This is a genomic window from Geodermatophilus siccatus, assembly GCF_900103785.1.
GTDB lineage: Bacteria > Actinomycetota > Actinomycetes > Mycobacteriales > Geodermatophilaceae > Geodermatophilus > Geodermatophilus siccatus.
The window spans coordinates 114,368-229,710 of record NZ_FNHE01000001.1 but is presented as its reverse complement, the minus strand read 5'-3'; the positions used below and the strand labels follow the sequence as shown (position 1 = coordinate 229,710).

Here is a 115,343-nt window from a genome sequence, read left to right as displayed (position 1 = left end):
GGGTCGCCGCCGCAGTCCTCGTGGCGACGCGGCTGCCGGCCCTGCAACGCACCTTCGACGACTCGCAGACCGCCGCGGTCCTCGTCGCGGGTGGGCTGATCTGCGCGCTCGGCGTGCTCGACGACAAGTTCGGCCTGGACGCCCTCACCAAGCTCACCGGTCAGATCGCCGCCGCCGGCGTCATGGTCCTGCTCGGCGTCCAGCTGCTCTACGTCTTCCTCCCCGTCGCCGACATCGGGACGCTCTCCCTCGGGCCCGACATCGGCGTCCCGCTGACGCTGCTGCTGACCGTGCTCACCGTCAACGCGCTCAACTTCATCGACGGCCTCGACGGTCTGGCCGCGGGCGTCTCCGCGATCGCCGCGCTGGCCTTCTTCGCCTACAGCTACAACCTGGGCGTCGAGGGCTACGACGACATCGCCAGCGCCCCCACGCTGATCACCGCGGTCCTGGCGGGCGCGTGCCTGGGCTTCCTGCCGCACAACTTCAGCCCGGCCCGCATCTTCATGGGCGACTCCGGCTCGATGCTCGTCGGCCTGATGCTCTCCGCGGCCGCGGTCTCGGCGACCGGGCAGGCCGACCCGCAGACGTTCGACTCCGCGGCGACCCTGCTCCCGCTCGCCCTGCCGCTGCTGGTGCCGATCGCGGTGCTGTCCATCCCGTTCATCGACCTGGTCATGGCCGTCGTCCGCCGCAGCCTGCGCGGCCGCTCGCCGTTCTCGCCGGACAAGATGCACCTGCACCACCGGCTGCTGGCGATCGGGCACTCCCACCGGCGCGCCGTGCTGGTCATGTACTTCTGGGCGGCGCTGCTCTCCTTCGGTGCGGTGGGCCTGTCCATCACCGGCGGCCGGGTGGAGCTGCTCGTCGGCATCGCGGTGCTGCTCGTCCTCGGCGTCGTCGTGGTCCTCAGCCCGCGCGCCCGGCGGGCCGCCCGCGAGGCCCGCGCCGCCGAGCTCGAGGCCCAGCGGCGGCGCAGCCGCGCGCACCACCCCACGGGGCGGGCGCTGCGCACCGCCGCCCCCTCCGTCCAGGGCCGGCCGGCCGACCCGGCCGGCAAGCCGTCGCCCCAGGGAGTCCGATGACCGCCACCGGGACCGGGCAGCAGGTCCCGTGGGACCTGTCCTTCCTCCGCGTGGGGACGGCGGTGACCGCGGCGCTCACCGCCGTCGCCGCACCGGTCGCCGGGCTGCTCGCGGGGTGGGACGTGGCCGTGGCCGTGCTGCTCGGCGCCGCCGTCGTCACGCTCTTCTTCGCGCTGTCCGGCCTGGTCATCGCCTGGGCCGGGCGGCACGGCGACGCGTTCACGCTCCCGGCGGCACTGGGCTCGTTCCTCGTGAAGATCGTCGTCCTGGCCGCCGTGCTGCAGTCGCTGCCGGCCGACGGCTGGGTGGACCGTCGCGCCCTGGCGTGGACGGTGGTCGTGGGGGCGCTGGTCTGGAGCGCCGTCCAGCAGCGCTGGGTCTGGACCCGCCGGCTCTACTACGTCACCCCACCCGACCCGCCCCGTGCACAGCCCCCGGCTCCGCCCTCGACCGGGGGAACACCGCTGCCGCCGGAGAGCCCCTCGGCAGGCGGCTGATAGTGTCCCGGCCGATGGCCGAGGACAGCTCCTCCAGCGGGGGTTCTCGACCTCGACCTGCACCGTCCGCCCAGCGTCAGCCCAGCGGGGCCGACATCGGGTGGAGCATCACCGGGACCATGCTCTCGGGGATCATCGTGTGGGGCGGGGTCGGGTTGCTGCTCGACCGCTGGTGGGGCACGCGCTTCGTCGCCCTCATCGGCGTGCTCCTCGGCCTGACGGTGGCCATCTACCTGGTGGTCGTCAAGTACGGTGCCCCGCCCCCGACCGAGGGGTCCGGGCGCACCGGCTCCACCCGGGGCGGGCGCCGCAGCCCGACCAGGACGCAGAAGGGACAACGGTGACCTCCAGCGCCCACGCGCTCGTCGACGTGCTCGCCGCCGAAGGTGGCGGTGAGGAAGGCGGGTTCCACGCCCCCACCATCGCCGAGTTCTACCCGGAGCCGGTCGCCTCGTTCTCGCTGCTGGGGATCGACTTCGAGATCACCCGGATCACGATCATCATGTGGATCGCGACCGCGGCGATCCTCACGCTGCTGGTGCTCGCCGCCCGCAAGGCCGCCGTCGTGCCGGGCAAGCTGCAGTACATCGGCGAGAGCGGCTACTCGCTCGTCCGCGACGGCATGGCCCGCGACGTCATCGGCCCGAAGGGGCTGCCGTTCGCGTCGTTCCTCGCCTCGCTGTTCTTCTTCATCCTCGCGAACAACTTCATGAGCATCGTGCCGTTCGCGCAGATCTCGCCGAACTCCAAGTTCGCCTTCCCGCTGGTCCTCGCGGTGATCGTCTGGGTGCTCTACAACTACATCGGCATCCGGGAGCAGGGCGCGGGGCGCTACTTCAAGGACGCCGCCATCCCGCCCGGCGTGCCGGTCGGTGCGCTCATCCTCGTGACGCCGATCGAGTTGCTGCAGGTCTTCATCATCCGGCCGTTCACGCTGGCGGTCCGGCTCTTCGCCAACATGTTCGCCGGGCACATGCTGCTCGTCGTGTTCTCGCTCGGTGCGGTCTACCTGCTGACCGCCGGCGGCATCATGCCGATCTTCGGTGCGGCCTCGTTCCTCATGGCGCTGGTCATGACCTTCTTCGAGCTCCTGGTCATCGTCCTGCAGGCCTACGTCTTCGTCATCCTCACGGCGACCTACCTCAACGGCGCCGTCGAGCCCGCTCACTGACCGCACCACCCCCAGCCAGCCGCCCGGGGGACCCCCCGGGCGACCGACACAGGAGGAATCCCAAGCAATGGACGCACTGGCAGAGCTGACCGGCAGCATCGGTTCGGTCGGCTACGGCCTCGCCGCGATCGGCCCGGGCATCGGCGTGGGCATCGTCTGGGCCGCCTACATCCAGGCGACCGCTCGCCAGCCCGAGTCGGCCGGCCTGACCCGGACCTACGCCTTCCTCGGCGCCGCGCTCTCCGAGGCGCTGGCGCTCATCGGCCTGGTCGTGCCCTTCATCTTCGGTCAGTGACCTGGTCCCCCGGGTCGGACCCCATCTGACGTAGGGACGTGCAGAGCATGAGCAACCTGGCTGCGGAGAGCGTCAACCCGCTGCTCCCCCCCGTGGGGGAGATCATCATCGGGACGATCACCTTCGCGATCGCCTTCTTCGTCCTGGCCAGGTTCGTCTGGCCGCGGTTCGAGCAGGTCTTCCGAGCCCGCCGCGAGGCGATCGAGGGCGGCATCGAGCGGGCCGAGACCATGCAGGCCGAGGCCCAGGCGGCGCTGGAGCAGTACCGCGCCCAGCTGGCCGAGGCGCGCACCGAGGCCGCGCAGATCCGCGACCAGGCCCGGGCCGAGGGCCAGCAGATCCTCGAGGAGCTGCGGGCCCAGGCCCAGGAGGAGTCGGCGCGGATCATCGCCCGCGGCGAGGAGCAGCTGGCGGCCTCGCGGCAGCAGGTCGTCAACCAGCTGCGCGGCGAGATCGGCGCGCTCGCGGTCGACCTGGCCGGCCGCGTGGTCGGCGAGTCCCTCGAGGACCAGGCGCGTCGCAGCGGCACCGTCGACCGGTTCCTCGACCAGCTCGACGGCATGGCCGCCGGTGCCTCGCCGGACGGCCGGGGCGGTGCCACCGGCAGCTCCGTGTACGCGCAGGGCGACCGCTGATGGATGCCTCCAGCCGCGAGGCGCTGGCCGCCGTCCGGGACCGGCTGGGCGAGATCACCCGGCCGGCCTCCGGCCTGCTGGAGCGGGCGCGCGACCGCCTGACCGGCCAGGAGCGGGCCGCGACCCCCGAGGAGCTCGCGGCCCTGGCCGACGAGCTGTTCGCCGTCGCGCGCCTGCTCGACGGGCAGGTCGCGCTGCGCCGGGCGCTGTCGGACCCGTCGGGCAGCCCGGCGGACCGGGCCGGCGTCGCGCGGCGACTGCTGTCCGGCCGGGTCTCCGAGGCCACGCTCGACCTGGTCGAGACCGCGGCCCGGCAGCGCTGGTCGCGGCCGCTGGACCTGGTGGAGGCGACCGAGACCCTGGCCACGGACGCCGCGCTGGACGCCGCGGACGCCCGCGGTGAGCTCGACGGCGTCGAGGACGAGCTGTTCCGCTTCGGGCGTATCGTCGCGGGAGATGCGGAACTGTCCCGGATCCTCAGCGACCGCACCGCTCCGGCCGCCGGCAAGACCGCGCTGCTGGACCGGCTGCTCGCGGGCCGGGTCAGCCCGATCTCCGCGATGCTGCTGCGCAACCACCTCACCGGGCGGACCATCGGCAACGCCGAGAACGTCGTCGAGCGCCTCTCCGAGGCGGCCTCCACCCGCCGCGGCCAGTCGGTGGCGCACGTGACGACCGCCGTGGCGCTGACCGACGCGCAGGAGCGCCGGCTGGCCGAGCTCCTCGGCCGCCTCTACCACCGCCCGATCGGCCTCCAGGTGACCGTCGACCCGAGCGTGCTCGGCGGCCTGGTCATCCGCGTCGGGGACGAGGTCATCAACGGCAGCATCGCCCACCGTCTCGAGGCCGCCGGCCGACGGCTCGTCGGCTGACCCGGCTCCCACTCAGACACCACCCAGCAGGGAAGAGGACACCACGCCATGGCCGAGCTGACGATCTCCGCTGACGAGATCCGCAGTGCCATCCAGAACTACGTCACCGAGTACTCGCCCGACGTGTCGCGGGAGGAGGTCGGGATCGTCACCGAGGCCGGCGACGGCATCGCCCGCGTCGAGGGCCTGCCCTCGGTCATGACCAACGAGCTGCTCGAGTTCGAGAGTGGCGTCCGCGGCCTGGCGCTGAACCTCGACGTCCGTGAGGTCGGCGTCGTCATCCTCGGCGACTACGCCGGCATCGAGGAGGGCCAGCAGGTCCGCCGGACCGGCGAGGTCCTCTCCGTGCCGGTCGGCGACGGCTACCTCGGCCGCGTGGTCGACCCGCTGGGCAACCCGATCGACGGCGCCGGCCCGATCGCGACCACCGGCCGCCGGGCGCTGGAGCTGCAGGCCCCGACCGTCGTCCAGCGGCAGTCGGTGCACGAGCCGATGCAGACCGGCATCAAGGCCATCGACGCCATGACGCCGATCGGCCGCGGCCAGCGCCAGCTGGTCATCGGTGACCGGCAGACCGGCAAGACCGCGATCGTGACCGACACGATCATCAACCAGAAGCAGGCCTGGGCCACCGGCGACCCGACCCAGCAGGTCCGCTGCATCTACGTCGCCGTCGGCCAGAAGGGCTCGACGATCGCGGCCATCCGGGCCTCCCTCGAGGAGGCCGGCGCGATGGAGTACACGACCATCGTCGCCGCGCCCGCCTCCGAGGCCGCGGGCTTCAAGTACATCGCCCCCTACACCGGCTCGGCCATCGGCCAGCACTGGATGTACGAGGGCAAGCACGTCCTGATCGTCTTCGACGACCTGTCCAAGCAGGCCGAGGCCTACCGCGCGGTCTCGCTGCTGCTGCGCCGTCCGCCGGGCCGCGAGGCCTACCCCGGCGACGTCTTCTACCTCCACTCCCGGCTGCTGGAGCGCTGCGCGAAGCTCTCCGACGAGCTGGGTGCCGGGTCGATGACGGGTCTGCCGCTCATCGAGACCAAGGGCAACGACGTGTCGGCCTACATCCCGACCAACGTCATCTCGATCACCGACGGGCAGATCTTCCTCGAGACGGGTCTGTTCAACTCCGGTGTCCGCCCGGCGATCAACGTCGGCATCTCGGTCTCCCGCGTGGGCGGCTCGGCGCAGATCAAGGCGATGAAGTCCGTCGCCGGCCGGCTGCGGCTGGACCTGGCCCAGTACCGCGAGCTCGAGGCCTTCGCCTCGTTCTCCTCCGACCTCGACGCCTCCAGCCGCGCGACGCTCGAGCGCGGCCAGCGCCTGGTCGAGCTGCTCAAGCAGGGCCAGTACCAGCCCTACCCGGTGGAGCGCGAGGTCGCCTCCATCTGGCTGGGCACCACCGGCAAGCTGGACAAGGTGCCGGTGCCGGAGGTGCGTCGCTTCGAGGCCGAGTTCCTCGACCACGTCGCCCGCAACCACGGCGGCGTCTTCGACGGGATCCGGCAGAGCAAGGCCCTCGGCGACGACGCCGTCCAGGGCCTGGAGCGTGCGGTCGAGGAGTTCTACGGCCAGTTCCAGACCTCCGACGGCGGCACGCTGCACATCAACGAGGCCGAGGCCGAGGCCATGGACGCGTCCGAGCGCGGCCAGGAGCGCGTCCAGGTCAAGCGGAGCGCCTGACCGTGGCCGGCAACCTCCGCGCGCTGCGGCGCCGCATCCGCTCCACGCAGTCGACGAAGAAGATCTTCTCGGCGCAGGAGCTGATCGCCGGCGCCCGCATCGTGCGCGCCCAGGCCCGGGTGGAGGCCTCCAAGCCCTACGCCCGGGAGATCACCCGGGTGCTGTCGGCCCTCGCGGGTTCCGCGTCGCTGGACCACCCGCTGCTGACCGAGCGGCAGGACGCGCGGCGGGCGGCGGTGCTGGTCATCACCTCCGACCGCGGCTTCGCCGGCTCGTACAACGTCAACGTGCTGCGCCGGACCGAGGAGCTGCTCTCGCTGCTCCGCCAGGAGGGCAAGGAGCCGGTCCTCTACGTGGTGGGCCGGAAGGGGGAGACCTACTACTCCTTCCGCAACCGCCCGGTGGCCGAGACCTTCACCGGGTTCTCGGAGCAGCCCAACTACACCGACGCGCAGCGGGTGGGGGAGCAGCTCATCGCCGCCTTCACCGCCGGTGAGGACGACGACGAGACCGGTGCCGGCGCCGACGGCGTCCTCGGCGTGGACGAGCTGCACATCGTCTACACCGAGTTCCGGTCGCTGCTCGCGCAGGTCCCGGTCGCCAAGCGGATGGCCCCGCTGGAGGTCGAGGAGGTCGAGGAGTTCGACTACGAGCGGGAGGACCGGGAGAGCGGCGTCACCACCGGCGACTCCGGCGTCCCCACCTCCTACGAGTTCGAGCCCTCGCCCGACGCCCTCCTCGACGCCCTGCTGCCGAAGTACGTGACGACGCGGATCTTCGCGGCGATGCTGGAGTCGGCGGCGTCGGAGTCGGCGTCGCGGCGACGGGCCATGAAGTCGGCCTCGGACAACGCCGAGGAGCTGGCGAAGAACCTCTCGCGGCAGGCGAACCAGGCTCGCCAGGCCGAGATCACCCAGGAGATCAGTGAGATCGTCGGCGGTGCGGACGCGCTGGTGTCCGCGGGCGCCGACGACTGACCCCACCCCCGCCGCTCCCGCGGCAGGGACACCGAAGACGCGGACCAACGCAAGGCCGAGGGCAGGAGAGCAGTACAGATGACCGTCACCGAGGACCGTCCGACCACCCAGACGACCGGCCGCGTCGTCCGGGTCACCGGGCCGGTCGTCGACGTCGAGTTCCCGCGCGACGCGATGCCCGACCTGTTCAACGCCCTGCAGGTCGAGGTCACCCTCGCCGACCTGGGCAAGACGCTGACCCTCGAGGTCGCCCAGCACCTGGGTGACAACGTGGTCCGCACCATCTCCATGCAGCCCACCGATGGCCTGGTCCGGGGCGCCGAGGTCCGGGACACCGGCTCCGCGATCTCCGTGCCCGTCGGTGACGTGACCACCGGCCACGTGTGGAACGCGCTCGGCCAGTGCCTGGACACCCCCGGCTACGGCGCCGACGCGCCGCGCTGGGAGATCCACCGGCACGCGCCGCGCTTCGACCAGCTCGAGGGCCGCACCGAGATGCTGGAGACCGGCATCAAGGTCATCGACCTGCTGACCCCCTACGTGGCCGGCGGGAAGATCGGCCTGTTCGGTGGTGCCGGCGTGGGCAAGACGGTGCTCATCCAGGAGATGATCCGCCGCGTCGCCCAGGAGTTCGGTGGCGTGTCGGTGTTCGCCGGCGTCGGCGAGCGCACCCGTGAGGGCAACGACCTCATCACCGAGATGACCGAGTCCGGCGTCATCGAGTCCACCGCCCTGGTCTTCGGGCAGATGGACGAGCCGCCGGGCACGCGTCTGCGGGTGGCGCTCTCCGCGCTGACGATGGCGGAGTACTTCCGCGACGAGCAGAACCAGGACGTGCTGCTCTTCATCGACAACATCTTCCGGTTCACCCAGGCCGGGTCCGAGGTCTCCACGCTGCTGGGCCGCATGCCCTCCGCCGTGGGGTACCAGCCGACCCTGGCCGACGAGATGGGCGAGCTGCAGGAGCGGATCACCTCGACCCGCGGCCACTCCATCACCTCGATGCAGGCCATCTACGTGCCCGCCGACGACATCACCGACCCGGCGCCGCACACCACCTTCGCCCACCTCGACGCGACGACGGTGCTCAGCCGGCCGATCTCGGAGAAGGGCATCTACCCGGCCGTGGACCCGCTGGACTCCACCAGCCGGATCCTCGACCCGCAGTACATCGGGCAGGAGCACTACGCGATCGCCCAGACGGTGAAGCAGGTGCTGCAGCGCTACCAGGAGCTGCAGGACATCATCGCGATCCTCGGCATCGACGAGCTCTCCGAGGAGGACAAGGTCACGGTCAACCGGGCCCGGCGCGTCGAGCGCTTCCTCTCGCAGAACATGTTCGTCGCCGAGGCCTTCACCGGTCAGCCTGGCTCGTTCGTGCCGGTGTCGGAGACGCTGCAGGCGTTCAAGGCGATCACCGACGGCGAGTACGACAACGTGCCGGAGCAGGCCTTCTTCATGTGCGGTGGCCTCGAGGACCTCGAGCGGAACGCCGACAAGCTGAAGCGCGCCTGAGCGAGGACCACCTCCCCCCGCCACTCGTCGGAGGACCCCGTCCTCCCCACCCCTCGCATGCACGGGGTGGGGGCGGGACGGAACCGGCGAGGTGTCCACCAGCACCGCCGAGAACGGCCGGGTCCCCAACGGGACCCGGCCGTTCCGTGTTTCCCGGTGGCGCGGCGGGTAGCCCCGGCGCGGCGGTCCGGACGGGTGGGTGTGGTGCGGGTCGCCTCAAGGGCTCCTCGCCCTGTGCCGATCTTGTGCGAGGACGTCCGGACCAGCTGGGCGGCGATCGGGAGAGACGACGTGGACGGCATCACCGGGACGCGGGTGGACGGCGCCGACTGGAGCTGGCCGCCGTCCGCGGCGGTGCCCTACGTCGGCGGGCGGCAGTTCCACACCGAGGACTGGGCGCCGGCCTCGACCGTGCGCCGTCCCTGGGTGCGCGTGGGCCGCTGGACCCTGCTGTACCGCCGCTGCGCCTGAGGCAGGACCTCCCTGCCCCCGCCGCTCGCGAGCTCGTGGCGGGACCCTGCAGGGAGGCCACCGTCCTCCGCACCGCTCGCGAGCCCGCGGTGAGCCTCCGGACGGGGCCTTGGCGGGGACGGCGCGGGCACGGCGGCTAGAGTGTGCCCGACCCGTCGCCGTGTCCAGCCCGGACGTGGCGACCCGTACCGCCGGCCGGTGGACCCGAGGAGTGTCGTGGCGACCCTGCATGTCGAGTTGGTGGCCGTCGAGCGGATGATCTGGTCCGGCGAGGCCAACATGGTGGTGGCCCGCACGACGGAGGGTGAGCTCGGCGTCCTGCCCGGCCACGCGCCGCTGCTGGGCCAGCTCGCCGAGGGCGGCGTCGTCACCGTCCGCACCGTCGAGGGCGAGGACATGGTCGTCGCGGCCCACGGCGGCTTCCTGTCGGTGACCGACCGCGGTGTCTCCATCCTCGCCGAGACCGCGGAGATCTCCTCCGAGATCGACGTCGAGCGGGCCCGCGAGGCGTTGCGCCGGGCGGAGGAGGCCGGCGACGACCCCGACGCCCTCGCCGCCGCCAGGCGCGCGCAGTCGCGACTGCGCGCCGCCGGTCAGGACGCCTGAGCCTCCGGCCGCCCGCCTGACCGCCCGGCGCCCCCGATGACGACCGAACTGCTCCTGGTGGTCGTGGTGGGGGTCCTCGTCGGACTGGTCGTCGCCTTCCTGCTGCGCCGCCGCTTCCTGCTCTCCGGGCTCGGTGCCGTCACCATGTGGCTGCGGTCGGCCGGCTCGCCGCGCTGGTCGGTGGGCGTGGCCTGGTACGGCGGCGACTCGCTGCTCTGGTACCGGGTGCTGTCGCTGTCGGTGCGTCCGCAGCAGCGGCTGTGCCGGGCCGAGTTCCGGGTGCAGGGCCGGCGCCGTGTGGATGCCGGGGACGTCGCCCTCCCCGACGACGTCGTCGTCCTCTCCTGCGCCACCGCGGCCGGACCCCGGGAGCTGGCCATGGACCCCTCGACCGTGACCGGCTTCCTCTCCTGGGTGGAGTCCGCGCCCCCGGTCCGCTGAACGGCCCCCTCCAGGGCACCACCGCGGCCCCGTCCCGGGTCCCAGCCCGAGCTCGCGGCGGTCGGGGAGGACGGGGTCCTTCTGGGGGAGGGGTGCTCCGTCAGTCGGCGGCCGGGGTCTCCGCCGCCGGGGTCTCCGCCGCCGAGGACGCCGCGGCCCGCTGGGCGTGCGCCCCGCTGTGCGCGCCCGGCTCCCACAGCACGTCGCCGCCGGGGTTGGCCACCCGCGCGAGGATGAACAGCAGGTCCGAGAGCCGGTTGAGGTAGCGCGCGGTCTCGGCGTTGGTGCGCTCGCCGTCGGCCTGCAGCAGCGCCCACACGCTGCGCTCGGCCCGCCGGGTCACCACGCGGGCCTGGTGCAGCAGCGCGGCCAGCGGCGTTCCTCCGGGCAGGATGAAGCTGGACAGCTTGGGCAGCTCGGCGTTGTACGTGTCGCAGGCCGCCTCCAGCCGCTCGGTGTAGGCGGCGGTCACCCGCAGCGGCGGGTACTGCGGGTCCGGCGTGACCGGGGTGGAGAGGTCGGCGCCGACGTCGAACAGGTCGTTCTGCACGCTGCGCAGCAGCTCGGTCAGCTCCGGGGTCGGCGACCCGAGGGCCAGCGCCACGCCGAGCACGCTGTTGGCCTCGTCGACGTCGGCGTAGGCGACCAGGCGCGGGTCGGTCTTGGCCACCCGGCTCATGTCCCCGAGGTGCGTCTGGCCGGCGTCGCCGGTCTTCGTGTAGATGCGGGTCAGCCGGACGGTCATGCCCGGAGCCTAGAAGAAGGACCCCGCTGCCCTCCCCTTGGACGCCCCCCTGCCCCCCCACCACTCGCAGGCTCGCGGCGGGACCCTGCAGCGGGGCCACCGTAGGGTGAGCCGGTGGAGTGCTTCGAGGTCACCGGCGGCACGGCCCTGACCGGGCGGGTGCGGGTGACCGGCGCGAAGAACAGCGCCCTCAAGCTCATGGCCGCCGCGCTGCTGGCCGCCGGGCGGACGACCATCGACGAGGTCCCCGACATCCTCGACGTGGCGATCATGAGCGAGGTGCTGCGCCGACTCGGGTGCGACGTCACCTACGAGCGGCACGCGGTCGGCGGCGGTGGCCGGCTGGTCGTCGACGTGCCCGACCGGCCCGGCACGGAGACCGACTACGACCTGGTGCGCCGGATGCGGGCCTCGATCAGCGTGCTCGGCCCGCTCGTCGCCCGCTGCGGGTCGGCCAGGGTGGCGCTGCCCGGCGGCGACGCGATCGGCTCGCGCGGGCTGGACATGCACATCTCCGGCCTCGAGCGGCTCGGCGCCACGATCGAGAGCGAGCACGGCTTCCTCGTGGCCACCGCGCCGCGGCTGGAGGGCACGAGCATCTGGCTGGACTTCCCGTCGGTCGGCGCGACGGAGAACCTGGTCATGGCCGCGGTGCTCGCCGAGGGGACGACGGTCATCGACAACGCCGCCCGCGAGCCGGAGATCGTCGACCTCTGCGCGATGCTCACCGCGATGGGCGCGCAGATCGACGGCGCGGGCACCTCGACCATCACCGTCGACGGCGTGCCGGGGCTGCAGCCGGTCACCTACACGACCGTGCCCGACCGGATCGTCGCCGGCACCTGGGCCATCGGGGCGGTGATGACCCGCGGGGACGTCGTCATCGAGCGGGCCGTCGCCGACCACCTCACCGTGGCGCTGGCCAAGCTCAGCGACGCCGGTGCGCAGGTCGAGCCGCTGCCCGACGGGCTGCGGGTGGCGATGGACGGCCGCCCGCGCGGCGTGGACGTCGTCACGCTGCCCTACCCGGGCTTCCCGACCGACCTGCAGCCGATGGCGGTCGCGCTGGCCGCCGTCTCCACGGGGACGGCGCTGATCACCGAGAACGTGTTCGAGGGCCGGTTCATGTTCGTCAACGAGCTGGTCCGCCTGGGTGCCTCGGTGCGCACCGACGGCCACCACGCCGTCGTCCGGGGGCGGGAGCGACTCTCCAGCGCGCCGGTGCTGGCCACCGACATCCGGGCCGGCGCCGGGCTGGTGCTGGCCGGGCTGGTGTCCGACGGCGTCACCGAGGTGCAGGACGTGCACCACGTCGACCGCGGCTACCCCGACTTCGTCGAGCAGCTGCGCGGACTGGGCGCGCGGATCGAGCGGGTGCAGCGCCCCGACTGATGGCCCTCGTGCAGGGGCCCGAGCCGAGCGGAGCGAGGTCCGGGGGGCACGAGGGTCGTCTCGCTAACCGGGTCGGAACGACGCGGCCAGCGCGCGGGCGCGGTCGGCGTCCTCGGGGAAGACCAGCACCTCCGCCCGGTGCGGACCGGGGACGCGCACGGTCGAGCGGATCCCGGCGTCGGAGAGCACCGCGCGCAGCGCCAGCGCCGACTCGCGCCGGGAGAGCGTGGCGACGCGGGTGAGCAGCCCGTCGTCCGCCGGGGGACGACGGCGCGGGTCGCTGCGGAAGGCCCACCGCAGGAACAGCGCGAGCCCCGCGACGACGGCGAACGCGATCACCGGTCCCGCCAGGTAGTGCGTGCCGGCCACCGGTGCCATCGCGGTCCTCCCCTCGGCGCCTGCGAGTGTGCCACCGGGGGACACCCCGAGGGGTCGCTTCTACTGGCCGGTAACACCCCTACACTCCGCTGGCATGCCGTTCCCGCACCTGCCGGAGGAGCGCGACCGCCCCTGGGTCATGCGCACCTACGCCGGTCACTCGTCGCCGGCCGAGTCCAACGCGCTGTACCGGCGCAACCTCGCCAAGGGGCAGACCGGCCTGTCGGTCGCCTTCGACCTGCCGACGCAGACGGGCTACGACCCCGACGACGAGCTCTCCGTCGGTGAGGTCGGCAAGGTCGGCGTGCCGATCACGCACATCGGCGACATGCGCGCGCTCTTCGACGGCATCCCGCTCGACGAGATGAACACGTCGATGACGATCAACGCGACGGCGATGTGGCTGCTGGCGCTCTACCAGGCGGTCGCGGAGGAGCACGGTCACGACGTCAGCAAGCTCGCGGGGACGACGCAGAACGACATCATCAAGGAGTACCTGTCGCGGGGGACGTACGTCTTCCCGCCCGGGCCCTCGATGCGGCTGATCACCGACATGGTCGCCTACACGGTGTCGGCGATGCCGAAGTGGAACCCGACCAACATCTGCAGCTACCACCTGCAGGAGGCCGGGGCGACGCCGGTGCAGGAGATCGCCTACGCGATGAGCACCGCGATCGCCGTCCTGGACTCGGTGCGCGACTCCGGCCAGGTGCCGCAGGAGCGCTTCGGGGAGGTCGTCGCGCGCATCTCCTTCTTCGTCAACGCGGGCGTCCGCTTCGTCGAGGAGATGTGCAAGATGCGGGCGTTCACCCAGCTGTGGGACGAGCTGACCCTCGAGCGCTACGGCGTGCAGGACCCCAGGCACCGCCGTTTCCGCTACGGCGTGCAGGTCAACTCCCTGGGCCTGACGGAGGCCCAGCCGGAGAACAACGTGCAGCGGATCGTGCTGGAGATGCTGGCGGTCACCCTGTCCAGGGACGCCCGCGCCCGGGCCGTGCAGCTACCTGCCTGGAACGAGGCCCTGGGCCTGCCCCGGCCGTGGGACCAGCAGTGGTCGCTGCGGCTGCAGCAGGTGCTGGCCTACGAGACCGACCTGCTCGAGTACGACGACCTGTTCACCGGCTCGGTGGTCGTGGAGCAGAAGGTCGCCGAGCTGGTCGAGGGCGCCCGCGCGGAGATCGCCCGCGTGCAGGAGATGGGCGGCGCGGTGGCCGCCGTCGAGTCCGGCTACATGAAGGGCCAGCTGGTCGCCTCGCTCGCCGAGCGGCGCCGCCGGATGGAGAGCGGGGACGTCGTCGTCGTCGGCGTCAACCGGTTCGAGGCCACCGAGCCCAACCCGCTGCTGGCCGACCTCGACGCCGCCATCCAGGTGGTCGACCCCGCGGTCGAGACCGCCGCCTGCGAGTCGGTGCAGAAGTGGCGCGCCGAGCGCGACCCGGAGCCGGTCGAGCGGGCGCTCACGCGGCTGCGTGCGGTCGCCGGCACCGACGAGAACCTCATGGCCGCCACCCTCGAGTGCGCCCGCGCCGGCGTGACGACGGGGGAGTGGGCCGGCGTCCTGCGCGAGGTGTTCGGCGAGTACCGGGCGCCCACCGGCGTCGCCGCGGCCGCCGGGGGTGGCGAGGCCGACGCGTCGTTGGCCGTCGTCCGGGAGCGGGTGCGCGCCACCGGTGAGGAGCTCGGCGGGCGACTGCGGTTCCTGGTCGGCAAGCCGGGCCTGGACGGGCACAGCAACGGCGCCGAGCAGATCGCCGTCCGCGCCCGGGACGCCGGCTTCGAGGTCGTCTACCAGGGCATCCGGCTCACCCCGGCGCAGATCGTGAGCGCCGCGGTCGAGGAGGACGTGCACGTCGTCGGCCTGTCGGTGCTCTCCGGCTCGCACCTGCAGGTGGTGCCGGCGGTGCTGCAGGGGTTGCGGGATGCGGGCCTCGACGACGTTCCCGTGGTCGTCGGCGGGATCGTCCCTGACAGCGACGCCCGCCGGCTGCGGGAGCAGGGGGTGGCCCGCGTCTTCACGCCCAAGGACTTCGGGCTGACCGACATCATGGGCCAGATCGTCGACGTGGTCCGCGAGGCCAACGGCCTCTGAGGGAGGACCTCCGGGCTCTCCCCGCAGGCTCGGGGACGCCGAGGAGGGGCCGCTGCGCTCACGTCCGGCTCGGGAGCCCGAGGCGGACGTCGTCCACACCGGGGGAGAACAGGACGCTCACCGGAGGACCGGGCGCTGCGGGGATCCCCGCCGCGGCCAGCGGGTCACCGGCGAGATCGACGAGCTCGGCGGTCTGCAGCGGCCACGGTGGGTGCGCCACCGGCAGGTGGACGGTGCGGCCGGCGACCCGCGTGTGCAGGCCCCAGCGGTCGGTCACGAAATGCTCCAGCGGACCCGCGGGCAGCGGGGCCCCGACGCGCAGGACGATCCGCAGGTGCCGGCCGGCGACCACGACGCACAGGTCGTCGTCGCGTTGCACGCGAGTGTGCGACCGCACGTACGGCAGGCGGGTGACGGCCCGCGCCGCCAGCACGGGCAGCAGCCGCTCGGCGTCCATGCGCAGGAAGACGACGCCGCGCCGCCCGCGCCGGTCCACGGCGTACAGCCGGACGTTGACCTCGGCGAACGACCCGGCCCACGGCAGCGCGGGGCCGGCGCCGAGAGCCGTGCGCGTGATCCGCAGCGCCACCACGCCGGCATAGGTCACGTCGGCCAGCACGTCCGGCCGGGTGCCCGGCGGCAGCAGACCGGCAGCGACGGCCGGGTCGAGGGGCCAGTGCAGGAAGGCGACGTCCCGCCAGGTCTGCCGCAGCAGGGCCGGCCGGACGTCGTCCGGTGGCGTCGGCGGTGGCAGTCCGGGGTCCACGTCAGCCCAAGGGGACGGCGACGCCCTCGGTGGCGCTGCGGCGGGCGGCGTCGAGCACCCGGGCGGTGGCGACGGCGTCCCGCGGGTCGACCGGCACCGGCCCCTGCCCGCGGACGGCGGCGGCGAAGGCCGGGTAGAAGGTGTCCCAGCGGCCGCGCTCGGTGGGCACCACGACGCCGTCGTCGCCGCGGCACAGCCGGCCCCAACGCTCCTGCGGCTCGGCGCCCCAGTGCTCGTCCAGCGTCGCCGGCGTCTGCCCGGCCAGCAGCGCGGCCTCCTGCCCGTCCATCGGCCCGCCGACGACGTAGGCGCCCTCGGTGCCGCTGACCCGGAAGCGGTCGCCGGGGGCGCCCTGGCTCCAGCTGCCCCACAGGTGCGAGCGGGCGCCGTCGGCGTGCGTGAGCGCGACGAAGACGTCGTCGTCCAGGCCCGACTCCCGCACCCGCCACTCGGCGTAGACGCTCGTCACCGGGCCGAGCAGCAGCAGTGCCTGGTCGACCAGGTGGCTGCCGAAGTCCAGCAGCGTGCCGCCGCCCGCGGCCGGCGGGCCCGGTTCGGGCTCGAACCGCTCGAAGCGCGACTCGAAGCGGGTCACCGTGCCGAGCCGGCCGGCGTCCGCGAGCGCCCGGACGGTGCGGTAGTCGGAGTCCCAGCGGCGGTTCTGGTACGGCGCCAGCGCCAGCCGGCGGGCCGCGGCCAGCTGCACCGTCCCCTCCGCGGCCGCGGCGTCCAGCGCGAAGGGCTTGTCGCAGACCACGGCGAGGTCCAGACCCAGTGCCTGCTCGCTCAGCGGGGTGTGCGTGTCCGCCGGGGTGGAGATCGCCACCGCCTCGGCGCCGGCGTCGGCCAGCTCGTCGAGCGAGCCGAAGGTGCGCAGGCCGGGGTGCTCCGCGGCGACCTGCGCCCGCCGCTCGGCCGACGTCGTGACCACGCCGAGCAGGTCGACCTCCGGCGCGGCCGCCAGCAGGGGTGCGTGGAAGTACCGGCCGCCGAAGCCGTAGCCCACCAGTCCGAAGCGCACGGGGTCCATGCCGAGATCCTGCCCTGTCCGGGTCCCCGCCCGGAGGGCCGGAGCGGTCCCGCGACACGGGCAACCCGGGGTGTCGCCTCGTGTGTGGATCGTCACCCCAGCCGCTACGGTCCGGCGCGTGCAGAGCCCCCGTCCCGCCGTGGCCGACCCCGACCGCCTCGCCGCGATCGCCAGCTACCGGCTCGGCGGCCACGCCGGCGACGCCGACCTCGATGCCGTGGTGGCCTACACGGCCCGCGCTCTGCACGCGCCCATCGCGGTGATCGACCTCGTCGGCCCGGACCTGCAGTGCTTCCCCGCCGAGATCGGCGTCGGGGTGCCGTCCTCGAACGTCCCCGACGAGCTGTCGTTCTGCGCCCACGTGGTGGCGATGCGGGAGCCGCTGGAGGTGACCGACGCGCTGGCGCACCCGGTGTTCGCCGAGAACCCGGCGGTGGCGGCCGGCGCGATCCGCTCCTACCTCGGCGTCCCCCTGATCGACGAGGACGGCTTCGTCCTCGGCTCGCTGGAGGTCTCCGACGACGACGTCCGCTCCTTCTCCGGGGACGACCTCGACGTCCTGCAGATCCAGGTCCACCTCGTGCGCAGCGTCCTCTCCCTGCGGCGCCAGGTCGCGGCACACCGGTGGGACGCCCGCCTGCTGGTGTCCCAGGGGCGGGTGCTCGAGGCCGTCGCCACCGGCGCGCCGCTGGACGAGGTCCTCGACCTGCTCTCCACCGCGGTGCGCGACCTGGCGCCGGACGCCGACGCCGAGCAGGAGGGGGTCCTGGCCGAGGTCGTCGACCGGCTGACCACCGTGGCCACCGACGCCGACCGGTGGCGCCGGGCCCTCACCCGGGTGGCCCGGCAGGACCCGCTGACCGGCCTGGCCAACCGCGCCCACCTCCTCGACGCGGGCCGGGCCGCGCTCACCGGCGGCGGTGCGGTCCTGTTCATCGACGTCGACCACTTCAAGGAGGTCAACGACCGCGGGGGACACGCCGTGGGGGACCAGGTGCTCGTCCGCCTCGCCGAGCGCCTCCGCACGCACCTGGAGGAGGTGCCCGGCGCGGTCGTCGGGCGGCTCGGCGGCGACGAGTTCGCCGCCGTCCTGCCCGGCGTGGACCACGGGACGGCGACGACCTTCGGGCAGCGCCTCGTCCTCGCGCTGGTGGACCGCGTCGCGGTCGGACGCCGCCACGTGCGGGTCTCGGCGAGCATCGGGCTGGCCATGGCCGAGCCCGGCACACCCTTCGAGGAGGCCCTGCAGGAGGCCGACCAGGCCATGTACGGCGCCAAGGCGGGCGGCCGTGGGCGGTTGCACGGGGCGCCCCTGCCCGTGCCGCGGTCGGCTAGCGTCGGCCCATGACTGCAGAGGGCGAACCCCGGGTCGAGCGGGACGGCGACGTCGTCACCCTCACGATGTGCCGGCCGGCCAAGCGCAACGCGCTCTCCCGGGACCACCTGACCCAGCTGCTGGGCGCCGTGACGGCGGTGGGGGAGAGCGACGCGGCCGGGCTGGTGATCGCCGCGGAGGGGCCGGTGTTCAGCGCCGGGCACGACTTCGCCGACGTCGCCGGCCGACCGGTCCCCGAGGTGCGCGGCCTGCTGCAGCTGTGCACCGAGCTCATGCAGACGCTGCACGACGTCCCGCAGGTGGTGCTGGCCCGGGTGCACGCCCTGGCCACCGCGGCCGGCTGCCAGCTGGTGGCCTCGTGCGACCTCGCCGTCGCCGCCGAGTCGGCCGGCTTCGCCGCGCCCGGCGGCAAGGGCGGCTGGTTCTGCCACACGCCGATGGTGGCCATCGCCCGCGACGTCGGCCGCAAGCGGGCCATGGAGCTGGCGCTCACCGGCGACGTCATCGACGCGGCCACCGCGCTGGACTGGGGGCTGGTCAACCGGGTGGTGCCCGACGCCGAGCTCGACGCCGCCGTCGCCGACCTCATGGCCCGGGCCACCCGCGGGTCGCGGGCGAGCAAGGCGTGGGGCAAGCAGACGATGCACGCCCAGCTCGGCCGCCCCGAGCGGGACGCCTACACCACCGCGGTCGAGGTGATGGCCGCCGCCAGCCAGCTGCCCGGCGCGGTCGAGGGCATGTCGGCGTTCCTGGAGAAGCGACGCCCGGTCTGGCCCGACTGAAAGAGGACCCCTGCGCCCCGCCACTCGTCGGAGGACCCCGTCCTCCCCGCCCTTCGCAGGCTCGGGGCGGGACCCGGGACGGGGCCGGCGGGACCCTGGAGGGTGGCCGCCCTCCGGAGACGCCCTGGGGCCTCCCGCTGCGTGAGTGAGAGTGCGCACACGGGGGATGGGCGGACGGCGGGGGCGCCTTGTCCTCTGACGTGCGCGACAGATGGGACCTCACCCGGCGGCGTGCGCTCGACTTCGGACGGATGACGGCCGACTCCTGAGTGCTCGCGCGCTCCGTCGTCCCCTCCGCACCGTCCCTGGAAGGCACTCCCGTGCTCGCTCGTCTCCGCCGCGTCCCGTTCGCGGCGCAGGTCCTCCTCGCCCTCGTGCTGGGCGTCGCCCTCGGGCTCGTCGCCCGGGACATGGGTCCCGTCGCCGACGGGACGCCGAACTGGCTGACCAGCACCCTGCAGACCGTCGGCAGCACCTTCGTCACGCTGCTCAAGGTCCTCGTCCCGCCGCTGATCGTCACCGCGGTGATCGTCAGCATCGCCAACCTCCGGCAGGTCTCCAACGCCGCCCGCCTGGCCGGGCAGACGCTGCTGTGGTTCGCGATCACCGCCCTCGTCGCGGTGTCCCTCGGCATCGGCCTGGGCCTGCTCACCCAGCCGGGCCGCAACAGCTCCGTCGACGCCGCCGCCCAGGCCGCGCCCGAGACCACCGGTTCCTGGTGGGACTTCCTCACCGGGCTGGTGCCCGCCAACGTCCTCGGCCTGCAGTCCTCGGCCGACGGCGGCCTGTCCTTCAACGTGCTCCAGCTGATCGTGCTGGCCGTGGCGATCGGCGTCGCCGCGCTCAAGGTCGGCGAGCCGGCCGAGCCGTTCCTGGCGCTGACCCGCTCGGCGCTGGCGATCGTGCAGAAGCTGCTGTGGTGGGTCATCCTGCTGGCCCCGATCGGCACCGTCGGTCTGATCGGCAACGCCGTGGCCAGCTACGGCTGGGAGTCCCTGGGATCGCTCGGCGTCTTCGCCGGGTCGGTCTACGTCGGCCTCGCGCTCGTGCTCTTCGTCGTCTACCCGGTGCTGCTGCGGCTGCACGGCCTCTCGCCGCTGCGGTACTTCGCCGGCGCCTGGCCGGCGATCCAGCTGGCGTTCGTGTCCCGCTCCTCGATCGGCACCCTGCCGGTGACCGAGCGGGTGACCGAGCAGAACCTCGGGGTGCCGCGGTCCTACGCGTCCTTCGCCGTCCCGCTGGGCGCGACCACGAAGATGGACGGCTGCGCGGCGATCTACCCGGCGCTGGCCGCGATCTTCGTGGCGCAGTTCTTCGGCGTGGACCTCGGCCTCACCGACTACCTGCTCATCGCGCTGGTCTCGGTCGTCGGCTCGGCGGCCACGGCCGGGGTGACCGGCGCGGTGGTCATGCTCACGCTGACCCTCTCCACGCTCGGGCTGCCGCTGGCCGGCGTCGGCCTGCTGCTGGCGATCGACCCGATCCTGGACATGGGCCGGACCGCGGTGAACGTCGCCGGTCAGGCGCTGGTCCCGACGATCGTCGCCAAGCGCGAGGGCATCCTCGACGTGGACCGGTACCGGTCGACCTCCACGGTCGACCCGGTGGCCCGGGTCGAGGTGGACGACGACCTGCGCCAGCCCGTGACCGCCTGAGAAGGACCCCGTCCTCCCCACCGCTCGCAGACTCGCGGCGGGGCCCTGGACGGGACCCCCCGCAGGCCCGGCCCTCCCGCCCGGAGGAGCCGGGCCCGCGTCGTCTCAGCCGGCGAGGTCGGCGCAGCCGGTCTCGTGCGGCAGCAGCGGGCGCAGGGTGAGCGTCCACCGGCTGCCGTCGCCGGCGACCCACGGCGTGAGCGTGGTCGCCGACGCGGCCGCGGCCAGGACGGCCTCCGCCTCGGCTCCCCGGGCGACGACGCAGGACAGGCCCGCCCCGCCGGTCAGCGGCCCGCCGGGGAGGGGCTCGCCGGGCAGTGCGGGGCCGGGCCAGGCCGCCTCCGGTTGCAGCAGCGCGGGGTCGGTGGGCGGCGTCCACGGCCCGGCGACGGCCGCCACCGCCGTGGCCGCGTAGGGCTCCGGGCCGGTGGCGCCGAGCGGCTCGGGTGAGGTGAGCACCTCGAGCAGCCCGCGCAGCTCGCCGCGGGCCGCCTGCTGCTCCGGGGTGAGCCCGCTGTCGTCGGGCAGCTCGAACAGCGCGGGGACCTCGCGCACCGACGTCCCCGCGTCGGTGACGAGGGTGAAGCGGGTCGCCGGGGCGTCGGCGACCGGGGGTGAGCCCGGGTCGGCGGTGTCCGTCACCCCGGCCGTGACGGCGCGGTCGACGACGGTCTGCACCTCCTCGGCGTCGAGCTGCCACACCTGCAGGGAGGGCAGCGCAGGCGGCGGGTAGACCTCGATCTGCGCCCCCGGCGCCACGACCCGGCCGTCGCCGTAGACGGCGACGAGCGGCACCCGGGCGGCCAGCGCCTCGGGTGTGCTGAAGCCGCCGACGTGCTCCACCTCGAGCACCAGCCGACCCGGTCCGTCGGGGACGGGCGCCGGCGGGGGAGCCGCGTCGCGGCCGCTGTCGCCGGCGCACCCGGCCACCAGCACGAGCGCGGCCAGGACGGCCGTCAGCGGAGCAGGTCTCACCCGGTCAGGATGCCGTGCCACCGCGGGGACCCCCGGCGTCCCGGGCCCGTCGTTGCCGGTTCGGTACCGTCGGTCCCCGTGCGCCTGGTCATCGCCCGCTGCTCGGTCGACTACGTGGGGCGGCTGACCGCCCACCTGCCCATGGCGCCGCGGCTGCTGCTGGTCAAGGCCGACGGCTCGGTCTCCGTGCACGCCGACGACCGCGCCTACAAGCCGCTGAACTGGATGACCCCGCCGTGCTCGTTCAAGGACGAGCTGGTCAGCGGTCCTGACGGGGCCTCCGGCACCTGGACGGTCACCAACAAGGCCGGCGAGCAGCTGATCATCACCATCGAGTCGGTCGAGCACGACAGCTCCCACGAGCTCGGCGTCGACCCGGGCCTGCAGAAGGACGGCGTCGAGGCCGAGCTGCAGCGGCTGCTCGCGCTGCACGTGGAGACCTTCGGGCAGGGCTGGTCGCTGGTGCGCCGTGAGTACCCGACCGCCATCGGTCCGGTGGACCTGCTCTGCCGGGACGCCGACGGCGCCACCGTGGCCGTCGAGGTCAAGCGCCGCGGCGAGATCGACGGCGTGGAGCAGCTGACCCGCTACCTCGAGCTGCTCAACCGCGACCCGCTGCTCGCGCCGGTGCGCGGGGTGTTCGCCGCGCAGGAGATCAAGCCGCAGGCGCGGGTGCTCGCCGGCGACCGCGGCATCGAGTGCCTGACCGTCGACTACGCCGTCCTCAAGGGCACCGACGACCCCACGCAGCGGCTCTTCTGAGAGGACCCTCTGCTCCCACCGCCCGCAAGCTCGCGGCGGGGCGGCGGGGAGCGGATGAGAGACTGCCCCGGGGTATCCGCGGCGCAGAGGAGACGGCAGCGTGGCCAGAGAACTGACCGAGGTCGGCGTGGTGGGGCTGGGCACGATGGGCGCCGGCATCGCCGAGGTCCTCGCCCGGGCGGGCCTGTCGGTGACCGCCGTGGACGTCGACGAGGCGGCCGTGGCCCGCGGGCGGGAGCACCTGGAGCACTCCACCGGGCGGGCGGTGGCGCGCGGCAAGCTCGACCCCGCCGACCGCGACGCCATCCTGGGCCGGATCCGGTTCGCCACGTCGCTGGAGGACCTCGCGCAGGCCGAGCTGGTCGTCGAGGCCGTGCCCGAGCGGCTGGAGCTCAAGCGCGACATCTTCGCCGCGCTGGACAAGATCTGCCCGCCGGACACCATCCTGGCCACCAACACCTCGAGCCTGTCGGTCACCGAGATCTCGGTGGCGACCGGGCGGCCGGGCAAGGTCATCGGGATGCACTTCTTCAACCCGGCACCGGTCATGAAACTGGTCGAGGTCGTGCGCACCGTCGTCACCGAGCCGTCGGTGATCGAGGACGTCGAGGCGCTGGCCGCGCGGCTGGGCAAGGTCGACGTCACGATCGGCGACAAGGCCGGCTTCATCGCCAACGCGCTGCTGTTCGGCTACCTCAACCACGCGGTCGCCATGTACGAGAACCGCTACGCCAGCCGTGAGGACATCGACGCGGCCATGCGGCTGGGCTGCGGCCTGCCGATGGGCCCGCTGGCGCTCATGGACCTCATCGGCATCGACACCGCCTACGAGATCCTCGAGACGATGTACCGGCAGTCCCGCGACCGGCTGCACGCGCCCAGCCCGATCATCAAGCAGATGATGACCGCGGGCCTGCTGGGCCGGAAGTCCGGCCGCGGCTTCTACACCTACGCCGGCCGGGACTCCGCCGAGGTCGTGCCCGACGCGCACACCCCGGTCGAGGGCGGGGCCGCCGAGGGCGCCCGCGAGGTCTCCACGGTGGGCGTCGTCGGCTCCGGGACGATGGCCACCGGCATCATCGAGGTCGTCGCCAAGGGCGGTTACGACGTCCGCTTCGTCGCCCGCTCGCCGGAGAAGGTCGAGGCGGTGCACCGCGAGCTGGCGAGGTCGCTGGAGAAGCAGGTGCAGCGCGGTCGGCTCGACGAGGCCACGCGCGACGAGGCGCTCGCCCGGGTCAGCGGGACGACGGTCCTCGACGAGCTCGCCGACCGCGACCTGGTCATCGAGGCCGTCGTCGAGTCGCTGCCGGTCAAGGAGGCGCTGTTCGCCAACCTCGGCGAGATCGTCAAGCCCGGCGCGGTGCTGGCCACCACGACCTCCAGCCTGCCGGTCATCGAGTGCGCCAAGGCCAGCGGTCGGCCCGAGGACGTCGTCGGCATGCACTTCTTCAACCCGGCCCCGGTGATGAAGCTGGTGGAGGTGGTGTCCACGATCTCCACCGCCCCCGACGTGGCGGCCACGGCGCACGCGGTGTGCCAGCGGCTGGGCAAGCACGCCGTCTCCTGCTCCGACCGGGCCGGCTTCGTCGTCAACGCACTGCTGTTCCCCTACCTCAACGACGCGGTGAAGATGCTCGAGGCGCACTACGCGACGGCCGACGACATCGACGCCGCCATGAAGGTCGGCTGCGGCTACCCGATGGGCCCCTTCGAGCTGCTGGACGTCGTCGGCCTCGACGTGTCCCTGGCCATCGAGCGCGAGCTGTACACCGAGTTCCGCGAGCCGGGCTTCGCGCCCGCCCCGCTGCTCGAGCACCTGGTCACCGCCGGGTACCTGGGCCGCAAGACCGGCCGCGGGTTCCGGGACCACGCCGCCCGTGACGTGGCGCGCCGCTGACCCGGTGCCCCGGCGCAGCGGTCGCAGGGGGTCGCGGCCTGCGGGCCGCGACCCCCTGCGCCGTCCCGAGACGGTGGAGGAGGCGGCGGACGGCGACTGGGTGGTGCGCCGGCTCACCGGGGCCGCGAGCGGCAAGGTCTACCGCTGCCCCGGCTGCGACCAGGAGATCCGCCCGGGGACGCCGCACCTGGTGACCTGGCCGGCCTATCCGCGCGACTCCGACCTCGACGCCTGGGACACCGACTCGGCCGCCGACCTGCGCCGGCACTGGCACGCGACCTGCTGGTCCGCCCGCGGCCACCGCCGCTGAGGGACGGGGCGGGACGTCACACCTGACGGGCGAAGACGACCACGTTGTCCTCGTAGCTGCGCCGGGAGCGGTCGAAGTCGCCGCCGCAGGTGACCAGCCGCAGTTCCGCCCGCGGCGTCGGCCCGTAGACCGCCTCGGTCGGGAAGTCGTCCTTCGGGTACCGGCCGACCCCGGTCACCGTGAAGCGGGCCGTCGTCCCGTCCGCGCGGTCGACGAGCACCTCGTCGCCGGGCGCGAGGTCGCGCAGGCGGGAGAAGACCGCCGGCCCGTCGACCGAGTCGACGTGCCCGGCGACCACCGCGGGTCCGACGTCGCCCGGGACGGCGCCGCCGGCGAACCACCCGGCCCGGGCGAAGTCGTCCGGGGGCACCAGGACCCCGGAGGCGTCGGTGCCCAGCCGCAGCAGCTCGCTGTCCACCCCGATCGCCGGCACGCGCACGCGCACGCGCACGGGCGCCGCCGACGTCTCGTCCGTGCCGGCCTCGGCGACCACCGGGGCGGGGACGGTCGCGCCGGGCGGCGCCCCCGCCGCTGCCGGTGCGGGTGCGCCGGGGGAGAGCAGTGCCACCGCCCCGGCGAGGACCGCGGTGCCGGCGAGCAGCCCCCGGGCCAGCGGCAGCACCGGCCACCGCGGCCTGCGGCCCACCGGCCGGGCCTCAGCGCCGCGCGGCACGGCGCCGCGACCGCCGGACCAGCAGCAGGCCGGTCAGGACGGTGAGGCCGACCGCGCCGCCCACGACGCCCGGCGCCGGCTCCGCGGACGCGGTGCCCCCGGCGCCGGTCTCCACGCCGCCGGTCGGGACGACGCCGGAGCCCGCGGCGTCCAGGACCGTGCGCACGGTGAGCCCGCCCTCGGGCCGGTCCAGGACGAACAGGCTGTACACCGAGCCCGGGTCCAGCTCCAACGGCAGCTCGGTCTGCTCGCCGTCCACGGTCACCCGCAGCCGGTCGGCGTCGCCGGGAACGCTGGTGCGGTCGCCGGCCTCGGCGAAGGCCAGGCCGGTGGCGAGGTCGGTGCCGCCCGCAGAGGCGTCGAGCGTCGGCGCGTCGGCCGCGGCCGAGACGACCCGGACCCGTGCCCGGCCCGGCGGCGGGAGGGTGAGGTCGTCCTCGAGCACCTCCAGGCCCAGGTCGGCGAAGCGACCCACGCCGGCGACGGTGCGGGCGCTGCCGGGGCCGACCTGCACGGTGGTGGAGAGCACCGGCGGGGCGGCCGGGTCGGCGCCGGCCTGGCGCATGCTGACGGTGTAGACGCCCTCGGGCAGGTCCTGGTAGCCGGAGATCGTCCCGTAGCCGACCCCGGGCACGGTGAGCAGCGCCCTCCCGTCGCCGGGGTCGGAGACCGAGTCGACGTAGACGTCGACGGCCGGGGTGTCGGGGGACAGGTGGGCCAGGCGCAGCAGGCCGGTCTCGGCGGCGCCGGCCCCGGGCGGGGCGACGAGCACCGTCCCGGCGGTCACGGCGACGACGGCCAGCACGCGGATCCAGCGGTCCACGGTTCCTCCAGCGGGTGCGCGAGCGGGGCCGGGTGCCGGTCCGGCGTCCATTCGCGCACCCTTCGCGACTCATGTCCAACCGGGAGTCACGGGGAGACCTCGGTCACCGGCCCGTCGGGGTCGGAGGCGTGACGGTGGGACAGCAGGACGCCGTCCCCGGTGACCTCCACGGTGTCGGCGGCGGACGGCGGCCGCTGCGCGTCCAGCCAGGTCGTCAGCGCCGCCGTGGCCGGTGCCCCGGACCCGACGGGGGCGCCACCGACGGCCGTGAGCAGCGCGCTGCGGGCCGGACCCTGGGCGTCGCCGTCCCGCGGGAGGGCGGCCACGTCGACGCCCTCCCGGGCGGTCAGCACGGCCAGCAGCGACAGCAGGCCCATGTCGACGTCGGCGGAAGAGCCCGCCGGGTCGCCACCGGGGACCAGGGCGAGGACCGCCGCACCGAGCACCGCGAGCAGCGCGACGCCGACCACGACCACGCCGGTGCTGCCCGTGCGCGAGGGCGACGACGGGACGCCAGCCTGACGGGGACGGTGCCGGGCACGGCGGGGAGGCACCTCGCCTTCCCGGCGTCCGTGGACGGGGCCGCCCGCGGGACACCGGTGTCCGGCGGACGGTGGTGCGCTGCCTCGCTACCGAGGAGGGGAGCGGCCGGGCTCAGCGCCGGCCGGGTGTGACGGTCTGGCTGCCGGTGTCGGCGTCGTCGGGCGTGACGGCCGGCTGCACGAGCGTGGGCGGGTCCACCCGCGGCGGCGCGGAGGCGGCCGTGCTCCCGGTCGGGACCGGGCGCAGCTGCTGGGTCGTCTCCTGGTCCGGGGTGACCTGCTGGGTGGGGGCGTCGGCCGCCGGGGTGACGGCCGGCTGCGTCGGGGGCGCCGGCGGCCGGGTGGGCTGCCGGGCCGCGGCGGCCTCGCCGTTGCCCGTCGGTGGATCGACCGGCCGCTGCGCCGGCTGGGGTGCCGTCGTGGGCCGCACCACCGGCTGCTGGGCCGTGACCGGCCCGACCGGCTGCGGCTGCCGCTGCTCCTCGGAGGCCGGCTGGGGCTGGGGCTGCGGCACGCGCGGGGTCGGCTGTGGACGGACCGGGGCGGGCGGCCGCGGGCCGGCCTGCGGCTCGGGGCGCCGGTCGCCGAGGTCGGGCAGGCGCTCGAGCAGCGAGCGCGCCTCGAGGAGCCGCCCGGTGAGCTCGTCGCGCACCGCACGGATGGCGGTCGCGGCGGCCTCGGCCTCGCTGACCAGCCGGGCGGCGTGCTCCTCGGCCGCGGCGACCCGCTGTCGGGCGGCCTCGGCGGAGGTGCGGTCGCGCTCCTCGTCCTGCCGGGCGGCCTCCTGGCGGCGCGCCCGCTGGGCGATCTCGAAGTCCTCCTCGACCTTGGCCCGCCGGGCCTGCGACTCGGCGTCGAGCCGGGCGACCTTCTCCTGGGCCTTGGCGACCAGTTCGTCGGCGCGGATCTGCGCCTTGCTGGCGATCTGCTCGGCGTTCTGCCGGGCCTCGGCGATCATCCGGTCGACCTCGGCCTGGCCGGCGGCGTGCCGCTCGTGCATCGCCCGTTCCTCGGCGGCGGTGTGCTCCCGCAGCGCCTGGGCCTCCTCCTCGGCCGAGCGCCGGATCTCGGCGGCCTCCTCCTCGGCCAGCCGCAGCATGTGCTGGATGCGCTCGCTGATGTTCTCGAAGGTGGTCGGACCGGAGGACGCGGCCTTGCGCCGCAGCTGGTCGATCTCCCCGTGCAGCGCCGAGAGCTGGCCGGCCAGATCCGCCGAGCGGCTCATCGCCGCGTCGCGGTCGGCCATCGCCACCTGGATGTCGGCCTCGAGGCGCTCGATCGTCTCGGCCACCTGGTGCCGGTCGTAGCCGCGGAGCACCACGTCGAACGAGTGCTGGGCCTCACGCATCGGCAGCATGTCGCGGCGGGGATCGGTCATGCGGTCATCCTCGCAGAGTCGGCGGGCGGGCCCGGCGTGTCGCCAGACCCCTCCCTGCAGGGTGCCAGCACCGCACGCGGCCGCGCCACGTGCCGGCACCCTGCAAGGCCCCGCCCCGGGCCCTTCCTCAGACGCCCCGGAACCGGTTGATCCCGGTGAGGTGCTTCTCCCGCTTCTCGGCGTCCTTGACCCCGAGCCCCTCCTCCGGGGCGAGGGTGAGCACGCCGACCTTGCCCTGGTGGCAGTTGTTCTTCACGTCGCAGGCGGCCTGGCCGACCTCCTCCATCGGGTAGACCTTCGACAGCGTGGGGTGGATCAGCCCGCGGTCGATGAGCCGGTTGGCCTCCCACGCCTCCTTGTAGTTGGCGAAGTGGGACCCGACGATCCGCTTGAGGTTCATCCACAGGTAGCGGTTGTCGTACTGGTGCAGGTACCCGCTGGTGGAGGCGCAGGTGACGATCGTGCCGCCCTTCTTCGCGACGTAGACGCTGGCGCCGAAGGTCTCGCGGCCCGGGTGCTCGAAGACGATGTCGACGTCGTCCCCGCCGGTCAGCTCGCGGATCCGCTTGCCGAACCGCTGCCACTCCTTGGGGTCCTGGGTGTCCTCGTCCTTCCAGAACCGGTAGCCCTCGGCGGAGCGGTCGATGACCAGCTCGGCGCCCATCGAGCGGACGATGGCGGCCTTCTCCGGGCTGGAGACCACGCAGACGGGGATGGCGCCGCCGTTGAGCGCCATCTGGGTGGCGTACGAGCCCAGCCCACCCGAGGCGCCCCAGATCAGCACGACGTCGCCCTGCTTCATGTCCGCGCCGTTGTGGCTGACCAGCTGCCGGTACGCGGTGGAGTTGACCAGCCCCGGCGCGGCGGCCTCCTCCCACGTGAGGTGCGCGGGCTTGGGCAGCAGCTGGTTGCTCTTGACCAGCGCCAGCTCGGCCAGGCCGCCGAAGTTGGTCTCGAAGCCCCAGATCCGCTGCTGCGGGTCCAGCATCGTGTCGTCGTGGCCGGCCGGGTCCTCCAGCTCCACCGACAGGCAGTGCGCGACCACCTCGTCACCCGGCTTCCACCGGTGCACCCCCGGGCCGGTGCGCAGCACCACGCCGGCCAGGTCCGAGCCGACCACGTGGTAGGGCAGGTCGTGCCGGCGGGCCAGGTCGTGCAGGCGCCCGTAACGCTCGAGGAACCCGAAGGTCGACACCGGCTCGAAGATCGACGTCCACACGGTGTTGTAGTTCACCGAGGACGCCATCACCGCGACGATCGCCTCGCCCGGGCCCAGCTCCGGGGTGGCCACCTCCTCCACGTGCAGCGACTTGCGCGGGTCCTTCTCCTTGGTGGGCAGGCCGGCGAACATGTCCTGCTCGTCCTTGCGGACCAGCACGGCCCGGTAGGACTCCGGCACCGGCAGCCCGGCGAGGGCGTCCAGCTGGTCGGCGAGGATGGCGTCCCTGATGTCGTTCACGCGGTCTCCCGGGTCTCCGTCGGCTCGTGAGGCGGTGCAGTGGCGCGAGATGTTACCGGTGGGTAATGAGCCGGCGCGCCCACCGGTCGGACAGTCGGGGCGGGCAGTCAGTGCGCGGTCGGCGCCGGCTCGACGAGCTCGACGAGGACGCCGCCGGCGTCCTTGGGGTGCACGAAGTTGACGCGGCTGTCCGACGTCCCGCGCCGGGGGGTGTCGTAGAGCAGCCGCAGGCCGCGCTCGCGCAGCGTCGCGCTGACCGCCTCGACGTCGGCCACCCGGAAGGCCAGCTGCTGCAGGCCCGGGCCGGAGCGGCCGATGAACTTGGCGATCGTCGACTCGGGGGTCAGCGGCGCGAGCAGCTGGATGCGGGTCTCGCCGTCGCCGACGGCGAGCATCGCCTCGCGGACGCCCTGCTCCTCGTTCACCTCCTCGTGCACCGAGTGCACGCCGAAGGCCTGGGCGTAGAAGGCCAGCGCCTCGTCGAGGTCCGGGACGGCGATGCCCACGTGGTCGATCGTGGTGAACAACTCGGCCGGCAGGCCGGTGCGCGGGTCGGTGGTCACGGCGGCATCCTCCCGGACCAGACGTCTGAGACGACAGGTGGGGGCGCCACACAGACACGTGGGCCCGCCGCACACACCGGTGCGGCGGGCCCGCACCCGGGTCGCTGCGGGGTCCAGCGCGCCAGGGAGCCAATCAGCGCCTCGTCGAACTGCTGCGGGTGCGAGGCGTCGACGCCGTGCGGGTCACCCACGACCGCCACCGGCTCGCTGTCCGGGACCAGCCCGTGCGGGCGCCTGCCGCTGACCTCGAACGGCACGATCGCGTCGAGGTCCCCGCGGACCTCGGTGCGACCGAACGCCGTGGTGCGGGTCGAGCGTGCCCTCCGTCGAACCGAACTCGGCGATGTGCAGCGCGTGCAGCCGCTGCAGCTCGCCGACCACGAGGCCCCTGTCTCCGGCCGTGGAGAGGTCCCCGGTGGAGCCGTCGAGGAACGCGAGCCGGTCGGTGACGAGCGCGACGTCGCGCAGGTCGAGGTGCTCGGGCAGCGCGTGCAGGGCGGCGGTGGCGGTGTCGTCGTCGGAGCCGTCCCGGAGCTGCGAGGACGCGCCGGACCCGCGGCGGTCGTGGGTGACGACGCGGTCCCCGGCGGCCGCCACGGGCCCACCCGGGCCTCCCTGGACCGGCCGGACAGCGGCCACCCGTGGACGAGCACGACCGGGCGGTCGGCGCCGACGTCCCGGTGGTGCAGCTCGACGGGCCGGCGTGGCGACCTCCAGGGGGAGTGTCTGCATCTCCTCCGGCCCGGGTCCTCGGCCGCTGGCGGCCCACCCGATCGCCCACCGCCGAACGCGTTGAGACGTGCGTCACGCCGGGGTCCGTGGCCCGTGCGGCGGCCTATCCTCGGCGGGATCGACGCCGTGTCCCTATCACGGCGGCGGCACCGACCCCATGGGTCGCCGGCGTCGGCGACCCGGCCCTGGAGGCAGCTCATGTCCCGTTCGGTCATCGTCAGCGGCGCCCGCACCCCGATGGGGCGGCTGCTCGGCTCGCTCAAGGACTTCTCCGCCGCCGACCTCGGCGGCGTCGCCATCAAGGCCGCGCTGGAGCGCGCCGGCATCTCCGGCGACCAGGTCGAGTACGTGATCATGGGGCAGGTGCTGCAGGCGGGCGCCGGCCAGAACCCGGCCCGTCCCGCGGCCGTCGCCGCCGGCATCCCCATGACGGTCCCGGCCCTCACGATCAACAAGGTGTGCCTCTCCGGCCTGAGCGCCATCGCGCTGGCCGACCAGCTCATCCGCGCCGGCGAGTTCGACGTCGTCGTGGCCGGTGGCCAGGAGTCGATGACCCAGGCTCCGCACCTGCTGCCCAGCTCCCGCACCGGCACCAAGTACGGCGACGCGAAGCTGGTCGACGCGATGGCGCACGACGGGCTGTCGGACACCTTCGACCAGGTCGCGATGGGCGCCCTGACCGAGCAGGCGAACAGCCGCTACGACCTGACCCGCGAGGAGCAGGACGCGTTCGCCGCGGAGAGCCACCAGAAGGCCGCCCGCGCGGGGAAGAACGGCGTCTTCGACGAGGCGATCACCCCGGTGCTGATCCCGCAGCGCAAGGGCGACCCGATCGAGTTCCGCGACGACGAGGGCGTCCGCGCCGACACCACGGTGGAGACGCTGTCGAAGCTCAAGCCGGCCTTCGCCGAGGACGGCACCATCACCGCCGGCACCGCCTCGCAGATCTCCGACGGCGCCTGCGCGGTCGTCGTCATGAGCGCCGAGAAGGCCGCCGAGCTGGGCATCACCCCGATCGCCGAGATCGGCGCCCACGGCGTCGTGGCCGGGCCCGACGCGACCCTGCAGAGCCAGCCGTCGCGCGCGGTCCAGAAGGCGTGCGAGAAGGAGGGCATCGACCCCAAGGAGCTCGACCTCGTCGAGTTCAACGAGGCGTTCGCCGCCGTCGCGCTCGTCTCGACCAAGGAGCTCGGGATCGACCCCGAGAAGGTCAACCCCAACGGCGGCGCGATCGCCCTCGGCCACCCGATCGGCATGAGCGGCGCGCGGATCGTGCTCGACGTGGCGCTGGAGCTGCGCCGCCGGGGCGGCGGCGTGGGTGCCGCCGCGCTGTGCGGTGGTGGCGGTCAGGGCGACGCGCTGGTCCTGCACGTGCCCGCGAGGGCGTGACCCCGGAGGGCTCCGTCGTCCCCGCGGACCCGCTCGGCACAGCCGTCCGGACACCCGGCCCCGCCGCCCTCCGTGGCAGGCGGGGCCGGCGGGCCGTGGACGTCCCGGACCTGGTCGCCCGCGCCCGGGACGGCGAGGCCCGCGCGGTGGCGCGGCTGATCACGCTGGTCGAGGACGCCAGTCCGGCGCTGCGCGAGGTCGCCGCGGCGCTGGCCCCGCACACCGGGCGCGCCCAGGTCGTCGGCCTCACCGGCTCCCCCGGTGTCGGCAAGTCCACGACGACGACCGCGCTGGTCCGCGCCTACCGCGCGCGCGGGCTGCGGGTCGGCGTCCTCGCCGTCGACCCGTCGTCCCCCTTCTCCGGTGGCGCGCTGCTCGGCGACCGGGTGCGCATGCAGGACCACGCCGGGGACGAGGGCGTCTACATCCGCTCCATGGCCTCCCGCGGCCACCTCGGCGGCCTGGCCTGGGCCACCCCGCAGGCGCTGCGGGTGCTCGACGCCTCCGGGTGCGACGTCGTGCTGGTGGAGACCGTCGGCGTGGGCCAGTCGGAGCTGGAGGTCGCCTCGCTCGCCGACACCACGCTGGTGCTGCTCGCGCCGGGCATGGGCGACGGCATCCAGGCCGCCAAGGCCGGGATCCTGGAGGTCGCCGACGTCCTGGTGGTCAACAAGGCCGACCGGGACGGCGCCGACCAGACCGTGCGCGACCTGCGCTACACGCTCTCCCTCGGCGGCCGGCACGACCTCCCGGGGGCCTGGCGCCCGCCGATCCGCCGCACGGTGGCCGCCTCGGGCACCGGCATCGAGGCGCTCGTCGAGACGATCGGGGAGCACCGCGCGTGGCTGGGGTCCTCGGGGGAGGGGCACCGCCGCCGGGTGGTCCGCGCGGCACGCGAGATCGAGGCGATCGCGCTGGCCGGGCTGCGCGAGCGCATGGGCGACGTCCGCGGCTCGGCGGCGCTGGTCACCCTCGCCGAGCAGGTGGTGGCGGGGGAGAGCGACCCGTTCCGCGCCGCCGCCCTGCTCCTGGAACAGCTGTAGATCGCTGCTCGCGCGGGTCCGACCCGCTGAGGGCACGATGACGGGGTGAACGGGAAGCCGGACGCCGTCGTCGTCGGGAGCGGGCCGAACGGGCTGGCCGCGGCCCTCCGGATGGCCGCGGCCGGGCTGCGGGTGCAGGTCGTCGAGGCGGCCGGACGCCCCGGCGGCGGGATGCGCACCGAGGAGCTCGTGCGGCCGGGCTACCGGCACGACGTCTGCTCGATCGTGCAGCCGATGGCCGCCGCGGCGCCGTTCTTCCGCGAGTTCGACCTGGCCAGCCGCGGCGTCCGCCTCGTGCAGCCGGAGGTCAACTACGCGCACCCCCTCGACGGCGGGGGTGCCTCGGTCGCCTACCACTCGCTGGAGGAGACCGCGGCCGGCCTCGGGCCGGACGGCCCGGCCTACCGGAGGCTGTTCGAGCCGCTCGTGGCACACGGGCAGGACGTCGTCGACTTCTTCCTGACCAGCCGGCTGCGGCGGCTCCCCACCCGCAGCGTGCCGCAGATCGTGCACTTCGGGCTCAACGGGCTGCCCAACGTGCGCTGGCTGGCGCACCGCTACTTCGAGACCGAGGGTGCCCGCGCGCTGCTCGGCGGGGCGGCCGCGCACGGGATGCTCGACCTGACCCGGCCGCTCACGTCCGCGCTCGGGATGCTGCTGACGATGCTGGGCCACCACGTCGGCTGGCCGCTGGTCGAGGGCGGGTCGCAGAACCTCGCCGACGCGATGGTGACCGCGCTGGAGCAGCAGGGCGGCGAGGTGGAGACCGACCACCTGGTCACCGACCTGCGCGAGTTCGACGGCGTCCCGGCCGTGCTGCTGGACACGACGCCGGAGGCCTTCGTGGCGATGGCCGGCGACCGGGTGCACGAGGGCTACCGCCGCTGGGTGGACCGGTACGAGCACGGAGCGGGTGTCTTCAAGGTCGACTGGATCCTGTCCGAGCCGGTGCCGTGGACCAACCCCGACGTGCGGCGGGCCGGGACCATCCACGTCGCCGGCACGCTCGAGGAGACGATCGAGGGCGAGCGGGCCCCCAACGAGCGGAGGTCCACCGACCGCCCGTACGTGCTCGCCGTCCAGCCGACCGTGCCCGACCCGACGCGCGCTCCCGAGGGCGGGCACGTCTTCTGGGCCTACGTGCACGTGCCGCACGGTTCCGACGTCGACATGACCGCGGCCATCGAGGACCAGGTCGAGCGCTTCGCACCGGGCTTCAAGGACACGGTCGTCGACCGGGTCACCAAGAACGCCGTCCAGATGGAGGCCTGGAACCCGACCTACCTCGGCGGGGACATCTCCAACGGCCAGGCGTCGCTGCGGCAGATGCTCGCCCGGCCGGTGCCGCGCTGGAACACCTACAAGACCCCGGTGCAGGGCGTCTACCTCGCCTCGTCGGCGACGCCGCCGGGGCCGGCCGTGCACGGTGCCTGCGGCGACAACGCGGCGCAGGTCGCGCTGCGGGAGGTGTTCGGCGTGCGGCAGGTGCCCCCGCTGCGCCCGGCCCCGCGGTAGCCGTCCGACCGTCTCGCCGAGTACGCCGAGTGCGGTTCGGCGTGGTCGTCCCACGCCGGTGACCACGCGCACTCACCGGTCGGCGGTTCGGGGAGCCGCACCCGTAGCCTCTGGGGCCATGGTCCGTCCGCTGGGGTTGCCGTTCGATCCCATCGTGCGCGCCGGGGAGTCCTGGGAGCAGCGCTTCGGCCCGGCCGCGGCGATGCGGGCCGCGACGTCGGTCTTCCGGGTGCAGCAGATCCTGCTCGCCCGCTTCGACGAGGCGCTGCGGCCGCACGCGCTGACCTTCGCCCGCTACGAGGTGCTGGTGCTGCTCACCTTCAGCCGCACCGGCGAGCTGCCGCTGAAGGTGATCGGCAGCCGGCTCATGGTGCACCCGACCAGCGTCACCAACGCCATCGACCGGCTGGTCGCTGCCGGCTACGTCGACCGCCGTCCCAACCCCGCCGACGGGCGCGGCGTCCTCGCGGCGATCACCGACCGCGGCCGCGCCGTCGTCGAGGCGGCGACCGCGGCGCTGACCGCGCTGGACTTCGGGCTCGGCGACGTCCCCGACGACGAGCTGGACACGCTGTTCGCCATCCTCGAGCGCGTCCGGCGGGGCGCCGGCGACGTGGCGGACGACGCGACCGCGGCCGGCTGACCGGTCGCCCCGGCACCCCCGACACCGTCTCCGCAGCGGTGGGATGATCGAGGTCATGCAGCCCACCCGTCCCGGACGCCCCGACCCGCGCGCGCAGGCCCAGCAGGCCCAGCTGGCCGCCTCCCTCGCCGGCGCGGTCGACCTCGCTGCCGTCAAGGCCCGCTCCGAGGCCGCGGCACGGGCGCAGGCGGCGCCCCCGCCCGGCGCCGCCGCCCCGGCCGGCGCCCCGGGGGCCGCGGTCGTCGACGTCACCGAGGAGACCTTCCAGGCCGAGGTGCTCGACCGCTCCTTCCAGGTGCCGGTCGTGCTCGACCTGTGGGCCGAGTGGTGCGGGCCGTGCAAGCAGCTGTCCCCGGTGCTCGAGCGGCTGGCCGCGGAGGGTGGCGGCTCCTGGGTCCTCGCCAAGGTCGACGTGGACGCCAACCCCGCGCTCGCCCAGGGCCTGCGGGTCCAGGGCATCCCCGCGGTCAAGGCGGTCTGGCAGGGCCAGCTGGTCGCCGAGTTCACCGGCGCCATCCCGGAGGAGCAGGCGCGGCAGTTCGTCACCGAGCTGGTGCGGGCCACCACCGGCGGCGCGGTCCCGGGCGCCGGCGACGGCGCGCCCGCGGAGGCCGAGGACCCCCGTCTGGACGCCGCCGAGGCCGCGCTCGAGCGCGGTGACCTGACCGCGGCCGAGGCCGCCTACCAGGCGATCCTCGACGCCGAGCCCGACCACCCGGTCGCCGGTCTCGCGCTGCGCCAGGTGCAGCTGTTCCGACGCGCCGACGAGGCCGGCCCGGACGCCCTGGCCGCCGCCGACGCCGCGCCGGACGACGTCGCCGCGCAGGCCCGGGCCGCGGACTTCCTGCTCGGCACGGGGAACGTCGAGGGCGCCTTCGAGCGGCTGCTCGACGTCGTCCGCCGGACGACCGGGGACGATCGCGACCAGGCGCGGCGGCACCTCGTGGAGCTCTTCGGCGTCGTCGGTGACCAGGACCCGCGGGTCGCCGCGGCCCGCCGCCAGCTCACCCTCGCCCTGTACTGAGGACCCCGTCCCCCTCCCTTCGCGAGCTCGGGGCGGGACCCGGGCGGGGCCGCCGCGGGGGCAGGGGGTCTTCAGACGCCGACGTCGCAGGCGGCGGCGCCCTCGAAGAAGCCGTTGCGGAACAGGTCCACCAGCTGGAAGCCGGTCAGCGAGACCTCGGGCACGACCGACGGGTCGGTCCCGTAGGTCAGCAGGAACTGCACCGCCTCGTCGATGTCGCCGGGGGAGATGTCGGCGGCCCGCAGCTCGTTGTCGAAGAAGGCCGACGAGAACCAGCCGGTGAGGCAGACCGACGACCGGATGGCCTCCTCGTCGCCGGTGGACAGCCCCAGCTGGTCGCGCGCGGCGAGCGCGTAGGGCAGCGACGCGGCGGTGATGACGGCGTAGTCGGCGCCGCCGAGCTCCTCGTAGGCCGGGCCGACGAGGTCCCGGACGTCGTAGCCGACGAGGTCCTCGTCGGCGCAGAACACCAGGTCCAGGTCGTCGGCGGCGCAGTTCGGCGGGCTGCCCTCGAAGGGCTCGAACTGCGGCGCGGTGAACGTCTCCCGGAAGACCCGGTCGAACGCGAGACCCCAGAACTCCGGCAGGGCGTCGGCCGCGATCCGCTGCGCCTGGCCGAACGGCGCGTTCCCGCCGCTCGCTGCCTCGCTGGGCGTCGAGAAGGCGCCCTGGGTGTAGGGACGCTCCGCGGAGAAGTTGTCACGGCAGGCCGTCGGGCCGGTCTGGAAGCCCTCCTGGAACGCCGAGATGCGGTCGAAGTAGGAGCCGTGCGCCGCCTCGGTGTTGATGCTGGTGCCCACGGGGTCGCGCAGCAGCAGGTAGCCGCGCAGCACCTCGTCGAGCTCCGGGGCGCGGATCTGCGTGTGCTCGCTCTGCCCGTCGGCGACCCACGCCGTCCAGGCGCCGGCGAAGCAGTCGGCCTGCGTCTCCACCGAGATGGAGTAGTCGGGGTAGCCGACCCGGCCCTGCACCGCGTGGCCGAACTCGTGGGCCATCACCAGCGCGGGGATGAACCGGCCGTACTGCTCCGCGAGCTCCTGCAGGAAGGCGCGGTCGTAGCTGATCGAGTCGGAGTTCGGCACGTCCGGGGCCTGGCAGTAGAACGCGTTGCCCTCGACGTCACGCGGGTCGGAGCCGCAGCCGATGCCCTGGGGGAACGCGCCCGCGTCGACGTCGTTGGGGTCGACGCTGAAGTAGCCGCCCTCGAGGGGGACGAAGTCCTCCCCGAAGACGTCGGGGAACTGCTGGGCCCAGTAGGCCTCGAGGTCGGCCAGGGCGTTGCGCGCCAGGGTGTCGATCGGGCCGGTGGTGGCGCCGATGACCTGCAGCTCGCCGGAGGGGATGTCGGAGGCCGGGGGCTGGGCCGCACTGGGCCGGCCGACGACGGCGATCGAGCAGCCGGACACCAGCAGCAGCGCGGCCGCGACGAGCAGGGCCACGGCCGGGCGGCGCAGGGAGGAGGCAGGCATGTCCCTCGGATCGTCCCATCGGAGCGGCCCCGTCGCCCCCGGAGCTGCAGGTCCGGGGGCGACGGCGCGGCCCGGGACGCACGGGAACGGCCCTCCTGCAGGGCCCCGCAGGCCCCGTCCGGAGGCTCACCCCGAGCTCGCCAGGGGTGGGAGGGACGGGGTCCTCCATCGAGTGGTGGGGGCAGGAGGGTCCCCTACTCGTGCACGAACCAGACGGTGCCCAGCGGCGGGACGGCGAGGGTGGCCGAGTACGGCTGGCCGTGCCACGGCTCCTCGACGGCCTCGACGCTGCCCATGTTGCCGACCCCGGAGCCGCCGTAGCCCTCGGCGTCGGTGTTGAGCACCTCGCGCCAGCTGCCCGGCCGCGGCAGGCCGATGCGGTAGCCGTGGTGCGGGCTGCCGGAGAAGTTCGCGACGCAGGCCAGCGCCGGCACCTCACCGCTGTCGCCGTCCGCACCGTCACCGGCGGCCGTCGCCCGCCCGTAACGGAGGAAGGACAGCACGTTGCCCGAGGCGTCGTTCGCGTCGATCCACTGGAACCCGGACGGGTCGACGTCCAGGGACCACAGCGCGGCGGTCTCCCGGTAGCGGGCGTTGAGGTCGGTCACCAGCTGCAGGACGCCGCGGTGTGCGGGGTCGTCGAGGTGCCACCAGTCCAGGGACCGGCTCTCGGCCCACTCGGCGTCCTGGGCGAACTCCGAGCCCATGAACAGCAGCTGCTTGCCGGGGTGGGCCCACATGTAGGCGAGGTAGGCGCGCAGGTTGGCCAGCTGCTGCCACCGGTCTCCGGGCATCTTCCGCAGCAGCGAGCCCTTGCCGTAGACGACCTCGTCGTGGCTGATCGGCAGCACGTAGTTCTCGGAGTAGGCGTAGATCATCGAGAACGTCAGCTGGCCGTGGTGGTAGCTGCGGTGCACCGGCTCCTTGGACATGTAGGCCAGGGAGTCGTGCATCCAGCCCATGTTCCACTTGAAGCCGAAGCCCAGGCCGCCGAGGTGGGTGGGCCGGGTGACGCCGGGCCAGGCCGTCGACTCCTCGGCGATCGTCACCACGCCGGGGACCTCGCGGTACACGGTGGCGTTCATCTCCTGCAGGAACGCCATCGCCTCGAGGTTCTCCCGCCCGCCGTGCACGTTGGGCACCCACTCGTCGCGCGAGTAGTCCAGGTAGAGCATCGAGGCGACCGCGTCGACCCGGATGCCGTCGACGTGGAACTCCTTGCACCAGTACAGCGCGTTGGCGACCAGGAAGTTGCGGACCTCGGAGCGGCCGAAGTCGAAGACGTAGGTGCCCCAGTCCAGCTGCTCGCCGCGGCGCGGGTCGCCGTGCTCGTACAGCGGGGTGCCGTCGAAGCGGGCCAGCGCCCACTCGTCCTTGGGGAAGTGCGCCGGCACCCAGTCGACGATGACGCCGATGCCCGCCTGGTGCGCCCGGTCGATGAGGTAGCGCAGGTCGTCGGGGCTGCCGAAGCGGGAGGTCGGCGCGTAGTACGAGGTGACCTGGTAGCCCCACGAGCCGCCGAACGGGTGCTCGGCCAGCGGCATGAACTCGAGGTGGGTGAAGCCGTGCTCGACGACGTAGTCGACCAGCTCGTCGGCCAGCTCGCGGTAGGACAGGCCCTGCCGCCAGGACCCCGCGTGCACCTCGTAGATGCTCATCGGCCGCTCGTGCCAGCCGCCGCGGGCCCGCTGGGCCAGCCACTCGTCGTCGTTCCACTCGTGCGTCGACTCGGTGACGATCGAGGCGTTGAGCGGCGGCACCTCGGTCTCGAAGGCCAGCGGGTCGGACTTGTGCCGCCAGACGCCGTCGCGGCCGAGCACGTGGTAGCGGTACTTCACGCCCACGGCGACGCCGGGGATGAAGACCTCCCACACCCCGGAGGACCCCAGCGAGCGCATGGGGTAGGCGCGGGCCTCCCAGTAGTCGAAGTCGCCGGTCACCCGCACGCCCTGGGCGTTGGGTGCCCAGACGGCGAAGGAGACGCCCTCGACCGGACCGCGCGGGGTGTCGTAGCGCCGTACGTGCGAGCCGAGCACCTCCCACAGCCGCTCGTGCCGGCCCTCGCGGATGAGGTGCTGGTCGAGCTCGCCGACGGTGGGCAGCCAGCGGTACGGGTCGTCGACGACGAAGGTGTTGGTGCCGCCCTCGCCGTCCCCGTAGGTCACCTCGACCCGGTAGTCGCCGGGCTGCTTCGGCAGGTGGGCCTCGAAGATGCCGCCGGGGTGCAGCGAGCGGGCGTCGTGGCGCGAGCCGTCCTCGTCGACGACGGTCACCGAGACCGCGTCGGGGCGCAGGGTGCGCACCACCCAGCCCTCGCGGGCGGGGTGCGCGCCGAGCACGCTGTGCGGGGCGTAGGACCACCCGTCGACGACGGCGCGCAGCTGTTCCTCGCCGACCTCGGCGGGCGCCTCCTGGTGGGCCAGGCCCTCCTCGGCGGGTGCCTGACCCTCGGGGACGGTCGCCGCCGCCACCTCCGACCCGGCGCCGGCCGCGGCGTGCTCGGCGGGCGCGGTCCGGTCCGGGGTGGGCGTGGGCGCGGCCTCGGTGGGCGCGGCGGTCGCGGTGGGCGCGGCGGTCCCGGTGGACGTGCCGCCGTCCTCGTCCGGCGCCTGCGGGGTGTTCGGCTCCGCGGGGTCGGGGCTCGGGGGCTCGGGCTGGCCCGCCGGGGCGCCGGTCGGGCTGCCCGGTTCGGCGATCGGCGCCGGGGCCACCACGGGCGCCGCGGTGCCGCCCTGCTCGGCGACGACGTCGCCCTGGGCGGCCGCCCTCTTGCGCGGCGCCCGCTTGGTCGCCTTCTCCGCCGGCGCCGCAGCGCCGGCTGCCGCCTTCTTCGCGGTCGTCTTGCGAGCGGTCGTCTTCCTCGCCGCCGTGCCGTCGGCTGCGGTGGCCTTCGCAGGTGCGGCCTTCCCGGCGGCCGTGGTCGCCTTCTTCGCGGCCGGGGCCTTCTTCGCCGCGGCCCGCTTGCGCGCCGGCGCGGCGTTGACGACCGGCCCCTCCACGGCCGCCTCGGCCGCGGCGGTCTTCTCCTCGACGACGGCCTGCAGCTCCTCCCGCGTCGCGGGGGGCTGCCCGCCGGTCAGGGGTGAGTCGGTGGTGCGCTCGGTCTCGTCCGGGGGTGTCATCGCTCGCCGTCCTCTTCGGTGCCGATGTGTCGGTGGTCCGGCCCCTCTGCAGGGTCCCGCCGCGAGCCTGCGAGCGATGGGGGGCAGAGGGGTCCTTCTTCAGCCCGCGGCGGTGAGCCGGGACAGCGACTGCAGCGGGATCATCAGCCAGTGCGGGCGGTTGCGCGCCTCGTAGACGCACTCGTAGACGGCCTTGTCCGCCTCGAACGCCCGCAGCAACGGGCTGTTGCCGCAGGCGTCCATCCCGCTCGCGGCCGCGTAGCCCGCGCAGAAGGCGCTGCGGTTGCGCTCTGCCCACTCCTGCGCGCGGTAAGCGCGTTGTTGATCACCCGGCTGCTCCACGAGCATGTGCCGGGCGGCGTAGTCAAAGCTGCGCAGCATGCCGGCGACGTCGCGCATCGGGCTGTCCAGCTCGCGCCGCGAGGCCAGCGGGCGGGCCGGCTCGCCCTCGAAGTCCAGCACGATCCACCCGGTCGCGGTGCGCAGCACCTGGCCCAGGTGCAGGTCGCCGTGGACCCGCTGGCGGACGACGGGCTCGGGGCTCTCGGCCACCGCCGCGTAGACCGCCCGCAGCCCGTCGGCGTGCTCGGCCAGCTGGGGAACGACCTCGATGGCGGCGTCGAGCCGCTCGTTCATCTGCCGGGCGACCGTGCCGAACCAGGCCGGGTCGGCTCCCTCGGTCGGCAGCACCCGCGCCATGTCCGCGTGCACCGAGGCGGTCGCCGCGCCCAGCCGCTCGCTGTCGGCGGCGAAGTCCCCGCCCACCTCGTCGGCGTGCAGGTCGCCCTCCGCGTAGAGGTCGCGCACGCTGGCGGTGGCCAGCCGCCACCCGTCACTGGCGTTGGGCACGAAGGTCTGCAGCATGAGGACCGTGGCCGGCGGGGTGTCGGCGTCCCGGTCGTGGTCGATCTCGGCGTGGCCGAGCAGCGGCGCGATGTGCGGGTTGTCGGTCCGGCGCAGGGCGCTGTGGATCTCGACGTCCGGGTTCAGGCCGGGCTCGAGCCGGCGGAACAGCTTGAGGATGGCCTCCTGCCCGTAGACCAGCGAGGTGTTGCTCTGCTCGGTGGAGACGATGTCGCCGGGGATCCCGGCCGGGATCTCGGCACCCTCGCCCGGGACGAACCGCATCGGGCCGACCGTCGCCCCCTCGGCGAGGTGGGTGAGCCAGCTGGTGGTCGCCTCGCGGTCGCGCATCGCGTCGTAGGCGTAGTTCTCGCCGTTCTCGTGCGGGACGGTGCCGATGAGGGCCGCGGTCAGCTCCTCCGCGGGGTGGTCGCGCCAGGACAGCGGCACCAGGTAGGTCTCCCTGACGCCGTCGGTGTAGGTGACCGTCACCCGGTGGATCGACAGCACGGGGTGGGACCGGTCGAGGAAGAAGCTCTCCTCCGCGACGTCGGCCCACTCCCGTCCCTTGCCGCCGAACCAGCGCTGGGACGGCATCCACTCCTGGAGCAGTCCGGTCAGGATGTTCATCGGGGTCCTCCCGTGTCGGCCGTGCCGCCCGGGGGCGGTTCCTCCCCGCTGCCGACGAGGCCCGCGGCCAGCAGGGTGTCGGCGACCGAGGTGTCGTCGGTCTCGGCGGGCTCCTCCACCGGCTCGGCCGGCTTGGCCAGCTCGAACCAGTAGAAGCCGTGGCCGGCCAGGGTGAGCATGTAGGGCAGGACGCCGATCTGCGGGAACTCCACCCGGCCGGTGAGCTCGACGGGCGTGTAGCCCTCGAAGCGGCGCAGGTCCAGCTCCACCGGCTGCGGGAACCGGGAGAGGTTGTTGACGCAGAGCACCACGTCGTCGCCGAACTCGCGGACGAAGGAGAGCACCGTCGGGTTGCGCGAGCCGATCTCGGCGAAGCTGCCCAGACCGAAGGTCGGGTGCTGGTTGCGGACCTGGATCATCTGCCGCAGCCAGTGCAGCATCGAGTTGGTGTTGCGCAGCTGCGACTCGACGTTGGTGACCTGGTAGCCGTAGACCGGGTCGGCGTTGAGCGGCAGGTACATCCGCTGCGGGTCGGCGGTGGAGAAGCCGCCGTTGCGGTCCGGCGTCCACTGCATCGGGGTGCGGACGCCGTCGCGGTCGCCGAGCCAGATGTTGTCGCCCATGGCGATCTCGTCGCCGTAGTAGAGGACCGGCGAGCCGGGCAGCGACAGCAGCAGCGCGTTGAACAGCTCGAGGGTGTCCATGTCGTTGTCCAGCAGCGGCGCCAGCCGGCGGCGGATGCCGATGTTGGCCTTCATGCGGGGGTCCTTGGCGTACTCCGCCCACATGTAGTCGCGCTCCTCGTCGGTGACCATCTCGAGGGTCAGCTCGTCGTGGTTGCGCAGGAAGATGCCCCACTGGCAGTTGTCCGGGATGTCCGGCGTCTGGGCCATGATCTCCGAGATGGGGAACCGCTGCTCCCGCCGGACGGCCATGAACAGGCGCGGCATCACCGGGAAGTGGAAGGCCATCTGGCACTCGTCGCCGTCCTCGCCGAAGTACTCGACGACGTCGGCCGGCCACTGGTTGGCCTCGCACAGCAGCACGCGGTCGGGGTAGTCGGCCTCGACCACCTTGCGGACCTGCTTGAGGAACTCGTGGGTCTTGGGCAGGTTCTCGCAGTTGGTCCCCTCCTCCTCGTAGAGGTAGGGGACGGCGTCGAGCCGGAAGCCGTCGATGCCCAGGTCCAGCCAGAAGCGCAGGGCGTCGACGATCGCCTCCTGCACCCGCGGGTTCTCGAAGTTGAGGTCGGGCTGGTGGGAGAAGAACCGGTGCCAGAAGTACTGCTTGCGCACCGGGTCGAAGGTCCAGTTCGAGCTCTCGGTGTCGACGAAGATGATCCGCGCGTCGGCGTAGCGGGTGTCGTCGTCGCTCCACACGTAGAAGTCGCCGTAGGGACCCTCGGGGTCGCTGCGGCTGGCCTGGAACCAGGGGTGCTGGTCCGAGGTGTGGTTCATGACGAAGTCGATGATCACGCGGATGCCGCGGGCGTGGGCCTCGGCCAGCAGCACCGTGAAGTCCTCGATGTCGCCGAACTCGGGCAGCACCGCGGTGTAGTCGCTGATGTCGTAGCCGCCGTCACGCAGCGGCGAGGCGAAGAACGGCGGCAGCCAGAGGCAGTCGATGCCGAGCCACTGCAGGTAGTCCAGCTTGTCGATCATGCCGCGGAGGTCGCCGACGCCGTCGGCGTTGCTGTCGGCGAAGCCGCGGACGAGCACCTCGTAGAAGACGGCGCGCTTGTACCACTCGGGGTCGGTGCCGGGGGCCGGCAGCGCCGACGGCGTCACCTCGGGGCGGCCGGCGGGGGAGTCGGGGACGGGAACGGTCATCAGAGGTAGTGCCCCTCGGGTAGTGCTGCGGATGAGAGGTCGTGGCTCGCCTGCAGGGGCCCGCCGCGAGCCTGCGAGTGGTGGGGGACGGGCGGGTCCCTTCTCACGCCACCGGCGGCGGTACCTGGACCTGCCGGGGGTAGGTGATCGAGAAGACGTGCGCCGGCTCCCGGTAGGGGTCCAGCTCGACGTAGTTGAACTGGCCCCAGTCCCAGCTGTTGCCGGTCAGCTCGTCGGTCACGGTGAACCGCTCGTACCAGTCCAGGCCGAGCGCCGGCAGGTCGAGGGCCGTCGTCCCGATCTGGGTGTGGTGGCTGGAGAGGTTCACCACGACCAGGACGGCGTCCTGCGAGCCGGGGTCGGTCTTGGAGAAGCAGATGAGGTTCGGGTTGTCCACGTGGTGGAACCGCAGCGTGCGCAGCTGCTGCAGGGCCGGGTGGGCGCGGCGGACCTCGTTGAGCCGGCGCAGGTAGGGCACGAGGCTGCGCTCGGAGGACTCGGCGGCGGCCCAGTCACGCGGCCGCAGCTGGTACTTCTCGCTGTCGAGGTACTCCTCGCTGCCGGGGCGCACCGCGACGTGCTCGAAGAGCTCGTAGCCCGAGTAGACACCCCACGTCGGGCTCATCATCGCGGCCAGGGCGGCGCGGATCTTGAACATCGGCGGGCCGCCGAGCTGCAGCGACGCGTGCAGGATGTCCGGGGTGTTCACGAAGAAGTTCGGCCGCATGTAGTGGCAGTTGGCGGCCAGCTCGCGGCCGTACTCCTCGAGCTCGCCGCGCTCGGTGCGCCACGTGAAGTACGTGTAGGACTGCGTGTACCCGATGCGGGCCAGCTGGTGCATCATCGCCGGCCGCGTGAACGCCTCGGCGAGGAAGAGCACGTCGGGGTCGGTCTCCTTGACCGTCCAGATCAGCCAGTGCCAGAAGTTCAGCGGCTTGGTGTGCGGGTTGTCGACGCGGAAGATGCGCACCCCGGCGTCGATCCACACCCGGATGACCCGCAGGCACTCGGCGTAGATGCCCTCGGGGTCGTTGTCGAAGTTGATCGGGTAGATGTCCTGGTACTTCTTCGGCGGGTTCTCCGCGTAGGCGATGGTCCCGTCGGGCTTGGTGGTGAACCACTCCGGGTGCTCCTTCACCCAGGGGTGGTCGGGCGCGGCCTGCAGCGCGAAGTCCAGCGCCACCTCCATGCCCAGCTCCCGGGTGCGCTCGACGAAGGCGCGGAAGTCCTCCATCGTGCCCAGCTGCGGGTGGACGGCGTCGTGCCCGCCCTCGGCGCTGCCGATGGCCCACGGCGACCCCGGGTCGTCGGGCCCGATCTCGTGCGGGTTGCCGCCGGGGTACTGCGGGGAGTTCGGGCCCTTGCGGTTGACCGTGCCGATCGGGTGGATCGGCGGCAGGTAGACGACGTCGAAGCCCATGCCGGCGATCGCGGGCAGCCGCTCGGCGGAGGTGGCGAAGGTGCCGTGGGTCGCCCGGCCGTCGACCACCGGGCCGGTGGAGCGGGGGAAGAACTCGTACCAGGAGCCGAACAGCGCCCGCGGGCGGTCGACCCACACCTCGCACTCCGGGCCGGGCGTGACCAGCTCGCGCACCGGGTGGTCGTGCAGGTAGCGCTGCAGCGCCTCGGCCAGCGCCGGGGCCACCCGGGCCGGCAGCTCGCGGGAGGTGTCGCGCAGGGCCGCGGCGGCCTCGGTCACCCGGTCCCGCCAGTCGTCGCCGGCCTCGGCGGCCACCCGGTCGAGCAGCCGGGCGCCCTCCTCCAGGTCGTTGGCGAGCTCCTCGGGGCCCTGACCGGCCGCCATCTTCACCTCGACGGCGTGGTGCCAGGTCGACAGCGGGTCGCTCCAGGCCTCCACCCGGTAGGTCCACCGGCCCTCGCGGTCGGGGACGACGGTGGTCAGCCAGCGGTCGGGCTGGTCGCCGAAGCGCTCCATCCGGTTGAACGGCTGACGCGAGCCGTCCGGGCCCGTCACGACGACGTCGGCCGCGACGGCGTCGTGGCCCTCGCGGAAGACGGTGGCGGTGATCGGCAGGTGCTCACCGACCACGGCGCGCGCGGAGAACGCGCCGCAGGACACGACGGGGGCGACATCGGTGATGCCGAGGCGGAGGTCTGCGCGGCCAGTCATCCCCGCCACGCTATCGAGGGCGCGTCGGGTGAGCACATCGGCGGCAGTGGCCTGGCGCTCGTGGTGCGGGACGGGTGGGACGGAGGGGTGACCGGGACGTCGGCTGGCCATGGCTCATCCTCGCGCGTCGGGCGGTGCACCGCTCCGACGGCCGTGGGGGGCGTCGCTAGTCTCGGCCCGTGCGCGCACTCCGCCGGTTCACCGTCCGGGCATCGCTCCCCGAGGAGCTGCTGCCGCTGTCCCAGCTGGTCACCAACCTCCGGTGGTCCTGGCACGCCGAGACCCGTGACCTCTTCGAGGCGCTGGACCCCGAGCTGTGGCGGACCTGCAACGGCGACCCGGTGAAGGTGCTGGGCGAGGTCTCGGCCGAGCGGCTGGCCACCCTGGCGCGGGACCGGCGGTTCGTGCGCCGGCTGCAGGACGTCGTCGATGACCTGCAGGAGTACCTGTCGGCGCCGCACTGGTACCAGTCGCTCGGGGAGGGGGCGCCGGCGACGGTCGCCTACTTCTCCGCGGAGTTCGGCATCACCGAGGTGCTGCCGCAGTACTCCGGCGGTCTGGGCATCCTCGCCGGCGACCACCTCAAGGCCGCCTCCGACCTCGGCGTCCCGCTGGTCGGCGTGGGGCTGCTGTACCGGGCCGGCTACTTCGAGCAGGGCCTGTCGGCCGACGGCTGGCAGCTGGAGCACTACCCGTCGCTGGACCCGCACGGCCTGCCGCTGAAGCTGCTGCGCCAGCCCGACGGCACCGCCGTCGTCATCAACGTCCCGCTGCCTGAGGGGCGCACGCTGTTCGCGCACGTGTGGCGGGCCCAGGTCGGCCGGGTGGCGCTGCTGCTGCTCGACAGCGACATCGAGGAGAACACGCCGGCCGAGCGCGGGGTCACCGACCGCCTCTACGGCGGCGACGAGGACCACCGGCTGCGCCAGGAGATGCTGCTCGGCATCGGCGGCGTGCGGGCGCTGCGCGCCTACTGCCAGCTCACCGGGACGCCGGCGCCGGAGGTCTACCACGCCAACGAGGGGCACGCGGGCTTCCTCGGGATCGAGCGGATCCGCGAGCTCACCGAGTCGCACGGGCTGTCCTTCTCCGAGGCGCTGCAGGCAGTGCGCGCCGGCACCGTGTTCACCACGCACACGCCGGTCCCGGCGGGCATCGACCGCTTCCCGCGGGCGCTGATCGAGCGCTACTTCGCCGGCTTCGGCGTCCCGCTGGACCACCTCATCCCGCTGGGCGCCGAGGAGGACCCGGCCAAGTTCAACATGGCGCACATGGGCCTGCGGCTGGGCCAGCGCGCCAACGGCGTCAGCCAGCTGCACGGGCACGTCAGCCGGTCGATGTTCCGCGGCCTGTGGCCGGGCTTCGACGAGGGCGACGTGCCGATCAGCTCGATCACCAACGGCGTGCACGCGCCCACCTGGACCGCGCGCGAGCTGGTCGAGATGGGCACCCAGGTCAGCAGCCAGGGCGACCCGGTCGACGTCGAGGGCCCGGTGCACTTCGACGGCGTGGACCGCATCCCCTCCGGCGAGCTGTGGAGCACCCGCCGGATGCTGCGCGGCCGGCTGGTCGAGGAGGTGCGCCGCCGGCTGCGGGACACGGCGCTGTCCCGCGGCGCCGCGGAGTCCGAGGTGGGGTGGACCGACAGCGCGTTCGACCCCGACGTCCTCACGATCGGCTTCGCCCGCCGGGTGCCCTCCTACAAGCGGCTGACCCTCATGCTGCGCGACCCCGAGCGGCTGCGGGCGCTGCTGCTCGACCCCGAGCGTCCGGTGCAGCTGGTCATCGCCGGCAAGAGCCACCCGGCCGACGACGGCGGCAAGCAGCTGATCCAGCAGATGGTGAAGTTCGCCGACGACCCCGCGATCCGGCACCGCATCGCCTTCCTGCCCGGCTACGACATCGGCATGGCCCGCTACCTCTACTGGGGCTGCGACGTCTGGCTGAACAACCCGCTGCGCCCGCTGGAGGCGTGCGGCACCTCGGGCATGAAGGCCGCGCTCAACGGCGGGCTGAACCTCTCCATCCGCGACGGCTGGTGGGACGAGTGGTTCGACGGCCAGAACGGCTGGGCCATCCCCACCGCCGACGGCGTCGCCGACCCCGAGCGCCGCGACGACATCGAGGCGCGGGCCATCTACGAGCTGCTCGGCAACCAGGTGATCCCGCGCTTCTACGAGACCGACCGGGACGGCGTCCCCAGCCGCTGGGTCGAGATGGTGCGGCACACGCTGCGCGAGACCGGCCCCAAGGTGCTGGCGACCCGGATGGTGCGCGACTACGTGCAGCAGCTCTACGTGCCGGCGGCCGGCTCCGCCCGGGCGATGGCCGAGTCCGGCTACGGGGCGGCCCGCACCGAGGCCGTCTGGCGCGCCCGGCTGCTCGACCGCTGGAGCACCGTGCGGGTCGCGCACGTCGAGGCCACCGGCGCCGGCGACACCCCGGAGATCGGCTCGACGCTGGCGCTGCGGGCGGAGGTGGAGCTGCCGGGGCTCATGCCGACCGACGTCCAGGTGCAGGCGGCCTACGGGCGGGTGGACGACGCCGACGGCCTGCACGAGGTGACCACGCTGCCCATGGCGCACGAGCACACCGAGGGGTCGCGGCACTGGTTCACCGCCACGGTCCCGCTGGAGCGCACCGGTGCCTTCGGGTACACGGTGCGCGTGCTGCCGCACTCCGAGCACCTGGCCGACCCGGCCGAACTGGGGGTCGTCGCAAGCGCCTGACCGGCCTCCCGCAGGGTCCCGCTGCGGGCCTCGAACGGCCCCCGTGCAGGGTCCCGCCGCGAGCCCGGAGCGGCGGGGGGCAGGGAGGTCCTTCTCGGGGGCAGGGAGGTCCTTGCTCCTTCCCCCACGCCTCGCAGGCTCGGCACGGGCCCTCGGAGGGTGGCCGTTCCAGCACGTCACCAGGTGCGGGCGGAGCCACGGGCAGCACACCTGCCACGTCGGTCCCAGGGGTCCCGCCGGCCCGTCGGGTGATCGGCGTGGCGGGAAGGACCGGTCACCCAGGCGGGTGAGTCGCCTCTAGGCTGGACGCCATGCCCGACCGCTGTGAAGTCCTGCCAGGCGACTCCGTCGTCGCCCGACGCGGAGGCGGCCTGCTGTGGGTGGACGCCCCCGGCTCGCCGGCTCTGGTCGCCGCGCTGCACGCCTGCCTGGGGGTGTCCGGTCCCGGCGCGGAGCGTGTCCTCGGGGCGATCGCCGGGCAGGTCTCCGCGCTCGGCGGCAGCTCGGCCTCCTTCGCGCTGGTCCTCGTCGACACCGCGGGCGACTCGGGCACCGGCGTCGCGCTGTGGTCCGGCAAGGGCCAGCCGGCCGTGGACGGCGTCCCGGTGTCGGGCTCGTCGGTCGACGGCTGCACCCTCGCCAGCGGCTTCCAGCTCGGCCAGACCCTCTACGTCGGTCCCGGCCAGCCGGTGCCCTCCATGCCGCCGGGCGTCGCCTACGACCTGGTCGAGGGCACGGTCCCCGGCTCGGGCGCGATGCTGCAGCTCGCCGCGGTGGCGCACCCGTCGTCGGCCGCCGGCCCGCAGACCGCGGCGTCGTCGTTCACCGCGAGCTCGGACGCCGGCTTCGGCAGCGCGGGCTCCTCGGGCTACGGCGCGACGGCCGCCCCCTCGCGGCCGCAGGAGGACGAGGGGGAGGCGACCGCGTTCTGGAAGCCCGACACCGCACCTCCCCCGGTGCTGCGCTTCGACGACGGCCTGGTCGTGACGGTCGACGAGGACCTGGTGCTCGGCCGGCGTCCGGACAACCACGAGCTGGTCACGGCGGGCTCGGCGCGGCCGGTGCCGATCGCCGACACCCAGAACGTGCTCTCCTCGGCGCACGCCGCGATCCAGCGCAACGGCCGCGAGGTGTCGCTGGTCGACCTGGGCTCGCTCAACGGCACCCACGTCGCCGGTCCCGAGGCCACCGAGTGGACCCAGCTCGAGCCGGGCGTCGCCCACCCGCTCTCCGACGGCGACCGGTTGCTGCTGGGCTGGACGGTCATCACCTTCGAGCAGCAGCCCGACTAGACGAAGGCCCCCTGGCCCCGCCACTCGCACGCTCGCGGCGGGACCCTGCAGGGGGCCGGTACGGGAGCCCCGGTCCGCGCGGACCGGGGCTCCCGGCGTTCTGGGGACCGGGGGGCTCCGCCCCCGCGCTGTTCCGCCTGCCCTCGCGCCGGTGCACCGGCGTGGGAGCGGCAGGAACCGCGCGGGAGTCGGGCGGGCCGGTGCCGGCGTTCCCCGTGCTCTGCCGGCGCTGCCGCACCCGCGCGGCGCGGGCAGCCCCGGCAACGGGGCCGGTGGGACCGCGGGGTCACGGCCTCCGGAGGACGCGCAGCAGCCAGACGCAGCGGGGCGGCACCTCGATCGGGCCGGGCGCGACCGCGGTCGGACGCGGCGGCGCGCCGGTGGACCACTCGGTCGAGACGACGAACTCGTAGCCGTCGGCCCACGGAGCGCCGGGCAGCTGCACGGTGACCGGCTCGGCGCCGGCGTGCAGCTGCACCAGGTAGGAGTCGTCCTGCACCGGCCGGCCGCGCTGGTCGCGGTGCCGGATCCCGCGGCCGTCGAGGTACATCCCGATCGTCTGCAGGTCGTTGTCGAACCAGTCGCCGGTGTCCAGCTGCGCGCCGCCGGGGGCGAACCAGGCCAGGTCGCGGGTGCCGCCGGTGTCGGCGACCTCGTGGCCCTCGAAGAAGGCCTCCTGCCGCAGCACCGGCGACTCCCGGCGCAGCCGCAGCAGGCGGCCGACGAAGGCCCTCAGGTCCTCGTCGACGTCGGCCCAGTCCAGCCAGGAGATCTCGTTGTCCTGGCAGTAGGCGTTGTTGTTGCCGCCCTGGGTGCGGCCCAGCTCGTCGCCGGCGGTGAGCATCGGGACGCCGGTCGACAGCAGCAGCGTGGCCAGGTGGTTGCGCACCTGCCGGCCCCGCAGCGCGCAGACCTCCGCGTCGTCGGTCGGGCCCTCCACCCCGCAGTTCCAGTTGCGGTTGTGGCTCTCGCCGTCCCGGTTGTCCTCGCCGTTGTCCTCGTTGAGCTTGTGCTCGTAGGTGACCAGGTCGGCGAGGGTGAAGCCGTCGTGGGCGGTCACGAAGTTCACGCTGGCGAAGGGACGGCGGCCGTCGGAGCGGTAGAGGTCCGACGAGCCGGTCAGCCGGTAGGCCAGGTCGCGCACCCCGACGCGGGCGCCGGACCACACGTCGCGGACGGTGTCGCGGTACCGGCCGTTCCACTCCGTCCACAGCGGCGGGAAGTTGCCCACCTGGTAGCCGCCGGGGCCGACGTCCCACGGCTCGGCGATCAGCTTCACCTGGCTGACCACCGGGTCCTGGTGGACGACGTCGAAGAAGGCCGAGAGCCGGTCGACGTCGTGCAGCGAGCGGGCCAGCGCGGCGGCGAGGTCGAAGCGGAAGCCGTCGACGTGCATCTCGGTGACCCAGTAGCGCAGCGAGTCCATGAGCAGCGCCAGCACCTGGGGACGGCGGACGTCGAGGGTGTTCCCGCAGCCGGTGTAGTCCTGGTAGCGGGAGGGCTCGCCCTCGCGCAGCCGGTAGTAGCCGCCGTTGTCGATGCCCTTGAACGACAGCGTCGGGCCGGTGTGGTCGCCCTCGGCGGTGTGGTTGTAGACGACGTCGAGGACCACCTCGATGCCCGCGGCGTGCAGCGTCTTGACCATCGCCTTGAACTCGGTGACCTGCTGCCCGGCCGTGCCCGAGGAGCTGTAGGCCGCGTGCGGGGCGAAGTAGCCCAGCGTGTTGTAGCCCCAGTAGTTGGTCAGCCCGCGGCGCAGCAGGTGCGGCTCGCTGACGAACTGGTGCACCGGCAGCAGCTCGACGGCGGTCACGCCGAGGGACTGCAGGTGCTCGACGAACGCGGGGTGGGCCAGCCCGGCGTAGGTGCCGCGCAGCGCCGGGGGGACGTCGGGGTGGCGGGTCGTCGCGCCCTTGACGTGCACCTCGTAGATGACCGTGTCCGACCAGGGGGTGGCGGGGGAGCGGTCGCCGTCCCACGGGAAGGCGTCGCGGACGACGACCCCGCGCGGCACGTACGGCGCGGAGTCGCGCGGGTCGGGGCCCTCACCGCCCTCGTACCGGAAGCCGAACAGGGCCGGGTGCAGGGTCTGGTCGCCGTCGACGGCGCGGGCGTAGGGGTCCAGCAGCAGCTTGGCCGGGTTGTACCGCTGTCCGGCACTGGGGTCCCATCCGCCGTGCACGCGGTAGCCGTAGCGCTGGCCGGGGCCGACGCCGGGCAGCCGGCCGTGCCACACCTGGTGGGTGTTCTCCTGCAGCCGGTGCCGGTGCTCGGTGCCGTCCTCGTCGAACAGGCACAGGTCGACCGCGTGCGCGCCGGCCGACCACAGCGCGAAGTTGGTGCCGGTGCCGTCCCAGTGGGCGCCCAGGGGGGCGGGTCGGCCGGGCCACACCTCGTACTCGTCCGGGCTGTTGCGCACGCCGGCGATCCTGTCAGCCCCGGCCGGCTCCGGGTCGCAGCGGCGCGGGACCGGGTGCGGGTTGGTTGGATGGGGTCGTGTCGAGCGATCCGGTCGTCGAGATGCAGGGTGTGGACGTCGTGCGCGGGGAGACGCACCTGCTGCGCGGCATCGACTGGACGGTCGAGGCCGACCAGCGCTGGGTGGTCCTCGGCCCCAACGGCGCGGGCAAGACGACGCTGCTGCAGCTGGCCGCGGCGCAGATGCACCCCACCCGCGGCGAGGTCACGCTGCTCGGGGAGACCCTCGGGGCGGTCGACGTCTTCGAGCTGCGGCCGCGGATCGGGCTGACCAGCGCCGCGCTGGCCCAGCGGATCGAGCCCGGCGAGCGCACCGGCGACGTCGTCCTCTCCGCCGGGTACGCGGTGGTCGGCCGCTGGCGGGAGCGCTACGACGTCCACGACCTCACCCGCGCGGCGATGCTCATGCAGCAGTGGGGCGTGACCCCGATGGCGCACCGCCCGTTCGGCACGCTCAGCGAGGGCGAGCGCAAGCGGGTGCAGATCGCCCGCGCCCTCATGCCCGACCCGGAGCTGCTGCTGCTCGACGAGCCGGGCGCAGGGCTGGACCTCGGCGGCCGCGAGGACCTGGTCAGCCGGCTGACCGACCTCGCCCGCCACGCGTACGCCCCGGCGCAGGTGCTGGTGACCCACCACGTCGAGGAGATCCCGCCGGGCTACACCCACGCGCTGCTGCTGCGCGGCGGGGAGGTCGTCACGGCCGGGCCGCTGGAGCAGGTGGTCACCCAGGAGGCGCTGTCGGAGACCTTCGGCCTGGCGCTGCAGGTGCAGCGCGCCGACGGGCGCTGGACCGCCCGCCGGGCGGCGTAGATGAAGGACCTCCTCCGCCCCACCCCGCGCAAGCTCGGGGTGGTGCCCTGGAGGAGGCCGGCCGGCGTCGCTGCGGCGCCGGATGGCCCGCGTCGGCGCCCGTCGCTGCCGGCGGTCGTGGCGGGGGTGGCCCTGGCGCTCGGGGTCGTCGTCCAGCTGCTGCCCCTGGTGCTGTTCCCCACGGTGCTCAGCCAGGACGGCCCGGCGCACGTCGCCGGGGCCTGGGTGCTGCTGCACTCCGGGGACGACGGCGCGACCGGCGCGGTGCTGGCCGAGCACTACCGCACCGACCTGACGCCGGTGCCCAACATGCTGGCCACACTGCTGCTGGCCGGGCTGGTGCCCCTGGCCGGGCCGGACGGCGGGGAGAAGCTGCTGGTCGCCGGTCTGGTGGTCGGGCTGGTCGGCGCGCTGGCCGGCGCGGTGCGCGCCCTCGACCGGCGGGCCTGGTGGCTGGCCGCGGCGGCGCTGCCCCTCGCCGGGAGCCACCTGGTGGCCTACGGCTTCTACAACTTCGTGCTCGGGGTGATCGGGGCGCTGCTGGTCCTCGCCCTGGTGCTGCGCCGCCGGGACGGGTGGCGGTTCCCGGCGGCAGCGGGCCTGGCCGGGCTGCTGGTGCTGACCTGGAGCGCCCACCTGCTGCCGTGGGTGTTCGCGGCCGGCAGCGCGCTGGCGCTGGCGGGGGTGCGCGCCACCGGGGCGGTCCGCGGTGGGCAGCCGGTCCCCGCCGCCGTCGGCCGGCACGCCGTCCCGGTGCTGGTGGCCGTCCTGCCGTCGGCCGCGCTGACCGCCGGCTACCTGGCGACGGGGGAGGGGCCGCCGGCCGAGGGCGACCTCGCGGCGTCGTCACGGCGGCTCGGGGAGCTCGTCACCGGCCTGCGGCCGTTCGTCACCGGCTGGGGCGCGGAGCGGCTGCCGGCGCTGCTCACCGTCGTCGTGCTCGCCGTCCTCGCCGCCGCGGCGCTGCGGCGGGCGCGGCCGGGCGATCCCGGGCTGGGGCCAGAGCGGGTCGCCCTCGGGCTGCTGCTCGTCGGCGTCACGGCGGTCTACTGGCTGACGCCGGACCGCCTGAGCACCGACTTCGGCTTCCTCGCCGCCCGGCTCGCCTGGTTCCCCCCACTGCTGCTGGTGCTGTGGGCGGCCACCCGCGCCCCGGGCCCGCGCGCCGGCGCCGCCGCGGCCGTGCTCCTGGTCGCCGCCGCCTCGGCCGCCGCCATCACCCGGCTGCCCGCGGAGTCCGCCGCGGCCGAGGAGGTGGCCGAGCTGCTGGCGCTGGCCGAGCACATCCCGCCGGGCTCGACGATCGCCGTCCTGCAGTACGACCGGTCGGTCGTCTCGCCCGGCACCGGCTTCCCGGACCCGCTGCGCCACGAGTCCAGCCGGCTGGCCGTCCGCGCGGGCGGCGTCGACGTCGGCCACTACGAGGCGGTGCACGACTACTTCCAGGTGCGCTTCGACGGGCCGCCGTACCTGCGGCAGCGGCTGGACGCCGACCCGCAGATGCGCGGGCTCGAGCGCATCCCGCCGGTGGTCGACCTGCCCGCGGTGCGCGGTGACCTCGACGCGGTCGTCGTGCTGGGCCTGGACCGGGCGGACCCCGACGTGCGGCGGGCCGCGGGCACCCGCGCCGTCACCGCAGAGCTGTCGGCCCACTACGCACAGGTGGCGACCTCGCCGTCCGGCCTGGGGGTGCTGTGGCGCGCCGACCCGGCGTCCGGTCAGACTGCGGGGGGCGGCAGCGCGGCCGCCCCGACGGGCTGACCCCGGGTTCCGCTCCAGGAGCCCGGGGTGTCGCCGTCTCGCCGTGCCGGGAGGACCAGCGCGGCGGATCAGGACCCGGGGGCACCGGGAGAGCTTCGGAGGACGCGTGCGCAGGCCACTGCCGGGGACCGGCTCCACCGTCGACGTCGGAGCGGGACCCGCCGGGTCCGCCGTCTCCGGGGCCCCCGGGTGGCCGCCCCGCCGTTCTCCGCGTGCTGCCTAGGCTCGGCGGCACGCAGGCCGCCCCCACCTCCCCGGCGCCGGTCCGCCCGGCCCGCCGGTCCGCCCTGTGGACCCGCCTCGGCGAGCGCTCCGGTCAGCCGTGGTCGGTCGCCGTCCTGTGGGTCCTCCTCGGCGGTCTCGTCACCGCCGGGGTGGTCACCCGTTTCGTCGCCCCGCCGGAGCTCTGGCTCGACGAGGCGCAGAGCGTCGCGATCGCCCACCTGCCGCTGCCGGCCCTGTTCGCCGCGCTGGAGCAGGACGGGTCGCCGCCGCTGTACTACCTGCTCCTGCACGTCTGGACGGCGCTGTTCGGGACCAGCGCGACCGCGGTGCGCGCCCTGTCGGCGGTCATCAGCGTCCTCACCCTGCCGCTCGCCTGGTACGCCGCCCGCCGGCTGGCCGGCCGCCGCGCGGCGGCCGCGCTGGTCGTGCTGCTGGCGACCTCGCCCTTCCTGATCCGCTACGCCAGCGAGACGCGGATGTACGCGCTGCTGGTGCTGCTGACCGTGATCGGCATCGGCGCGGGCACCGCGGTGGTGCGCCGCCCCGGCGCCGGGCCGGTCCTCGGGTTCGGCGCGGTCACCGGCGCCCTGCTGCTGACGCACGTGTGGGCGTTCCACGTCGTCGCGGTCACCGGGGTGCTCGCGCTCGCGGCGCTGCCGTTCCGCCGCGGCCCGGCGCTGCGCCTGCTCGCCGGGCTGGCCCTGGGCGGGCTGCTGTTCAGCCCCTGGTTGCTGTCGTTCCTCGTGCAGCTGGCCCACACCGGGACCCCGTGGGCCGCCTCGCCCGGCTTCGCGGTGCTGCCCCTGGCGCTGGAGGCGTGGCAGGGCGGCGGCCAGGTGCGTGCCCACGTCCTCGGGACGGCGCTGCTGCTGCTGGCCACCGTCGGCCTGCTCGCCGCGGCCGCCGCCCGGGGCCCCGGCGAGCGCACGGTGGTCCTGTCCCTGCGGCCGCGCCGCTCGCGCCTGGTGCTGCTGGCACTGTCGCTGGGCACGCTGCTGGTGGCCGGCGAGGTCAGCCGGCTCACGGGCACCGCGGTCCACGACCGCTACACCAGCGTGGCGGTGCTCGCCTTCCTGACGCTGGCCGCGCTGGGCGTGGCGGCCCTGCCGGGGCCCGCCGTCCGCGCCGCCGCGCTGGTGGCGGTCGCCGGTCTGGGGCTGGCCACCGCGCTGCCCCAGGTGGCGGAGCCCCGCACGCAGGCCGGGGAGGTGGCCCGGGCGCTGGACGACGCGGCCCCCGGCGACCTCGTCGTCTTCTGCCCCGACCAGCTCGGGCCCGCGGTGGCCCGGCTGGTGCCGCCGGAGGCCGGGCTGGACCTGGTCGTCTACCCGGACCTGCGCCCGGCCGACCGGGTCGACTGGACCGACTACGAGGCCCGCATGACGAGCACGCCGTCGGCCGCCGTCGCCGGCGACGTGCTGCAGCGCGCCGGCGACGGGTCGGGCATCTGGGTGGTCACCGGGCCGGGGTACCGCGTGCCCTCGACCCATCGCTGCGGGTTCCTGGTCGCCGCGCTCGAGGCCGCCCGCGGGGACGCGGAGCTCGTCGTGGCACCCGACCGCCGGATCTTCGAGGACAGCCGGCTGCAGTACCTGCCGCCGGCCGCCTGAGGGAGGACCCTCTGCCACCACTCGCGAGCCCGCGGCGGGGCCCTGCGGAGGGGCCGTACCCGTACGTCACCGGGCCGACCGCCACGGGGAGCGGTGCCGGCCGCTGGCTAGGGTGCGGGCGACGACGTCGTCCACCGCCAGGAGGTCCCCGTGGCAGATCCGGAGTTCGTGACGCTGCAGGTCGAGGACGGGGTGGGGACCATCCGCCTCGACCGGCCGAAGATGAACGCGATCGACGAGCAGCTGCACCTGGAGGTGCGCGCCGCGGCCCTGGAGGCCGGCGAGCGCGAGGACGTGCGCGCCGTCGTGCTCTACGGCGGGGAGCGGGTCTTCGCCGCCGGCGCGGACATCAAGGCCATGTCCCAGCTCGACGGCCGCAGCATGGTGGCCTGGGGCCGGGAGCTCACGGACTCCTTCACGGCGGTCCAGGAGATCCCCAAGCCGGTCATCGCCGCCATCACCGGCTACGCGCTCGGCGGCGGCTACGAGCTGGCCCTGTGCGCCGACTTCCGGGTCATGGGGGCCGGCGCGAAGGTCGGTCAGCCCGAGATCCTGCTCGGCGTCATCCCCGGCGCCGGCGGCACCCAGCGGCTGGCCCGCCTGATCGGCCCGGCCAAGGCCAAGGACCTGGTCTTCACCGGCCGCCACGTCGGTGCGGAGGAGGCGCTGGAGGTCGGGCTGGCCGACGCCGTCGTCCCGGACGCCGAGGTGTACGACACCGCCGTCGCCATGGCCCGCAAGTTCGCCGCCGGGCCGCCGCTGGCGCTCGCCGCCGCCAAGAAGGCGATCGACGAGGGCCTGGACCGGCCGCTGCGCGAGGGCCTGACCCTGGAGAGCCGGCTGTTCGCCGAGCTGTTCGACACCGAGGACCAGAAGACCGGCATGCGCTCGTTCCTGGAGAGCGGGCCGGGCAAGGCCACCTTCTCCGGGCGCTGAACCCCCGCGGGGGCCGGGGTGACCCAGGTCACCCCGGCCCCCGGCGGGACGGTCGTTACCCGGCGGTAACCTCCACTATCGGAGCAGGCGGGCGCTGGCCCGCGCCCCTATGCGTGGAGGTGGGTTGACGATGGACATCGTCGTTCTGGTCAAGCAGGTCCCCGACTCCGGGAGCGAGCGCAACCTGGACCCGGCGGACAACACCGTCGCCCGGGGCAGCGCGGACAACGTCGTCAACGAGATCGACGAGTACGCCATCGAGGAGGCACTCCAGCTCAAGGAGGCCCACGGTGGTGAGGTCACCGTGCTGACCGTCGGCCCCGAGTCGGCGGCCGACGCGATCCGCAAGGCCCTGTCGATGGGCGCGGACAAGGCCGTCCACGTGGTGGACGACGCCATGCACGGCGCCTGCGCCCCGCAGACCAGTGCGGTCCTGGCCGCGGCGCTGCAGCAGATCCCGTTCGACATCGTGCTGTGCGGTGCGGAGTCCACCGACGGCCAGCTGTCGGTGATGCCGGCGCTGCTCGCCGAGCGGCTGGGCATCCCGCAGCTGTCGGGCGCGCGCAAGCTGACCGTCGAGGGCGGCGTGGCGCGGGTCGAGCGGCAGACCGACGGCGGCTACTGGGCACTGGAGGCGCCGCTGCCGGCGATCGTGTCCACCTGGGACACCATCAACGAGCCGCGCTACCCCTCCTTCAAGGGGATCATGGCCGCCAAGAAGAAGCCGGTGCAGAAGAAGTCGCTGGCCGACCTCGGCATCGACCCCTCCACGGTCGGTCTGGCCACCGCCACCAGCCAGGTGCTCGACTTCGCCGGCCGCCCGCCGAAGGGCGCCGGTGTCAAGGTCGACGACGAGGGCGACGGCGCCGCGAAGCTGGTGGACTTCCTGGCCACCCAGAAGATCGTCTGACCCGGATCGAAGCGCAGGAGGAGACACAGTCATGGCAGAGGTCAACGGGTCCGAGGTGCTGGTCCTCGTCGAGCTCAACCCGGCCGGTGAGGGGGTCCGCAAGACCACGCTGGAGGCGCTGACCGCCGCCCGCGCGCTCGGCGAGCCCTCCGCGGTCGTCGTCGGCGGCCCCGGCGCGGCGGCCGCCGCCAAGGCCCAGCTGGCCGAGTACGGCGCGCAGCGGGTCTACGTCGCCGAGTCCGAGGAGGTCGACCAGTACCTGGTCGCGCCCAAGGCCGAGGTGCTCGCGCAGCTGGTGGCCGAGAAGCAGCCCGCCGCGGTGGTCATCCCGTCCTCCCCGGAGGGCAAGGAGATCGCCGGCCGGCTGGCCATCAAGACCGGCAGCGGCTTCCTCACCGACGTCACCGAGATCGCCCCCGACGGCACCGCGACCCAGGTCGCCTTCGCCGGGGCGACGATCGTGCACTCCAAGGTCACCGTCGGCACCCCGATCTACACGGTGCGCGGCAACTCGGTCACCCCCGAGCCGGCTCCCGGCGCGGCCGAGGAGGAGCAGGTGGCGGTGCAGCTGTCCGACGCCGCCAAGGCCACCCGCGTCGTCGACCGGGTCGTGGAGCAGAAGTCCTCCCGCCCGGAGCTGACCGAGGCCTCGATCGTCGTCTCCGGCGGTCGCGGCGTCGCCTCGGCGGAGAACTTCTCCATCATCGAGGCGCTCGCGGACTCCCTCGGTGCGGCGGTCGGCGCCTCCCGCGCCGCGGTCGACTCCGGCTACTACCCGCACACCTTCCAGGTGGGGCAGACCGGCAAGACCGTCAGCCCGCAGCTCTACATCGCGGTCGGCATCTCCGGCGCCATCCAGCACCGGGCCGGCATGCAGACCTCGAAGACGATCGTGGCGGTCAACAAGGACCCCGAGGCCCCGATCTTCGAGCTGGCCGACTTCGGCGTCGTGGGCGACCTGAACACCGTCGTCCCGCAGGCCACCGAGGCCATCAACGCCCGCAAGTGAAGGACCCCGTCCTCCCCGCCCTTCGCACGCTCAGGGTGGGGGGACGGGGCCGTTCCAGTACGTCGCCACGTCGAGCGCCGGTCCCGTCGGGGACCGGCGCTCGACGCCTGTCCGGCGGGAAGCGTCCCGGCCCTGACCGGGTTGGCGGAGAGGTGGACGCGAGCACGGTGCCGGGGATCCTCGACCGGGCGCACCGGCGGACGACGGCGGGCCTGCTCATGCTCGTCACCTTCATCGCGTTCGAGGCCATGGCCGTCGGGACGGCGATGCCGACCGCGGTCGCCGAGCTCGACGGGCTGGCCTGGTACGGCTGGCCGTTCAGCGCCTTCCTCGTGGCCTCGGTCGTGGGCATGGTCGTCGGCGGGGACGCCGGTGACCGCCGCGGCCCCCGCAGCGCGCTGCCCTGGGGCGTCGCGGCCTTCGCCGCGGGGCTGCTGGTCGCCGGGCTGGCCGGGAGCATGGCGGTCTTCGTCGCCGGCCGGGCGCTCCAGGGGCTCGGCGCCGGCGTCATGGTGGTCCTGCTGTACGTCATCGCGGGGCAGGCCTACGACTCCTCGCTGCGGCCCCGCCTGTTCGGCGCCATCTCCGCGGCGTGGGTGCTCCCGGCCCTGGTGGGGCCGGTCCTGGCCGGGCTGGTCACCACGCACGCCAGCTGGCGGCTGGTCTTCCTCGGCCTGCTGCCGCTGATCGTCCTCGGCGCCCTGCTGGTGCTCTCGGCCGGCCGTTCCCTGACCGCGCCGGACTCCCCGCCACCCCCGGCGCGGGGACGCCGCTGGTGTGCGGTGCTCGCCGGTCTGGGCATCGCGGCGCTGCAGTACGCCGGCCAGCGCCTGGACCTGGTGGCGGTGCCGGTCGCCGTCGTCGGCGCGGGCGCCCTGCTCGCCGGCCTGCGCCCGCTGCTGCCGCGCGGGACCGCCCGCGTCGCTCCGGGGCTGCCGGCGGTGGTCGCCTCCCGTGGACTCCTGGCCGGCGCCTTCTTCGGCATGGACGCGCTGATCCCGCTGCTGCTCACCACCGTGCACGGCTACAGCCCGACCGCCGCGGGTCTGCCGCTGACCGCCGGCGCGGTCGGCTGGGCGCTGGCCTCGCAGATGCAGGGCCGCTTCGCGCAGGTGCCGCGGGAGCGGCTGCTGCGGCTCGGTTTCGTGCTGCTCGCCGTGGGCCTGGCCGCGACCGTGCTGGCCGCGGTCCCCGCGCTGGGCGGCTGGCCGGCCTACCTGACCTGGGCGCTCGCCGGCCTGGGCATGGGCTTCGGGATGCCCAGCGTCGGCGTCCTGCTGCTCGAGCAGTCACCGGAGCACCGCAGGGGTGCGGACTCGGCCGCGCTGCAGATCGCCGACGTCACCCTGTCGGCGCTGTCCATCGGGCTGGCCGGCGTCCTCGTCGCGGCGGCCACGCAGGGGCTGCTCGGTCTGCCCGCGGCCGTGGCGGCGTCCATCGCCGTCTGCACCGCCCTCGCGCTGCTGGGCGCACGGCTGGCCGGGCGGGCGGCTGCTCCGCCGCGGGAGGCGGTCCGCGGCGCCGGGACTACCCTGGCGGCGTCATGAGCAGCTCCGAGGCGGTGTACCTGGACCACGCGGCGACCACGCCGATGCTGCCCGCGGTGCTGGCCGCGATGACCGAGCAGCTGGGCCGCGTGGGCAACGCCTCCTCGCTGCACGCCAGCGGCCGCGCCGCGCGCCGGGTCGCCGAGCAGTCGCGCGAGCGGCTGGCCGAGGCGCTGGGCGCCCGCCCGTCGGAGGTGCTGTTCACCGGCGGCGGCACCGAGAGCGACAACCTCGCCGTCAAGGGCCTGTTCTGGGCCCGGCGCGACGCCGACTCCCGCCGCCGGCGCATCGTGGTCAGCCCCGCCGAGCACCACGCGGTGCTCGACAGCGTCGAGTGGCTGGCCAAGCACGACGGCGCCGACGTCACCTGGCTGCCCGTCGAGCCGACCGGCCGGATCACCCCCGAGGCGCTGCACGCGGCGCTGGGCACCGGTGAGGACGTCGCCCTGGCCAGCGTCATGTGGGCCAACAACGAGATCGGCACGGTCAGCGACCTGGCCGCGCTCGCCGAGGTCGCGCACGACGTGGGCGTCCCGCTGCACAGCGACGCCGTCCAGGCGGTCGGGCAGGTGCCGGTCGACTTCGCCGCCAGCGGCGTCGACGCGCTCACCATGACCGGCCACAAGCTCGGCGGGCCGATGGGCGCCGGCGTCCTGCTGCTGCGGCGTGAGGCCGAGTGCACCCCGCTGCTGCACGGCGGCGGGCAGGAACGCGACGTGCGCTCCGGCACCCTCGACGTCGCCGCGATCGTCGGGCTGCAGGTGGCGACCACCCTCGCCGTCGCCGAGCGGGAGGAGCGGGCCGCGCGGCTGTCGGTGCTCCGCGACCGGCTGGTGGCCGGCGTGGTGGCACAGGTGCCCGACGCCCAGCTCAACGGCACCCCGCTGGACGACGTCGTCGCCGGCGGGCCGGGGCGGCTGCCCGGCAACGCGCACCTGTCCTTCCCCGGCGCCGAGGGCGACGCGCTGCTCATGCTGCTCGACGCCCGCGGCGTGGAGTGCTCCACGGGGTCGGCCTGCAGCGCCGGCGTCGCGCGGCCCAGCCACGTGCTGCTGGCCACCGGCGCCGACCCCGACCGCGCACGCAGCTCGCTGCGCTTCAGCCTCGGGCACACCTCGACCGATGCCGACGTCGACGCCGTCCTCGACGTGATCGGCCCGGTCGTGGAGCGCGCCCGCAGGGCCGGGATGGGGCGACGATGAGGGTGCTCGCCGCGATGAGCGGCGGGGTCGATTCGGCCGTGGCCGCGGCGCTGGCCGTCGAGGCCGGGCACGACGTCACCGGCGTCCACCTGGCGCTCTCGCCGGACCGCCGGACGCTGCGCAGCGGCGCCCGCGGCTGCTGCAGCGTCGAGGACGCGCACGACGCCCGCCGGGTCGCCGACGAGCTCGGCATCCCGTTCTACGTCTGGGACCTCGCCGAACGCTTCACCGAGGACGTCGTCGAGGACTTCGTCGCCGAGTACGCCGCCGGCCGCACGCCCAACCCGTGCCTGCGCTGCAACGAGAGGATCAAGTTCTCCGCGGTGCTGGACCGGGCCCAGGCGCTCGGCTTCGACGCGGTCGTCACCGGCCACCACGCGCGGCTGGCCGGCGGGGAGCTGCGGCGGTCGGTCGACGCGGCCAAGGACCAGTCCTACGTGCTCGCCGTCCTCACGGCCGACCAGCTGGCCGGCGCGGTCTTCCCGCTGGGCTCGATGACCAAGCAGCGGGTGCGCGAGATCGCCGCCGAGCGCGGGTTCGCGGTGGCCACCAAGGCCGACTCGCACGACATCTGCTTCATCCCCGACGGCGACACCCGCGGCTTCCTCGCCCGGCGGCTCGGCGTGCAGCCCGGGCCGGTCGTGGACGCCGCCACCGGCGCGACGGTGGGGGAGCACGCGGGCGCCTACGGCTTCACCGTCGGCCAGCGGCGCGGGCTCGGCGTCGCCGTCGGCGACTCCCGGCCCCGCTACGTGCTCGGCATCGAGCCGGTGACCCGCACCGTGACCATCGGCACCGCCGACCTCGCCGGGGTGGCGGAGGTCCGCACCGCGCCGCCGACCTGGACGGGCACCGCGCCCGCGCTGCCGTTCCCCGCGGAGGTCCAGCTGCGGGCGCACGGGACCCCCGTGCCGTGCCGGGTGACCGCGGGGGACGACGGCGGCCTCCGGCTGCTGCTGGGGTCGCCGCAGCGCGGTGTGGCGCCCGGGCAGTCGGCGGTGCTCTACGCCCCCGACGCCGAGCGCGGCGACCTGGTGCTGGGCCAGGGCACGGTCCTCGCCACCGCCTAGCCGTACGGCCCCGGGCGGCGACGCGCGGACTACCGTCGCCGCCGTGACCCCACCGATCGACCCCGTCCCACCGGTCGACCCGTCCACCGAGGAGGAGCCGGCGCCCGCGCGCCCGTCGTGGGGTCCGGCCACCGGGGTCGGCTCGCTGCCCGGCACCGACCCGGTCGAGGCGCTGCGGGTGGTCACCGGCGAGCTGCCCGAGTTCGCGCACCTGCCGGAGCTGCCCGGCCGCGGCCCCGGCGCGGACCTCGTCGGGCGCAGCGCCGCGCTGCTCGTGGACCTCGCGGTCGAGCTGACGCCCGCGGGCTGGCGGCTGGTGCCGCGGCCGGGGATGGACCAGCGCCGGGCCGGGGAGCTGCTGGCCCGCGACCTCGACGCGCTGTACGACGTCGCCGGGGGCTACACCGGGCCGTTCAAGGTGCAGGCCACCGGCCCGTGGACGCTGGCCGCCGGCCTGGAGCGCACCCGCGGTGACCGCGCCGTCGTCGACCCGGGTGCGCGCCGGGACCTCGCCCAGTCGCTCACCGAGGGCCTCGCCGCGCACGTCGCCGCCGTGTCCGCGCGGGTACCGGGTGCACAGGTGGTCGTGCAGCTGGACGAGCCGTCGCTGCCCGCCGTCCTCGCCGGCGCGCTGCCCACCGCGAGCGGGTGGGGGAGGCTGCCCGCCGTCGACGCGCCGGTGGCGGAGCAGGAGCTCGCCGCCGTCGTCGACGCGCTGCCCGGCCCCGTGGTGGTGCACTGCTGCGCCGACCGCGCGCCGCTGGGGCTCCTCCACGCCGCGGGGGCGGACGCCGTCTCCTTCGACCTCGGGCTCGTGCAGGACCTCGACGCGCTCGGCACCGCCGTCGAGGCCGGCACCCACCTGTTCCCGGGCGTCGTCCCGGGCACCGACGCCCCGCTGCCCGCGCCGAGGGCGACCGCGTCGCGGCTGCAGGCGTGGTGGCGCGAGCTCGGCTTCCCCGCCGACGAGCTGCACGAGGCCGTCACGCTCACGCCGTCCTGCGGCCTGGCCGGTGCGACACCCGGCTACGCGCGCGCGGCGATGTCCCACGTCCGCGAGGTGGCGCGGTACCTGCTGCCCGAGTGATGCACACAGCTGGGTGACCGTCGGTTCGCGGTCGTACCCGCCGGTTACCGTTCCGCCGTGACCACCGACGCCGAGCTGGACCAGCCGCTGGCCGACGCCCCACGGGTGGAGGCCGCCGCCGAGCGGGAGGACGTCACCGAGGTCCCCGACGAGGCGCGGACCCGGCACCGCGACCTGTCCGAGGAGCTCGACCGCTACGCGTTCGCCTACTACGTCCAGGACGCGCCGCTGGTCAGCGACGGCCAGTACGACGAGCTCATGGGCGAGCTCAAGGTGATCGAGGCCGCCCACCCGGCGCTCGTCACGCCGGACTCGCCGAGCCAGAAGGTCAACGGCGGCTTCACCGCCACGTTCGCCCCGGTGCGGCACCTGGAGCGGATGCAGAGCCTGGACAACGCGTTCTCCGGCGACGAGCTGTCGGCCTGGGCCGCCCGCGTCGAGCGGGAGGTCGGCTCCGCGGCGGTCTACCTGTGCGAGCTGAAGGTCGACGGCGTCGCGGTCGACCTGGTCTACGAGCGCGGCCGGCTGGTGCGCGCGGCCACCCGGGGGGACGGCGTCACGGGGGAGGACGTCACCGCCAACGTGCGCACGATGGACGACGTCCCGCAGCAGCTCACCGGCGACCCGGACGACGGCACCGTCCCGCCGCTGCTCGAGGTGCGCGGCGAGATCTACTTCCCGGTCGCCGCCTTCGCCGACGTCAACGCGGGCATGGTCGAGCAGGGCAAGGCGCCGTTCGCCAACCCGCGCAACGCGGCCGCGGGGTCCCTGCGCCAGAAGGACCCGCGGATCACCGCCTCCCGGCCGCTGCGCCTGGTGGTGCACGGCCTCGGTGCCCGCGAGGGGTTCTCGCCCGAGCGGCAATCGGAGGCCTACACCCGGCTGCGCGAGCTGGGCCTGCCGGTCAGCGACCGGTTCGAGGTGCTCGACGACCTCGAGGGCGTGTGGGCCTACATCGAGCGGTACCGCGAGCAGCGGCACTCCGTGGAGCACGAGATCGACGGCGTGGTGGTCAAGGTCGACCAGGTGGCGCTGCAGCGGCGGCTGGGCTCGACCTCTCGCGCGCCGCGGTGGGCGATCGCCTTCAAGTACCCGCCGGAGGAGGCCACCACCAAGCTGCTCGACATCCGGGTCAACGTGGGGCGCACCGGGCGGGTGACGCCGTTCGCGTACATGGAGCCGGTGAAGGTCGCCGGGTCGACGGTGCAGCTGGCCACGCTGCACAACGCCAGCGAGGTCAAGCGCAAGGGCGTGCTGATCGGCGACACCGTCGTCATCCGCAAGGCCGGCGACGTGATCCCCGAGGTCCTCGGTCCCGTCGTCGCCGCGCGCACCGGCGACGAGCGCGAGTTCGTGATGCCGACGCACTGCCCGGAGTGCGGCACGGAGCTGCGGCCGGAGAAGGAGGGCGACGCCGACATCCGCTGCCCGAACGCCCGGTCCTGCCCCGCGCAGCTGCGGGAGCGCGTCTTCCACGTGGCCGGCCGGGGGGCGTTCGACATCGAGAACCTGGGCTACGAGGCGGCGATCGCGCTGCTGCAGAGCGGTTTGCTGCAGGACGAGGGCGACCTGTTCTTCCTCGACGAGGCGGCGCTGTGCCGCACCGCGTTCTTCACCAGGAAGGACGGCGACCTCTCGGCCAACGGGCGCAAGCTGCTGACCAACCTGCAGACCCGCAAGGACGTGCCGCTGTGGCGGGTGCTGGTCGCGCTCTCCATCCGGCACGTCGGCCCGACGGCGGCGCAGGCCCTGGCCCGCGACTTCCGCTCGCTGGACCGGATCGCCGAGGCATCCGAGGAGGAGCTGGCCGCCGCTGACGGCGTGGGGCCCACGATCGCCCGCTCGGTCAAGGACTGGTTCACCGTCGACTGGCACCGCGAGGTGGTCGAGAAGTGGCGGGCCGCCGGGGTGCGGATGGCCGACGAGGGGGAGGGCGACGGACCGGGGCCGCTCACCGGGGTCACCGTCGTCGTCACCGGCTCGCTGCGCGACCACAGCCGCGACCAGGCGATCGCCGCGATCCAGGAGCGCGGCGGCAAGGTCACCGGCTCGGTCAGCAAGAAGACCGGGTTCGTCGTCGTCGGGGCCGACCCGGGCAGCAAGTACGACAAGGCGGTGCAGGTCAAGGCGCCGATCCTGGACGACGACGGCTTCCGGGTGCTGCTCGAGGAGGGGCCGGACGCGGCCCGCGCCGTCGCCACGATCGGCGACGGCAGCGAGCCCGCCGCAACCTGACCGCCGGCCGTGCGGCGGTGTCCGCACCGATGGCCCTCCTGCAGGGGTCCGCCGCGAGCCTGCGAACGGCGGGGGCAGGTGGGCCCTTCCTCAGGCCGGGGGCAGGTGGGCGACGCTCGCGGCGATGCCGGCGAGGTGCACCAGCCGCAGCAGCTCCGAGCGGCGGAACGCCGGCCCTCCGGAGCGACCGATGACCACCGCCGTCCCGGGGTCGCCGAAGGGGGTGGCCATCATCTCGATGGCCATCTCCCGCCACCGCTCGGGAAGCCACTCCGCCTCGCTCGGCAGGAGCTGTGGCGCGGACATCGGCAGCCAGGGCAGGGTCATCTCGTCGAACGTCGGCGCAGCCTCGGAGGCGGCGAGCACCTCGCAGGGACACCGCTGCGCGCCGCGGAGGACGACGGCCCAGCCGCTGTGGAACACCCGCGGCAGCTCGGCGGCGAGCAGCTTCGCGGCGGTGCCCTCGGCCGCCCGGGCGAGCGCCTCCAGCAGCTCGAGCTCGCGGTGCATGTCGAGGGGGCCGGCAAAAGGGCGCAGCGACTCGACCTGCACCCCCGGCACCGACCGCGCGGCGGTGATCAGGCTGTCGGGCACCCGGCCTGCGGGCAGGTCCACGAGGATGTCGTCGACGGCGACGCCGCCACCTCGCTCCAGGACGTCGACGGAGACGATGTCGACGCCCGCCCCGCCCAGCGCCGTGGCGACGGCGCCGAGGATGCCGGGGCGGTCGGGCACGACCAGCCGCAGGAGATAGGACACGGTTCCTCCGTGCTCGAGGGTCGGGCCGATCTCCGTCGATCGCGGGCGGCGTCAGCTTCCCCCATCGACCACCCGCGGGTCGAGCGACCTCCCCGGAGCTGCCTCCGGCCGACCGGCGCGGACGGCCCGGCACGTACAGTGGCGGGGTTCCGAACGTGGTGACGAGCGCCCGTCGGGTGCCGACCGAGGAGAGTCCCGCCCCAGCATGAGCACCCCCTCCCCGCAGGAGACGGCCGAGTCGCAGGCACCCGCCGCGCTCGGCCGCGAGGTCACCGCCGGACTCGGGCGCGACGACGTCGCGCACCTGGCCCGGCTGGCCCGGCTCGCCCTCACCGACGAGGAGCTCGACCACTTCGCCGGGCAGCTGTCCGCGGTGCTCGACGCGGTCGCCGAGGTCGGCAAGGCCGACGTCGAGGACGTCCCCCCGATGACCCACGCGGTGCCGCTGACCAACGTCACCCGCGAGGACGTCGTCACCCCGAGCCTGCCGCGGGACGTCGTCCTCGCGGAGGCCCCGGCGGCCGAGGACGACCGCTTCCGCGTGCCGCAGATCCTGGGGGAGGAGGAGTGAGCGAGCTCGCGAGCTCATCGAGCAGGCAGAGCAGCACCGCGAAGGCGGCCGACGAGCGCCAGCGAGGAGGGCGAGTGAGCACCCCGATGGACACCGACCTGACGACCCTGGACGCCGCCGAGCTCGGCCGCCGGCTGGCCGCCGGCGAGACCAGCTCGGTGGAGCTGACGCAGGCCTACCTCGACCGGATCGCCGCGCAGGACGACGTCCTCGGCGCCTACCTGCACGTCGACGCCGAGGCCGCGCTGGCCCGCGCCGCCGAGGTCGACGTCGCCCGCGCCGAGGGTGAGGAGCTCGGCTCGCTGGCCGGCCTGCCGGTGGCGCTCAAGGACGTCTTCGTCACCCAGGGCGTGCCCACGACCAGTGGCTCGAAGATCCTCGAGGGCTGGCGCCCGCCGTACGACGCGACCGTCGCAGCGAGGCTCAAGGCGGCCGGCACGGTGCTGCTGGGCAAGACGAACATGGACGAGTTCGCGATGGGCTCCTCCACCGAGAACTCCGCCTACCGCCCGACCCGCAACCCGTGGGACCCCGACCGGATCCCCGGCGGCTCCTCGGGCGGGTCGTCGACCGCGGTCGCCGGCGGGCTGGCCCCGTGGGCGCTGGGCACCGACACCGGCGGCTCGATCCGCCAGCCGGCCGCGATGACCGGGCTGGTCGGGCACAAGCCCACCTACGGCGGGGTCTCCCGCTACGGCCTGATCGCGTTCTCCTCCAGCCTCGACCAGGCCGGCCCGATGGCGCGCACCGTGCTCGACGCCGCCGTCCTGCACGAGGCGATCGGCGGGCACGACCGGTGCGACTCCACCAGCATCGACGCCCCCGCACCGGTGCTGACCAAGGCCGTGCGGGAGGGGGCCCGCGGCGAGCTGGCCGGCCTGCGCGTGGGCGTCGTCCGCGAGCTCGGCGGCGACGGGCACGCCGAGGGCTACGACGCCGGCGTCCTGGAGCGCGTGCGGGAGACCGTCGAGCTGCTGGCGGGCATGGGCGCCGAGGTGCGCGAGGTGTCCTGCCCGGCGTTCGACCTGGCGCTGCCGGCCTACTACCTGATCGCGCCCAGCGAGGCGTCGTCCAACCTCGCCCGCTTCGAGGGCATGCGCTTCGGCCTGCGGGTGGGGGACGACGGCAGCCGCTCCCTCGAGGAGGTCATGTCGCTGACCCGCGAGCAGGGCTTCGGGCCCGAGGTGAAGCGGCGGATCGTGCTCGGCACCTACGCCCTGTCGGCCGGCTACTACGACGCCTACTACGGGCAGGCGCAGAAGGTCCGCACGCTGATCACCCGCGACTTCACCGCCGCGTTCGACGACGTCGACGTGCTCGTGAGCCCGACCAGCCCGACGGTCGCCTGGCCGATCGGCGCGCGCGTCGACGACCCGCTGGCGATGTACGCCGCCGACCTGTGCACCCTGCCGGCCAGCCTCGCCGGGCTGCCGGCGATCTCGGTGCCGTGCGGGCTGTCCGAGGGGCTGCCGGTCGGCTTCCAGGTCATGGCCCCGGCCCTGGCCGACGACCGCTGCTACCGGGTCGCCGCCGCGGTCGAGGCGGCGCTGGATGCCGCCCGCGGCTCCCGGTTCCTCGACCAGCTCACCGACCGGACGGAGGCGCCGGCGTGAACGGTGCGCTCAAGGCCGCCTGGGGCCTCACCGCGTTCGTCGTCCTCGTGGGCCTGGTCGGCTGGATCCTCACCGGCGAGGCCTTCTTCGCCGTCTTCCTCGTCCTGGGCGTGCTCACCGCCGTCGGCGCCGTGCTGACCGGCCGCTCCGTCCGCAAGGAGAACGACCCCTCATGACCACCGCGCAGGCCCCGTCCTCCCACGGCACGGACCGACTCGTGGACTACGACGAGCTCCTCACCCGCTACGAGCCGGTCATCGGCCTGGAGACCCACGTCGAGCTGGGCACCGCGTCGAAGATGTTCTGCGGCTGCGCCACGACCTTCGGTGCCGAGCCCAACACCCAGACCTGCCCGGTCTGCCTGGGCCTGCCGGGCTCGCTGCCGGTGGCCAACGCCGCCGCCATCGAGGCGACCATCCGCATCGGGCTGGCGCTGGGCTGCCGGATCGCCTCGTGGTGCCGCTTCGCCCGGAAGAACTACTTCTACCCGGACATCCCCAAGGGCTTCCAGACCAGCCAGTACGACGAGCCGCTGTGCACCGCCGGGCACCTGGACGTCGAGGTGGACGGCGAGACGTACCGCGTGGAGATCGAGCGGGTGCACCTCGAGGAGGACACCGGCAAGAACCTGCACGTCGGCGGGGCCACCGGGCGCATCCACGGCGCCTCGCACTCGCTGGTCGACTTCAACCGGGCCGGCATCCCGCTGGTCGAGATCGTCACCCGGCCCGTCCCGGGCGCCGGAGCCAAGGCCCCCGAGGTCGCCCGCGCCTACGTCACCGAGCTGCGCGACATCATCCAGACCCTCGGGGCCTCCGACGTCCGGATGGAGCAGGGCAGCCTGCGCTGCGACGTGAACACCTCGCTGGCACCGGTCGGCAGCCTCGAGTGGGGCACCCGCACCGAGACCAAGAACGTCAACTCGCTGCGCAGCGTCGAGCGGGCGGTCCGGTACGAGATGCGCCGCCAGGCCGCGGTCCTGGACGCCGGAGGACGCGTGCTGCAGGAGACTCGGCACTTCCACGAGGACAGCGGCAGCACCTCGCCGGGCCGGAGCAAGGAGGAGGCGACCGACTACCGGTACTTCCCCGAGCCCGACCTGGTGCCGGTCGCGCCGGACGCCGAGTGGGTCGAGAAGCTGGCCGCCGAGCTGCCCGAGCTGCCCGCCGCCCGTCGCGCGCGGCTGCAGGAGGAGTGGGGCCTGTCGGCCACCGAGATGGCCTGGCTGGTCAACGCCGGCGCCCTCGGCCTGGTCGACGCCACCGTCGCGGCCGGCGCGACGCCGGCCGACGCCCGCAAGTGGTGGCTGGGCGAGCTGGCCCGCCGGGCCAACGACGCCGGGATGGAGCTCGGCGAGCTCGCCGTCACCCCGCGTCAGGTCGCCGAGCTCACCCGCCTGGTGGCCGAGGGCACGGTCAACGACCAGCTGGCCCGTCAGGCGCTCGACGGCGTGCTGGCCGGCGAGGGGGACCCGGCGCAGGTCGTCGAGGCCCGCGGCCTGGCGGTGATGGGGGAGTCCGACGAGCTGGTCGCCGCCGTGGAGGCCGCGATCGCCGGGGCGCCCGACGTCGTCGCCAAGGTCCGGGGCGGCAAGGTGCAGGCCCTCGGTGCGCTGGTCGGCGCCGTCATGAAGGCCACCCGCGGCAAGGCCGACGCCGCGACCGTGAAGCGCATGCTCGAGGAGCGCGTGGTCGGGAGCTGACCCCCGCGATCGCGGCGCCGTGACCACCTCGTCCACCGCGAGGGTGGTCACGGCGCCATGGTCGTCGAGGGGCTCCTACAGCGGCGAGTCGGAGGCCCCGCCCGGCGGGAAGACGCGCAGCACGCGGTCGTCGTCCTCGGCCGGGCTGCCGACGCCGTCCTCGTTGGACGTCGTGATCCACAGCGCGCCCTCGCCGTCGAGGACGACGGTGCGCAGCCGGCCGTACCGGTCGGTGAGGAACTCCCCGGGCTCCTCGGCGACCGCGCCGCGGCTGTCGAGCTGCACCGTGTGGATGCGCCGGCCGTCCAGCGCCCCGAGGAAGACGGTGCGCCCGGCGACCGCGCAGCCGGCCAGACCGCCTTCCGCGGGGTCGAACTCCACGACCGGGTCGGTGCTGTCCGGGCCCGCCGTGGGCCAGCCGGCGTCGCTGCCCTCGGGGACGGCGTCGAGCTCGTCGGGCCCCTGCGCGGAGTCGTCGGTGGCGTAGAGCGCCTGCTCGCCGCCCAGGCACAGCGCGGTCACGTCGGAGTGGCCGGTGCTGTGCACGGGGCCGGCGCCCACCGGGCGGCCGAAGACGTCGACGTGCAGCACCTTGCCGGCCAGCGAGGCGGGGTCCTGGGCCAGGCGCGGGTCGCCGGTGTCGCCGGTGCCGACGAACAGCGTGCCGTCGGGGGCGAAGACCAGCCCGCCGCCGTTGTGCGTCTCGCCGCGCGGGATGCCGGTGAGCACGGGGTTGGGGGTGCCGCCCATCGGGAAGCGGACCACCCGGTTGTCGGTCGCCGTCGAGACGTAGGCGTAGAAGAGCCCGTCCTCGGTGAAGGTCGGCGAGATGGCCAGACCGAGCAGGCCGCCGTCCCCGGCGGTGTCGATGCCCCCGACGGTCATGAGCTCGCGGGCGGGGGAGCGGTCGGGGAAGACCTGCAGCAGCCGCCCGGTCTCGCGCTCGCCGACGACCGCGCTGCCGTCGGGCAGCACCACCAGCCCGGTGGGCACGGTCAGGTCGGAGGCCACCACGTTCGGGTCGCCGGCCTCCTCCTCGGACTCGGGGTCGGCGGGGTCACCCGGGGCGGGCGCCTGCGAGGACTCCGTGGGCGGGCCGACCTGCGGTGGCGGGCCCTCCGGCTGCGGGCGGAAGGGGCCGGCGGGCTCGTAGCCGTCGCTGCCGCACCCGGCCAGGACGACGGCCAGCAGGGCGGCAGCCAGGCTCCGTCCCCGTCGCGCGCGCTGCCGGCTCACCCTTCGCACAGTACGTGCGCGCACTGGGAGCGATGGGTCCGCAGGGGCTGGGACATCCGCTGTAGCATCCGGTGCTACAGTCGGCCCGTGGCCGAGATCGCCCAGCGGGAGCTGAGGAACGACAACGCCGAGGTCATCCGGAGGGTGGAGGCCGGCGAGACCTTCGTCGTGACCCGCAACGGGGTGCCCGTCGCCGAACTGCGCCCGCTCCCGGCTGGTCGGCAGCGCGTCGTGCACCGGGACCGGCTGGCCGAGGTGGCGCGCCGGCTCGATCCTCTGGACGCGGCGCGGTACCGCGCCGACCTCGACGACGTGGCCGACCCGTGGGCCGACCTCTGAGTCCTGCGTCGGGAGCGGCGGGACCCCCGTGGCTGCTCGACACCTCCGTCGTCATCGACCTCCCCGACCCCGCCGTGGTCGCGGCTCTCCCCGAGACGACGGCGATCAGCGTCGTGACCCTGGCCGAGCTCGCCGCCGGTCCGCTGGTCACCGACGACGACGCCGAGCGCGCCCGACGCCAGCGGCACCTGCAGGAGGTCGAAGCCCTCTACGACCCGATCCCGGTCGACGCAGCAGCGGCACGCGCCTTCGGTGAGATCGTCACGGCGGTCCGCCGGTCCGGGCGACAGCCGCGGCGGCGGCAGTTCGATCTGCTCATCGCCGCGGTGGCTCGCGCGAATCGTCTCGCGGTCGCGACGCGCAACCCGGGCGACTTCGCCGGCCTGGACTGTCTCGTCGAGGTCCACCCGGTCTGACGGCTGGTCGGGCGCTCGGTGCCCGTCATGCGGGGCCCGGCGCGGGGATGCGGCCACCGGAGACGGCGGCCAGCCACGGCAGGTCGCGGGCGCGCAGCACCGGCAGCCGCAGCTCGGTGCCGCGGACGGTCACCAGCCAGAGGTCGCCGCGCTCACCGACGCGGATGCCGGCCACGTCGCCCCACGGCACCGCGCGCGAGCCGGCCAGCGAGCGCACCGTGACGCCGCCGTCGCCGACGTCCACACCGGTCCGCAGCACGTACGCCGCGGCCAGGGCGGGGACCAGCAGGAAGACCAGCGTCCACCCGGCGGCGAACGCCAGGGGCAGGACGCAGACCACGAGGAGGACGACCGGCAGCAGCGCCACCCGGTTCATCCGCAGACGCGCTGTCGCCACGTCTCCACATCCTCCCAGACCGGCTCAGGCCGACAGCCGCGCCAGCCGGTCGGCGGCGTCCCCGCCCTCGGCTGCGGTGTAGACGACCAGCTGCAGGCCCGGTGCGTCGGCGGGCGTGAGCTGGTGGTGCTCCAGCAGCAGCGTCCCCACCCGCGGGTGCTCGAAGCGCCGCTCCGAGGAGCTGAACCGGTCCACGTCGTGGCTGGCCCAGCCGGTGCGGAAGTGCGGGCTGGCCGCCTCCAGCCGGGCCACCAGGTCGACCACCTCCGGGTCGGCCAGCCGCGGGCCCACCTCGGCGCGGAACTGGGTGAGGAAGCGGCGGCTGTCGCCGGCCCAGTCGGCCAGCAGGGAACGGACGGCGGGGTCGGTGAACACCAGCCACAGCAGGTTCCGCTCGGCCGGGAGCACGGCGGCCACCCCCGGGTAGAGCCGCTCGTAGGCGCGGTTCCAGCCGACGATGGTCCAGTCGGCGGTGATCGCGTACGCGGGGGAGGGGCCCAGCGCGTCGAGCAGCCGCTGCACGTGGGCCGGCATGCCCTCGGCCGCGCCCGCCGGGGCGGTGCCGCCGTGCCCGGTCAGCCGCAGCACGTACTCGTGCTCGGCCGGTGACATCCGCAGCGTGCGGGCCAGCGCGTCGACCACCTGCCGGGACGGCCGGATGTCGCGGCCCTGCTCGAGCCACGTGTACCAGGTGTGGCTCACGCCGGAGAGCAGCGCGACCTCCTCCCGGCGCAGCCCCGGCGTGCGCCGCGGACCGCCGGTGGGCACCCCGGCGACCCGGGGGTCGACCTGGCGACGGCGGGAGCGGAGGAACTCGGCCAGCTCGCGCCGGGCGGTGGCGGACACGGCGGCTCCTCACCGATCGGTGGTGGTGTCGGTACCAGTGTCGACGCTCCCTCGGCGGATCGGGCGGATCGGCCTAGAGTCGCCGGACGTGACCATCGGCGAGGACCTCATCCCGGGACACGAGTCCCACAGTGCGACGCACAGCCCCCTCAAGCCGCGCAGCTACGAGGTGACCGACGGCATCGCCAAGGCCCCGGCGCGGGCGATGCTGCGTGCGGTCGGCATGGGTGACGACGACTGGGAGAAGCCGCAGATCGGCGTCGCCTCGTCCTGGAACGAGATCACCCCGTGCAACCTCTCGCTGGACCGGCTGGCCAAGCGGGCCAAGGAGGGCGTGCACGCCGCCGGCGGCTACCCGCTGGAGTTCGGCACCATCTCCGTCTCCGACGGCATCTCGATGGGCCACGAGGGCATGCGCGCCTCGCTCGTCTCCCGCGAGGTCATCGCCGACTCGGTGGAGACGGTGGTCTTCGCCGAGCGGCTCGACGGCACCGTCCTGCTCGCCGGCTGCGACAAGTCGCTGCCGGGCATGCTGATGGCCGCCGCCCGCCTGGACCTGGCCAGTGTCTTCGTCTACTCCGGCTCGATCCTGCCCGGACGGCTCGGCGACCGGGACAACCTGACGATCATCGACGTCTTCGAGGGCGTCGGCGCCTGCGCCCGCGGGCTCATCAGCCGTGAGGAGCTGGACGCCATCGAGAAGGCAGCCTGCCCCGGCGAGGGCTCCTGCGGCGGGATGTACACCGCCAACACGATGGCCAGCGTCGCCGAGGCGCTGGGGATGGCGCTGCCCGGCAGCGCCGCGCCGCCGGCGCCGGACAGCCGCCGCGACGCCGTCGCGATCGCCTCCGGCGAGGCCGTGGTCAACCTGCTGCGCCAGGGGATCACCGCCCGGCAGATCATGACCCGGGAGGCGTTCGAGAACGCCATCACCGTGGTCATGGCGCTGGGGGGCTCGACCAACGCCGTGCTGCACCTGCTGGCCATCGCGCACGAGGCCCAGGTCGACCTCACCCTCGAGGACTTCAACCGGATCGGCGACCGCACCCCGCACCTGGCCGACGTGAAGCCCTTCGGCCGGTTCGTCATGACCGACATCGACCGCGTCGGCGGCGTCCCGGTCGTGCTGCGGGCGCTGCTCGACGCCGGCCTGCTGCACGGCGACGTCCTGACCGTGACCGGGAAGACGATGGCCGAGAACCTCGCCGAGATCGCCCCGCCGGACCTGGACGGCACGATCGTCCATGCCATGGACAACCCGATCCACCGGACCGGCGGCCTGACGATCCTGCGCGGCTCCCTCTCCCCGGACGGCGCGGTGGTGAAGTCGGCCGGCTTCGACGCCGACGTCTTCGAGGGCACCGCGCGCGTCTTCGACGGCGAGCAGGGCGCCATGGACGCCGTCACCGACGGCACGCTGAAGGCCGGCGACGTCGTGGTGATCCGCTACGAGGGCCCCCGGGGCGGGCCGGGGATGCGCGAGATGCTCGCCGTCACCGGCGCCATCAAGGGCGCGGGCCTGGGCAAGGACGTCCTGCTGCTCACCGACGGCCGGTTCTCCGGCGGGACGACGGGCCTGTGCGTCGGTCACGTCGCGCCCGAGGCCACCGACGGCGGCCCGATCGCGTTCGTGCAGGACGGCGACCGCATCCGGCTGGACCTCGCCGCCCGCACCCTCGACCTGCTGGTCGATGAGGACGAGCTGGCCCGCCGCCGGGCCGGGTGGACGCCGCTGCCCCCGCGCTACACCACCGGCGTCCTCGGCAAGTACGCCAAGCTGGTGAGCTCGGCGGCGCAGGGCGCGGTCTGCGGCTGATCGAAGGGCCCCCTTCCACCCACCCCTCGCAGGCTCGCGGCGGGACCCTGGAAGGGGGCCGCCCCTCCTCCCCACCGCTCGGAGGAGGACCCCGTCCCTCCCACCCCTCGCACGCTCGGGGTGAGCCTCCGGACGGGGGCGGTGGCGGGGCCCGGCGAGGGAGGCGGGCGCGAGGCCGTCACCCGGAGGGGTGAGCACCGGGTCCGTCCCCCTGTCGTCGCCCCGGCTGCCTGCCGACTGAGCAGGTGTGGACAGACTGAGGTGGTGGTTCCTCGGGAGCACCGTGCCCGTGGGGACCGCCTGTGCGGTGTCCGCGAGCACGCCGGGCCCGGGACACGTCGGCGACCTCGCCCTCGGCGCACTCGGCATCGCCACCGCGGCCGTGCTGTGGACCGCCGGGCGGTCGAAGCAGTCCGGGTGGCGGGGCTGGCGGCTGTTCGCCCCGGCCCCGCTGATGCCGGTGGTCGGCCTGGTCGCGGTCACGGCCGCGGCACCGGACTCCCCGCTGGAGCAGGTGGCCCTGCGCTGGCTGCCCACCGTCCCCGGCTACGTGCTCGCCGTCCTCGGCATCCTCACCCTCGTCGCCCCCTCGAGGCTGCGGGGCGGAGCCCGCCCGGCCGTCGAGCTCACCCTCTTCCTCATCGCCTGCGTGCTCGTCGTGCAGGTGCTGGTGCTCGGCCCCGAGGTCAGCTGGCTGGACCTCGAGCCGAGCGGGCGTGTCGTCCTCGCCGCGGCCGTCGTCGTCACCTCGGCCACGGTGGCCGCCGCCGTCCTCCTCCTGGGCGTCATCGAGAGCCGCCGCCAGCCCATGGCGCTGGTGCTGCTGGCCGCGACGGCGCTGCTCGCCCCCGGCCGGGCGCTGGGCACCTCGGCGATGCTGACGGAGGAGCACGCCGTCGGCGACGTCGGCCGCTTCCTCGTCGCCGGCGGGCTGGTGCTGCTCGGCGCCGCCGTCCTGCTCGATCCGGGCCCGTGCCCGGACGCCTCCCCGCGGCCGCGGACCGGCCGCTCCACGCACCTGCGCCAGCTGCTGCCGCACCTGGCCATGACGGTCGCCTGCTTCGGGGCGGCCGCGGTGTCGCTGACCGGTCACCGGATCAGCCCGGTGATCGCCGTCGGGGGCTCGCTGTGCGCCGTGCTCGCCGTGCTGCACCGCTGGCTGACCGCCCGCGACGAGCAGCTCCTCGGCGCCCGGCTGCGGCGCAGCGAGGCGTACTTCCGCTCCCTGGTCGCCGCCAGCAGCGACGCCGTCCTCGTCCTCGACGGCGACCTGCGGGTCACCTGGTCCTCGGCGACCCTGGGGACGACGCTCGGCAGCCCCACCGCGGTGCCGGTGGGCGCCGACCTGCTCGAACTGGTGCACCCCGAGGACGCGCTGCCCGTGGCCCGGGCCCTCCTGCCGGCGGCCGGGGACGCGACGCCCCCCGGTGAGCTGCGGCTGCGGCTGCGGCACGCCGACGGCACCTGGCGGCACCTGGAGGCCGGCTTCACCGACCTGCGCTCGGACACCGTCGTGGGCGCCGTCGTGCTGCACTGCCGCGACACCACCGAGCGGGTCGCGCGCGAGCAGGCGCTCGAGCAGGTCGCGTTCACCGACCCCGTCACCGCCCTGCCGAACCGGGCCGGCTTCGAGCAGCGGCTCGAGGCGGCCCTCGCCGAGGCCGGGACGACCTGCCGCAGCCTGCTGCTGATCGAGCTCGACGGTCTCGACGAGGTGCGCGAGGACGCCGGTCGGGACGTCGTCACCGCGGTGCTGGTCGAGGTCGGCCGACGACTGCGGGCCACCGTGCGCGGCTGCGACGCGGTCAGCCGGGTGGGCGGTGGCGCCTTCGCCGTCCTGGCCGAGGGCGCACCGCACGCGGTCGACCTGCTGGCCGACCGCTGCCTGTCGGTGATCGAGCAGCCACTGGACACCGCCGCCGGGCTCTTCGACCTCAGCGCCAGCATCGGCGTGGTGGACCTGGCCGCCGCCGAGTCGGTCGCCGACCTCATGACCCGCGCCGAGCTCGCCGTCCGGGCGGCGGCCGCCGCCGGCACGGGCACCGCGCTGCGGTACCGGCCGGCGCTGGGCAGCGCCGCCGAGCGGCGCGCCCAGCTGCGCGAGGACCTGCCCGGCGCCTGGGACCGCGGCGAGCTCTCGGTGCTCTTCCAGCCGGTGGTCTCGCTGAGCGAGCGGCGGGTCACCGGTGTCGAGGCGCTGCTGCGCTGGCAGCACCCCCGGCTCGGTGAGGTGCCGCCGGCGGAGTTCGTGCCGATCGCCGAGCGCGCCGGCGTGATCGGCGAGCTGCAGCGCTGGGCGCTGGAGACCGCCGCCGAGGCCGTGCTGACCCTCCCGCACGGCCCCGTACCGCTGCGGCTGGGCGTGAACATCTCCGCCTCGCACGTCGCCGCGCGCACCCTGGTCCGCGACGTCGCCGCCGTGCTGCAGGCGACCGGGCTGGCGCCCGAGCGGCTGATCCTGGAGATCACCGAGGCGACGCTGATGTCCGAGGGCGAGCACGTGACCGTCGACATCGAGGCCCTGCGCCTCATGGGCGTGCACGTGGCGCTCGACGACTTCGGCACCGGCCGATCGTCGCTGGCGCACCTGACCCGGCTGCCGATCGACGTGCTCAAGCTCGACCACGCGTTCGTGCTGCGCGTCGACCGCGACCCGAAGGCCCGCGCGCTGTGCGAGTCCGTCGTGGCGATCGCCGGGGCGTTGGGTCTCGACGTCGTCGCCGAGGGCGTGGAGACGCCGGCCCAGCTGGGCGCGCTGCGCGCCGCGGGCTGCGGCTTCGCGCAGGGTTTCCTGCTGGCGCGGCCGATGCGCCTGCTCGACCTCGTCGGCATGCTCGACGAGGGCGCCGGCCTGCTCTGGCCGGGCCTCGTCGGGTCCCGCTGATGCCCGCCGTCCGAGCTGCGGGCCCGGTCCTCGTCCTGCTCGGACTGCTCGCCGCGGCCACGGCAGTCCTGGAGCTGACCCGCTCCCCGCTGGCGCCCGTGCTCGTCCCCGCCTGCCTGGCCCTCGGCTCCGGGGCGGCCGCGGTCGTGGCCGAGCGCGGCGCCGCCCGGCTGCCGGGCCGGTCCGCGCGGCCGTGGCGGGCGCTGGGGGGAGCGCTGGGCCTGCTGGCCGTGGGCCAGGTCCTCGCCACCGTCCGCGCCGGCGCGGACCTGGAGTTCGGCGGCGCCGAGGACGTGCCGATGCTGCTGGCGGTGCCGCTCGCCGTGCTGGCGGCGCTCCGGCTGCTGCCGCCGCGGTCGCGCCGGTGGCCCGGCTGGCGCACGGTGCTCGACGGCCTCATCGCGACGCTGGCGGTCGCCGTGTCCGGCCACGTGCTGCTGGCCGCTCTGCTCACCGGTGTCGACGGCGCGGCCGACGGGCTGATCGCCATCGGCTACCCGGGAGTCGGGGCCGTCCTCGTCGGCGTCGGGCTGGTCACCGTCACCGGGGTCCGCGGCGCGCGCCGCGGGGCAGCGGTCTGGCTGCTCGCCGCCTCCGTCGCGATGGCGGCCGTCGCCATCGGCGGTGCGCTCGGCCGGACGCTGGGCAGCACCGCCGCCACCGCCGTCACCGAGCAGGCCTGGATGGCCATGCTGGCGGCGAGCGTGCTGGCCGTGCGGTCGGACCCCGGCGAGCCGACGACCCCGGACCTCGACCGGCCGATCGCCGCGCTGCGCGGTCTGGTGCTGGCCTCGGGCGTGGCCTCGGCCGTGCTGCTGCTGCTCCTCGCCGGCGTGCTGGCCGGGCGGGGGATCGACCCGGTGGAGGCCGGCGGGGGAGCGGCGCTGGTCGTCCTCACCTCGCTGCGCACCGTGCTGTGGGCCGGCGACGGCTACCGGCTCACCCGGCGCCTGCTGCGCACCGAGGGGTACTTCCGCGCTCTGGTGCACAGCGGCGACGCGGTCACCGTCGTCCTGGACGGCACCGGCCGCATCGGCTGGGCCTCGGGTGCGGTGGAGGCCCAGCTCGGCTGGACCGACCGCGACCTCACCGGGCGGCTGCTCGCCGACCTGCTCGACGAGGGAGACCGCGACCTCGTCCCCCGGGTCGCGCAGGCCGTCCGCGGCGGCACCACGGTGGGACTGCTGCCCACGACCGCGCGGCTGCGCGCCCGCGGCGGTGGCTGGCGTGACGTCGAGCTCACCGGGGCCGCCCCCTCCGGCGCCGCCCCCGCCGGGGTGTCCGGCGCCGGCGACAGCGGCGGCCTGGTGCTGCACCTGCGCGACGTCACCGACCGCAGCTCGACCCAGCGCGAGCTGGAGCGGATGGCCTACACCGACTTCCTCACCGGCCTGCCCAACCGCGCCCGCTTCATGGCGGCGCTCGGCGAGGTGTCCGCCGGCACCACCCCCGGCTGCCTGCTGCTCGTCGACCTCGACGGCTTCAAGGCGGTGAACGACGTCGCCGGCCACGACGAGGGCGACCGGCTGCTCTGCGAGGTGGCCGAGACGCTGCGCGCGGCCGCGCGGGAGGACGACGTCGTCGCCCGGCTCGGCGGTGACGAGTTCGCCGTCCTGGTGTGCGCCGGCCGGGACGAGGCCACCGTGCTCGCCGAGCGGCTGGTCGTGCTGCTCGACCGTGACCACCGGCCGCCGGCGCCCGACGGCAGTGGCCGCGGCGGGCTGGCTCTCCCCGTCTCCGGCAGCGTCGGCGTCGCCGAGCTCCCCGTCGGCGGGGACCCCGCCGAGGCCGTGCGGCGGGCCGATCTGGCGCTGCGGGCGGCCAAGGCCGCCGGCAAGAACTGCGTCCGGACCACCGGAGAGGCCCTGGACCGGGTCGTCGACCGGCGCGCCCGGCTGGCCCGGGACCTGCCCGCCGCGATCGCCGACGGCGGCCTGTCGGTGGCGCTCCAGCCGGTCGTCGGCGTGGAGGAGGGCCGCGTGCTCGGCCTGGAGGCCCTCGTCCGCTGGCGGCACGCCGAACTGGGCGACGTCCCCCCGGAGGAGTTCGTCGGGGTGGCCGAGGACGAGGGTCTGATCGTGCCGCTGGAGCGCTGGGTGCTCGGCGCCGCGACCGCGGCCCTGGCGCCGCTGCTGGCGCAGGGGCACGACCTGAAGCTGGGGGTGAACGTCTCCGTGCGGCACCTGCAGGCAGGCTGCCTGGCCGATGACGTGGCGCGGGCGCTCGCCGCCTCGGGCGTGCCGGCCTCCCGGCTGATGCTGGAGATCACCGAGTCGGTGCTCGTCGACGCCGAGGACCGCGTCGAGCGGGAGCTGGCCGCTCTCCGCGAGGCCGGCTGCGTCATCTCCATCGACGACTTCGGCACGGGCCACTCCACCCTGGCGCGGCTGTCCCGGCTGCCCGTCGACGTCCTCAAGATGGACCGTGACTTCGTGGCCCACATCGAGCACGACCCGCGCGCGGCGGCCGTCGTCGCCAGCGTCGTCGACCTGGGCCGCACGCTCGGCATGGACGTCGTCGCCGAGGGCGTGGAGACGCCCGGGCAGCTCGCGGCGCTGCGCCGGCTGGGCTGCCGGTTCCTGCAGGGCCACCTGCTCGGCCGCCCGGTGCCGGTCGCCGACCTGGCCGCGGTGCTCGTCGGGCCAGTCGGGGGCGCGCTGGACGGCGACCGCACGCCGTCCCACGTCTGACGACACGCGTTCCCACTCAATGAGACGGCCTGGTTGACGACGGGCCTGGACGAGGCGCACAGTGGCCGTGTGCGCCCGGCCTGCCTGCTCCTCGTAATCGCCTAGCGCGTCGGTCCCTCCCGACCGACGCGCTGACCCCTCTGTGCCTGCAGGCACGAGGGGTCTTTCGTTTGCGGGCCCCGACCTCCTCCGACGCCGCCGGCCCGCGCCGCAGGTACCGCCGACCACCGCACGGCACCGATCGACGGCCCCGTTCCCGGGGCGCCCAGCAAGGCCCGACCAGCGAGACGCACGGCCAGGAGACGCCATGACCAGCACCACCCCGGGTGGGTCCGCCACCCGCGAGGCCGCCGAGGCACTGACGGGGGTCGAGACCACCGCCCGCTCGGTCGAGGAGGCCGCCGCCGAGCCCCTCACCGGCATCACCGGGGCGCAGAGCCTCGTGCGGTCGCTCGAGGCGGTCGGCGTCGAGGTCGTCTTCGGCATCCCGGGCGGCGCGATCCTGCCCGCCTACGACCCGCTGTTCGACTCGAGGGTGCGGCACGTGCTCGTCCGGCACGAGCAGGGCGCCGGGCACGCCGCGCAGGGCTACGCCCAGGCCACCGGCCGGGTCGGCGTCTGCATGGCCACCTCCGGCCCCGGCGCGACCAACCTGGTGACCCCGCTGGCCGACGCCTACATGGACTCGGTCCCGATCGTGGCGATCACCGGTCAGGTCCCGAGTGCGGCGATCGGCACGGACGCCTTCCAGGAGGCCGACATCCGCGGCATCACGATGCCGATCACCAAGCACAACTTCCTGGTCACCAACGCCGCCGAGATCCCGCAGCGGATCGCCGAGGCCTTCCACCTCGCCGCCACCGGCCGCCCCGGGCCGGTGCTGGTCGACATCTCCAAGGACGCGCTGCAGGCCACCACCGACTTCTCGTGGCCGCCGCGGCTGGACCTGCCCGGCTACAAGCCGACCACCCGCCCGCACGGCAAGCAGGTCCGCGAGGCCGCCGCGCTGATCGCCGCCGCCCGCCGGCCGGTGCTCTACGTCGGTGGTGGGGTCATCAAGGCGCAGGCGAGCGCCGAGCTGGCCGAGCTGGTCGAGCTCACCGGTGCCCCCGTGGTCACCACCCTCATGGCGCGCGGCGCGTTCCCCGACAGCCACCCGCAGAACCTCGGGATGCCCGGCATGCACGGCAACGTCACCGCGGTCACCGCGCTGCAGAAGGCCGACCTGCTCGTCGCCCTCGGCGCCCGCTTCGACGACCGGGTCACCGGCCAGCTGTCGTCGTTCGCCCCCGGGGCCAAGGTCGTGCACGCCGACATCGACCCGGCCGAGATCGGCAAGAACCGCAAGGCCGACGTGCCCATCGTCGGGGACGCGCGGGAGACCATCGCCGAGCTGGTCACCGCGCTGCGCGCCGAGCGCGACGCCGGCCGCGCGCCCGACCTGTCCGCCTGGTGGGCCCAGCTGGACCAGTGGCGCCAGAAGTACCCGCTCGGCTACGACTGGCCCGAGGACGGCGCGCTGTCGCCGCAGTACGTCATCGAGCGGCTGGGCGCGATCGCCGGGCCGGACGCGATCTACGCCTCCGGTGTCGGCCAGCACCAGATGTGGGCCGCCCAGTTCATCAAGTACGAGAAGCCCGGCACGTGGCTCAACAGCGGCGGCCTCGGGACGATGGGCTACGCCGTGCCCGCGGCGATGGGCGCCAAGTACGGCTGCCCGGACACCACCGTGTGGGCCATCGACGGCGACGGCTGCTTCCAGATGACCAACCAGGAGCTGGCCACCTGCGCCATCGAGGGGATCCCGGTCAAGGTCGCCCTCATCAACAACGGCAACCTCGGCATGGTCCGCCAGTGGCAGACCCTCTTCTACGAGGGCCGCTACTCCAACACCAAGCTGCACCCGGTCGACGCCGAGGGCCGGCCCACGCCGGTGCGCATCCCCGACTTCGTGGCGCTGGCCGAGGCGCTGGGCTGCGTCGGCCTGCGCTGCGAGAGCAAGGACGACGTCGACGCCGTCATCGAGAAGGCGATGGCCATCGACGACGCCCCGGTGGTCATCGACTTCATCGTCGGTGCCGACGCCCAGGTGTGGCCGATGGTGGCCGCGGGCGCCAGCAACGACGACATCCTGGCCGCGCGGGACGTCCGCCCGGTCTTCGGCGACGGCCAGGTCTAGGACCCCCTTCCCCCACCGCTCGGCGAAGGACCCCCTCCTCCCCACCCCTCGCAGGCTCGGGAGGGGACCCTGGGGGGCCACCCGGAGCCGGTCGGTCCTGAAAGGAAGTTGAGCAATGTCCCGCCACACCCTGTCGGTCCTGGTCGAGAACAAGTCCGGTGTCCTGGCGCGCGTCTCGGCGCTGTTCAGCCGGCGCGGCTTCAACATCGAGTCCCTCGCCGTCGGGCCGACCGAGAACCCGGACCTGTCCCGGATGACGATCGTCGCCGACGCCGAGAGCCAGCCGCTGGAGCAGATCACCAAGCAGCTGAACAAGCTCGTCGAGGTCATCAAGATCGTCGAGCTGGAGGCCGAGGCCGCCGTCCAGCGCGAGCTGCTGCTGGTCAAGGTGCGCGCGCCGATGGCCGACCGCACCCAGGTGCTGCAGACCGCCGAGCTGTTCCGCGCCCGCGTCGTCGACGTCAACACCGACACCGTGACCCTGGAGGCCACCGGCACGCCGGACAAGCTCCAGGCCCTGCTCGCCGTCCTCGCCCCGCTGGGCATCAAGGAGATGGCGCAGTCGGGCACGGTCGCCCTGGGCCGGGGTCCGCGCTCGATGAGCGGCGCCGGTACCTTGCGCCCGGTCGAGCGCACCGCCTGAAGGCAGAAGGACCCCTCTGCCCCCGCCACTCGCAGGCTCGCGGCGGGACCCTGCAGAGGGGCCACACACCACACCACCGGAAGGAACCGCACAGCACATGGCCGCCGAGATCTTCTACGACGACGACGCCGACCTGTCGATCATCCAGGGGCGCACCGTCGCCGTCATCGGCTACGGCAGCCAGGGCCACGCCCACGCGCTGTCGCTGCGCGACTCGGGCGTCGACGTCCGCGTCGGCCTGCCCGAGGGCAGCAAGAGCCGGCCCAAGGCCGAGGCCGAGGGGCTGCGGGTCGTGACCCCGGCCGACGCCGCCGCCGAGGCCGACCTGATCATGATCCTGGTCCCGGACCACGTGCAGCGGAGGGTGTACGCCGAGTCGGTCGAGCCCAACCTGCAGGACGGCGACGCGCTGTTCTTCGCCCACGGCTTCAACATCCGGTTCGGCTACATCAAGCCCCCGGCCGGCGTCGACGTCGCCATGGTCGCCCCCAAGGGCCCCGGTCACCTCGTGCGCCGCGAGTTCGAGAACGGCAAGGGCGTGCCGGCGCTGGTCGCCGTCGAGCAGGACGCCAGCGGCCAGGCCCTGCAGCTGGCGTTGTCCTACGCCAAGGCCATCGGCGGCGCCCGCGCCGGCGTCATCAAGACGACCTTCGCCGAGGAGACCGAGACCGACCTGTTCGGCGAGCAGGCCGTGCTCTGCGGCGGCGCCAGCGCGCTGATCACCGCCGGGTTCGAGACCCTCACCGAGGCCGGCTACCAGCCCGAGATCGCCTACTTCGAGTGCCTGCACGAGCTGAAGCTGATCGTCGACCTCATGTACGAGGGCGGCATCGCCAAGCAGCGCTGGTCGGTGTCCGACACCGCCGAGTACGGCGACTACACCTCCGGCCCGAAGGTCATCGACCAGCACGTCAAGGACGCCATGAAGGACGTCCTGGCCCGGATCAAGGACGGCTCGTGGGCGGCGGAGTTCATCGCCGACCAGGACGCCGGTGCGCCGGACTTCAAGCGCCGCCGGGCCGAGGCCGAGGCGCACCCGATCGAGGAGACCGGGCGCAAGCTGCGCGGCCTGATGAGCTGGGTGTCGACGTCCGACGACTACACCGGCACCGCCGCACGGAGCTGAGAGGGGACCCCGTCCTCCCCACCCTTCGCAGGCTCAGGGCGGGGCCCGGGACGGGGCCGACGGCATCCTCCGGGCCCCCGCCGCCGATCGGCGGCGGGGGCCTCGTCGTCCGGCGGCTCATCGGTCGCGGGAGGCGGCGAACCACTCCCGGGACGGCGCCTGCAGCAGCAGGACGACGGGTCCCACGCCGAGCAGCACGACCGCCGCTGAGAAGGCGTCGAAGCCCGCCCCGCCGGCGACCGAGATCGCGATGAGGACCACGGCGATCGCGGCCGCCGTCGCCGCGGCGACCATCAGGACGCGGGGCGTCCGGCCGCGCAGCGCCAGCACGCTGCCGACGACGCAGGCGATCGCCAGGCCGAGGAACACCGCACCGAAGACGGCCAGCCACGGGCCGAACGCGCTGTAGGTGAAGTAGAGCAGGGCGGCCAGCAGCAGCAGGAAGGCCTCGACCGAGCCGGCGACCGCCGCCATGAGGACGTGCGGCGGCCGTCGGGTGCCGGCCCGGTCGGTCGGGGACACGGGGCGCCCCCGGCCCGGCGTCAGCGGCCGCGCCGCGCGCGGTGCGCGGCGAAGTACTGCGCGGCCGGCCGCAGGCACAGCAGCACGACGATCGCCAGGGCCGCTAGGAACAGCAGCAGGGAGAAGACGACCTCGCCGCCACCGGCCCCGCCGGTCGACACGCCCGAGAGGACGCCGACCAGGAACAGCGCGGTCACCGCCACGGCGATCGCCCCGCCCACCAGCAGCAGCACGCGGCTGCGACCGGTCAGCGCGCGCACCGCGCCCCAGATCATGAGCACGGTCCAGACCAGGGCGAGGATCCCCAGGACCACGAGCACGCCGGTGATCTGACCGGTGTCGACCCCGCCGGTGTCGACGTCCTCGAAGGCCGGGTCGCTGGCGACCAGGTCCTCGAAGACGGTGCCGAACACCGCGCCGCCCAGGAGCAGGCCCAGGGACATCAGCGCGCCGAAGGCGCCGAAGACGAAGCCGAGGACGGCGGCGACCACGACCGGCGTGGGGCGCGCGGGCACCGCCGTCTGCCCGTACTGGCCGTACTGCCCGTACTGGCCCTGCGGCGAGTACGGGTTGTAGCCGCCCGGCTGGCCGTACTGCTGGGGGTACCCCGGCTGGCCGTACTGCTGCGCGTACCCGGGCTGGCCGGGCGGCTGGCCCTGGCCGAAGGGGGAGGGCTGGTACTGCTGGCCCCCGTACGGCTGCCCGGACTGGTGGGGCGGCTGACCGTACTGCTGCGGAGGCGTGTACCGGGGGTCCGTGCCGGAGCCGCGCTCGTCGTCGTGGGTGCTCATGGTCTCCTCCGTCGGCGCCGGCGTCCGCCGACCGTCCCGGCCAGGATGTCCGGCCGTCCCCACCCGGGCAAGCGACCCCACCCCTCGGCGGGGGATCGCCGATCGCCACGGGAAGGGGCTGGTGGGCCCGGGGCCGCGCTGCTCCCTAGGCTGTGGTCCCGTGACCACGACCGCGCCCGTCGTCCTGATCGCCGAGGAACTCGCTCCCAGCGTGCTGGAGGTGCTGGGGCGTGACGTCGAGATCCGTCACGTGGACGGCGCCGACCGCGCCGCCCTGCTGCCCGCGCTGGCCGACGCCGCCGCGGTGATGATCCGCAGCGCCACGCAGATCGACGCCGAGGCGCTGGCCGCCGCCCCGAACCTCAAGGTCGTCGCCCGCGCCGGCATCGGCCTGGACAACGTCGACGTGTCCGCGGCGACCGAGCGCGGGGTCATGGTGGTCAACGCCCCGACCTCGAACATCGTCAGCGCCGCCGAGCACGCGGTGGCCCTGCTGCTGGCCGCCGCGCGCCACATCCCGGCCGCCGACGCGTCGCTGCGCGAGGGCACCTGGAAGCGCTCCAAGTTCACCGGCGTCGAGGTCACCGACAAGGTCCTCGGCGTGGTCGGCCTGGGGCGGATCGGCCAGCTGGTCGCCCAGCGGCTGGCCGCCTTCGGCGTCACGCTCATCGCCTACGACCCCTACATCCAGCCGGGCCGGGCCGCCCAGCTCGGCGTCCGCATGGTGTCGCTGGAGGAGCTGCTGCGCGAGGCGGACTTCATCACGATCCACCTGCCCAAGACGCCGGAGACCCTGGGCCTCATCGGCGCCGCCGAGCTCGCCACCACCAAGCGCGGCGTGATCATCGTCAACGCCGCCCGCGGCGGGCTGGTCGACGAGGCGGCGCTGGCCGACGCGCTGAAGTCGGGCCAGGTCGGCGCGGCGGGCATCGACGTGTACGCCAAGGAGCCGTGCACCGACAGCCCGCTGTTCGAGCTGCCGAACACCGTCGTCACCCCGCACCTGGGCGCCTCCACGACCGAGGCGCAGGACAAGGCCGGCACCGCCGTGGCGCACTCGGTGCGGCTGGCGCTGCAGGGCGAGTTCGTGCCCGACGCGGTGAACGTCCAGGCCGGCGGGGTCGTCGCCGAGGACGTCCGCCCGGGCCTGCCGCTGGCCGAGAAGCTCGGCCGGGTGTTCACCGCCGTCGCGGGCGGGCTGGCCCAGTCGGTCACCGTCGAGGTCCGCGGCAAGATCGCCGAGTTCGACGACTCGGTGGTGCAGCTCGCCGTCCTCAAGGGCGTGTTCTCCGACGTGGTCGAGGAGCAGGTCACCTACGTCAACGCCCCGCTGTTCGCCCAGCAGCGCGGCCTCGAGGTGGCGCTGACCAGCGAGGTCGAGAGCCCCGACTACCGCAACCTGATCACCGTCCGCGGCGCGATGGCCGACGGCACCGAGGTGACCGTCTCCGGCACCCTGTTCGGCAAGAACCAGGTGCCCAAGCTGGTCGAGGTCAACGGCTTCGACATGGACCTGGACGCGTCGGGCTACCTGCTGTTCTTCGTCTACACCGACCGGCCCGGCGTCGTCGGCACGGTCGGCGCGGCGCTGGGGGAGGCCGGGATCAACATCGCCGGCGCGCAGGTCAGCCGCACCACCCGCGGCGGCGAGGCGCTCATGGCGGTGACCGTCGACAGCCCGGTCCCGGCCGAGCTGCTGGGTGACATCGCCGGCCGGATCGGCGCGCGTGAGGCCCGCTCCGCGGACCTCACCCCGCGCTGACCTAGGGTCTGTCCCCATGCGCCTGGCTGTGATCCCTGGAGACGGAATCGGTCCGGAGGTGGTGGCCGAGGGCCTCAAGGTCCTCCGCGCGGTCGCGCCCGACGTCGAGAGCACCCCCTACGACCTCGGCGCGTCGCGGTGGCAGCGCACCGGCGAGCTGCTGCCGGACACGGTGCTCGACGAGCTGCGCCAGCACGACGGGATCCTGCTCGGCGCCATCGGCGACCCCAGCGTCCCGCCGGGGATCCTCGAGCGCGGCCTGCTGCTGCGGCTGCGCTTCGAGCTCGACCACCACGTCAACCTGCGCCCGGCCCGGCTGTTCGACGGCGTCCGCAGCCCGCTGGCCGGGCCCGGCGCCATCGACATGCTGTGCGTGCGCGAGGGCACCGAGGGGCCCTACGTGGGCAACGGCGGCGTCCTGCGCCGCGACACCCCGCACGAGGTGGCCACCGAGGTCAGCCTGAACACCGCGTTCGGCGTCGAGCGGGTCGTCCGCTACGCCTTCGAGCGGGCCGTCGCCCGGCCGCGCAAGCACCTGACGCTGATCCACAAGACCAACGTGCTCACCCACGCCGGGTCGCTGTGGTCGCGGACGGTCGAGGAGGTCTCCGCGGAGTTCCCCGAGGTCACCGTCGCCTACCAGCACGTCGACGCGGCCTCGATGTTCTTCGTGACCGACCCGGGCCGCTTCGACGTCATCGTCACCGACAACCTGTTCGGCGACATCGTCACCGACCTGGCCGCGGCCGTCACCGGTGGCATCGGGCTGGCCGCCAGCGGCAACCTCGACGCCTCGGGCACCAACCCCAGCATGTTCGAGCCGGTGCACGGCTCGGCACCCGACATCGCCGGCACGGGGGTCGCCGACCCCACCGCCACGGTGCTGTCGGTCGGCCTGCTGCTCGAGCACCTCGGCCGCGCCGACCAGGCCCGCAAGGTCAACGCCGCCGTCGCCTTCGACCTCTCCACCCGCGACCCGCAGGCCCCGGTGCGCACCCAGGAGGTCGGCGACCGGCTCGCCGCGCTCGCCGGCGGCTGAGCGCCCCCGGATGACCAGCTGAGCTGATCACCCGGGGTCCGGGCTCGCCACCGGTCGTGAGCCCGGACCCGCAACGGTGAGCCCGGATCGGTGTTGCCGCCGAGAGACCCGAACGGGGCCACGGACGGCCTCGACGGTGGGCACGGATCTCCTCGGGTGGTCCTCTCTCAGCGGACGGGCTGCCAGTCGCCCTGCTCCCGCAGCGGCGGCTTGAGCACCTTGCCGCCGGGGTTGCGGGGCAGCGGTTCGCTGCGGACGGACAGGTACTGCGGCACCTTGAAGTCGGCCAGCCGCTCGCGGGCGAAGGCGACCAGGTCGTCCGGGTCGAGTGCCCGGCCGGGCAGGGGGACGACGACGGCACCGACCTTCTCGCCCATCATCGGGTCGGCGACGCCGACGACCGCGACCTCGCCCACGGCCGGGTGCGCGGCCAGGGCGTTCTCCACCTCGACGCAGTACACGTTCTCGCCACCGCGGTTGATCATGTCCTTCTTGCGGTCGACGACGTACACGAGGCCCTCGTCGTCGATGCGGGCGAGGTCGCCGCTGTGCAGCCAGCCATCGACGAACGACTCCGCCGTCTGCACCGGCTTGCGCCAGTAGCCGGCGACGACGTTCGGTCCCCGGATCAGCAGCTCGCCGACACCGGTCCCCGGATCGGCGTCGGCGAGGTCCAGGTCGACCACCGGCGCCGGGAAGCCCACCGAGTCGGCGTGTTCGGCGGCGTACTCGTCGGGCAGGTAGGTGGACACCGACGACGTCTCGGTCAGCCCGAAGCCGTTGCCGACCCGCGCGGTCGGGAAGGCCTCCTTGATGCGGTGCACGAGGTCCGGTGCGATGGGCGCCCCGCCGTAGCTGAGCGCCCGCACCGACGAGGTGTCGACGTCGGCGAAGTCCGGTTGCTGCAGCGCCAACCAGTAGATCGCCGGCACCGTCGTGAGCACGTCGACGCGCTCGTCGGCGATGGCGCGCAGGAAGGCGCGGACCTCGAAGACCGGCATGACCACCGCCCGCCCGCCGGTCGCCGTGACCACCAGCAGCTGGGAGTTGCAGCCGGTGACGTGGAACAGCGGCACCGAGATGAGCGTGGTCAGCTGCTGGCGGTCGAGGGACAGGCAGCGCAGGCAGGTCTCGACGTTCGACAGGAAGTTCTCGTGGGTGGTCATCGCACCCTTGGGGAAGCCGGTGGTGCCACTGGTGTAGAAGATCGCGGCCAGGTCGGTGTGCCCCTGCTCGGTCACCTCCAGCGGTTCGCCGTCGGGCAGCGCGGCCCCGGGCTCGATGGCGTACGCGGCACCGGAGTCCTCCAGGACGTAGCGCACCTCGGGATCGGCGAAGCGGGTGTTCACCGGGACGGCGACCGCGCCAGCGAGCAGCGTGCCCCAGAACGCGTACACCCAGTCGTTGCCGTTGCCCAGCCGGTTGGCGACCCGGTCGCCCGGCTGCACGCCCGCGGCCCGCAGCCCGCCGGCGACGCGCGTCGCGCGGTTCCACAGCTGCCGGTAGGTCACCCGTTCGCCGCCGAGCTCGACCAGCGCCTCCGCATCGGGGTGCGCGTCGACCGCCGTGCGCAGCATCGTGACCAGGTTCCGGGGCAGCCGGGTGTAGCGCCGGACGCCGTCGGGGCCGACCTCGGTACCGCTGCGGTCGAACGGATGGGGCACCCGGGCCTCCCGATGGGACGTCGTCTGCGACCCTGCGCTGGGCAGTGTGTCGGGGCTCACCCCGGGAGTCCATCGGTGGGCACGGCACGGCGGCGGTCGATCGGGACGTCCGGGCGTGCTTTACTCGACGGCGATGCACTCCGCCGGCTCGATCGCCATCGCCTCGCTCATTAGCACGTAGCGCGCAGTCCCCTCCCCGACCGCGCGCCGACCTCCCGTACCCGGGGGGTCTTTTTGGTGTTCGGGCCGCCCACCCGCAGGAGATCCGATGTCCACCCCGCTCGACTTCCACGTCTTCGACACCACGCTGCGCGACGGCGCCCAGCGCGAGGGCGTGAGCTACTCCGTCGCCGACAAGCTGGCCGTCGCCCGGCTGCTCGACGAGATCGGCGTCGGCTTCATCGAAGGTGGGTGGCCGGGCGCGCTGCCCAAGGACACCGAGTTCTTCGCCCGCGCCCGCACCGAGCTCAAGCTGCGGCACGCCCAGCTGGTGGCGTTCGGCTCCACCCGCAAGGCCGGCGTCCGCGTCGAGGACGACGCCCAGGTGCGCGCACTGCTCGACGCCGAGACGCCGGTGGTCTGCCTGGTCGCGAAGTCCGACGTCCGGCACGTGCGCGAGGCGCTGCGGACGACGCTCGAGGAGAACCTCGCGATGGTGCGCGACACCGTCGCCTTCCTGGTCGGGCACGGCCGGCGGGTGTTCGTCGACTGCGAGCACTTCTTCGACGGCTACGCCGCCGACCCCGACCACGGCGTCGAGGTGCTGCGGACGGCCTTCGCCGCGGGCGCCGAGGTCGGGGTCCTGTGCGACACCAACGGCGGGATGCTGCCGATGGGCGTCGGCCGGGTCGTCGCCGACGTCCGCGCCCGGGTCGAGGGCCGCCTGGGCATCCACTGCCAGGACGACACCGGCTGTGCCGTCGCCAACACCCTGGCCGCGGTCGAGGCCGGCGTCACCCACGTGCAGGGGACGGCGAACGGCTACGGCGAGCGCGCCGGCAACGCCGACACCTTCGTGCTGATCGCCAACCTGGTCACCAAGATGGGCCTGCCGGTCGTCCCCGAGGGCTGCCTGACCGAGCTGCAGCGGGTCAGCCACGCCATCGCCGAGCTGGCCAACATCGCCCCCGACGAGCACCAGCCCTACGTCGGCGCCTCGGCGTTCGCGCACAAGGCCGGCCTGCACGCCAGCGCGATCAAGGTCAGCCCCGAGCTGTACAACCACCTCGACCCCGAGCTCGTGGGCAACGACATGCGCATCCTGGTCACCGAGATGGCCGGCCGGGCGTCGGTGGAGCTCAAGGGCCGCGAGCTCGGCGTCGACCTCGACGGGCACACCGACGTCATCGGCCGGGTCGTCGACCGGGTCAAGGTGCTCGAGGCCGACGGCTGGTCGTTCGAGGCCGCCGACGCCTCCTTCGAGCTGCTGCTGCGCGCCGAGCTGCCCGACGCACCGCCGCCGCTGTTCGAGCTGGAGAGCTACCGGACCTCCGTCGAGCACTGGGGCAACGGCCAGGTCATGAGCGAGGCCACGGTCAAGGTGCACGTCGACGGGCAGCGGGTCATCAGCACCGGCGAGGGCAACGGCCCGGTCAACGCGCTGGACAACGCGCTGCGCCAGGCGCTGGTCAGCCGCTACCCGCAGCTGGCCGACGTCTCGCTGGCCGACTACAAGGTCCGCATCCTGGGCTGGAAGGGCGGCAGCGGCGCCACGACCCGGGTGCTGATCGACAGCACCGACGGGGTGGGGGAGTGGACCACCGTGGGCGTCCACGACAACATCGTCGAGGCCTCCTGGCACGCCCTGGTCGACGCCCTCACCTACGCCGTCCGCAACCGCTGACGCCGCACGAGTGCGCGGAGGAGGACCTGTCGCAGGTCCTGGACAGGTCCTCCTCCGCGCACTCTCGGTGTCCTCAGCAGCCGGCGTACTCGTCGAGGCGCCACCACATCGCCAGCGCCATGGCGGGGAGCATCAGCACGTGCCCGGCGGTGAACAGGAACGAGCCGGACACCGCGCCCGCCCAGTAGGGCACCAGCAGGACGGCGAACGGCACGTACATCGCCGCGGACATCTCCGCGATCGCGGGCCAGGAGTGGCCGCGGAACCGCATCCAGGCGGCCATCGCGACGGCCATGTTGGTGGCCATGACCACGGCGTGCACGTCGACCCGGTCGTCCACGCCGGGCCAGAGGAGGGCCTCGACCGGGCCCAGCACCGCCATCCCGACCACCATCGCGACGACCATCTCGAGGTAGTGGCGGACGAGGTGCCAGGTGCGCCGGCCGCGGCTGTGCGCGTGCCGGGGAGGGGTCTGCGTCGTCATGCCGGAGAGCGTCGGACGCCGCGCCGTCCCTGCCAGGTGCCGGAGGTCACGGTCGCCGGTCACGTCCCGGCATGACCCCTCAGAGCAGGTCGAGGGCCCGGGCGCGCAGCGCCGCCTGGGTGCGGTCCCGGGCGCCGAGCTTGCCCAGCACGTTGGTCACGTGGTTCTTGACCGTGCCCTCGGCCAGGAACAGCGCCGTCGCGATCTCCCGGTTGCTGCGGCCGTCGGCCAGCAGCCGGAGCACGTCGAGCTCGCGGTCGGACAGCGGCACGACCAGCGGCTGCGGCCGGGACCGCGGGGCGTCGTCCAGCTGCGCGAAGCGGGCCACCACCTTCGCCGCGACCGAGGGCTGCAGCACCGACTCCCCGCGCGCCGCCGACAGCACCGCCTCGACCAGGCGGTCGGAGGAGACGTCCTTGAGCAGGTAGCCCAGCGCGCCGGCCCGCAGCGCCGCGAAGACGTCCTCGTCGTCGTCGAAGGTCGTCAGCGCCAGCACCCGCACACCGGGCTGCTCGACCTTGAGCCGCCGGGTCGCGGCGATCCCGTCGAGCACCGGCATGTGCAGGTCCATCAGGACGACGTCGGGCTGCAGCGCGGCCGCCCGCTCCAGCGCCTGGTGCCCGTTCCCGGCCTCCCCGACGACCTCGACCTCGGGCCGGGCGCCCAGCAGCGTGGCCAACGCCTCGCGGAACAGCGCCTGGTCGTCGACCACCAGCACGCGGACGGCGCTCATCCCGGCACCTCCACCAGCAGCTCGGTGCCCCCGCCCGGGACCGGTGCCACGACCAGCTGCCCGCCGGCGCGCGCCGCCCGCTCCCGCAACCCGACCAGCCCGAAGCCGCGCGGGTCCGCGTCGTGCGCACCCGCAGGCAGGCCGCAGCCGTCGTCCCGCACGCTCAGCCGCACCGTCCCGTCGTCGCCGTAGGTCAGGGTCACCCGGGCCGAGGTCGCCGCCGCGTGCTTGCGGACGTTGGTCAGCCCCTCCTGCGCCGACCGGAACAGGGACTCCTCGGCCTCCGCGGGCAGCCGCCGCTCGGTACCGACGACCTCGAGCGTCGCGGGGACGCCGGCCGCGGAGACCTCGGCGGTGAGCGCCTCGAGCGCGGCGCGCAGCGGCGGCGACGTCCGGGGCTCGCGCAGCGTGGCCACCGACCGGCGGACCTCGGCCAGCGCCTCGCTGGCCTGCTGCTGGGCCTTGGCGAGCACCTCGTCGGCGCGGCCGGGGTCCGACGGCAGCACGGCCCGCGCGGCCTGCACCTGCATCTGCACGACGGTCAGGTGGTGGCCGAGGCCGTCGTGGATGTCGCGGGCCAGCCGGTTGCGCTCCCGCGTGGTCGCGAGCTCCTCGGCCTGTGCGGCGTACCCGCGCAGCCGCTCGTTCGCCTCGGCCAGCTCGCCTCGGGCCTGCTGCTCCCGCTGGAGCAGTGCGGTGACGACCGCGGTGAAGACCGCCGCGCCCAGCATCCCGAGGCCGTTGCGCGCGAAGTCGGCCCAGCCCATCCCGGCGTGCACGAGGGGGACCAGTGCCGTGACCACGGCGGCGGCCGGCAGCGGCAGGAGCAGCACGCTCTGCGCGACCAGCACGAGCAGCAGCAGGGTCGCCCCCACCCCGGCGTGCGCCGCGCCGAACATCAGCGCGCCGAGGGGGAGCTGCAGGCACACGTGTCCGGCGGTCAGCCAGTACCGGCGGGGCACGGGCTGACCGGCGAGCCAGGGCAGCGCGACGAGCGCGTGCGCCGCGAACGTCACGCCGAGGGCGACGGCGAGCAGCGGGCGCGGGTCGTCGGTCGCCTCGACCACGACCGTGAGCAGCGCGAGGCACGTCAGCACCGCGAGAGCGCGGGTCACGTGATCACTCTCGCAGGTGCAGCAGCGGTTGCGCGGAGGACGACGCGTCCCCCCCGCGACCCGCGGCGGCTAGCCCCTGGGCTGGACCTCGCCCATGGGGCCGAAGCCGCTGACCTCCGGGGCGTCGATGTAGATGATCTGCGGCTGTTCGGCGACCAGGTCGGACATCCAGTCGAACGCGGCCTTGGCGTGCGGGGTGGCGACGTGCGAGGCGCCGGCCTCGGAGTCCCGGAAGCCCTCGATGCAGACGAAGGTGTTGGGGTCCTCGACGCTGCGGGACCACTCGAAGAACAGGCTGCCCTCCTCGGCGTTCACCGCCCGGGCGTACTCGTCGGCGTGGGTCCGGAACTCGTCGATGCGGTCGGGCCGGACGGGCATCTTGATGACGATCAGGATCATGTCGGTCTCCTCTGTCAGGACTCGGTCACAGCGGATCGAGGCGGCGGCGCAGGAGGCAGAACTCGTTGCCCTCCGGATCGGCCAGCACGTACCAGCTCACTGCATCCTGCTCACCCGCCCGACCCTCCCGCTGGCCCACGTCCGCCCGGGTGGCTCCCAGCGCGAGCAGCCGTGCCAGCTCGGCGTCCTGGTCGCGGTCGGTGGGGCTGACGTCGACGTGCAGCCGCACCTTCCCCGGTGTCGGCTCGGCCACCGGGGCGAAGACGAGCGTCGGCGCCGGACCGCCGAAGCCGGTGACGGGACCGATCTCCACGGCGCCGTCCTCCTCCCGGCCGAGGACCTCGTACCCGAGGACCTCGGCCCAGAAGGCCGCCAGCGCCTCGGGATCGCGGCTGTCCACCACGAGTTCCGAGAAACGGCAGGCCATGGGGGCACGGTAGGTCCTCCTCGGCACGGGCGCGCGCGAAGCGGCGACTAGCCTCGGGGCGTGCGCATCGTCCGCTTCGCCTCGCCCTCGGGCATGTCCTTCGGCGTCCTCGACGGCGACGGCCAGGTCGCCCAGATCGAGGGCCACCCGTTCGGCACCATCTCCTTCACCGGCCAGCGTTACGCGCAGGCCGACGTGCGGCTGCTCTCGCCGATCCTGCCGAGCAAGGTGGTGGCCGTCGGCAAGAACTACGCGGCCCACGTCGAGGAGATGGGCACCGGCGACGCCCCGTCGCAGCCGCTGCTGTTCCTCAAGCCGTCGACGACGGTCATCGGCCCGGGCGACGCCATCCGCATCCCACCGGGCAGCACCAACGTCCACCACGAGGTCGAGCTGGCCGTCGTCATCGGCGCCCGCGGCGCCCGCCACGTCACCCCGGAGCAGGCGCTGGGCAGCGTGTTCGGCTACACGATCGCCAACGACGTCACCGAGCGGGACATGCAGGCCAGCGACGGGCAGTGGACCCGCGCCAAGGGCTTCGACTCCTTCTGCCCGCTGGGCCCGTGGATCGAGACCGACCTCGCCGGCCTGGGCAAGGACCCCGCCGACCTGGAGGTCACCTGCACGGTGGACGGCGAGCTGCGCCAGTCCGGCCGCACCAGCCAGCTGCTCTTCGGCATCCCGACGCTGGTCTCCTACATCTCGCAGGTGATGACCCTGCTGCCCGGCGACGTCGTGCTCACCGGCACCCCCAGCGGCGTGGGCCCGATCCGGCCCGGCCAGCGGGTGGAGTGCGCCATCGAGGGCCTGGGTTCCCTGGTCAACGGTGTCAGCGGCGCCGACACCGCCTCCACCGCCGGCGGCCTGCGGTGACCGCGACCGGCCTCCCGCCCACCGCCCCGACGACGACCCGCACCCGGTTCTGCCCGTCGCCGACGGGCATGGTGCACGTCGGCCTGCTCCGGACCGCGCTGTTCAACTGGGCGCACGCCCGGCACACCGGCGGCACGTTCGTCTTCCGCATCGAGGACACCGACGCCTCGCGCGACTCCGAGGAGTCCTACCGGCACCTGCTCGACAGCCTGCGCTGGCTGGGCCTGGAGTGGGACGAGGGCCCAGAGGTCGGCGGCCCGCACGGGCCCTACCGGCAGTCCGAGCGGCACGAGGTCTACCGCGAGGTCGCCCAGAAGCTGCTGGCGGCGGGGCACGCCTACGAGTCCTTCTCCACCAACGAGGAGGTCGAGGCCCGCCGGCTGGCCGCGGGGCAGGACCCGAAGCTCGGCTACGACAACGCCGACCGGTTCCTCACCGACGAGCAGAAGGCGGCCCTCCGCGCCGAGGGCCGCGAGCCGGTGCTGCGGCTGCGGATGCCCGACGAGGACCTCGCCTGGACCGACCTGGTCCGCGGGGAGATCCGCTTCGCCGCCGGTTCCGTGCCTGACTTCGTCATCGTCCGGGCCAACGGGGTGCCGCTCTACCCGTTCGTCAACCCGGTGGACGACGCCCTGATGGGCATCACCGACGTCCTGCGCGGGGAGGACCTGCTGCCCTCCACGCCGCGGCAGCTGGCGCTCTACGGCGCGCTGGCCGACATCGGCGTCGCCTCCGGCGCGCCGCGCTTCGGCCACCTCCCCTACGTGACGGGGGAGGGCAACAGGAAGCTCTCGAAGCGCGACCCGCAGTCCAACGTCGACGTCTACCGCGAGCGCGGCTTCGTCCCCGAGGGCTTCGCCAACTACCTCGCCCTGCTGGGCTGGTCGATCGCCGAGGACCGCGACGTCTTCTCGATGCAGGAGATGGTCGAGGCCTTCGACGTCACCCGGGTCAGCGCCAACCCGGCCCGCTTCGACCTGAAGAAGGCCGAGGCGATCAACGCCACCCACCTGCGCGCGCTGCCGGTGGAGGACTTCACCGAGCGGGTGGTGCCCTTCCTCGCCCGCGCCGGGCTGGTCGCGGAGCCGCCGACGGCCGAGCAGTGGCGCGTCCTCGAGACGATCGCCCCGCTGGCCCAGGAGCGCATGATCGTCCTCTCCGACGCCGTGGGGCTGCTCGGTTTCCTGTTCGTGGACGACGTCGAGATCGACCCGGCGGCCGCGGCCAAGCAGCTGGCCGGCCCGGAGGCGGCCGAGGTGCTCGACGCCGCGCAGGCCGCGCTGCGCCAGCTGCCCGAGTGGACGACGCCGGCCATCGAGACCGCGCTCAGGGAGGCGCTCGTCGAGGGGCTGGGCCGCAAGCCGCGCCAGGCGTTCGGCCCGGTGCGCGTCGCCGTCAGCGGCCGCACGGTGTCGCCGCCGCTGTACGAGTCCATCGAGCTGCTGGGTCGCGAGCGCAGCCTCGCCCGCCTCGCCGCGGCGCGGGCCGCCGTCCCCGGGTGACCGGATGAGCGCAGCGGGACCGCCCGGCTGGGCCGTGCCGGACGACGAGCCCTACGCCGGGCCACCGCCGACCGGGCCCTACGCCGCGCCGCCCCACGTCCCCGGGGCGCTGTACGGCGGGCACGCGCCGCCGGCCGCGGGGACGGCGGCCGGTCCGGTCCCGTGGCCGCTCGGACCGGTGCCGCTGCAGCCGGGGCCGCACACCGCCCCGCCGTGGGGGCCGCCTCCCGCGCCGCCGTGGGTGCCCCCGCCCGGGATGCGGTGGCAGCTGCCGCCGGGCACCCCGCCGCACGACGAACCGGTCGACTACCTGCAGGCCATGCGCTCGCGCGACTGGCACTGGTGGCGGCCGCTGCTGGGCCTGCTGCTGTTCACCGCGGTCTACCTCGTCGCCACCCTCGTGGCGACCGCGGTGGTGTTCGTCGCCGGCTTCGCGACCGGGGCGCTGCCGGACCCCACGGCGATCGACCCGACCGACCTCACCGACCCCGGCCTGCTGCTGCTCACGAACATCTCGCTGATCGTCGCCATCCCCTGCGTGTGGCTGTCGTGGGCCGCCGCGCACGGGATGCGGATCGGCTGGTCGTCGTCGGTGCTGGCCCGGCTGCGGTGGCGGCTGCTGGCGCCGTACACGCTGCTGGCGCTGCCCACGCTCGCTGCCGGGCTCCTGCTGAGCGTCCTGCTGGGCTTCGTGGCCGGGGACTGGGAGGCCACCGGCCCGGTCGACGGGTTCGGATGGCTGCTGCTCGTCGTGCTGCTGACCACGCCGTTGCAGTCGGCCGCGGAGGAGTACGTGTTCCGCGGGTACCTCAGCCAGGCGATCGCCGGGTGGGTGGGCCGGCCCCGCGCGGGCGCGGTGGTGGCGGCGGTGCTGACCGCCGCGCTGTTCTCGGCGGCCCACCTGCCGCCCGACGTCTGGACGTTCCTGGACCGGTTCGCCTTCGGGCTGGCGGCCTCGGCGGTCGTCTGGCTCACGGGTGGCCTCGAGGCGGCGATCGTGCTGCACGCCGTCAACAACGTGGTGGTCTTCCTGCTGGCCGGCTCGCTGGGGGAGGGCGTGGCCACCGACGCCGTCCCGGCCGGGACCGGCGTGCTCGTGGTGCTCATCGACCTGCTCGCCATGGCCGCGTACGTCGGCCTGGTCGTGCGCACCCGCCGGTGGCTGCGGCCGGAGGTGCGGACCGCCGCGCTCGACCTGCGACCACCGTCACCGTGGGGGGTGCCCGGACCACCCCCGGGCATCGGGTATGGTGTTGTGCAGCGCCGCGAGGTGCAGCACCACCCTTGGGGTATGGGGTAATTGGCAGCCCGACGGTTTCTGGTTCCGTTAGTCTAGGTTCGAGTCCTGGTACCCCAGCGAGGAAGACGTCTGCCTGGAGACACACTTCCTCAGCACCACCCGCACGGCCCCGTCGTCTAGCGGCCCAGGACGCCGCCCTCTCACGGCGGTAGCGAGGGTTCGAATCCCTTCGGGGCTACAGCGAGCGAGAGCCCCCGGTCACCCGACCGGGGGCTCTCGTCGTCTCCGGGGGCGCCCACCCCGGTGCGCGGGCCCCGGACGGCACATGGCACCATGGGCGTGCTCGGCCCCGTCGTCTAGCGGCCCAGGACGCCGCCCTCTCACGGCGGTAGCGAGGGTTCGAATCCCTTCGGGGCTACAGCGAGCGAGAGCCCCCGGTCACCCGACCGGGGGCTCTCGTCGTCCCCGGGGCCGCCGGAGTGGCCGGGTCGCTGGGGCGGGTCTAGCGTCGGGACGCCGCTCACGCACAGTCACGAGCGGCGGGAAGGCAGGTCCCACCCGTGATCCGGACGAGTCGTCGGCTGGCCGACGGCCGGGAGATCCTCTACTTCGACGCCGGGGACACCGCGCCGCCGCGCACCGCCGAGGACCCCCGTGACCTGCCCCCGGTCAGCACCCGCTCGCAGCTGCGCCGGGACCCGCTGCTCGGCGAGTGGGTCGTCCTGGCCTCGCACCGGCAGACGCGGACCTTCCTGCCCCCGGCGGACCTCTGCCCGCTCTGCCCGACCCGGCCCGGCCGCGAACCCACCGAGGTCCCCGAGGCCGACTACCAGGTCGTCGTCTTCGAGAACCGCTTCCCGTCCCTGGCGACGGCCGTCGAGCGCGACGTCCCCCCGACCGCGCCCGGCGCCCCGCTGACCGAGCTGCGCCCCGGCTTCGGCCGCTGCGAGGTCGTGGTCTTCACCAGCGAGCACGACCGGTCCTTCGCCACGCTCGGCGCCGACCGGGCCCGGCTGGTCGTCGACGTGTGGGCCGAGCGCACCGCCGAGCTGTCGGCCGTCGACGGGATCGGGCAGGTCTTCGTCTTCGAGAACTCCGGCGAGGAGATCGGGGTGACCCTCTCCCACCCGCACGGGCAGATCTACGCCTACCCGTTCGTGACGCCGCGGGTGGAGAAGGTGCTGGCCTCGGTCGAGCGGCACCGGCGGGAGACCGGCGGCGACCTGTTCGCCGACGTGCTCACGGCCGAGCGCGCCGGGCCCCGCGTGGTCACCGCCAACGAGCACTGGACGGCGTTCGTGCCGGCCGCCGCCCGCTGGCCCTACGAGCTGCAGGTCTTCCCGCACCGCCGGGTGCCCGACCTGCCCGCGCTCACGGCCGCGGAGCGCGACGCCCTGGCCGAGATCTACCTCGACGTGCTGGGCCGCTTCGCCCACCGCTTCGACACCCCGATGCCCTACATCGCCTCCTGGAACCAGGCCCCGGTCGGCCGCGGGCGCGAGGACTGGTGGCTGCACCTGCAGCTGTTCTCGTTGCGCCGGGCGCCCGGGAAGCTGAAGTACCTGGCCGGGTCGGAGTCCGGCATGGGCGCCTTCATCACCGACACGGTCCCGGAGGACGTCGCCGAGCAGCTGAGGAACGTGGGGACGGCGCAGTGACGGCGGCGGACGTGGCCCGGAAGGCGTTCGCCGAGGCGTTCGGCGGGCCGCCCGAAGGGGTCTGGGCCGCACCGGGCCGGGTGAACGTCATCGGCGAGCACACCGACTACAACGACGGCTTCGTGCTGCCGGTGGCGCTGCCGCAGACCACGCGCGCCGCGGTCGCCCGCCGGGACGACGGGCTGGTCGCCCTCGTCTCCGCACAGCACCCCGACGACCGGGTGGAGGTGCCGGTCACCGAGCTCGCGCCCGGGCGGCCCGGTGGCTGGGCGGGCTACCCGGCCGGCGTCGTCGACGCGCTGCGCGACCGCGTGCCCGGCGGGGTGAGCGTCCTCGTCGACGGCGACGTCCCGGCCGGCATGGGGCTGTCGTCGTCCGCCGCGCTGTCCTGCTCGGTCGCGCTGGCGCTGCGGGACCTCGCCGCCCCCGACCTCGCCGTCGCCGACCTGGTCGACGTGGCACGGCGGGCGGAGAACGACTTCGTGGGCGCGCCCACCGGCATCCTCGACCAGTCCGCCTCGCTGCTGTGCACCGCCGGGCACGCGCTGTTCCTCGACACCCGCGACCGCAGCACCGAGCAGGTGCCGCTGGACCTGCGGGCGGCCGGGCTGGAGCTGCTCGTCGTCGACACCGGGACGACGCACGACCACGCCACCGGCGGCTACGGCGACCGGCGCCGCGAGTGCGAGCAGGCCGCCGAGCGGCTCGGCGTGCGCGCCCTGCGCGACGTCCCGGACGTGGCCGCGCTGGCCCCGCTGGACGACGGCACCTCCGAGGGCGAGGTGCTGCTGCGGCGCGCGCGGCACATCGTCACCGAGAACGCCCGCGTCCTCGAGGTCGTGCGGATCCTGCGCGAGACCGCCGACCCCGGCGCGATCGGGCCGGTGCTCACCGCCGGGCACGCCTCGCTGCGCGACGACTTCCAGATCTCCACGGTCGAGCTCGACACCGCCGTGGACACCGCGCTGGAGGCCGGCGCCGCCGGCGCCCGGATGGTCGGCGGCGGCTTCGGTGGCAGCGCCGTGGTGCTGGTCGACGCCGACCGCACCGGCGGCGTGGCGCGGGCGATCACCGACCGCTTCGCGCAGCAGGGCTTCACGGCTCCGCGGGCCTTCGCGGTCGTGCCGTCCGCAGGCGCCCGGCGCCTCGCCTGACCCACACGCCCCCACAGGAGGTCCCGACCCGTGGATGCGCTCCGCCTCGACGCCTCGTTCGTCGACTACCTGCTGGTCGTCGTCTACTTCGCGGTCGTGCTCATGATCGGTCTGGCCGCGCGCCGGCGGGTCTCCGACAGCCTCGACTTCTTCCTGTCGGGCCGGTCGCTGCCCGCGTGGGTGACCGGGCTGGCCTTCATCTCGGCCAACCTCGGTGCGGTCGAGATCATCGGCATGTCCGCCAACGGCGCGCAGTTCGGCATGCCGACCATGCACTACTTCTGGGTCGGCGCGGTCCCTGCCATGCTGTTCCTGGGCGTGGTGATGATGCCCTTCTACTACGGGTCGAAGGTGCGCAGCGTCCCGGAGTTCATGCGGCGCCGGTTCGGCACCGGTGCCCACCTGGTCAACGCGCTGTCGTTCGCGCTGGCCCAGATCCTCATCGCCGGCATCAACCTGTTCCTGCTGGCGACCATCGTCGAGTCGCTGCTGGGCTGGCCGCTGTGGGTCTCGCTGATCGTCGCCGCGGCCGTCGTCCTCAGCTACATCACCCTCGGCGGGCTGTCGGCGGCCATCTACAACGAGGTCCTGCAGTTCTTCGTCATCGTCGCGGCGCTGCTGCCGCTCACCCTGATCGGCCTGCACCGGGTCGGCGGGATCGGCGGTCTCGTCGACCGGGTCACCGAGGCCGGCGACGCGGAGCAGTTGCGGTCCTGGCCCGGCACCGAGCTGTCCACCTTCGAGAGCCCGGTGTGGTCGGTCATCGGGATCGTGTTCGGCCTGGGCTTCGTGCTCTCGTTCGGCTACTGGACGACGAACTTCGTCGAGGTCCAGCGCGCGATGGCGACCAAGTCGATGTCCGCGGCCCGGAGCACGCCGATCATCGGCTCGTTCCCGAAGATGTTCGTGCCGTTCATCGTGGTGATCCCGGGCATCATCGCCGGCGTCCTGGTGCCGGAGATCCAGCAGCTCAAGGCCGGGCAGAGCAGCGAGCTCCAGTACAACGACGCGATGCTCGCGCTGATCCGCGACGTGCTGCCCAACGGCCTGCTCGGTGTCGCCATCGCCGGCATGCTGGCCGCGTTCATGGCCGGCATGGCCGCCAACATCTCGGCCTTCAACACGGTCTTCAGCTACGACCTGTGGCAGACGTACGTGAAGAAGGACGAGCCGGACCGCTACTACCTGCAGGTCGGCCGCTGGGCCACGGTCGGCGCGACGGTCGTCGCCATCGGGACGGCCCTGATCGCCTCCGGCTACAGCAACCTGATGGACTACCTGCAGACGCTGTTCGGCTTCTTCAACGCGCCGCTGTTCGCCACGTTCATCCTCGGCATGTTCTGGAAGCGGATGACGCCGACCGCGGGGTGGGCCGGCCTGGTGTCCGGCACGCTCGCCGCCGTCCTCGTCGCCTTCCTCAGCGAGGACGCGTTCGGCACGGCGTCGCTGGGCGTGATCCCGCTCAGCGGTCAGGGCGCGAGCTTCGTCGCGGCGAGCGCCGCGTTCGTCGTCGACATCGTCGTCAGCGTCGCGGTCTCCCTGGTGACCCGCCCGAAGCCGGTGGCCGAGCTCGCCGGACTGGTCTACTCCGAGACGCCGCGCGAGCAGCGCACCGACCCCGACGCGCACCGGCTGCCCTGGTACCAGTCGCCGACCAAGCTGGCCGGGATCTCCCTGGTCTTGGTGATCATCCTCAACGTCATCTTCCGATGACCGCCGCACCGCAGAGGAGCCGCACGTGAGCAACACCGGACAGCAGCCCCGGGCGCACCGGGCGGGGGCCTTCGACGTCCGCAACGTCATCGCCGGCCTCATCGGCTTCTACGGCGTCGTGCTGGTCCTCATGGGGCTGTTCAGCGACTCACCGGACGACCGGGCCAAGACCGGCGACTTCAACGCCAACCTGTGGGTCGGCATCGCCATGCTGGTCTTCGCCGCGGCGTTCGCCCTGTGGTCGCGGCTGCGCCCCGTGGTGGTCGACCCGGGCGCCGACGTCGCCGGGGACGAGGACCGGCCCGTCGGGCACTGAGGAAGGACCACCCTTCCCCCCACGCCTCGCAAGCTCGGCGCGGGTCCCTGAAGGGTGGCCGTTCCAGAACGGCACGAGCGGACCCGGTCACCCGAGGACCGTCACCGGCACGCGCTGCACCAGGTTGTTGGCCATGCCCTGCCGGTTCCAGACCTGCTCGGTGGGCTGGCTCCCCATGGCGTCGGTCGCCCGGACGAGCAGCTCCCAGGTGCCCGGCTCCGCCGTCCACGGGTACTGCCAGGCCCGCCACGCGAAGGGGTGCGCCGGGTCGGCCGGGGCGAGTTCGGCGGCCGACCAGGTGGCCCCGCCGTCCGTGCTGACGTCGACGCCGGTGACCGGGGCCCGCCCCGACCACGCCCGCCCGGTCAGCGGAACCGGGCCGGGGCGCAGGAAGCGCTCGCGGGTCATGAAGTCCGGCCAGCCGGGCGGGTTGAGCAGGGCGCGGGGCGCGATCCGGGTGACCGGCTCGCCGGGGTCGCCGGCGTCCACCTTGAGCCGGTAGGCCGTGGCGTTCTGGAAGCCGTCGAAGGGCCGGTCGAGGACCTCGACCCGGGTCAGCCACTTCACGTGCGCCATGCCGTACCAGCCGGGCACCAGCAGCCGCAGCGGAGCGCCGTGCTGGGGCGGCAGCGGCACCCCGTTCATCCCCCAGACCAGCAGCACCTCCGGGCGCATCGCCTCGGCCAGCGGCAGGCCGCGCGCGTAGTCCTGCTCGACGCCGCGCTCCACCCCGTGGTCGGCACCGGTGAAGACGACGTCGACCGCCCCGTCGGCGATCCCGGCCTCCTCGAGCAGCGGGGCCAGCGGCGTGCCGGTCCACTCGGCGGTGCCGACGGCCTCCAGCAGCCACGGCTGGCTCACCGGCCGCGGCTCGAACCGGGCGCGGCCGTTGCCGGCGCACTCGAGCAGCACCCGGGAGGTGACGGCGGGACGGCGCTGCAGGTCCTCCAGCGTCAGCCGCAGCGGGCGGCCGACGGCGCCGCCGACCTCGAGCGACCAGGTGGCCGGGTCGACGGCGGGGATGTCGTAGTGGGTGAGCACGTAGTGCAGCCCCGGCGGCGTGACGTCGTAGCGCAGCGCCTCCAGCGGCATCCCGTGGTTGCGGGTGGCCAGGGCCAGCTCGTCGAGGCCGATGCCCTCCCCGGGCTCGGCGATCCGGGCGCGGCCGCGGTGGGTGGGCTCGGTGGCGGTCATGGCCCCAGTCTCGACCGGGGGACCGCGGAGGGGAACTGCCCGGACGGTCAGGCGGCTGCGCAGCGGGCTCCGGCCGCCACCTGCGGGGATGGCCCGCGCCGTCCCCCCACCGAGTTGATCACGGGCTTCCGGCAGGCGGCACGCGCGGACACGCCGCGAGGCCCTGCAATGCCCCCGTGATCGACGCTGCAGGAGGGGAGCGGGCGGGTGGCGGGGCCTCGCTCAGCGGGCGGCGCGCGAGATGGCGCCGGCGGCCTCGAGCACCGCGCCGACCACCTCCGGGGCGGGACGGCGGCCCAGTCGCTCGACCGGCCCGGAGATGGAGACGGCGCCCAGGACCCCGCCCGCGGCGTCGCGCACCGGGGCCGACAGCGATGCGACCCCGGGCTCGCGCTCGGCGATGCTGTGCGCCCAGCCCCGGCGGCGGACGTCGAGCAGCGTGCGGGCGGTGAAGCTCGCGCTGGGCAGCAGCGGGGTGACCTCGTCGGCGGGGGCGAAGGCGAGCAGCGCGTGCGCGGCCGAGCCCGCCGTCATCGGCAGCCGCGCCCCCACCGGCACGGTGTCGCGCAGCCCGTGCGCCCGCTCGGCGGCGGCCACGCAGACCCGGCTGGCGCCGTCCCGGACGTAGAACTGGGCGCTCTCCCCGCTGGCGTCCCGCAGCGCGACCAGGTGCCGGCCGGCCAGCTCGGCGAGGTCGGCCACCCCGCGGCCGAGCTCGGCCAGCGCCGGGCCGGGCGCCCACGCGCCGGCCGGCGTGCGCCGGACCAGGCGGTGCCCCTCGAGGGCCACGGCCAGCCGGTGCGCGGTCGCCCGGGGCAGCCCGGTGCGCTCGACGAGCTCGGCGAGGGTCGCGGGCTCGGCGGCCACGGCGCGGAGGATGGCCACCGCTTTGTCCAAGACGGCGACGGGGTTAGGCTGTCCCACACAGCAATACTCGCATCCCACAGCGTGAGATGACCAGCCCGGTCGTCCGCCCCGGAGCGAGCCCCGACCCCGGAGGGACCAGCCGTGCCGAAGACCCTGGCGGAGAAGGTCTACGACGCCCACGTCGTGCGCAGCGCCGCGGGCGAGCCGGACCTGCTCTACATCGACCTGCACCTGGTGCACGAGGTGACCAGCCCGCAGGCGTTCGACGGCCTCCGCGCCGCCGGCCGCACGGTGCGCCACCCCGAGCTGACGATGGCGACCGAGGACCACAACGTCCCGACGCTGGACATCCTCAAGCCCATCGCCGACCCGGTCAGCCGCGCGCAGGTCGAGGCGCTGCGGAAGAACGCCGCCGAGTTCGGCATCCGCCTGGCCCCGATGGGCGACCGCGACCAGGGCATCGTGCACGTCATCGGACCGCAGCTGGGGCTGACCCAGCCGGGCATGACGATCGTCTGCGGCGACAGCCACACCTCCACGCACGGCGCGTTCGGTGCGCTGGCGTTCGGCATCGGCACCAGCGAGGTCGAGCACGTGCTGGCCACGCAGACCCTGCCGCAGTACCGGCCCAAGCAGATGGCCGTGACCGTCAACGGCGTGCTGCCCGAGGGGGTGTCCTCGAAGGACGTCATCCTGGCCGTCATCGCGAAGATCGGCACCAACGGCGCCGCGGGCCACGTCATCGAGTACCGCGGCAGCGCCATCGAGGCCCTCTCGATGGAGGCCCGGATGACGGTCTGCAACATGTCGATCGAGGCCGGTGCCCGCGCCGGGCTGATCGCCCCGGACCGGACCACCTTCGACTTCCTGCGGGGCCGCCCGCACGCCCCGCAGGGCGCCGACTGGGACGCCGCCGTCGAGTACTGGGAGACGCTGCGCACCGACGAGGGCGCGGTCTTCGACACCGAGGTCGTCCTCGACGCCGCCGAGCTCACGCCGTACGTCACCTGGGGCACCAACCCCGGCCAGGGCCTGCCGATCGCGGAGTCGGTCCCGGACCCCGCGGCGATCGCCGACGAGGGCGAGCGCCGCGCCGCCGAGCAGGCGCTGGCCTACATGGGGCTGACGCCCGGCACGCCGCTGCGCGAGATCGAGGTCGACACCGTCTTCCTCGGCTCCTGCACCAACGGCCGCATCGAGGACCTGCGCATCGCCGCCGAGCTGCTGCGCGGCAAGCACATCGACCCGGACACCCGGATGCTCGTCGTCCCCGGGTCGGTCGGGGTCAAGCTGCAGGCGGAGGCCGAGGGCCTGGACCGGGTGTTCACCGAAGCCGGCGCCGAGTGGCGGGGCGCGGGGTGCTCGATGTGCCTGGGCATGAACCCCGACCAGCTCGAGCCCGGGGAGCGGTCGGCCTCGACCAGCAACCGCAACTTCCAGGGCCGGCAGGGCAAGGGCGGGCGCACCCACCTGGTGTCCCCGTCGGTCGCTGCGGCCACCGCGCTGACCGGGAAGCTGACCGCCCCCGCCGACCTGGCCGACGCCCCCGTCCCGGCCACCGCCTGACCCGCACTGGAGCCCTGAGAGCCATGGACGCCTTCACCACGCACACCGGCACCGCGGCCCCGCTGCGCCGCAGCGCCGTCGACACCGACCAGATCATCCCGGCCGAGTACCTGAAGCGGATCACCCGCACCGGGTTCGAGGACGGCCTGTTCGTCGCCTGGCGCAGGAACGAGCCGGACTTCGTGCTCAACCAGCCGCAGTACGCCGACGCGTCGGTCCTCGTGGCCGGCCCCGACTTCGGCACCGGCTCCTCGCGCGAGCACGCCTGCTGGGCGCTGCTCGACGGCGGGTTCCGCGTGGTCATCAGCTCGCGGTTCGCCGACATCTTCAAGAACAACTCGACCAAGTCCGGGCTGCTCACCGTCGTCCTGCCGCAGGCCGAGGTCGAGGCGCTGTGGGCGGCGGTGGAGGCCGACCCCAGCACGCCGGTGACCGTCGACCTGCAGGAGCGGCGCGTCTCCTACGGCGGCCACAGCGTGCCGTTCGAGGTCGACGAGTACACCCGCTGGCGGCTGCTGGAGGGCCTCGACGACGTCGGGCTCACCGAGCGGCACCTGGCCGACATCGAGGCCTTCGAGGCCCGCCGTCCGGCCTGGCTGCCCAAGGCGCTGCCCGCCCTCCCGGCCTGAGGACGGGGCCGCTCGGGTGGCCGTCCACGGCTGACCACCCTCGCGCTGTTCCACCCGCGTCCGCGCCGTCAGCGCAGGCCGGTGAAGGCCGGGTCCTCGGCGGCGTCGGCCGAGAAGTCCCGGTAGTAGTCGGCCGACAGCGCGCCCGGTCGCCCGCCCAGCACCCACGTGCTGCCCTTCGCCGCGGGCGGGTGCAGCGCGCCGGGAACGCCGGCGAAGCGGACGCCGAGCGCCGCCAGCACCGACGGGATGGCCCCGCCCTGGCTGCAGACGACGGCCACCCCCGGCTCCTCACGCGGGCCGAGCAGCCGCTCGACCGCGGTGAGGGCGGCCTGCGGATCGGCGGCGTACTCCTCCTCACCGAGCTGGGGCAGGGAGCCGATGCCCAGGCCCAGCCGGGCGGCCAGCGGCTCGAGGGTCTGCCGGCAGCGGACCCGCTCGGCGGTGAGCAGCTCCACGGGGGCGAACAGCGGGAGCACCCGCGCCAGCCGCGCCGCCTGCCGGCGGCCCTTGCCGTCCAGCGGGCGCAGCTCGTCGGGGCCGTCCCAGTCGGACTTGCTGCCGGCCTTGGCGTGCCGGACCAGCAGCAGCGAGGGCTGCCGGGGGACGTCGGTGCGCGCCAGGTCGGCCAGCACGGCGCGGTCGTGGGCGTGGCTGACCAGTGCGCAGGCCTCCTCGACCGGCAGCCAGCGCAGCTCGTCGACCTCGGCGTTGGGCTCGAACTCGCCGCCGACCACCCGCATCAGCCAGTAGTCGACCCGCTTGGGACCCTCCGGCACCTCGTACTCGGTGCGCACGCTGCGCCGTCCGACGACGACGTCCAGCCCGGTCTCCTCGGCCACCTCGCGCACCGCGGTCTCCAGCAGGTGCTCGCCCTCGTCGGGCTTGCCCTTGGGCAGCGACCAGTCGTCGTACTTGGGCCGGTGCACCAGCGCGGTCTCCAGGCCGCCGCCGTCCGCGGGGCGCCACAGGGCGCCACCGGCGGCGCGGACCAGACCGCCGGTCTCAGCCGGCATGGTCCACCGCCGCCGCCATCAGCGCGCCCTGGTAGTCGCACTCGCCGGTCCGGGTCCAGGTGCCGTCGCTGCCCAGCTCCCAGCAGCGCACGCCCTCGGCCATCGCCGCGTCGAACGTCTCCTGCAGCTCCCGCTCGGCGGTCTCGTCGCACACCCGCAGCAGCACCTCGACGCGGCGGTCGAGGTTGCGGTGCATGAGGTCGGAGCTGCCGATCCACCACTCGTCGTCCCCGCCGCCGGCGAACCACATCGCCCGCGAGTGCTCGAGGAACCGGCCCACGATCGAGCGCACCCGCACGTTCTCCGACAACCCGGGGACGCCGGGCCGCAGCGAGCAGATGCCGCGGATGAGCAGCTCCACCGGGACGCCGGCCGACGACGCGTCGTAGAGGGCGTCGATGACCTCCTCGTCGACCAGCGAGTTCACCTTGATGCGGATGCCCGACGGCCGGCCCTCGCGGGCGTGGCGGGCCTCCCGCCGGATCTTCTCCAACAGCCCGGGACGGATGCCGTGCGGGGCGACCATCAGCCGGCGGTAGGTGGTCTGCCGCGAGTAGCCGGTGAGGGTGTTGAACAGGTCGGTGAGGTCGGCGCCCACCCGGGGGTCGGCGGTGAGGATGCCGAGGTCCTCGTAGAGCCGCGCGGTCTTCGGGTTGTAGTTGCCCGTGCCGATGTGGCAGTAGCGGCGGATCACGCCGCTCTCCCGGCGCACCACCAGCGCCGTCTTGCAGTGGGTCTTCAGCCCCACCAGCCCGTAGACGACGTGGCAGCCGGCCCGCTCCAGCGAGCGGGCCCAGCTGATGTTGGCCTCCTCGTCGAAGCGCGCCTTGACCTCCACCAGGACGACGACCTGCTTGCCCGCCTCGGCGGCGTCGATGAGCGCGTTGACGATCGGGGAGTCACCCGAGGTGCGGTACAGCGTCTGCTTGATCGCCAGCACGTTCGGGTCGGCGGCCGCCTGCTCGATGAAGCGCTGCACGCTGGTCGCGAACGAGTGGTACGGGTGGTGGACGAGCACGTCGCCCTCCCGCAGCGTCGCGAACACGCTCTTGGGCGTCTCGCCCTCCGACAGCCGCGGGTGGGTGGCCGGCACGAACGGCTCGTCCTTGAGCTCCGGCCGGTCGAGGCCGTAGAGCTCCCACAGCGCGGCGAGGTCGAGCAGGCCGGGCACGTGGACGACGTCGGAGCCGTCCACCTCCAGCTCGCTCATGAGCACGTCGAGGATCCGCGGGTCCATCGGCTCGGCGACCTCCAGCCGCACCGCCGGGCCGAAGCGGCGGCGGGCCAGCTCGCGCTCCAGGGCCTGCAGCAGGTCCTCGTCGCGGTCCTCCTCGACCTCCAGGTCGGCGTTGCGGGTCACCCGGAACAGGTGGTGGTCGATGACGTCGAGGCCCGGGAACAGCTGCTGCAGGTGCGCGGCGATGAGGTCCTCGAGCGGCAGGAAGGTGGCGTCCCGGTCGGAGCTGGCGACCCGCACGAACCGGGGCACGTTGTTGGGCACCTTGAGCCGGGCGAAGCGCGGCGCGCCGGTGTCGGGGTCGCGCACCTGGACGGCGAGGTTCAGCGACAGCCCGCTGATGTAGGGGAAGGGGTGCGCCGGGTCGACCGCCAGCGGGGTCAGCACCGGGAACACCTGGTCGCGGAAGTACTCCCGCAGCCGCTTGGCCTCGTGCTCGGCCAGCTCACCCCAGTGCACGATCCGGATCCCGGCCTCCTCCAGGCGCGGGGAGATGTCCTTGGTGAAGACGTCGGCGTGCCGGTGCACCAGGTCGCGCGTCCGCTCGGTGACCCGCGCCAGCTGCTCGCGGATGGTCAGCCCGTCGGGGGAGCGCACCGTCAGACCGGTGCTCTGCCGGCGCTTCAGGCCGGCGATGCGGACCATGTAGAACTCGTCGAGGTTGCCGGCGAAGATCGCCAGGAACTTCACCCGCTCCAGCAGGGGCAGGGAGTCGTCCTCCGCCAGCTCCAGCACGCGGGCGTTGAAGTCCAACCACGACAGCTCGCGGTTGATGTACCGGTCGGCGTGGGCGCCGGGTCGGGTCGAGGGCACGGGCTCATCGTGCCGCAGTCCGGTTGCCGGTGGCTCGCCGGCAACGGGTCAGCCGGGCGGCCGGGCGGCTCCGCCCAGCAGCGCCGCGGTGTGCGGGCCGACGCCCAGCGCCCGGGCGGCCTCGAGGTCGTCGGGTGTGTCGACGTCCCGCTGCAGGCCCGGCCAGCGACCGGTCAGCGGGACGGCGCCACCGGCCGCGTGCCGCTGCGCCGACCCGGTCCCGAAGGCGGGGGAGAGGGCGGTGCCCACGGCGGTGAGCAGGGTCGTCCCGGTGCCCTGCGCGTCGGCGACGAAGCAGCGCGCCGCGACCTCCGCCGCGGCGAGGGCGGCGGTCAGCTCCTCCGGGCGCAGCGCCGGCAGGTCCGAGGAGAGCGCGGCCACCGCGGCGGCCCCGGTGACGCGGGCGCCGTGGGCGAGCGCCGGGTTGAGGCCCCGGTCCGGCTCGTCAGGCACCGTGCGGGCGCCCAGCCGGGTCACCGTCCCGGCGGCCGCCGGGTCGTCGGTGACGACGAGGACGCCGGCGACGGCGGGCGAGGCCAGGGCCGCCGCCACGGTGTCGGCCAGCAGCGCCAGGACCAGCCGGTCGTGCGCGGCCCCCGGCGGCCCGTCCAGGCCCGCGGGCAGCGGCGTGAGGCGGGTCTTGGCCAGCGGCAGCCGCTTCGCCGGGACCACGACCGACCACGCGCGCACGGCGACAATGTGAGCACACCGGCGCGGGGTCGCCGACCGGCCGGGCCGGACCCCGGTGCACCCCGCGGACCGGTCCGGGCCACGATGGACCCACAGGACGTGGCCGGCCGGACCAGGGCCGGGCGGCAGGAGGGAGGAGCCGGTGACGCAGGACGGGTCCCCGGGGACCGGGGGATGGCGCCGCACCGGAGCCCCGGCGTCGCGGTGGCGCACCCGCCGGCCGCTGCCGCCTGCCCTGGCGTTCTGCGTCGCGGTGGTCTACCCGGTCACGGTGCTGCTGTTCCGGCTGCGCTACCGGCACGCCGAGCGGTTCCCCCGCACCGGCCCGGTCCTCCTCGTGGCCAACCACGTGTCGGTGCTCGACCCGCTGGCCTGCGCCCGGCTGGTCTGGGACTGCGGCCGCGTGCCGCACTTCCTGGCCAAGGACGCGGTCTTCACCGGGCTCGCCGGGCGGATCCTGCGCGCCGCCGGGCAGATCCCGGTGGCCCGCGGCCGGGCCGACGCGCGCACCTCGCTGGCCGCCGCCGAGGCCGACCTCGCCGCCGGCAACGTCGTGGTCATCTACCCCGAGGGGTCGGTCACCCGCGACCCCGACTGGTGGCCCATGGAGGCCCGCACCGGGGTCGCGCGACTGGCGCTGACCACCGACGCCGTCGTCCTGCCGGTGGCCCAGTGGGGGCCGCAGCGGCTGCACGACTACCACACCAAGCAGCTGCACCCGCGGCTGCGCACGCGCGCCGACTACCTGGTCGGCGAGCCGGTGGACCTCACCGACCTGCGCGCGCAGGTGCGCGCGGGTCGGCCGCTGACCGGGGAGCTGCTGCGCGAGGTGACCGACCGGATGATGGCCTGCGTGCGCGACCAGCTGGCCGAGCTCCGCGGGGAGCCGGTGCCCACCTCGACCACCCCGCACCCGCGGCGCGACCTGCCCGGGAGCGCCGCGTGAGCCGCAGCATCGGCACGCGGGCCGCCGTCCTGGGGGCCGGCTCCTGGGGGACCACCTTCGCCAAGGTGCTCGCCGACGCCGGCTGCTCGGTGGTGCTGCACGCCCGCCGCCCCGAGCTGGCGCACGTGATCGGCGAGACCCGGGAGAACCCCGACTACCTGCCCGGCATCCGGCTGCCCGACCGGCTGCGCGCCACGGCCGACGCCGCCGAGGCGCTCGCCGACGCCGAGATCGTGGTGCTCGCCGTCCCCTCCCAGTCGCTGCGGGCCAACCTCACCGAGTGGGCGCCGCTGCTGCCCTCCGACGCGGTGCTGCTCTCGCTGATGAAGGGTGTCGAGCTGGGCACCACCAAGCGGATGAGCCAGGTGATCGGCGAGGTCACCGGCGCCGGGCCCGATCGGGTCGCCGCGCTGTCCGGCCCCAACCTGGCCCGCGAGATCGCCGAGGAGCAGCCGGCCGCGACCGTGGTGGCCTGCGAGGACCACGACCGCGCGGCGCAGGTGCAGGCCGCCTGCCACACCCCCTACTTCCGCCCGTACACCAACCAGGACCTGGTGGGCTGCGAGCTCGGCGGCGCGGTCAAGAACGTCATCGCGCTGGCCTGCGGCATCACCGAGGGCATGGGCTTCGGCGACAACACCCGCGCCTCGCTGATCACCCGCGGGCTGGCCGAGACCGCCCGGCTGGGCGCGGCCCTGGGCGCCGAGCCCGCCACGTTCGCCGGGCTGGCCGGTCTGGGCGACCTGGTGGCCACCTGCAGCTCCCCGCTGTCGCGCAACCGCACCTTCGGCGAGCGGCTGGGGCGCGGCATGTCGGTGGAGGAGGTGCAGCGGACCACCCGGCAGGTCGCCGAGGG

100 protein-coding genes and 3 tRNA genes (2 of these 103 running past the window's edge) are annotated in these 115,343 nt (G+C 74.5%); 68 read left to right on the top strand and 35 right to left on the bottom strand.

The window, feature by feature from the left end; translation table 11 throughout:
* From BLS21_RS01040 to BLS21_RS00980, 13 genes are all read left to right on the top strand, one after another.
* Positions 1-1,085, top strand: partial view of a glycosyltransferase family 4 protein gene (locus BLS21_RS01040; RefSeq protein ID WP_091212708.1) — the 3' portion only. The gene continues 166 nt to the left of window position 1, outside the view; 1,085 of the gene's 1,251 nt are visible here — the last part of the coding sequence; its start codon lies off the left edge, out of view; its stop codon occupies positions 1,083-1,085.
* Positions 1,082-1,582: a Cg1360 family ATP-synthase-associated protein gene (locus BLS21_RS01035; protein WP_091212705.1), complete on the top strand. Its 501-nt coding sequence runs from the start codon at positions 1,082-1,084 to the stop codon at positions 1,580-1,582. The genes BLS21_RS01040 and BLS21_RS01035 overlap by 4 nt, the downstream gene beginning before the upstream one ends.
* Positions 1,583-1,596: 14 nt before the next feature.
* Complete coding sequence (locus tag BLS21_RS01030) at positions 1,597-1,926, top strand: AtpZ/AtpI family protein (RefSeq protein ID WP_091213696.1); 330 nt, start codon at positions 1,597-1,599, stop codon at positions 1,924-1,926.
* Positions 1,923-2,753: a F0F1 ATP synthase subunit A gene (gene atpB / locus BLS21_RS01025; RefSeq protein WP_091212702.1), complete on the top strand. Its 831-nt coding sequence runs from the start codon at positions 1,923-1,925 to the stop codon at positions 2,751-2,753. Before BLS21_RS01030 ends, atpB begins: the two co-directional genes overlap by 4 nt.
* 67 nt (positions 2,754-2,820) lie before the next feature.
* On the top strand, positions 2,821-3,048 hold the full coding sequence (atpE, locus tag BLS21_RS01020) for an ATP synthase F0 subunit C (RefSeq protein WP_089304012.1): 228 nt from the start codon (positions 2,821-2,823) through the stop codon (positions 3,046-3,048).
* 47 nt (positions 3,049-3,095) lie between these two features.
* Entirely contained in the window at positions 3,096-3,683 is a 588-nt protein-coding gene (locus BLS21_RS01015; RefSeq protein WP_091212699.1) for a F0F1 ATP synthase subunit B, read from the top strand.
* Positions 3,683-4,555 (top strand): F0F1 ATP synthase subunit delta, encoded by an 873-nt coding sequence (locus BLS21_RS01010; protein WP_091212696.1) that lies wholly within the window; start codon positions 3,683-3,685, stop codon positions 4,553-4,555. Before BLS21_RS01015 ends, BLS21_RS01010 begins: the two co-directional genes overlap by 1 nt.
* A gap of 48 nt (positions 4,556-4,603) precedes the next feature.
* Entirely contained in the window at positions 4,604-6,241 is a 1,638-nt protein-coding gene (gene atpA, locus BLS21_RS01005) for a F0F1 ATP synthase subunit alpha (protein ID WP_091212694.1), read from the top strand.
* A gap of 2 nt (positions 6,242-6,243) precedes the next feature.
* Positions 6,244-7,218, top strand: a complete 975-nt coding sequence (locus BLS21_RS01000; protein ID WP_091212689.1) for a F0F1 ATP synthase subunit gamma — start codon at positions 6,244-6,246, stop codon at positions 7,216-7,218.
* A gap of 78 nt (positions 7,219-7,296) precedes the next feature.
* Positions 7,297-8,733, top strand: a complete 1,437-nt coding sequence (gene atpD, locus BLS21_RS00995; RefSeq protein ID WP_091212688.1) for a F0F1 ATP synthase subunit beta — start codon at positions 7,297-7,299, stop codon at positions 8,731-8,733.
* 291 nt (positions 8,734-9,024) lie between these two features.
* Positions 9,025-9,204 carry a hypothetical protein gene (locus BLS21_RS00990; RefSeq protein ID WP_091212685.1) on the top strand — a complete coding sequence of 60 codons (180 nt, stop codon included), beginning with the start codon at positions 9,025-9,027 and terminating at the stop codon, positions 9,202-9,204.
* A gap of 216 nt (positions 9,205-9,420) precedes the next feature.
* The gene (locus BLS21_RS00985; RefSeq protein WP_091212683.1) at positions 9,421-9,810 is read left to right on the top strand and encodes a F0F1 ATP synthase subunit epsilon; all 390 of its coding nucleotides are present in this window, start codon (positions 9,421-9,423) and stop codon (positions 9,808-9,810) included.
* 36 nt (positions 9,811-9,846) lie between these two features.
* Positions 9,847-10,251 (top strand): DUF2550 domain-containing protein, encoded by a 405-nt coding sequence (locus BLS21_RS00980; protein ID WP_091212680.1) that lies wholly within the window; start codon positions 9,847-9,849, stop codon positions 10,249-10,251.
* Between the two features lie 100 nt (positions 10,252-10,351).
* Here the strand turns inward: BLS21_RS00980 and BLS21_RS00975 are convergent, their stop codons facing one another.
* Positions 10,352-10,996, bottom strand: a complete 645-nt coding sequence (locus BLS21_RS00975; protein WP_091212679.1) for a cob(I)yrinic acid a,c-diamide adenosyltransferase — start codon at positions 10,994-10,996, stop codon at positions 10,352-10,354.
* Between the two features lie 114 nt (positions 10,997-11,110).
* Here BLS21_RS00975 and murA point away from each other — a divergent pair, with 114 nt between their 5' ends.
* Complete coding sequence (gene murA, locus BLS21_RS00970; protein WP_091212676.1) at positions 11,111-12,388, top strand: UDP-N-acetylglucosamine 1-carboxyvinyltransferase; 1,278 nt, start codon at positions 11,111-11,113, stop codon at positions 12,386-12,388.
* A gap of 63 nt (positions 12,389-12,451) precedes the next feature.
* On the opposite strand, the gene BLS21_RS00965 is transcribed toward murA, so the two are convergent.
* Complete coding sequence (locus BLS21_RS00965; RefSeq protein ID WP_091212673.1) at positions 12,452-12,766, bottom strand: hypothetical protein; 315 nt, start codon at positions 12,764-12,766, stop codon at positions 12,452-12,454.
* A gap of 94 nt (positions 12,767-12,860) precedes the next feature.
* Here BLS21_RS00965 and BLS21_RS00960 point away from each other — a divergent pair, with 94 nt between their 5' ends.
* Positions 12,861-14,855, top strand: a complete 1,995-nt coding sequence (locus tag BLS21_RS00960; protein ID WP_091212670.1) for a protein meaA — start codon at positions 12,861-12,863, stop codon at positions 14,853-14,855.
* Positions 14,856-14,913: 58 nt separating this feature from the next.
* Here the strand turns inward: BLS21_RS00960 and BLS21_RS00955 are convergent, their stop codons facing one another.
* On the bottom strand, positions 14,914-15,621 hold the full coding sequence (locus tag BLS21_RS00955; protein WP_091212667.1) for a YqjF family protein: 708 nt from the start codon (positions 15,619-15,621) through the stop codon (positions 14,914-14,916).
* 1 nt (position 15,622) lies between these two features.
* Complete coding sequence (locus tag BLS21_RS00950) at positions 15,623-16,651, bottom strand: Gfo/Idh/MocA family protein (protein WP_091212665.1); 1,029 nt, start codon at positions 16,649-16,651, stop codon at positions 15,623-15,625.
* 118 nt (positions 16,652-16,769) lie between these two features.
* On the opposite strand from BLS21_RS00950, the gene BLS21_RS25690 reads away from it, so the two are divergent.
* The 3 genes from BLS21_RS25690 to BLS21_RS00935 all read left to right on the top strand — a co-directional run bounded on the left by BLS21_RS25690 (position 16,770) and on the right by BLS21_RS00935 (position 20,424).
* Positions 16,770-17,999, top strand: coding sequence for a sensor domain-containing diguanylate cyclase (locus tag BLS21_RS25690; RefSeq protein ID WP_175479350.1), 1,230 nt, complete (start codon positions 16,770-16,772; stop codon positions 17,997-17,999).
* Positions 17,996-18,769: an enoyl-CoA hydratase-related protein gene (locus BLS21_RS00940; protein WP_091212659.1), complete on the top strand. Its 774-nt coding sequence runs from the start codon at positions 17,996-17,998 to the stop codon at positions 18,767-18,769. The genes BLS21_RS25690 and BLS21_RS00940 overlap by 4 nt, the downstream gene beginning before the upstream one ends.
* 320 nt (positions 18,770-19,089) lie before the next feature.
* Positions 19,090-20,424 (top strand): dicarboxylate/amino acid:cation symporter, encoded by a 1,335-nt coding sequence (locus tag BLS21_RS00935; protein ID WP_091212656.1) that lies wholly within the window; start codon positions 19,090-19,092, stop codon positions 20,422-20,424.
* A gap of 105 nt (positions 20,425-20,529) precedes the next feature.
* Here BLS21_RS00935 and BLS21_RS00930 read toward each other — a convergent pair whose 3' ends face one another.
* A complete protein-coding gene (locus tag BLS21_RS00930; RefSeq protein ID WP_091212653.1) occupies positions 20,530-21,399 on the bottom strand; it encodes a hypothetical protein in 870 nt (289 codons plus the stop codon).
* 78 nt (positions 21,400-21,477) lie between these two features.
* Between BLS21_RS00930 and nucS the strand changes: the two genes are divergently transcribed.
* From nucS to BLS21_RS00915, 3 genes are all read left to right on the top strand, one after another.
* The gene (gene nucS, locus BLS21_RS00925; RefSeq protein ID WP_091212650.1) at positions 21,478-22,161 is read left to right on the top strand and encodes an endonuclease NucS; all 684 of its coding nucleotides are present in this window, start codon (positions 21,478-21,480) and stop codon (positions 22,159-22,161) included.
* 100 nt (positions 22,162-22,261) lie between these two features.
* Positions 22,262-24,058: a 3-hydroxyacyl-CoA dehydrogenase family protein gene (locus BLS21_RS00920; RefSeq protein WP_091212648.1), complete on the top strand. Its 1,797-nt coding sequence runs from the start codon at positions 22,262-22,264 to the stop codon at positions 24,056-24,058.
* Positions 24,039-24,368, top strand: coding sequence for a hypothetical protein (locus tag BLS21_RS00915; protein WP_245699892.1), 330 nt, complete (start codon positions 24,039-24,041; stop codon positions 24,366-24,368). Before BLS21_RS00920 ends, BLS21_RS00915 begins: the two co-directional genes overlap by 20 nt.
* Positions 24,369-24,384: 16 nt before the next feature.
* Here BLS21_RS00915 and BLS21_RS00910 read toward each other — a convergent pair whose 3' ends face one another.
* The 7 genes from BLS21_RS00910 to BLS21_RS00880 all read right to left on the bottom strand — a co-directional run bounded on the left by BLS21_RS00910 (position 24,385) and on the right by BLS21_RS00880 (position 30,403).
* The gene (locus tag BLS21_RS00910) at positions 24,385-25,014 is read right to left on the bottom strand and encodes a class F sortase (protein WP_245699890.1); all 630 of its coding nucleotides are present in this window, start codon (positions 25,012-25,014) and stop codon (positions 24,385-24,387) included.
* Positions 25,015-25,024: 10 nt separating this feature from the next.
* Positions 25,025-25,864, bottom strand: coding sequence for a DUF4397 domain-containing protein (locus BLS21_RS00905; RefSeq protein ID WP_245699889.1), 840 nt, complete (start codon positions 25,862-25,864; stop codon positions 25,025-25,027).
* 86 nt (positions 25,865-25,950) lie between these two features.
* A complete protein-coding gene (locus BLS21_RS00900; RefSeq protein WP_091212643.1) occupies positions 25,951-26,340 on the bottom strand; it encodes a hypothetical protein in 390 nt (129 codons plus the stop codon).
* A 178-nt stretch (positions 26,341-26,518) separates the two neighbouring features.
* Entirely contained in the window at positions 26,519-27,784 is a 1,266-nt protein-coding gene (locus tag BLS21_RS00895) for a coiled-coil domain-containing protein (protein ID WP_091212640.1), read from the bottom strand.
* A 127-nt stretch (positions 27,785-27,911) separates the two neighbouring features.
* Complete coding sequence (ccrA, locus tag BLS21_RS00890) at positions 27,912-29,243, bottom strand: crotonyl-CoA carboxylase/reductase (protein ID WP_091212638.1); 1,332 nt, start codon at positions 29,241-29,243, stop codon at positions 27,912-27,914.
* 107 nt (positions 29,244-29,350) lie between these two features.
* Entirely contained in the window at positions 29,351-29,806 is a 456-nt protein-coding gene (mce, locus tag BLS21_RS00885; protein ID WP_091212636.1) for a methylmalonyl-CoA epimerase, read from the bottom strand.
* A 183-nt stretch (positions 29,807-29,989) separates the two neighbouring features.
* A complete protein-coding gene (locus BLS21_RS00880) occupies positions 29,990-30,403 on the bottom strand; it encodes an alpha/beta fold hydrolase family protein (RefSeq protein ID WP_245699887.1) in 414 nt (137 codons plus the stop codon).
* Positions 30,404-30,736: 333 nt separating this feature from the next.
* On the opposite strand from BLS21_RS00880, the gene BLS21_RS00875 reads away from it, so the two are divergent.
* The 5 genes from BLS21_RS00875 to BLS21_RS00855 all read left to right on the top strand — a co-directional run bounded on the left by BLS21_RS00875 (position 30,737) and on the right by BLS21_RS00855 (position 36,152).
* Complete coding sequence (locus BLS21_RS00875; RefSeq protein ID WP_091212635.1) at positions 30,737-31,927, top strand: acetyl-CoA C-acetyltransferase; 1,191 nt, start codon at positions 30,737-30,739, stop codon at positions 31,925-31,927.
* Between the two features lie 95 nt (positions 31,928-32,022).
* A complete protein-coding gene (meaB, locus tag BLS21_RS00870; RefSeq protein WP_091213690.1) occupies positions 32,023-32,970 on the top strand; it encodes a methylmalonyl Co-A mutase-associated GTPase MeaB in 948 nt (315 codons plus the stop codon).
* A gap of 45 nt (positions 32,971-33,015) precedes the next feature.
* Positions 33,016-34,485, top strand: a complete 1,470-nt coding sequence (locus BLS21_RS00865) for a phytoene desaturase family protein (RefSeq protein WP_091212633.1) — start codon at positions 33,016-33,018, stop codon at positions 34,483-34,485.
* A gap of 118 nt (positions 34,486-34,603) precedes the next feature.
* Positions 34,604-35,128, top strand: a complete 525-nt coding sequence (locus BLS21_RS00860) for a MarR family winged helix-turn-helix transcriptional regulator (protein ID WP_091212629.1) — start codon at positions 34,604-34,606, stop codon at positions 35,126-35,128.
* 55 nt (positions 35,129-35,183) lie between these two features.
* The gene (locus tag BLS21_RS00855; protein ID WP_091213688.1) at positions 35,184-36,152 is read left to right on the top strand and encodes a tetratricopeptide repeat protein; all 969 of its coding nucleotides are present in this window, start codon (positions 35,184-35,186) and stop codon (positions 36,150-36,152) included.
* A gap of 71 nt (positions 36,153-36,223) precedes the next feature.
* On the opposite strand, the gene BLS21_RS00850 is transcribed toward BLS21_RS00855, so the two are convergent.
* The 5 genes from BLS21_RS00850 to BLS21_RS00830 all read right to left on the bottom strand — a co-directional run bounded on the left by BLS21_RS00850 (position 36,224) and on the right by BLS21_RS00830 (position 46,176).
* Positions 36,224-37,621: a neutral zinc metallopeptidase gene (locus BLS21_RS00850; RefSeq protein WP_245699884.1), complete on the bottom strand. Its 1,398-nt coding sequence runs from the start codon at positions 37,619-37,621 to the stop codon at positions 36,224-36,226.
* A gap of 194 nt (positions 37,622-37,815) precedes the next feature.
* Positions 37,816-40,743: a 1,4-alpha-glucan branching protein GlgB gene (glgB, locus tag BLS21_RS00845; protein ID WP_091212626.1), complete on the bottom strand. Its 2,928-nt coding sequence runs from the start codon at positions 40,741-40,743 to the stop codon at positions 37,816-37,818.
* Positions 40,744-40,842: 99 nt separating this feature from the next.
* Positions 40,843-42,216 (bottom strand): maltokinase N-terminal cap-like domain-containing protein, encoded by a 1,374-nt coding sequence (locus tag BLS21_RS00840; RefSeq protein ID WP_091212624.1) that lies wholly within the window; start codon positions 42,214-42,216, stop codon positions 40,843-40,845.
* On the bottom strand, positions 42,213-44,045 hold the full coding sequence (gene treS, locus BLS21_RS00835; RefSeq protein WP_091212621.1) for a maltose alpha-D-glucosyltransferase: 1,833 nt from the start codon (positions 44,043-44,045) through the stop codon (positions 42,213-42,215). The genes BLS21_RS00840 and treS overlap by 4 nt, the downstream gene beginning before the upstream one ends.
* 103 nt (positions 44,046-44,148) lie before the next feature.
* Positions 44,149-46,176: an alpha-1,4-glucan--maltose-1-phosphate maltosyltransferase gene (locus BLS21_RS00830; protein WP_091212618.1), complete on the bottom strand. Its 2,028-nt coding sequence runs from the start codon at positions 46,174-46,176 to the stop codon at positions 44,149-44,151.
* Positions 46,177-46,355: 179 nt separating this feature from the next.
* Between BLS21_RS00830 and glgP the strand changes: the two genes are divergently transcribed.
* Complete coding sequence (gene glgP, locus BLS21_RS00825) at positions 46,356-48,905, top strand: alpha-glucan family phosphorylase (RefSeq protein WP_091212614.1); 2,550 nt, start codon at positions 46,356-46,358, stop codon at positions 48,903-48,905.
* A gap of 311 nt (positions 48,906-49,216) precedes the next feature.
* A complete protein-coding gene (locus BLS21_RS00820) occupies positions 49,217-50,197 on the top strand; it encodes an FHA domain-containing protein (protein WP_091212612.1) in 981 nt (326 codons plus the stop codon).
* A gap of 286 nt (positions 50,198-50,483) precedes the next feature.
* Here the strand turns inward: BLS21_RS00820 and glgX are convergent, their stop codons facing one another.
* Positions 50,484-52,616, bottom strand: a complete 2,133-nt coding sequence (gene glgX / locus BLS21_RS00815; protein WP_091212609.1) for a glycogen debranching protein GlgX — start codon at positions 52,614-52,616, stop codon at positions 50,484-50,486.
* 77 nt (positions 52,617-52,693) lie between these two features.
* Between glgX and BLS21_RS00810 the strand changes: the two genes are divergently transcribed.
* From BLS21_RS00810 to ligA, 11 genes are all read left to right on the top strand, one after another.
* Entirely contained in the window at positions 52,694-53,485 is a 792-nt protein-coding gene (locus tag BLS21_RS00810; protein ID WP_245699882.1) for an ABC transporter ATP-binding protein, read from the top strand.
* A complete protein-coding gene (locus BLS21_RS00805; protein WP_091212607.1) occupies positions 53,486-55,246 on the top strand; it encodes a hypothetical protein in 1,761 nt (586 codons plus the stop codon).
* A gap of 212 nt (positions 55,247-55,458) precedes the next feature.
* The gene (locus tag BLS21_RS00800) at positions 55,459-57,081 is read left to right on the top strand and encodes a glycosyltransferase family 39 protein (protein ID WP_175479349.1); all 1,623 of its coding nucleotides are present in this window, start codon (positions 55,459-55,461) and stop codon (positions 57,079-57,081) included.
* A gap of 150 nt (positions 57,082-57,231) precedes the next feature.
* The gene (locus tag BLS21_RS00795) at positions 57,232-58,017 is read left to right on the top strand and encodes an enoyl-CoA hydratase/isomerase family protein (protein ID WP_091212602.1); all 786 of its coding nucleotides are present in this window, start codon (positions 57,232-57,234) and stop codon (positions 58,015-58,017) included.
* Positions 58,018-58,147: 130 nt separating this feature from the next.
* Entirely contained in the window at positions 58,148-58,927 is a 780-nt protein-coding gene (locus BLS21_RS00790) for an electron transfer flavoprotein subunit beta/FixA family protein (RefSeq protein WP_091212599.1), read from the top strand.
* Positions 58,928-58,958: 31 nt separating this feature from the next.
* Positions 58,959-59,936, top strand: a complete 978-nt coding sequence (locus BLS21_RS00785) for an electron transfer flavoprotein subunit alpha/FixB family protein (RefSeq protein ID WP_091212596.1) — start codon at positions 58,959-58,961, stop codon at positions 59,934-59,936.
* A gap of 152 nt (positions 59,937-60,088) precedes the next feature.
* Complete coding sequence (locus BLS21_RS00780) at positions 60,089-61,483, top strand: MFS transporter (RefSeq protein WP_091212593.1); 1,395 nt, start codon at positions 60,089-60,091, stop codon at positions 61,481-61,483.
* Entirely contained in the window at positions 61,480-62,685 is a 1,206-nt protein-coding gene (locus BLS21_RS00775; protein WP_091212590.1) for a cysteine desulfurase family protein, read from the top strand. The genes BLS21_RS00780 and BLS21_RS00775 overlap by 4 nt, the downstream gene beginning before the upstream one ends.
* The gene (gene mnmA / locus BLS21_RS00770; protein ID WP_091212587.1) at positions 62,682-63,755 is read left to right on the top strand and encodes a tRNA 2-thiouridine(34) synthase MnmA; all 1,074 of its coding nucleotides are present in this window, start codon (positions 62,682-62,684) and stop codon (positions 63,753-63,755) included. Before BLS21_RS00775 ends, mnmA begins: the two co-directional genes overlap by 4 nt.
* 43 nt (positions 63,756-63,798) lie before the next feature.
* Positions 63,799-64,842 carry a methionine synthase gene (locus BLS21_RS00765; RefSeq protein ID WP_091212584.1) on the top strand — a complete coding sequence of 348 codons (1,044 nt, stop codon included), beginning with the start codon at positions 63,799-63,801 and terminating at the stop codon, positions 64,840-64,842.
* A 57-nt stretch (positions 64,843-64,899) separates the two neighbouring features.
* Positions 64,900-67,077, top strand: coding sequence for an NAD-dependent DNA ligase LigA (ligA, locus tag BLS21_RS00760; RefSeq protein ID WP_091212581.1), 2,178 nt, complete (start codon positions 64,900-64,902; stop codon positions 67,075-67,077).
* Positions 67,078-67,167: 90 nt separating this feature from the next.
* Here the strand turns inward: ligA and BLS21_RS00755 are convergent, their stop codons facing one another.
* Positions 67,168-67,836 (bottom strand): ACT domain-containing protein, encoded by a 669-nt coding sequence (locus tag BLS21_RS00755; protein ID WP_091212579.1) that lies wholly within the window; start codon positions 67,834-67,836, stop codon positions 67,168-67,170.
* Between the two features lie 205 nt (positions 67,837-68,041).
* Here BLS21_RS00755 and gatC point away from each other — a divergent pair, with 205 nt between their 5' ends.
* From gatC to gatB, 4 genes are all read left to right on the top strand, one after another.
* Complete coding sequence (gene gatC, locus BLS21_RS00750; protein ID WP_091212576.1) at positions 68,042-68,407, top strand: Asp-tRNA(Asn)/Glu-tRNA(Gln) amidotransferase subunit GatC; 366 nt, start codon at positions 68,042-68,044, stop codon at positions 68,405-68,407.
* A gap of 74 nt (positions 68,408-68,481) precedes the next feature.
* Positions 68,482-70,020, top strand: coding sequence for an Asp-tRNA(Asn)/Glu-tRNA(Gln) amidotransferase subunit GatA (gene gatA, locus BLS21_RS00745; RefSeq protein WP_245699879.1), 1,539 nt, complete (start codon positions 68,482-68,484; stop codon positions 70,018-70,020).
* Positions 70,017-70,196: a hypothetical protein gene (locus tag BLS21_RS00740; protein WP_091212573.1), complete on the top strand. Its 180-nt coding sequence runs from the start codon at positions 70,017-70,019 to the stop codon at positions 70,194-70,196. The genes gatA and BLS21_RS00740 overlap by 4 nt, the downstream gene beginning before the upstream one ends.
* On the top strand, positions 70,193-71,722 hold the full coding sequence (gatB, locus tag BLS21_RS00735; protein WP_091212570.1) for an Asp-tRNA(Asn)/Glu-tRNA(Gln) amidotransferase subunit GatB: 1,530 nt from the start codon (positions 70,193-70,195) through the stop codon (positions 71,720-71,722). Before BLS21_RS00740 ends, gatB begins: the two co-directional genes overlap by 4 nt.
* Positions 71,723-71,797: 75 nt before the next feature.
* Here the strand turns inward: gatB and BLS21_RS00730 are convergent, their stop codons facing one another.
* Complete coding sequence (locus BLS21_RS00730) at positions 71,798-72,958, bottom strand: PQQ-dependent sugar dehydrogenase (RefSeq protein ID WP_091212567.1); 1,161 nt, start codon at positions 72,956-72,958, stop codon at positions 71,798-71,800.
* Between the two features lie 87 nt (positions 72,959-73,045).
* On the opposite strand from BLS21_RS00730, the gene BLS21_RS00725 reads away from it, so the two are divergent.
* The gene (locus BLS21_RS00725) at positions 73,046-73,297 is read left to right on the top strand and encodes a type II toxin-antitoxin system Phd/YefM family antitoxin (RefSeq protein WP_091212565.1); all 252 of its coding nucleotides are present in this window, start codon (positions 73,046-73,048) and stop codon (positions 73,295-73,297) included.
* Positions 73,282-73,713: a PIN domain-containing protein gene (locus BLS21_RS00720; protein WP_245699877.1), complete on the top strand. Its 432-nt coding sequence runs from the start codon at positions 73,282-73,284 to the stop codon at positions 73,711-73,713. The genes BLS21_RS00725 and BLS21_RS00720 overlap by 16 nt, the downstream gene beginning before the upstream one ends.
* 25 nt (positions 73,714-73,738) lie before the next feature.
* On the opposite strand, the gene BLS21_RS00715 is transcribed toward BLS21_RS00720, so the two are convergent.
* A complete protein-coding gene (locus BLS21_RS00715; RefSeq protein WP_091212562.1) occupies positions 73,739-74,110 on the bottom strand; it encodes a PH domain-containing protein in 372 nt (123 codons plus the stop codon).
* 24 nt (positions 74,111-74,134) lie between these two features.
* Positions 74,135-74,956, bottom strand: coding sequence for a helix-turn-helix transcriptional regulator (locus tag BLS21_RS00710; RefSeq protein WP_091212559.1), 822 nt, complete (start codon positions 74,954-74,956; stop codon positions 74,135-74,137).
* Positions 74,957-75,044: 88 nt separating this feature from the next.
* On the opposite strand from BLS21_RS00710, the gene ilvD reads away from it, so the two are divergent.
* The 6 genes from ilvD to ilvC all read left to right on the top strand — a co-directional run bounded on the left by ilvD (position 75,045) and on the right by ilvC (position 86,294).
* Positions 75,045-76,772 carry a dihydroxy-acid dehydratase gene (ilvD, locus tag BLS21_RS00705; RefSeq protein WP_091212557.1) on the top strand — a complete coding sequence of 576 codons (1,728 nt, stop codon included), beginning with the start codon at positions 75,045-75,047 and terminating at the stop codon, positions 76,770-76,772.
* Positions 76,773-77,079: 307 nt separating this feature from the next.
* Complete coding sequence (locus BLS21_RS00700; protein WP_091212554.1) at positions 77,080-79,656, top strand: putative bifunctional diguanylate cyclase/phosphodiesterase; 2,577 nt, start codon at positions 77,080-77,082, stop codon at positions 79,654-79,656.
* Positions 79,656-82,346: a putative bifunctional diguanylate cyclase/phosphodiesterase gene (locus BLS21_RS00695; protein ID WP_091212552.1), complete on the top strand. Its 2,691-nt coding sequence runs from the start codon at positions 79,656-79,658 to the stop codon at positions 82,344-82,346. Before BLS21_RS00700 ends, BLS21_RS00695 begins: the two co-directional genes overlap by 1 nt.
* Positions 82,347-82,653: 307 nt before the next feature.
* Complete coding sequence (locus BLS21_RS00690; protein ID WP_091212550.1) at positions 82,654-84,525, top strand: acetolactate synthase large subunit; 1,872 nt, start codon at positions 82,654-82,656, stop codon at positions 84,523-84,525.
* Between the two features lie 115 nt (positions 84,526-84,640).
* Positions 84,641-85,168: an acetolactate synthase small subunit gene (ilvN, locus tag BLS21_RS00685; RefSeq protein WP_091212547.1), complete on the top strand. Its 528-nt coding sequence runs from the start codon at positions 84,641-84,643 to the stop codon at positions 85,166-85,168.
* A 97-nt stretch (positions 85,169-85,265) separates the two neighbouring features.
* Positions 85,266-86,294, top strand: coding sequence for a ketol-acid reductoisomerase (gene ilvC / locus BLS21_RS00680; protein ID WP_091212545.1), 1,029 nt, complete (start codon positions 85,266-85,268; stop codon positions 86,292-86,294).
* 117 nt (positions 86,295-86,411) lie between these two features.
* Here ilvC and BLS21_RS00675 read toward each other — a convergent pair whose 3' ends face one another.
* Positions 86,412-86,816, bottom strand: coding sequence for a hypothetical protein (locus BLS21_RS00675; RefSeq protein WP_091212542.1), 405 nt, complete (start codon positions 86,814-86,816; stop codon positions 86,412-86,414).
* A 20-nt stretch (positions 86,817-86,836) separates the two neighbouring features.
* On the bottom strand, positions 86,837-87,607 hold the full coding sequence (locus tag BLS21_RS00670) for a hypothetical protein (protein ID WP_091212540.1): 771 nt from the start codon (positions 87,605-87,607) through the stop codon (positions 86,837-86,839).
* A gap of 160 nt (positions 87,608-87,767) precedes the next feature.
* On the opposite strand from BLS21_RS00670, the gene serA reads away from it, so the two are divergent.
* On the top strand, positions 87,768-89,369 hold the full coding sequence (gene serA, locus BLS21_RS00665; RefSeq protein ID WP_091212538.1) for a phosphoglycerate dehydrogenase: 1,602 nt from the start codon (positions 87,768-87,770) through the stop codon (positions 89,367-89,369).
* A gap of 16 nt (positions 89,370-89,385) precedes the next feature.
* Positions 89,386-90,408, top strand: a complete 1,023-nt coding sequence (locus BLS21_RS00660) for a 3-isopropylmalate dehydrogenase (RefSeq protein ID WP_091212536.1) — start codon at positions 89,386-89,388, stop codon at positions 90,406-90,408.
* Positions 90,409-90,575: 167 nt separating this feature from the next.
* Here the strand turns inward: BLS21_RS00660 and BLS21_RS00655 are convergent, their stop codons facing one another.
* Positions 90,576-92,072, bottom strand: a complete 1,497-nt coding sequence (locus BLS21_RS00655; protein ID WP_245699874.1) for a class I adenylate-forming enzyme family protein — start codon at positions 92,070-92,072, stop codon at positions 90,576-90,578.
* A 268-nt stretch (positions 92,073-92,340) separates the two neighbouring features.
* Here BLS21_RS00655 and cimA point away from each other — a divergent pair, with 268 nt between their 5' ends.
* Positions 92,341-93,915: a citramalate synthase gene (cimA, locus tag BLS21_RS00650; protein ID WP_091212533.1), complete on the top strand. Its 1,575-nt coding sequence runs from the start codon at positions 92,341-92,343 to the stop codon at positions 93,913-93,915.
* Between the two features lie 73 nt (positions 93,916-93,988).
* Here the strand turns inward: cimA and BLS21_RS00645 are convergent, their stop codons facing one another.
* The 5 genes from BLS21_RS00645 to BLS21_RS00625 form a co-directional block, all read right to left on the bottom strand.
* The gene (locus BLS21_RS00645) at positions 93,989-94,399 is read right to left on the bottom strand and encodes a hypothetical protein (RefSeq protein WP_091213670.1); all 411 of its coding nucleotides are present in this window, start codon (positions 94,397-94,399) and stop codon (positions 93,989-93,991) included.
* Between the two features lie 79 nt (positions 94,400-94,478).
* Positions 94,479-95,132 (bottom strand): response regulator, encoded by a 654-nt coding sequence (locus tag BLS21_RS00640; RefSeq protein WP_091212531.1) that lies wholly within the window; start codon positions 95,130-95,132, stop codon positions 94,479-94,481.
* The gene (locus BLS21_RS00635; protein ID WP_091212529.1) at positions 95,129-96,247 is read right to left on the bottom strand and encodes a sensor histidine kinase; all 1,119 of its coding nucleotides are present in this window, start codon (positions 96,245-96,247) and stop codon (positions 95,129-95,131) included. The genes BLS21_RS00640 and BLS21_RS00635 overlap by 4 nt, the downstream gene beginning before the upstream one ends.
* Positions 96,248-96,316: 69 nt before the next feature.
* Entirely contained in the window at positions 96,317-96,646 is a 330-nt protein-coding gene (locus BLS21_RS00630; protein ID WP_091212526.1) for a putative quinol monooxygenase, read from the bottom strand.
* 25 nt (positions 96,647-96,671) lie between these two features.
* Positions 96,672-97,073: a VOC family protein gene (locus tag BLS21_RS00625; protein ID WP_091212524.1), complete on the bottom strand. Its 402-nt coding sequence runs from the start codon at positions 97,071-97,073 to the stop codon at positions 96,672-96,674.
* Between the two features lie 60 nt (positions 97,074-97,133).
* Between BLS21_RS00625 and BLS21_RS00620 the strand changes: the two genes are divergently transcribed.
* The 10 genes from BLS21_RS00620 (at position 97,134) to BLS21_RS00575 (ending at position 105,529) form a co-directional block, all read left to right on the top strand.
* Positions 97,134-97,946, top strand: a complete 813-nt coding sequence (locus BLS21_RS00620; protein WP_091212521.1) for a fumarylacetoacetate hydrolase family protein — start codon at positions 97,134-97,136, stop codon at positions 97,944-97,946.
* On the top strand, positions 97,943-99,448 hold the full coding sequence (gltX, locus tag BLS21_RS00615; protein ID WP_091212519.1) for a glutamate--tRNA ligase: 1,506 nt from the start codon (positions 97,943-97,945) through the stop codon (positions 99,446-99,448). Before BLS21_RS00620 ends, gltX begins: the two co-directional genes overlap by 4 nt.
* 4 nt (positions 99,449-99,452) lie before the next feature.
* Positions 99,453-100,748: a type II CAAX endopeptidase family protein gene (locus BLS21_RS00610; protein ID WP_139176982.1), complete on the top strand. Its 1,296-nt coding sequence runs from the start codon at positions 99,453-99,455 to the stop codon at positions 100,746-100,748.
* Positions 100,734-100,805: transfer RNA gene (locus BLS21_RS00605), tRNA-Gln, on the top strand. Before BLS21_RS00610 ends, BLS21_RS00605 begins: the two co-directional genes overlap by 15 nt.
* A gap of 48 nt (positions 100,806-100,853) precedes the next feature.
* Positions 100,854-100,926 (top strand) — tRNA-Glu (locus tag BLS21_RS00600).
* 107 nt (positions 100,927-101,033) lie between these two features.
* Positions 101,034-101,106 (top strand) — tRNA-Glu (locus BLS21_RS00595).
* Between the two features lie 142 nt (positions 101,107-101,248).
* Complete coding sequence (galT, locus tag BLS21_RS00590; RefSeq protein ID WP_091212514.1) at positions 101,249-102,346, top strand: galactose-1-phosphate uridylyltransferase; 1,098 nt, start codon at positions 101,249-101,251, stop codon at positions 102,344-102,346.
* Complete coding sequence (gene galK, locus BLS21_RS00585) at positions 102,343-103,500, top strand: galactokinase (protein WP_091212511.1); 1,158 nt, start codon at positions 102,343-102,345, stop codon at positions 103,498-103,500. Before galT ends, galK begins: the two co-directional genes overlap by 4 nt.
* 30 nt (positions 103,501-103,530) lie before the next feature.
* A complete protein-coding gene (locus BLS21_RS00580; RefSeq protein ID WP_091212509.1) occupies positions 103,531-105,213 on the top strand; it encodes a sodium:solute symporter family protein in 1,683 nt (560 codons plus the stop codon).
* A 25-nt stretch (positions 105,214-105,238) separates the two neighbouring features.
* Positions 105,239-105,529, top strand: a complete 291-nt coding sequence (locus BLS21_RS00575; protein ID WP_091212505.1) for a hypothetical protein — start codon at positions 105,239-105,241, stop codon at positions 105,527-105,529.
* An 87-nt stretch (positions 105,530-105,616) separates the two neighbouring features.
* Here the strand turns inward: BLS21_RS00575 and BLS21_RS00570 are convergent, their stop codons facing one another.
* Positions 105,617-106,723, bottom strand: a complete 1,107-nt coding sequence (locus tag BLS21_RS00570) for a sulfite oxidase (protein ID WP_091212502.1) — start codon at positions 106,721-106,723, stop codon at positions 105,617-105,619.
* A 222-nt stretch (positions 106,724-106,945) separates the two neighbouring features.
* Positions 106,946-107,647, bottom strand: a complete 702-nt coding sequence (locus BLS21_RS00565) for an IclR family transcriptional regulator (protein ID WP_091212499.1) — start codon at positions 107,645-107,647, stop codon at positions 106,946-106,948.
* 84 nt (positions 107,648-107,731) lie between these two features.
* Here BLS21_RS00565 and leuC point away from each other — a divergent pair, with 84 nt between their 5' ends.
* Positions 107,732-109,156: a 3-isopropylmalate dehydratase large subunit gene (gene leuC / locus BLS21_RS00560; RefSeq protein WP_091212496.1), complete on the top strand. Its 1,425-nt coding sequence runs from the start codon at positions 107,732-107,734 to the stop codon at positions 109,154-109,156.
* Between the two features lie 23 nt (positions 109,157-109,179).
* The gene (gene leuD, locus BLS21_RS00555) at positions 109,180-109,785 is read left to right on the top strand and encodes a 3-isopropylmalate dehydratase small subunit (RefSeq protein WP_091212493.1); all 606 of its coding nucleotides are present in this window, start codon (positions 109,180-109,182) and stop codon (positions 109,783-109,785) included.
* A 68-nt stretch (positions 109,786-109,853) separates the two neighbouring features.
* Here the strand turns inward: leuD and BLS21_RS00550 are convergent, their stop codons facing one another.
* The 3 genes from BLS21_RS00550 to cofC are packed head-to-tail and all read right to left on the bottom strand — an operon-like array spanning position 109,854 to position 113,541.
* Complete coding sequence (locus tag BLS21_RS00550; protein ID WP_091212490.1) at positions 109,854-110,801, bottom strand: NUDIX hydrolase; 948 nt, start codon at positions 110,799-110,801, stop codon at positions 109,854-109,856.
* Entirely contained in the window at positions 110,791-112,851 is a 2,061-nt protein-coding gene (locus tag BLS21_RS00545; RefSeq protein WP_091212488.1) for an RNA degradosome polyphosphate kinase, read from the bottom strand. The genes BLS21_RS00550 and BLS21_RS00545 overlap by 11 nt, the downstream gene beginning before the upstream one ends.
* A gap of 48 nt (positions 112,852-112,899) precedes the next feature.
* Entirely contained in the window at positions 112,900-113,541 is a 642-nt protein-coding gene (gene cofC / locus BLS21_RS00540; RefSeq protein WP_245699870.1) for a 2-phospho-L-lactate guanylyltransferase, read from the bottom strand.
* A 142-nt stretch (positions 113,542-113,683) separates the two neighbouring features.
* Between cofC and BLS21_RS00535 the strand changes: the two genes are divergently transcribed.
* Both BLS21_RS00535 and BLS21_RS00530 read left to right on the top strand, forming a co-directional pair.
* Positions 113,684-114,487, top strand: a complete 804-nt coding sequence (locus tag BLS21_RS00535; protein ID WP_091212485.1) for a lysophospholipid acyltransferase family protein — start codon at positions 113,684-113,686, stop codon at positions 114,485-114,487.
* Positions 114,484-115,343 carry the 5' portion of an NAD(P)H-dependent glycerol-3-phosphate dehydrogenase gene (locus BLS21_RS00530; protein WP_175479347.1) on the top strand. Its footprint extends 151 nt past the window's final position, so 860 of the gene's 1,011 nt are visible here — the first part of the coding sequence; it begins with the start codon at positions 114,484-114,486; its stop codon lies beyond the right edge, outside the window. Before BLS21_RS00535 ends, BLS21_RS00530 begins: the two co-directional genes overlap by 4 nt.

What these genes read in the sequence shown, in the direction of transcription:
- gatB (WP_091212570.1), top strand. Translation starts at nt 70,193, where the DNA reads ATGACCACCGCGCAGGCCCCGTCCTCCCACGGCACGGACCGACTCGTG.
- BLS21_RS00610 (WP_139176982.1), top strand. Translation starts at nt 99,453, where the DNA reads ATGAGCGCAGCGGGACCGCCCGGCTGGGCCGTGCCGGACGACGAGCCC.
- BLS21_RS00980 (WP_091212680.1), top strand. Translation starts at nt 9,847, where the DNA reads ATGACGACCGAACTGCTCCTGGTGGTCGTGGTGGGGGTCCTCGTCGGA.
- BLS21_RS00830 (WP_091212618.1), bottom strand. Translation starts at nt 46,176, where the DNA reads ATGACTGGCCGCGCAGACCTCCGCCTCGGCATCACCGATGTCGCCCCC.
- BLS21_RS00965 (WP_091212673.1), bottom strand. Translation starts at nt 12,766, where the DNA reads ATGGCACCGGTGGCCGGCACGCACTACCTGGCGGGACCGGTGATCGCG.
- mnmA (WP_091212587.1), top strand. Translation starts at nt 62,682, where the DNA reads ATGAGGGTGCTCGCCGCGATGAGCGGCGGGGTCGATTCGGCCGTGGCC.
- BLS21_RS01035 (WP_091212705.1), top strand. Translation starts at nt 1,082, where the DNA reads ATGACCGCCACCGGGACCGGGCAGCAGGTCCCGTGGGACCTGTCCTTC.
- BLS21_RS00570 (WP_091212502.1), bottom strand. Translation starts at nt 106,723, where the DNA reads ATGACCGCCACCGAGCCCACCCACCGCGGCCGCGCCCGGATCGCCGAG.
- BLS21_RS00895 (WP_091212640.1), bottom strand. Translation starts at nt 27,784, where the DNA reads ATGACCGATCCCCGCCGCGACATGCTGCCGATGCGTGAGGCCCAGCAC.
- BLS21_RS00690 (WP_091212550.1), top strand. Translation starts at nt 82,654, where the DNA reads ATGACCAGCACCACCCCGGGTGGGTCCGCCACCCGCGAGGCCGCCGAG.
- BLS21_RS01030 (WP_091213696.1), top strand. Translation starts at nt 1,597, where the DNA reads ATGGCCGAGGACAGCTCCTCCAGCGGGGGTTCTCGACCTCGACCTGCA.
- BLS21_RS00840 (WP_091212624.1), bottom strand. Translation starts at nt 42,216, where the DNA reads ATGAACATCCTGACCGGACTGCTCCAGGAGTGGATGCCGTCCCAGCGC.
- BLS21_RS00695 (WP_091212552.1), top strand. Translation starts at nt 79,656, where the DNA reads ATGCCCGCCGTCCGAGCTGCGGGCCCGGTCCTCGTCCTGCTCGGACTG.
- BLS21_RS00640 (WP_091212531.1), bottom strand. Translation starts at nt 95,132, where the DNA reads ATGAGCGCCGTCCGCGTGCTGGTGGTCGACGACCAGGCGCTGTTCCGC.
- BLS21_RS00785 (WP_091212596.1), top strand. Translation starts at nt 58,959, where the DNA reads ATGGCAGAGGTCAACGGGTCCGAGGTGCTGGTCCTCGTCGAGCTCAAC.
- BLS21_RS00670 (WP_091212540.1), bottom strand. Translation starts at nt 87,607, where the DNA reads ATGAGCACCCACGACGACGAGCGCGGCTCCGGCACGGACCCCCGGTAC.
- BLS21_RS00855 (WP_091213688.1), top strand. Translation starts at nt 35,184, where the DNA reads ATGCAGCCCACCCGTCCCGGACGCCCCGACCCGCGCGCGCAGGCCCAG.
- BLS21_RS00940 (WP_091212659.1), top strand. Translation starts at nt 17,996, where the DNA reads ATGACTGCAGAGGGCGAACCCCGGGTCGAGCGGGACGGCGACGTCGTC.
- BLS21_RS00630 (WP_091212526.1), bottom strand. Translation starts at nt 96,646, where the DNA reads ATGATCCTGATCGTCATCAAGATGCCCGTCCGGCCCGACCGCATCGAC.
- BLS21_RS00820 (WP_091212612.1), top strand. Translation starts at nt 49,217, where the DNA reads ATGCCCGACCGCTGTGAAGTCCTGCCAGGCGACTCCGTCGTCGCCCGA.
- BLS21_RS00960 (WP_091212670.1), top strand. Translation starts at nt 12,861, where the DNA reads ATGCCGTTCCCGCACCTGCCGGAGGAGCGCGACCGCCCCTGGGTCATG.
- cimA (WP_091212533.1), top strand. Translation starts at nt 92,341, where the DNA reads ATGTCCACCCCGCTCGACTTCCACGTCTTCGACACCACGCTGCGCGAC.
- treS (WP_091212621.1), bottom strand. Translation starts at nt 44,045, where the DNA reads ATGACCGTTCCCGTCCCCGACTCCCCCGCCGGCCGCCCCGAGGTGACG.
- BLS21_RS00850 (WP_245699884.1), bottom strand. Translation starts at nt 37,621, where the DNA reads ATGCCTGCCTCCTCCCTGCGCCGCCCGGCCGTGGCCCTGCTCGTCGCG.
- BLS21_RS00950 (WP_091212665.1), bottom strand. Translation starts at nt 16,651, where the DNA reads ATGGACCCCGTGCGCTTCGGACTGGTGGGCTACGGCTTCGGCGGCCGG.
- BLS21_RS00975 (WP_091212679.1), bottom strand. Translation starts at nt 10,996, where the DNA reads ATGACCGTCCGGCTGACCCGCATCTACACGAAGACCGGCGACGCCGGC.
- BLS21_RS00660 (WP_091212536.1), top strand. Translation starts at nt 89,386, where the DNA reads ATGCGCCTGGCTGTGATCCCTGGAGACGGAATCGGTCCGGAGGTGGTG.
- leuD (WP_091212493.1), top strand. Translation starts at nt 109,180, where the DNA reads ATGGACGCCTTCACCACGCACACCGGCACCGCGGCCCCGCTGCGCCGC.
- atpA (WP_091212694.1), top strand. Translation starts at nt 4,604, where the DNA reads ATGGCCGAGCTGACGATCTCCGCTGACGAGATCCGCAGTGCCATCCAG.
- BLS21_RS00860 (WP_091212629.1), top strand. Translation starts at nt 34,604, where the DNA reads ATGGTCCGTCCGCTGGGGTTGCCGTTCGATCCCATCGTGCGCGCCGGG.
- BLS21_RS00775 (WP_091212590.1), top strand. Translation starts at nt 61,480, where the DNA reads ATGAGCAGCTCCGAGGCGGTGTACCTGGACCACGCGGCGACCACGCCG.
- BLS21_RS01015 (WP_091212699.1), top strand. Translation starts at nt 3,096, where the DNA reads ATGAGCAACCTGGCTGCGGAGAGCGTCAACCCGCTGCTCCCCCCCGTG.
- atpD (WP_091212688.1), top strand. Translation starts at nt 7,297, where the DNA reads ATGACCGTCACCGAGGACCGTCCGACCACCCAGACGACCGGCCGCGTC.
- BLS21_RS00550 (WP_091212490.1), bottom strand. Translation starts at nt 110,801, where the DNA reads ATGCCGGCTGAGACCGGCGGTCTGGTCCGCGCCGCCGGTGGCGCCCTG.
- glgB (WP_091212626.1), bottom strand. Translation starts at nt 40,743, where the DNA reads ATGACACCCCCGGACGAGACCGAGCGCACCACCGACTCACCCCTGACC.
- BLS21_RS01010 (WP_091212696.1), top strand. Translation starts at nt 3,683, where the DNA reads ATGGATGCCTCCAGCCGCGAGGCGCTGGCCGCCGTCCGGGACCGGCTG.
- BLS21_RS00875 (WP_091212635.1), top strand. Translation starts at nt 30,737, where the DNA reads ATGTCCCGTTCGGTCATCGTCAGCGGCGCCCGCACCCCGATGGGGCGG.
- ilvN (WP_091212547.1), top strand. Translation starts at nt 84,641, where the DNA reads ATGTCCCGCCACACCCTGTCGGTCCTGGTCGAGAACAAGTCCGGTGTC.
- BLS21_RS00645 (WP_091213670.1), bottom strand. Translation starts at nt 94,399, where the DNA reads ATGACGACGCAGACCCCTCCCCGGCACGCGCACAGCCGCGGCCGGCGC.
- BLS21_RS00625 (WP_091212524.1), bottom strand. Translation starts at nt 97,073, where the DNA reads ATGGCCTGCCGTTTCTCGGAACTCGTGGTGGACAGCCGCGATCCCGAG.
- BLS21_RS00805 (WP_091212607.1), top strand. Translation starts at nt 53,486, where the DNA reads ATGAAGGACCTCCTCCGCCCCACCCCGCGCAAGCTCGGGGTGGTGCCC.
- ilvC (WP_091212545.1), top strand. Translation starts at nt 85,266, where the DNA reads ATGGCCGCCGAGATCTTCTACGACGACGACGCCGACCTGTCGATCATC.
- BLS21_RS00790 (WP_091212599.1), top strand. Translation starts at nt 58,148, where the DNA reads ATGGACATCGTCGTTCTGGTCAAGCAGGTCCCCGACTCCGGGAGCGAG.
- gatC (WP_091212576.1), top strand. Translation starts at nt 68,042, where the DNA reads ATGAGCACCCCCTCCCCGCAGGAGACGGCCGAGTCGCAGGCACCCGCC.
- atpE (WP_089304012.1), top strand. Translation starts at nt 2,821, where the DNA reads ATGGACGCACTGGCAGAGCTGACCGGCAGCATCGGTTCGGTCGGCTAC.